Origin of the sequence: Flavobacterium hungaricum (assembly GCF_015182285.1) — a bacterium.
Classification (GTDB): domain Bacteria; phylum Bacteroidota; class Bacteroidia; order Flavobacteriales; family Flavobacteriaceae; genus Flavobacterium; species Flavobacterium hungaricum.
The window spans coordinates 461,371-576,713 of the sequence record NZ_PRDM01000002.1; the positions used below are offsets into that span (position 1 = coordinate 461,371).

The 115,343-nt window shown below is 33.7% G+C and carries 98 protein-coding genes, 1 tRNA gene and 2 riboswitches (2 of these 101 only partly in view); of the genes, 55 read left to right on the forward strand and 44 right to left on the reverse strand.

Features of this window, described 5'->3' with window-relative positions:
• From C4F50_RS09795 to C4F50_RS09805, 3 genes are all read left to right on the forward strand, one after another.
• On the forward strand, positions 1-627 hold the 3' end of the coding sequence (locus tag C4F50_RS09795; protein ID WP_193846409.1) for a RagB/SusD family nutrient uptake outer membrane protein. The gene continues 978 nt to the left of window position 1, outside the view; 627 of the gene's 1,605 nt are visible here — the last part of the coding sequence; its start codon lies off the left edge, out of view; the stop codon is at positions 625-627.
• Between the two features lie 20 nt (positions 628-647).
• Positions 648-1,745, forward strand: coding sequence for a SusE domain-containing protein (locus C4F50_RS09800; protein ID WP_193846411.1), 1,098 nt, complete (start codon positions 648-650; stop codon positions 1,743-1,745).
• An 84-nt stretch (positions 1,746-1,829) separates the two neighbouring features.
• Positions 1,830-4,706 carry an alpha-amylase family glycosyl hydrolase gene (locus tag C4F50_RS09805; RefSeq protein ID WP_193846413.1) on the forward strand — a complete coding sequence of 959 codons (2,877 nt, stop codon included), beginning with the start codon at positions 1,830-1,832 and terminating at the stop codon, positions 4,704-4,706.
• Positions 4,707-4,839: 133 nt separating this feature from the next.
• Here the strand turns inward: C4F50_RS09805 and C4F50_RS09810 are convergent, their stop codons facing one another.
• Together C4F50_RS09810 and C4F50_RS09815 are read right to left on the reverse strand one after the other, a co-directional pair.
• Entirely contained in the window at positions 4,840-5,067 is a 228-nt protein-coding gene (locus tag C4F50_RS09810; RefSeq protein WP_193846415.1) for a DUF6814 family protein, read from the reverse strand.
• Positions 5,068-5,077: 10 nt separating this feature from the next.
• On the reverse strand, positions 5,078-6,574 hold the full coding sequence (locus C4F50_RS09815; protein ID WP_193846417.1) for an MFS transporter: 1,497 nt from the start codon (positions 6,572-6,574) through the stop codon (positions 5,078-5,080).
• A 175-nt stretch (positions 6,575-6,749) separates the two neighbouring features.
• Between C4F50_RS09815 and C4F50_RS09820 the strand changes: the two genes are divergently transcribed.
• Positions 6,750-7,304, forward strand: a complete 555-nt coding sequence (locus tag C4F50_RS09820; protein WP_193846419.1) for a hypothetical protein — start codon at positions 6,750-6,752, stop codon at positions 7,302-7,304.
• Between the two features lie 156 nt (positions 7,305-7,460).
• Positions 7,461-7,654, forward strand: a riboswitch (cobalamin riboswitch).
• A gap of 296 nt (positions 7,655-7,950) precedes the next feature.
• Positions 7,951-9,270, forward strand: coding sequence for a DUF5074 domain-containing protein (locus C4F50_RS09825; protein WP_193846421.1), 1,320 nt, complete (start codon positions 7,951-7,953; stop codon positions 9,268-9,270).
• A 467-nt stretch (positions 9,271-9,737) separates the two neighbouring features.
• Here C4F50_RS09825 and C4F50_RS09830 read toward each other — a convergent pair.
• Positions 9,738-9,813 (reverse strand) — tRNA-Phe (locus C4F50_RS09830).
• Between the two features lie 104 nt (positions 9,814-9,917).
• Here C4F50_RS09830 and C4F50_RS09835 point away from each other — a divergent pair.
• The 7 genes from C4F50_RS09835 to C4F50_RS09865 all read left to right on the forward strand — a co-directional run bounded on the left by C4F50_RS09835 (position 9,918) and on the right by C4F50_RS09865 (position 16,856).
• Complete coding sequence (locus C4F50_RS09835) at positions 9,918-10,652, forward strand: type III pantothenate kinase (RefSeq protein WP_193846423.1); 735 nt, start codon at positions 9,918-9,920, stop codon at positions 10,650-10,652.
• Positions 10,645-11,874 carry a BamG family beta-barrel-assembly machinery protein gene (gene bamG / locus C4F50_RS09840; RefSeq protein WP_193846425.1) on the forward strand — a complete coding sequence of 410 codons (1,230 nt, stop codon included), beginning with the start codon at positions 10,645-10,647 and terminating at the stop codon, positions 11,872-11,874. Before C4F50_RS09835 ends, bamG begins: the two co-directional genes overlap by 8 nt.
• A gap of 49 nt (positions 11,875-11,923) precedes the next feature.
• Positions 11,924-12,475, forward strand: coding sequence for an LPS export ABC transporter periplasmic protein LptC (gene lptC, locus C4F50_RS09845; protein ID WP_193846427.1), 552 nt, complete (start codon positions 11,924-11,926; stop codon positions 12,473-12,475).
• A gap of 4 nt (positions 12,476-12,479) precedes the next feature.
• Positions 12,480-12,674, forward strand: coding sequence for a hypothetical protein (locus C4F50_RS09850; protein WP_193846429.1), 195 nt, complete (start codon positions 12,480-12,482; stop codon positions 12,672-12,674).
• A 3-nt stretch (positions 12,675-12,677) separates the two neighbouring features.
• The gene (locus tag C4F50_RS09855; RefSeq protein WP_193846431.1) at positions 12,678-13,934 is read left to right on the forward strand and encodes a hemolysin family protein; all 1,257 of its coding nucleotides are present in this window, start codon (positions 12,678-12,680) and stop codon (positions 13,932-13,934) included.
• A 107-nt stretch (positions 13,935-14,041) separates the two neighbouring features.
• Positions 14,042-16,141 (forward strand): peptidylprolyl isomerase, encoded by a 2,100-nt coding sequence (locus C4F50_RS09860; protein ID WP_193846433.1) that lies wholly within the window; start codon positions 14,042-14,044, stop codon positions 16,139-16,141.
• 268 nt (positions 16,142-16,409) lie between these two features.
• Entirely contained in the window at positions 16,410-16,856 is a 447-nt protein-coding gene (locus tag C4F50_RS09865) for a hypothetical protein (RefSeq protein ID WP_193846435.1), read from the forward strand.
• Positions 16,857-16,879: 23 nt separating this feature from the next.
• On the opposite strand, the gene C4F50_RS09870 is transcribed toward C4F50_RS09865, so the two are convergent.
• Both C4F50_RS09870 and C4F50_RS09875 read right to left on the reverse strand, forming a co-directional pair.
• Complete coding sequence (locus C4F50_RS09870; RefSeq protein WP_193846437.1) at positions 16,880-17,788, reverse strand: GYDIA family GHMP kinase; 909 nt, start codon at positions 17,786-17,788, stop codon at positions 16,880-16,882.
• Between the two features lie 106 nt (positions 17,789-17,894).
• Positions 17,895-19,217, reverse strand: coding sequence for a hydroxymethylglutaryl-CoA reductase, degradative (locus C4F50_RS09875; protein ID WP_193846439.1), 1,323 nt, complete (start codon positions 19,215-19,217; stop codon positions 17,895-17,897).
• A gap of 181 nt (positions 19,218-19,398) precedes the next feature.
• Between C4F50_RS09875 and C4F50_RS09880 the strand changes: the two genes are divergently transcribed.
• From C4F50_RS09880 to C4F50_RS09910, 7 genes are all read left to right on the forward strand, one after another.
• Complete coding sequence (locus tag C4F50_RS09880) at positions 19,399-21,570, forward strand: S9 family peptidase (protein ID WP_193846441.1); 2,172 nt, start codon at positions 19,399-19,401, stop codon at positions 21,568-21,570.
• 36 nt (positions 21,571-21,606) lie between these two features.
• Complete coding sequence (locus tag C4F50_RS09885; RefSeq protein WP_193846443.1) at positions 21,607-23,283, forward strand: peptide MFS transporter; 1,677 nt, start codon at positions 21,607-21,609, stop codon at positions 23,281-23,283.
• Between the two features lie 74 nt (positions 23,284-23,357).
• On the forward strand, positions 23,358-25,016 hold the full coding sequence (locus C4F50_RS09890) for a peptide MFS transporter (protein ID WP_193846445.1): 1,659 nt from the start codon (positions 23,358-23,360) through the stop codon (positions 25,014-25,016).
• A 4-nt stretch (positions 25,017-25,020) separates the two neighbouring features.
• The gene (locus tag C4F50_RS09895) at positions 25,021-26,505 is read left to right on the forward strand and encodes a peptide MFS transporter (protein WP_193846446.1); all 1,485 of its coding nucleotides are present in this window, start codon (positions 25,021-25,023) and stop codon (positions 26,503-26,505) included.
• A 47-nt stretch (positions 26,506-26,552) separates the two neighbouring features.
• Positions 26,553-27,023 carry a thioredoxin family protein gene (locus tag C4F50_RS09900; protein WP_193846448.1) on the forward strand — a complete coding sequence of 157 codons (471 nt, stop codon included), beginning with the start codon at positions 26,553-26,555 and terminating at the stop codon, positions 27,021-27,023.
• A 221-nt stretch (positions 27,024-27,244) separates the two neighbouring features.
• Entirely contained in the window at positions 27,245-27,697 is a 453-nt protein-coding gene (locus tag C4F50_RS09905; RefSeq protein ID WP_193846450.1) for a thioredoxin family protein, read from the forward strand.
• A 261-nt stretch (positions 27,698-27,958) separates the two neighbouring features.
• The gene (locus tag C4F50_RS09910) at positions 27,959-28,408 is read left to right on the forward strand and encodes a thioredoxin domain-containing protein (protein ID WP_193846452.1); all 450 of its coding nucleotides are present in this window, start codon (positions 27,959-27,961) and stop codon (positions 28,406-28,408) included.
• Between the two features lie 4 nt (positions 28,409-28,412).
• Here C4F50_RS09910 and C4F50_RS09915 read toward each other — a convergent pair whose 3' ends face one another.
• The 5 genes from C4F50_RS09915 to surE form a co-directional block, all read right to left on the reverse strand.
• Positions 28,413-30,446: a ComEC/Rec2 family competence protein gene (locus tag C4F50_RS09915; protein WP_193846454.1), complete on the reverse strand. Its 2,034-nt coding sequence runs from the start codon at positions 30,444-30,446 to the stop codon at positions 28,413-28,415.
• Positions 30,447-30,497: 51 nt separating this feature from the next.
• Entirely contained in the window at positions 30,498-30,983 is a 486-nt protein-coding gene (locus C4F50_RS09920) for a C40 family peptidase (protein ID WP_193846456.1), read from the reverse strand.
• A gap of 7 nt (positions 30,984-30,990) precedes the next feature.
• Positions 30,991-32,109 (reverse strand): lipid-A-disaccharide synthase, encoded by a 1,119-nt coding sequence (gene lpxB, locus C4F50_RS09925; RefSeq protein ID WP_193846458.1) that lies wholly within the window; start codon positions 32,107-32,109, stop codon positions 30,991-30,993.
• A 62-nt stretch (positions 32,110-32,171) separates the two neighbouring features.
• Positions 32,172-32,444 (reverse strand): hypothetical protein, encoded by a 273-nt coding sequence (locus C4F50_RS09930; protein WP_193846459.1) that lies wholly within the window; start codon positions 32,442-32,444, stop codon positions 32,172-32,174.
• Positions 32,437-33,216 (reverse strand): 5'/3'-nucleotidase SurE, encoded by a 780-nt coding sequence (surE, locus tag C4F50_RS09935; protein WP_193846461.1) that lies wholly within the window; start codon positions 33,214-33,216, stop codon positions 32,437-32,439. The genes C4F50_RS09930 and surE overlap by 8 nt, the downstream gene beginning before the upstream one ends.
• 213 nt (positions 33,217-33,429) lie before the next feature.
• On the opposite strand from surE, the gene C4F50_RS09940 reads away from it, so the two are divergent.
• Together C4F50_RS09940 and C4F50_RS09945 are read left to right on the forward strand one after the other, a co-directional pair.
• Positions 33,430-35,613, forward strand: a complete 2,184-nt coding sequence (locus C4F50_RS09940; protein ID WP_193846463.1) for a carboxy terminal-processing peptidase — start codon at positions 33,430-33,432, stop codon at positions 35,611-35,613.
• 94 nt (positions 35,614-35,707) lie between these two features.
• Positions 35,708-36,496 (forward strand): DNA/RNA non-specific endonuclease, encoded by a 789-nt coding sequence (locus C4F50_RS09945; protein WP_193846465.1) that lies wholly within the window; start codon positions 35,708-35,710, stop codon positions 36,494-36,496.
• On the opposite strand, the gene rpe is transcribed toward C4F50_RS09945, so the two are convergent.
• The 7 genes from rpe to C4F50_RS09980 form a co-directional block, all read right to left on the reverse strand.
• The gene (gene rpe / locus C4F50_RS09950; RefSeq protein ID WP_193846467.1) at positions 36,473-37,135 is read right to left on the reverse strand and encodes a ribulose-phosphate 3-epimerase; all 663 of its coding nucleotides are present in this window, start codon (positions 37,133-37,135) and stop codon (positions 36,473-36,475) included. The two genes, C4F50_RS09945 and rpe, sit on opposite strands and share 24 nt — an antisense overlap.
• A 373-nt stretch (positions 37,136-37,508) precedes the next feature.
• On the reverse strand, positions 37,509-38,372 hold the full coding sequence (locus C4F50_RS09955; RefSeq protein ID WP_007804760.1) for a sigma-70 family RNA polymerase sigma factor: 864 nt from the start codon (positions 38,370-38,372) through the stop codon (positions 37,509-37,511).
• A gap of 145 nt (positions 38,373-38,517) precedes the next feature.
• Positions 38,518-40,230 carry a transthyretin-like family protein gene (locus C4F50_RS09960; RefSeq protein WP_193846469.1) on the reverse strand — a complete coding sequence of 571 codons (1,713 nt, stop codon included), beginning with the start codon at positions 40,228-40,230 and terminating at the stop codon, positions 38,518-38,520.
• On the reverse strand, positions 40,218-41,399 hold the full coding sequence (locus C4F50_RS09965) for a DUF4249 domain-containing protein (protein ID WP_193846470.1): 1,182 nt from the start codon (positions 41,397-41,399) through the stop codon (positions 40,218-40,220). The genes C4F50_RS09960 and C4F50_RS09965 overlap by 13 nt, the downstream gene beginning before the upstream one ends.
• 6 nt (positions 41,400-41,405) lie before the next feature.
• Entirely contained in the window at positions 41,406-44,090 is a 2,685-nt protein-coding gene (locus C4F50_RS09970; RefSeq protein ID WP_228011999.1) for a TonB-dependent receptor, read from the reverse strand.
• Between the two features lie 67 nt (positions 44,091-44,157).
• Positions 44,158-44,880: a hypothetical protein gene (locus C4F50_RS09975; RefSeq protein WP_193846474.1), complete on the reverse strand. Its 723-nt coding sequence runs from the start codon at positions 44,878-44,880 to the stop codon at positions 44,158-44,160.
• 225 nt (positions 44,881-45,105) lie between these two features.
• The gene (locus C4F50_RS09980) at positions 45,106-46,068 is read right to left on the reverse strand and encodes a hypothetical protein (RefSeq protein WP_193846476.1); all 963 of its coding nucleotides are present in this window, start codon (positions 46,066-46,068) and stop codon (positions 45,106-45,108) included.
• Between the two features lie 103 nt (positions 46,069-46,171).
• Here C4F50_RS09980 and C4F50_RS09985 point away from each other — a divergent pair, with 103 nt between their 5' ends.
• The 3 genes from C4F50_RS09985 to C4F50_RS09995 are packed head-to-tail and all read left to right on the forward strand — an operon-like array spanning position 46,172 to position 48,641.
• Positions 46,172-47,248 carry a fatty acid desaturase family protein gene (locus tag C4F50_RS09985; RefSeq protein WP_193846478.1) on the forward strand — a complete coding sequence of 359 codons (1,077 nt, stop codon included), beginning with the start codon at positions 46,172-46,174 and terminating at the stop codon, positions 47,246-47,248.
• Positions 47,249-47,296: 48 nt separating this feature from the next.
• On the forward strand, positions 47,297-48,022 hold the full coding sequence (locus C4F50_RS09990) for an LA_2272 family surface repeat-containing protein (RefSeq protein WP_193846480.1): 726 nt from the start codon (positions 47,297-47,299) through the stop codon (positions 48,020-48,022).
• 4 nt (positions 48,023-48,026) lie between these two features.
• Positions 48,027-48,641, forward strand: coding sequence for a hypothetical protein (locus C4F50_RS09995; protein ID WP_193846481.1), 615 nt, complete (start codon positions 48,027-48,029; stop codon positions 48,639-48,641).
• A 78-nt stretch (positions 48,642-48,719) separates the two neighbouring features.
• Here C4F50_RS09995 and C4F50_RS10000 read toward each other — a convergent pair whose 3' ends face one another.
• From C4F50_RS10000 to C4F50_RS10020, 5 genes are all read right to left on the reverse strand, one after another.
• Positions 48,720-50,855, reverse strand: coding sequence for a polyribonucleotide nucleotidyltransferase (locus C4F50_RS10000; protein WP_193846483.1), 2,136 nt, complete (start codon positions 50,853-50,855; stop codon positions 48,720-48,722).
• A gap of 178 nt (positions 50,856-51,033) precedes the next feature.
• Entirely contained in the window at positions 51,034-51,300 is a 267-nt protein-coding gene (rpsO, locus tag C4F50_RS10005; protein ID WP_007804772.1) for a 30S ribosomal protein S15, read from the reverse strand.
• Between the two features lie 164 nt (positions 51,301-51,464).
• Positions 51,465-52,412, reverse strand: a complete 948-nt coding sequence (locus tag C4F50_RS10010; protein ID WP_193846485.1) for an energy transducer TonB — start codon at positions 52,410-52,412, stop codon at positions 51,465-51,467.
• Positions 52,413-52,477: 65 nt separating this feature from the next.
• A complete protein-coding gene (locus C4F50_RS10015) occupies positions 52,478-53,167 on the reverse strand; it encodes a toxin-antitoxin system YwqK family antitoxin (RefSeq protein ID WP_193846487.1) in 690 nt (229 codons plus the stop codon).
• Between the two features lie 34 nt (positions 53,168-53,201).
• Complete coding sequence (locus C4F50_RS10020) at positions 53,202-53,657, reverse strand: GAF domain-containing protein (protein WP_193846489.1); 456 nt, start codon at positions 53,655-53,657, stop codon at positions 53,202-53,204.
• Between the two features lie 72 nt (positions 53,658-53,729).
• Between C4F50_RS10020 and xrtF the strand changes: the two genes are divergently transcribed.
• From xrtF to C4F50_RS10050, 6 genes are all read left to right on the forward strand, one after another.
• Positions 53,730-54,266: an exosortase family protein XrtF gene (xrtF, locus tag C4F50_RS10025; RefSeq protein ID WP_193846491.1), complete on the forward strand. Its 537-nt coding sequence runs from the start codon at positions 53,730-53,732 to the stop codon at positions 54,264-54,266.
• Positions 54,256-54,702 carry an exosortase F system-associated membrane protein gene (locus C4F50_RS10030; RefSeq protein ID WP_193846493.1) on the forward strand — a complete coding sequence of 149 codons (447 nt, stop codon included), beginning with the start codon at positions 54,256-54,258 and terminating at the stop codon, positions 54,700-54,702. Before xrtF ends, C4F50_RS10030 begins: the two co-directional genes overlap by 11 nt.
• A 46-nt stretch (positions 54,703-54,748) precedes the next feature.
• The gene (locus tag C4F50_RS10035; RefSeq protein WP_193846495.1) at positions 54,749-55,147 is read left to right on the forward strand and encodes an HYC_CC_PP family protein; all 399 of its coding nucleotides are present in this window, start codon (positions 54,749-54,751) and stop codon (positions 55,145-55,147) included.
• A gap of 116 nt (positions 55,148-55,263) precedes the next feature.
• Positions 55,264-57,270 carry a TonB-dependent receptor plug domain-containing protein gene (locus tag C4F50_RS10040; RefSeq protein WP_193846497.1) on the forward strand — a complete coding sequence of 669 codons (2,007 nt, stop codon included), beginning with the start codon at positions 55,264-55,266 and terminating at the stop codon, positions 57,268-57,270.
• A gap of 65 nt (positions 57,271-57,335) precedes the next feature.
• A complete protein-coding gene (locus C4F50_RS10045) occupies positions 57,336-57,683 on the forward strand; it encodes a heavy-metal-associated domain-containing protein (protein ID WP_193846499.1) in 348 nt (115 codons plus the stop codon).
• A gap of 129 nt (positions 57,684-57,812) precedes the next feature.
• Positions 57,813-58,493 (forward strand): DedA family protein, encoded by a 681-nt coding sequence (locus C4F50_RS10050; RefSeq protein WP_193846501.1) that lies wholly within the window; start codon positions 57,813-57,815, stop codon positions 58,491-58,493.
• Positions 58,494-58,685: 192 nt separating this feature from the next.
• Here the strand turns inward: C4F50_RS10050 and rodA are convergent, their stop codons facing one another.
• The 6 genes from rodA to purH form a co-directional block, all read right to left on the reverse strand.
• Positions 58,686-59,921 (reverse strand): rod shape-determining protein RodA, encoded by a 1,236-nt coding sequence (rodA, locus tag C4F50_RS10055; protein WP_193846503.1) that lies wholly within the window; start codon positions 59,919-59,921, stop codon positions 58,686-58,688.
• Between the two features lie 15 nt (positions 59,922-59,936).
• The gene (mrdA, locus tag C4F50_RS10060; protein WP_193846504.1) at positions 59,937-61,913 is read right to left on the reverse strand and encodes a penicillin-binding protein 2; all 1,977 of its coding nucleotides are present in this window, start codon (positions 61,911-61,913) and stop codon (positions 59,937-59,939) included.
• Positions 61,910-62,416 carry a rod shape-determining protein MreD gene (locus C4F50_RS10065; RefSeq protein ID WP_193846505.1) on the reverse strand — a complete coding sequence of 169 codons (507 nt, stop codon included), beginning with the start codon at positions 62,414-62,416 and terminating at the stop codon, positions 61,910-61,912. Before C4F50_RS10065 ends, mrdA begins: the two co-directional genes overlap by 4 nt.
• Positions 62,409-63,239, reverse strand: a complete 831-nt coding sequence (gene mreC, locus C4F50_RS10070) for a rod shape-determining protein MreC (RefSeq protein ID WP_193846506.1) — start codon at positions 63,237-63,239, stop codon at positions 62,409-62,411. The genes C4F50_RS10065 and mreC overlap by 8 nt, the downstream gene beginning before the upstream one ends.
• A gap of 109 nt (positions 63,240-63,348) precedes the next feature.
• Positions 63,349-64,377 (reverse strand): rod shape-determining protein, encoded by a 1,029-nt coding sequence (locus C4F50_RS10075; protein ID WP_008466528.1) that lies wholly within the window; start codon positions 64,375-64,377, stop codon positions 63,349-63,351.
• A 56-nt stretch (positions 64,378-64,433) separates the two neighbouring features.
• Positions 64,434-65,960 carry a bifunctional phosphoribosylaminoimidazolecarboxamide formyltransferase/IMP cyclohydrolase gene (gene purH / locus C4F50_RS10080; protein WP_193846507.1) on the reverse strand — a complete coding sequence of 509 codons (1,527 nt, stop codon included), beginning with the start codon at positions 65,958-65,960 and terminating at the stop codon, positions 64,434-64,436.
• Between the two features lie 164 nt (positions 65,961-66,124).
• Here purH and C4F50_RS10085 point away from each other — a divergent pair, with 164 nt between their 5' ends.
• Positions 66,125-67,372, forward strand: coding sequence for an ABC transporter permease (locus C4F50_RS10085; RefSeq protein WP_193846509.1), 1,248 nt, complete (start codon positions 66,125-66,127; stop codon positions 67,370-67,372).
• A gap of 239 nt (positions 67,373-67,611) precedes the next feature.
• Here the strand turns inward: C4F50_RS10085 and C4F50_RS10090 are convergent, their stop codons facing one another.
• From C4F50_RS10090 to tamL, 4 genes are all read right to left on the reverse strand, one after another.
• Positions 67,612-68,214 carry a hypothetical protein gene (locus C4F50_RS10090; protein ID WP_193846511.1) on the reverse strand — a complete coding sequence of 201 codons (603 nt, stop codon included), beginning with the start codon at positions 68,212-68,214 and terminating at the stop codon, positions 67,612-67,614.
• An 82-nt stretch (positions 68,215-68,296) separates the two neighbouring features.
• A complete protein-coding gene (gene accD / locus C4F50_RS10095; RefSeq protein WP_193846513.1) occupies positions 68,297-69,151 on the reverse strand; it encodes an acetyl-CoA carboxylase, carboxyltransferase subunit beta in 855 nt (284 codons plus the stop codon).
• A gap of 105 nt (positions 69,152-69,256) precedes the next feature.
• A complete protein-coding gene (gene fbaA, locus C4F50_RS10100) occupies positions 69,257-70,324 on the reverse strand; it encodes a class II fructose-bisphosphate aldolase (RefSeq protein WP_035645669.1) in 1,068 nt (355 codons plus the stop codon).
• A gap of 59 nt (positions 70,325-70,383) precedes the next feature.
• Positions 70,384-72,936, reverse strand: coding sequence for a translocation and assembly module lipoprotein TamL (gene tamL / locus C4F50_RS10105; protein ID WP_193846515.1), 2,553 nt, complete (start codon positions 72,934-72,936; stop codon positions 70,384-70,386).
• Between the two features lie 37 nt (positions 72,937-72,973).
• Between tamL and C4F50_RS10110 the strand changes: the two genes are divergently transcribed.
• Entirely contained in the window at positions 72,974-73,702 is a 729-nt protein-coding gene (locus C4F50_RS10110; protein ID WP_193846517.1) for a TrmH family RNA methyltransferase, read from the forward strand.
• 9 nt (positions 73,703-73,711) lie between these two features.
• Here C4F50_RS10110 and porT read toward each other — a convergent pair whose 3' ends face one another.
• The 4 genes from porT to C4F50_RS10130 form a co-directional block, all read right to left on the reverse strand.
• Positions 73,712-74,428 carry a type IX secretion/gliding motility protein PorT/SprT gene (gene porT / locus C4F50_RS10115; protein WP_193846518.1) on the reverse strand — a complete coding sequence of 239 codons (717 nt, stop codon included), beginning with the start codon at positions 74,426-74,428 and terminating at the stop codon, positions 73,712-73,714.
• A 1-nt stretch (position 74,429) separates the two neighbouring features.
• Positions 74,430-75,161 (reverse strand): bifunctional demethylmenaquinone methyltransferase/2-methoxy-6-polyprenyl-1,4-benzoquinol methylase UbiE, encoded by a 732-nt coding sequence (gene ubiE / locus C4F50_RS10120; RefSeq protein ID WP_193846519.1) that lies wholly within the window; start codon positions 75,159-75,161, stop codon positions 74,430-74,432.
• A gap of 575 nt (positions 75,162-75,736) precedes the next feature.
• Entirely contained in the window at positions 75,737-76,219 is a 483-nt protein-coding gene (locus tag C4F50_RS10125; RefSeq protein ID WP_193846521.1) for a dihydrofolate reductase, read from the reverse strand.
• A 12-nt stretch (positions 76,220-76,231) separates the two neighbouring features.
• The gene (locus C4F50_RS10130) at positions 76,232-76,576 is read right to left on the reverse strand and encodes a 2TM domain-containing protein (RefSeq protein ID WP_193846523.1); all 345 of its coding nucleotides are present in this window, start codon (positions 76,574-76,576) and stop codon (positions 76,232-76,234) included.
• A 238-nt stretch (positions 76,577-76,814) separates the two neighbouring features.
• Between C4F50_RS10130 and C4F50_RS10135 the strand changes: the two genes are divergently transcribed.
• A complete protein-coding gene (locus C4F50_RS10135; protein WP_193846525.1) occupies positions 76,815-77,111 on the forward strand; it encodes an isoamylase early set domain-containing protein in 297 nt (98 codons plus the stop codon).
• A gap of 29 nt (positions 77,112-77,140) precedes the next feature.
• Here the strand turns inward: C4F50_RS10135 and C4F50_RS10140 are convergent, their stop codons facing one another.
• The 4 genes from C4F50_RS10140 to C4F50_RS10155 all read right to left on the reverse strand — a co-directional run bounded on the left by C4F50_RS10140 (position 77,141) and on the right by C4F50_RS10155 (position 80,627).
• A complete protein-coding gene (locus C4F50_RS10140) occupies positions 77,141-77,992 on the reverse strand; it encodes a thymidylate synthase (protein WP_193846527.1) in 852 nt (283 codons plus the stop codon).
• A gap of 60 nt (positions 77,993-78,052) precedes the next feature.
• On the reverse strand, positions 78,053-78,676 hold the full coding sequence (locus C4F50_RS10145; protein WP_194139141.1) for a bifunctional nuclease family protein: 624 nt from the start codon (positions 78,674-78,676) through the stop codon (positions 78,053-78,055).
• 164 nt (positions 78,677-78,840) lie between these two features.
• Positions 78,841-79,809 (reverse strand): electron transfer flavoprotein subunit alpha/FixB family protein, encoded by a 969-nt coding sequence (locus C4F50_RS10150; RefSeq protein ID WP_193846529.1) that lies wholly within the window; start codon positions 79,807-79,809, stop codon positions 78,841-78,843.
• 71 nt (positions 79,810-79,880) lie between these two features.
• On the reverse strand, positions 79,881-80,627 hold the full coding sequence (locus C4F50_RS10155; protein WP_193846530.1) for an electron transfer flavoprotein subunit beta/FixA family protein: 747 nt from the start codon (positions 80,625-80,627) through the stop codon (positions 79,881-79,883).
• A 501-nt stretch (positions 80,628-81,128) separates the two neighbouring features.
• Here C4F50_RS10155 and C4F50_RS10160 point away from each other — a divergent pair.
• From C4F50_RS10160 to C4F50_RS10180, 5 genes are all read left to right on the forward strand, one after another.
• A complete protein-coding gene (locus C4F50_RS10160; RefSeq protein ID WP_193846532.1) occupies positions 81,129-82,106 on the forward strand; it encodes a pyruvate dehydrogenase complex E1 component subunit beta in 978 nt (325 codons plus the stop codon).
• A 70-nt stretch (positions 82,107-82,176) separates the two neighbouring features.
• Entirely contained in the window at positions 82,177-84,678 is a 2,502-nt protein-coding gene (locus C4F50_RS10165; protein WP_193846534.1) for a DUF5686 family protein, read from the forward strand.
• A gap of 213 nt (positions 84,679-84,891) precedes the next feature.
• Positions 84,892-85,491: a DNA-3-methyladenine glycosylase family protein gene (locus tag C4F50_RS10170; protein ID WP_193846536.1), complete on the forward strand. Its 600-nt coding sequence runs from the start codon at positions 84,892-84,894 to the stop codon at positions 85,489-85,491.
• Between the two features lie 133 nt (positions 85,492-85,624).
• Complete coding sequence (locus tag C4F50_RS10175) at positions 85,625-86,155, forward strand: inorganic diphosphatase (protein ID WP_193846538.1); 531 nt, start codon at positions 85,625-85,627, stop codon at positions 86,153-86,155.
• Positions 86,156-86,267: 112 nt separating this feature from the next.
• On the forward strand, positions 86,268-88,817 hold the full coding sequence (locus C4F50_RS10180; RefSeq protein ID WP_193846540.1) for a sodium-translocating pyrophosphatase: 2,550 nt from the start codon (positions 86,268-86,270) through the stop codon (positions 88,815-88,817).
• A gap of 233 nt (positions 88,818-89,050) precedes the next feature.
• Here the strand turns inward: C4F50_RS10180 and C4F50_RS10185 are convergent, their stop codons facing one another.
• Positions 89,051-89,665, reverse strand: a complete 615-nt coding sequence (locus C4F50_RS10185) for a deoxynucleoside kinase (protein ID WP_193846542.1) — start codon at positions 89,663-89,665, stop codon at positions 89,051-89,053.
• Positions 89,665-90,474 carry a hypothetical protein gene (locus tag C4F50_RS10190; protein WP_193846544.1) on the reverse strand — a complete coding sequence of 270 codons (810 nt, stop codon included), beginning with the start codon at positions 90,472-90,474 and terminating at the stop codon, positions 89,665-89,667. The genes C4F50_RS10185 and C4F50_RS10190 overlap by 1 nt, the downstream gene beginning before the upstream one ends.
• Before the next feature lie 212 nt (positions 90,475-90,686).
• On the opposite strand from C4F50_RS10190, the gene C4F50_RS10195 reads away from it, so the two are divergent.
• The 4 genes from C4F50_RS10195 to C4F50_RS10210 all read left to right on the forward strand — a co-directional run bounded on the left by C4F50_RS10195 (position 90,687) and on the right by C4F50_RS10210 (position 98,282).
• Positions 90,687-91,598 (forward strand): GLPGLI family protein, encoded by a 912-nt coding sequence (locus tag C4F50_RS10195; RefSeq protein WP_193846546.1) that lies wholly within the window; start codon positions 90,687-90,689, stop codon positions 91,596-91,598.
• 30 nt (positions 91,599-91,628) lie between these two features.
• Complete coding sequence (locus C4F50_RS10200) at positions 91,629-94,316, forward strand: carboxypeptidase-like regulatory domain-containing protein (protein WP_193846548.1); 2,688 nt, start codon at positions 91,629-91,631, stop codon at positions 94,314-94,316.
• 91 nt (positions 94,317-94,407) lie between these two features.
• Positions 94,408-96,669, forward strand: a complete 2,262-nt coding sequence (locus C4F50_RS10205; RefSeq protein WP_193846550.1) for a hypothetical protein — start codon at positions 94,408-94,410, stop codon at positions 96,667-96,669.
• A 146-nt stretch (positions 96,670-96,815) separates the two neighbouring features.
• The gene (locus C4F50_RS10210; protein ID WP_193846552.1) at positions 96,816-98,282 is read left to right on the forward strand and encodes a M28 family metallopeptidase; all 1,467 of its coding nucleotides are present in this window, start codon (positions 96,816-96,818) and stop codon (positions 98,280-98,282) included.
• A 222-nt stretch (positions 98,283-98,504) separates the two neighbouring features.
• Here C4F50_RS10210 and metK read toward each other — a convergent pair whose 3' ends face one another.
• The gene (metK, locus tag C4F50_RS10215; protein ID WP_193846554.1) at positions 98,505-99,755 is read right to left on the reverse strand and encodes a methionine adenosyltransferase; all 1,251 of its coding nucleotides are present in this window, start codon (positions 99,753-99,755) and stop codon (positions 98,505-98,507) included.
• A gap of 993 nt (positions 99,756-100,748) precedes the next feature.
• Here metK and C4F50_RS10220 point away from each other — a divergent pair.
• The 9 genes from C4F50_RS10220 (at position 100,749) to C4F50_RS10260 (ending at position 111,241) form a co-directional block, all read left to right on the forward strand.
• Positions 100,749-102,053 (forward strand): O-acetylhomoserine aminocarboxypropyltransferase/cysteine synthase family protein, encoded by a 1,305-nt coding sequence (locus C4F50_RS10220; protein ID WP_193846556.1) that lies wholly within the window; start codon positions 100,749-100,751, stop codon positions 102,051-102,053.
• Positions 102,054-102,323: 270 nt separating this feature from the next.
• Positions 102,324-103,412, forward strand: coding sequence for a homoserine dehydrogenase family protein (locus tag C4F50_RS10225; RefSeq protein ID WP_193846558.1), 1,089 nt, complete (start codon positions 102,324-102,326; stop codon positions 103,410-103,412).
• A gap of 624 nt (positions 103,413-104,036) precedes the next feature.
• Positions 104,037-104,237, forward strand: coding sequence for a hypothetical protein (locus C4F50_RS10230; protein WP_193846560.1), 201 nt, complete (start codon positions 104,037-104,039; stop codon positions 104,235-104,237).
• A gap of 188 nt (positions 104,238-104,425) precedes the next feature.
• Positions 104,426-104,534, forward strand: a riboswitch (SAM riboswitch).
• Positions 104,535-104,614: 80 nt separating this feature from the next.
• Positions 104,615-105,598 carry an alpha/beta fold hydrolase gene (locus C4F50_RS10235; RefSeq protein WP_193846562.1) on the forward strand — a complete coding sequence of 328 codons (984 nt, stop codon included), beginning with the start codon at positions 104,615-104,617 and terminating at the stop codon, positions 105,596-105,598.
• Between the two features lies 1 nt (position 105,599).
• Positions 105,600-108,014, forward strand: a complete 2,415-nt coding sequence (thrA, locus tag C4F50_RS10240; RefSeq protein ID WP_193846564.1) for a bifunctional aspartate kinase/homoserine dehydrogenase I — start codon at positions 105,600-105,602, stop codon at positions 108,012-108,014.
• Positions 108,015-108,211: 197 nt separating this feature from the next.
• Positions 108,212-108,637, forward strand: coding sequence for an OsmC family protein (locus tag C4F50_RS10245; protein WP_193846566.1), 426 nt, complete (start codon positions 108,212-108,214; stop codon positions 108,635-108,637).
• 121 nt (positions 108,638-108,758) lie between these two features.
• Positions 108,759-109,931 (forward strand): trans-sulfuration enzyme family protein, encoded by a 1,173-nt coding sequence (locus tag C4F50_RS10250; RefSeq protein WP_193846568.1) that lies wholly within the window; start codon positions 108,759-108,761, stop codon positions 109,929-109,931.
• A 255-nt stretch (positions 109,932-110,186) separates the two neighbouring features.
• A complete protein-coding gene (locus C4F50_RS10255) occupies positions 110,187-110,699 on the forward strand; it encodes an RDD family protein (protein WP_193846570.1) in 513 nt (170 codons plus the stop codon).
• Positions 110,700-110,830: 131 nt separating this feature from the next.
• Entirely contained in the window at positions 110,831-111,241 is a 411-nt protein-coding gene (locus C4F50_RS10260; RefSeq protein ID WP_193846572.1) for an RrF2 family transcriptional regulator, read from the forward strand.
• A gap of 63 nt (positions 111,242-111,304) precedes the next feature.
• Here C4F50_RS10260 and C4F50_RS10265 read toward each other — a convergent pair whose 3' ends face one another.
• Complete coding sequence (locus tag C4F50_RS10265) at positions 111,305-112,087, reverse strand: sulfite exporter TauE/SafE family protein (protein ID WP_193846574.1); 783 nt, start codon at positions 112,085-112,087, stop codon at positions 111,305-111,307.
• Between the two features lie 311 nt (positions 112,088-112,398).
• Here C4F50_RS10265 and C4F50_RS10270 point away from each other — a divergent pair, with 311 nt between their 5' ends.
• The 4 genes from C4F50_RS10270 to C4F50_RS10285 all read left to right on the forward strand — a co-directional run.
• Complete coding sequence (locus tag C4F50_RS10270) at positions 112,399-113,301, forward strand: sulfite exporter TauE/SafE family protein (protein ID WP_193846575.1); 903 nt, start codon at positions 112,399-112,401, stop codon at positions 113,299-113,301.
• Positions 113,302-113,327: 26 nt separating this feature from the next.
• The gene (locus C4F50_RS10275; protein ID WP_193846577.1) at positions 113,328-114,038 is read left to right on the forward strand and encodes a phosphoadenylyl-sulfate reductase; all 711 of its coding nucleotides are present in this window, start codon (positions 113,328-113,330) and stop codon (positions 114,036-114,038) included.
• Positions 114,039-114,188: 150 nt separating this feature from the next.
• Positions 114,189-115,088, forward strand: a complete 900-nt coding sequence (gene cysD, locus C4F50_RS10280) for a sulfate adenylyltransferase subunit CysD (protein ID WP_193846579.1) — start codon at positions 114,189-114,191, stop codon at positions 115,086-115,088.
• A 114-nt stretch (positions 115,089-115,202) separates the two neighbouring features.
• Positions 115,203-115,343, forward strand: partial view of a sulfate adenylyltransferase subunit 1 gene (locus tag C4F50_RS10285; protein ID WP_193846586.1) — the 5' end (the start) only. The gene runs 1,104 nt beyond the window's last position; 141 of the gene's 1,245 nt are visible here — the first part of the coding sequence; it begins with the start codon at positions 115,203-115,205; its stop codon lies off the right edge, out of view.

Consider the following 115,343-nt stretch of genomic DNA (forward strand, 5'->3'; position numbering starts at 1 on the left):
GGAGGAAGTATGGATGCAGCTTCAAGAGGAATGGATGGTGGATGGCAGGGAACTAGAACTCGTAAAGAGTTTGTTGCACTTTTCCCTGATGTAACTGGTACTGGAGATAAAAGAGGTACATTCTATACAGATGGACAAGCTCTGGATATTACTAATATATCAACATTTACAGATGGTTATGCTGTAACAAAATATATTAATAAAAAAGCAGATGGTTCAGCTGCTCAAAGAGCTGATATTCCAGATACAGATTTCCCAATGTTTAGAGTTTCTGATGCTTATTTAATGTATGCAGAAGCAGTTGTAAGAGGCGCTAGTACTGGTAATATAGCAACTGCAGTAAACTATATTAACCAAATTAGAACTAGAGCGGGAGCAACACAAATATCGAGTACAGATTTAACCCTTGATTTTCTATTAGCAGAAAGAGGAAGAGAATTATTCTGGGAATGCCACAGAAGAACTGATTTAATTCGTTTTGGAAAATTTACTGGAGGTTCTAAAATCTGGCAATGGAAAGGTGGAGTAATGAACGGAACTGCTACAGATTCATACAGAGATTTAATGCCTATTCCTGCTAAAACAATTCAGGCAAATCCAACTTTGAAACAAAATCCTGGTTATTAATATTTATATAAAATAATAATATGAAAAATATATATAAAATTTTAATCGCGTTTATTGGTGTATTAGCGGTTTCATGTAATGCTGATGCTGTAGATGAAAGACCAGTTCTTGATTCTGTTACAATACCTGAGATTACTGCACCAGCAACAGGACAAACTTATGTTTTGGATGTTGAAAAAGCGCAAGAAGAAGCAGTTAAGATTACTTGGTCAGCTGCGGAATATTCAACAGATGTAGTAATAAAATATACTTTGTTGATTGACAAAAAAGGAGGCGACTTTACTGCTGCAAAAACGCTTGCAGCTACAACTAATGCTACTGAAGCTTCAATTTTAGCAAAAGATTTAAACCAAGCTGCAATTGATCTTGGCGGTAAACCAGAAGTGGCAGCGGCATATGATGTAAAAATCGCTTCAAATGTTTCTGGCGGATTTGTACAAACAGGAAAAGGTGTAATTACGATTACAGTAACTCCGTATGTAGGAAAAGTAAATTATAACTTTAATGACTGGTATTTAGTTGGAGACGCAACAGTTTCTGGCTGGGATAACAATAAAGGAAACCAAATCTTATTTAGAAGCGGCACAAATGCTAACGAATATACTTTTACAGGATATTTCAAAAAAGGATATTTTAAAGCGATTAAAAACCTAGGAAGCTGGGCTCCAATGTATGGAGGTTCTGGAGGTACACTAGCTTACAGAGGAACAGATGCTGACGCAGATCCTGCAAGTATAGAAATTCCTGCTGATGGATACTATAAATTTAAAATGGATGTTCAAAAGTTAACCTATGCTTTAGATCCATACGCAGCTGGAGCTGGTGCTGCAACTTATTCAACAGTTGGTATCATCGGAAGTGCTACGGCTAAAGGATGGGATGCTTCTACACCAATGGTAAAATCTACATTCAATGCGCACATTTGGACATTGGGCGTAACTTCACTAAATGATGGTGAAATGAAGTTTAGAGCAAATGATGCATGGGATGTTTCTTGGGGTGCAAAAACTCCTTTCTCTGGAGTAAACACAGGAGATAATATTCCGGTAGCAAAATCTAAATATGTAATTTATTTTAATGATTTAGACGGAAGTTATGTAATGATTCCAAATCAATAAAAACTTCAGTTAATAACTGAAAAAGGGCTATCTCCGGATAGCCCTTTTTTAATCAGACTATCTAACCAAATAACCACAATTATTATGAAAAAAACTTTACTATCAATATTTTTATTGATGGCGGTAACTGTTTTTGCTCAGGTACAGACAGTAACATACTCCATAAGTCCAACTGCATTTGAAGATACCACGCCTATTACGATTACCATTAACGGTAGTAGTGTTAACGAAACTTCATGGGGAATAGCTGCAACTCATGCATTATACCTTTGGTCTTGGTCTTTTGATGTAAACGACACCAATCAGTCCGACAGCCCATCAAACGGATCGTGGACAGCATCAAACGAAGCAGCTAAATTTACTTATAATGCAGGGACGGATACCTATACCAAAACATTTACGCCCTCTGTATATTTTGCGAGAAACGGAATTGGCCGAATAGGTTTTCTGGTTAAGGCAAAAGACGGAACAGGTGATAAAAAATCGCAGGATATAATAGTCGAAGTAGGATCTTTTCAGGCTTCATTAACTTCTCCGGCAGAAAACAGCACGACAATTATTGCTTCCGGAGCAAATTTCAATATTACCGCAACCAATACAAATGGAGCAGCAAGTTATATTTTGAAGTCAAACGGAGCAACAATAAATACCAATACAAGTACTTCGGGTTATTCTTATACGCATACAAACATTACCAATAATCAAAGCTACGAATTGATAATTACTCAAGGAGCAACAACAATTGTCAAGAAGTTTTCTGTTGTAGTAAATCCGAATACAGTTTCTCAGGCGATGCCGACTGGTTTGGTTGACGGAATTAACTATAATAGTTCAGATGCTACAAAAGCCACTTTGGTTTTAGATGCTCCACTTAAAGATTTTGTTTACGTTGCCGGAAGTTTTAATAATTGGCAGCCAACTTCGGCTTATGCCATGAAAAAAGATCCTGTATCGGGTAAATTTTGGCTGGAACTTACAGGACTGGTTTCTGGAGTAAACAATACGTATCAATATTGGGTAGTAGATGCAACACCGCTAGCTAATTCTCCAGCAATGGTAAAAACGGCTGATCCGTACTCTACTTTGGTTTTGTCTCCTTATGATGATGCTGGTATTCCGGCGTCAAAATACCCTAATATGCCAGCTTATCCTGGAGGACAAAATTTTGAAGTTACAGTTTTAAAAACGGGACAGAGTCCTTACAATTGGCAGGTAACCAATTTTGTAAAACCTGAAAAAGAAAAATTAGTAGTTTATGAAGTTTTGGTAAGAGATTTTGATGCAGCAAGAAATTATCAAAGCTTAATTGATAAGATCGATTATTTTAAAAATCTTAAAATAAATGCGATCGAATTGATGCCGGTAATGGAGTTTGAAGGCAATGAAAGCTGGGGGTACAATACCTCATTTCACATGGCTTTGGATAAATTTTACGGAACTTCAGATAAACTAAAAGAATTGATCGATGTATGCCATCAAAACGGAATTGCCGTTATTTTGGATGTTGCTTTAAATCATGCTTTCGGGAGAAATCCGATGGTAAGAATGTGGATGAACGATCCCGATGGAGATGGTTTTGGTTCGCCGACAGCAGAGAATCCGTATTTTAATACTGCTGCCACACATACTTACAGCGTTGGAGAGGATTTTAATCATCAATCGCTCAAAACTCAAAACTATGTAGAACGTGTTGTTAAACAATGGATTGAAGAATATAAAATAGACGGTTTCCGCTGGGATTTAACCAAGGGATTTACGCAGGCTTGTACGGCTTCAGACGAGAACTGTACCAATGCATATCAACAGGACAGGGTAGATATCTTGAAAAAATATGCTGATTATTCTTGGAGTCTTGATCCAACACATTATACCATTTTTGAACATTTAGGAACAGACGCCGAAGAAAAGGAATGGGCAGATTACAGAGTTACAGAAGCTCCAAGTAAAGGGATTATGATGTGGGGAAAAATGACGAACCCTTATAATCAATTATCGATGGGATATTCGTCAGACAGTAATATTTCGAGAATGACAAGCGCTAGCCGTGGTTTTACAGCAAACCGCTTAATGGGATATGCAGAAAGCCATGACGAAGAGCGTTTGATGTATAAAAATGTTCAGTACGGTGCAACAAACGGAACTTACAATGTAAAGACATTAAATACAGCTTTGTCTAGAATGTCTGCAATTGGAGCGGTTTCTTTATTGGTTCCAGGTCCAAAAATGATCTGGCATTTTGGAGAATTAGGAATGGATGATTCTATTTTTACCTGTAATAACGGAACTGTCAACGATGATTCGGGCACAATTTCCGGCGATTGTAAATTAGATACAAAACCACAGCCACAGTGGACAGAAAACTGGCTGGGCGATTCTAATCGAAATAAAATTTATAACGATTGGGCAAAAATGATCACCTTAAAAACAGTAGAACCTGTGTTTTTAGGGACGCCGACAATGATCAATGCTAATTCGCTTACAGTAAATATTAAAATTACCAACAGCAGTCTGGCCGCAACACAATTAAAAGACGTTGTGATATTGGCCAATTTTGAAATAACAGCACAGAATTTAGTACCGAATTTTCAGTATACTGGAACTTGGTACAATCTAATGGACAGTACCACTCTAAATGTTGCCGACGTAGCGGCTCCGATAAATCTGGCGCCGGGAGAATATAGAATTTACGGAAACAAACAAGCCAATCTGGCTATAGAAAATTTTGAAAAAGGAAACTTAATTAGTTTGTATCCAAATCCAGTTGCGGATTATTTTACTTTAAGTTTCGCAGCTTCAAAAGTAGAAATTTATGCAATTACAGGACAATTAGTAAAATCATTTAAAACAAGCAGCAATGTCGATTTTCAATTTCAAGTAAATGATTTAACTACAGGATTGTATCTCGTAAAAGCCTATAACGAAGAAAATAAAGTTCAGGTTGTAAAGTTTATTAAAAAATAATATATCGTCAGATTAAGATTTTGGTTTGGTTAGTAATGAAAAAGGGCTGTTCTATTGTAAAATAGACAGCCCTTTTGTTATGATTTTTAATTAAATCTTGGATATTTTTTTTCATTTGAATATAATAAAAGTGTTACTTCCTTTTATTGTTATATTCTCCAATTACTGCAAAATAACCAAAAGTACCTAGTCCCAACACAATCAGGGGAGTCAGGATAAAAAGAATAATAATTCCAAATACCAGATCATCTTGCTGATCTGATAATAATTTTGGTAAGCCAAATTCAAACACGCAAAAGTAAGCGGCTGCAACTGCTAAAATAACCCATAAAATGCCTAAAGCCTGTTTGATCGTATTCATGTTTTAATTATTAAAGGTGATTAATTTTATTTTTATTATCAATATAAACCATTCCGATTACAAAGCAGATCGAAGCAATAATAATAGGATACCAAAGGCCATCGAGATAAAAATCGCTCTTTCCGGCCGCCTTTGAATGTGTTACAAAGTAAGTTGAAATTGCTGGCAGCAAACCTCCAAAAATTCCATTTCCTACATGATAAGGAAGGGACATTGAAGTATATCTGATTTTAGTTGGAAACATTTCCACTAAAAATGCCGCAATTGGACCATACACCATTGTAACAAACAAAACCTGAATGAAAACCAGAAAAATTAAAGTCCATTCATCGGCAGAATTGATATTTATAGTAATACTGCTTTGAGATTTTTTCTTATCAGCAAAATCTGTTTTCTTTTCGATATACGAGGTTCCATCCGTATAGGTTTTTGAAAGGGTAGTAATTATGTCATTATTTTGGGTTCTTTCAACATTTTGAGAGGTTTGTTCTACAATTTCGGTCTTATAACTCACATCAGTTGTGTTATACATCATTTTGTATATCGGTCTGTAGAATAAAATAGCCAGCAGCATTCCGGACATCATAATGTATTTTCGGCCAACTTTGTCGCTCAGCCATCCAAAAACAATAAAAAAAGGAGTTCCTAGTAATAATGCAATTCCGAGCAAACTGTCTACTTGCGAAGAATCAATATTCATAACCGTTTTCATAAAACTCATCGCATAGAATTGTCCCGTGTACCAAACGACTCCTTGTCCCATTGTGGCTCCAAACAGAGCCAGTAACACAAATTTTAAATTGTAGCGATTTCCAAAACTTTCTTTTAACGGATTTGTACTTGTCGTTCCTTCTTTTTTAGCTTTTGCAAATACAGGCGATTCGTCCATATTTTTTCTAATTAAATACGAAACCCCAACCATTACAATAGAAACCCAAAAAGGGACGCGCCAGCCCCAGGAATCAAAAGCTTCGGCAGAAAGCACATTTTTTGTAGCCAGAATTACCATTAGAGAAATAAACAAACCCACAGTTGCGGTGGTCTGAATCCAGGATGTCCAATATCCTTTTTGGCCAACCGGAGCATGCTCTGCAACATAAGTCGCTGCGCCTCCATATTCACCGCCAAGCGCTAATCCCTGAAGCAGTCGTAAAATCAAAACTAATAAAGGAGCCATAAAACCAATTGTTTCATAACTCGGAATACAGCCTATTAAGAAAGTAGAACCGCCCATTAATAATAATGTAGCCATAAAAGTATATTTCCGGCCAATAATATCTCCAAGCCTTCCAAAGAACAAAGCGCCAAAAGGACGAACTACAAACCCTGCGGCAAAAGTGGCCAGAGTCGATAAGAATGCTGCAGTTGGATTGTCGCTAGGGAAAAATTTGGTTGAAATAACAACCGCCAGACTGCCAAAAATATAAAAATCATACCATTCAATCATGGTGCCCATAGAAGAGGCCGAAATCACTTTCCAAATGCCTTTAGTAGAAGTTTTGCTCATAAAACTGCTTTGTAACCTTGTTAGTAAAATAAAGATAAAAATATAGTTTTACGAATATATAAGATAATTTTTTATTCAGTTGATACTTTTTTAACAAAAAGCAATTATTTGTTGACTTTCTAATTTTTATATTTTTATAATCGTTTATATTTGATGAGTTTTCTGATTTTTAAATATGAAACAAATTGTGTTATTGTGTATCGGTTTAGTTTTTATAGGGTGTAAAACCCAAACTGTGCTGATTGAAAATGAATGTAAAATTACTGCAGTACCTTCTGAAGTTATTCAGGGGCAATATATTCATTTTATTGAAAAATCAGATTTTTATAAAAATGAATTTGCAAATTTTTCAAAAATAAAAAATGGAGTTTTATTGTATCGTTGGGAGGAAAATGTAGGAAGCAGTCGATTCATAATAATTGATCTTGACAAAGGATTTAATGCTCTACGAAAAAATGAGAAAAATAATGAAGAAATAGTTTTTTCTGTAGAAGAAAAAAAGAGACTAAAGTTTATTCAAGAAGTTTTAGAAAAAGGCAATTATTATCAAAGCTGTTCCAGAAATGACGGACATACGAATGTTTATGTAATGATTGTAAGGCATAACGATGAAATGAAGGTTCAATATTTTTCTCCATCGAATAATTTTTATAAAGTACAATCAGCGGATACCAATATTAATTTAACTAAGAAAATGTTTGAGATCATCAATACACATTTTTATAGATAAATTTCGTTGTAAAACGTAAAAAGAAAAAATGCAATTTTTCAGATATTTTGGAATTAAACAGACGTCAATTCTCCTAAACATTTCGTTTTTAGTTTTTAAAACCTATTAATTATTAGCTTTCTTTCTTAAAAAAGAAAACCCTAGTTTTGCAACTCAAAATTTAAATCAGAAAGTGGTTGTCATTATTGAATAAATATTGACATTAAAAGGGAATTTGGTGTAACTCCAAAACTGTCCCGCAGCTGTAAGCTCATGAACTGAAACCCTTTAATACGTCACTTTTCATTTTTGAAAGGGAAGGCTGGGTGTAGGGAGCAAGTCAGAAGACCTGCCATTTTTATAGTAATAATAGCTTTCGGGGATTGAAGCTAGAATTAAGAACAGTACTTTTCACTTTCTGTGAACCGGTATTTGTTTGGTTATTCTATTCTCGTAAGCTAAAATAAGTTTATGAGATTTTTTTTTCTGCAAATATGATATCGTAAAAACAATTCCTTTTGGAGTTTTCTCTTTTTCGATTTTTCTTTTTCTCTGCTAAAAAAATCATTTAAACGCATCGTCATGCAATTCGTTTGTAGCATTTTCTCTATGAACTAAAATCAGTAGTCGATTAAAGTCCAAGTGATAATTTTTTAAATATTTAATAATGAAAACCCAATTTTTTTTCAGGCATTTAATTGCAATTGCCTCTTTAGCAACTCTGATAATTTCATGTAATAATGATGATGATTTTACGGCACCTCCTGTAATAAGCGGCGAACAGCAGTTAAAAGATACTTTGACAATTGGTAAGACACTTCGGTTAAGCTCCAGAATAAAAGACAGAAGTAATCTATCTTTCCAATGGACTGTAGACGGAAAAGGGGTAAGTTCTGACTCTGTTTATACTTTTAAACCAGAAACAAGAGGCGATTTTAAAATTGAAATGACTGCTAAAAACAACGGTGGCGATGTAAAGCTGACGTATGATATTCATACATGGGGAGCTTACGAAAATGGTTTTTTTATGATTAATGAAGGCTGGTATGGACACGGAACAGGAACAGTCGGTTTCTACAGATACGATACAAAAGCCATTGAAGACAGTATTTTTGTAAAAGTAAATCCAGATAAAAACCTAAAACCAGAATCGTCTACATTAGAATTTGGGACCATCATTAACAAGAAGTTGTTTTTAGTTTCAAAAGCAGCCGGACCTGTAGTGGTAGCCGATGCTTACTCATTAAAAGAAGAAAAGAGAATTCCTGCTCAAGCCGGCAATGATTGGCGTGCAATAGTTGCAATAGACGAAAATCAAGCGCTGCTGACTTCTGGAAAAGGAATATTCAAACTAAATCTTAATGCGATGGAATTAAACGGACAGTTAGAAGGTGTTACAGGACAGGTTGGAGATATCGTGAAGGTAAATAACTATATTTTTGCATTGTCTGCTGCAAAAGGTGTTTTGGTGATCAATGCAGCAACGCTTGCGGTAGAAAAAACTATTTCAAGTATGGTTCTGGGTTTTGCTGTTACAGAGGATAAAAAAGTATGGGCAGCAGGCGGTACAAAATTGATAAATATAGATTCAAACACGCTAGAGGTAAAAGAAATTGCATTAGGTTTTCAAGCTTACGGAAGCTGGGGAGCATGGCACCCAGGATCGATCACTGCAGCTCAAAATGATGTTTTTATTGCTAGAAACGCAAGCTTCAGCGGCGGTAAAGAAATTTACAAGTATACCGGAGATGTCGCTTCGCTGGCGCGACCTTTTATTACTTTGACTGGAGTTAATATATTGTATGGCGCCGGAATTGGTTATGATAAAAAGAAAAATACCTTAGTTGTAAATACGGTTGATTCAGGATTTGGTGCCAATTTTGCAAACAATAATTTGTATTTATTCAATGCCGATTCTGGAGCTAAAACAGGAGGAGTAAGTTTTTCAGGATATTACTTTCCAGCGGTTTCGGTATTTCAGCAATAGTTTTTTTAACCGCAAAGAGCGCTGAGATTTACGCAATCTCGAAACCTCGGGACGCAAAGGTTTTTTAGCTTTTGTGAGTCTTTGTAAACGGTTTTTGTGTTATCAATGTTTTTTTTAACCGCAAAGAGCGCTAAGAGTTACGCAATCCCGAAACCTCGGGAGCAAAGGTCTTTTAGCTTTTGTGAGTCTTTGTAAACGGTTTTTGTGCTATCAATGTTTTTTTTAACCGCAAAGAGCGCTTAGGTTTACGCTAGGCTCGCAAAGGTCTTTTAGCTTTTGTGAGTCTTTGTAAACGGTTTTTGTACTATCAATGTTTTTATAAAACAACAAAGGACACAAAGAAAAAACGCAAAAGGTTCGCAAAGTTTAATTAGAACTTTGCGAACCTTTTGCGTAAATCTTAGCGAACTTTGCGTTTCAACTTAATGCTGTAAAAACAAAAAACCCGAATATTGCTATTCGGGTTTTGGTGGTACCTCCAGGGATCGAACCAGGGACACATGGATTTTCAGTCCATTGCTCTACCATCTGAGCTAAGGTACCGTTGTGCGGTTAATGCGGGTGCAAAGATAGAATCATTTTTCGTTTATCCAAAACATTTTTTTAAAAAAATCAATTCGTACCTTCGCATTAGTAAATAATAAAACATGATTTTAACGGTTGATGTTGGAAATACGCGAATTAAAGCTTCTGTCTTTGAGGATAATAATGCGCTGGAGAATTTTATTTTTGAGAAAAATGAACTCGAAAAAAAAATTAAAAATATTTTAGAAAAATATCCAAAATGCAGCGATTTGGTTGCGGCATCGGTCGGAAAAATCGAAAAAGAGTCTTTTTTCTTATTCGAAAAAGACCTGAAAATTCATTTTTTAACCCACGAAGATATTTTTCCGTTCGTCAATAAATATGCAACGCCAAAAACATTAGGGATTGATCGTATGGTTTTGGCTGCTGGAGCCACCTTGCAGTTTCCAAAACAAAATAGACTGGTAATAGATGCCGGAACTTGCATTACCTACGATTTCATCGACGAAAATGACAATTATTTAGGCGGTGCCATTTCTCCGGGACTTCGATTGCGATATGAATCTCTGCATAACTTCACGGCCAAACTGCCTTTGCTCACTTTAGAAGATCCCGAATCTTATATAGGAAACTCCACCGCACAAGCTATTCACTCTGGAGTTGTAAACGGTTTCGTCTATGAGATTGACGGTTTTATCGATGAATATCGCGCTCAATTTTCAAATTTTATCATAATTTTAACGGGAGGCGATGCAGATTTTTTGGCTAAACGATTAAAAAATACCATATTTGCCAATTCAAATTTCCTTCTAGAGAGTTTGAACCAAACATATCAATATAAAATCGACAATGATTAAAAAAATTATAATAAGCGCTTGTCTGCTTATATCGTTCGCTTCATTTGCTCAACAAGGTACAGCCTCGCCTTATTCTTTTTACGGAATTGGTGATTCGAGATTCAAAGGAACTCTTGAGTTTAGATCTATGGCTGGAGTGGCAGTAGAGCAGGACAGTATCCATTTAAATATTGATAACCCGGCAAGTTATGCGAGTTTGGGGCAGACTGCTTTTACAGTTGGGGGGACATTTGCAACTTCGACATTAAAAACCAATGAACAATCAGAAAAAGCACAGCGATCTACGTTTGATTATTTAGCTGTAGGAATTCCGATGGGTAAATTTGGAGCTTCTTTTGGTTTGATCCCAGTAAGTTCTGTAGGGTATAAAATCCTGAACGACAATACTGGTACAGAAGGGGCGACAAGCGCACAGCTTGAAGGAAAAGGCGGAGTAAACAAAGTGTATTTTGCTTTGGCTTACAAAATTAAACCAAATTGGAATGTGGGAGCAGATGTACAGTACAATTTTGGTAAAATTACAACGACAAGTATTGAGGCAGTATCGGGTGTACAGAATAGCACTGCCGAAGTAAATACCTCAGAATTGTCTGGTGCAAGCTTTAATTTAGGTACGATGTATCAAACTAAAATTTACAAAAAAGTAAGTTTGTTTACTAGTTTGAGTTACTCTTTGGACAGTAAATTAAACTCAGACAATACAAGAGTAATCACGGTAAGCGGTGATCCGGATCCTTATACTTATTCACCAGTTTCTCAAAAATTAACACTGCCAAGTAAGTTAACTATTGGGGCAGGAATCGGAGAAGCAAGAAAATGGCTTGTAGGAACAACAATGATTCTTCAAGGAGACGGACAATTGGCAAACTATTACAATGCAAGCTCAAACGTTCAATACGAAAAGTATAGTAAATTTGCAGTCGGAGGTTACTATATTCCTAATTATACTTCTTTTACAAGTTATTTAAGCAGAATTACCTATAGAGCAGGATTGAAATATGAAAAAATTGGTTTAATTGTAAATAATGAATCAATTAAAGATGTGGGAATGACTCTTGGAGCTGGTATTCCGATTACTGGAACTTTTTCTAACGTAAATATTGGTATTGAATTTGGAAAAAGAGGAACCGTATCATCTAATTTGGTTCAAGAGAATTATTTAAACTTCAGTGCCAGTTTCTCTTTCAACGACAAATGGTTCGTGAAGAGTAAATTCAACTAACATATAATTTATCTTTTTTAAGCTCAGTACAATTTACTACTTTTGACAGATGAATTTATCAAAAAGATATAGTATTCTACTTGTCACGGTTACAGCCGTGACACTGTTTTTTGGATGCGAAAGTAATTTTAAAGAAGTTCAAAAAATTAACTTCTCAGAATTTGTGCCTGCTAGCGATGCTGATACAGTCAATATTAAGTATACAGATTCTGGCCGGATTTCGGTTGTTTTGATAAGTCCAAAAATGCTTGATTATTCAAATTTGGATTTTCCTTTTACCGAATTTCCAAAGGGTATAGATGTTACTTTGTACGACAAGAAACAAAAGCGTACTTTTATAAAAGGAAACTACGCTGTCTCGTATAAAAACACAGGGATTATTGATTTGATCGGGAAGGTAAAAATTACCTCAGAGCAGGGTCAGGTTCTGGAGACAGAACAATTGTATTTTGACCAGAAGAATGAATGGTTTTACACCGAAAGAAAATTTAAATTGACAGATGCAAAAGGAGTTTCTTTTGGTCAGGGAATCGATTTTAGTAAAGATTTTAAAGTGATCAATTCACAGCGTATCAGCGGTGATATTGAATCAGAAGAATAAAAATATGGGATATTTAAAATATACACAATACATTTACATTGCTTTTGCGATCTACTTTATTTACGACGGTTTTACAAAGCTAAATGAACAGAATGATACTGCTGCCTTGAGTTTTTTAATAGCGGGTATGGCAGTATTTATGTTTTTCTTTAGAAGAAGATTTGTCAAGAAATTTGAAGATAAAAACAAAAAACAGTAAAAAATGGAAATTAGTATTATAATAATATGTTTAATACTAGCAGCCTTTTTTTCGGGAATGGAAATAGCTTTTGTTTCCTCCAATAAAATTTACCTCGGAATAGAAAAAAGACAAGATAATTTTTTGTCGCGAATTCTGGCAAAACTTACCGAGAATCCTTCTAAGTTTATTGCAGCGATGCTTATTGGTAATAATCTGGCATTGGTGGTTTACGGCTTCTTTATGGGCGATGTAATCCTACGGTGGATTACTAATCTGGGTTTTGTATTTTCAGACTGGATAAGCTTACTGGTGCAGACTTTGGTTGCGGCTTTTATTGTTTTATTGACAGCTGAATTTTTTCCAAAAGTCTTTTTTCAAATCTATGCCAATTCCTTAATCAAGATATTTGCCGTTCCGGCTTATCTGTTTTACAGATTCTTTTATTATATCTCGTCATTTTTTATCTGGATTGCCGATTTTGTTTTAAGGAAATTTTTTAAAACTGCCGGCGATCAGCTGCAGCTCTTTAGTAAGGTAGAGCTGGGAAATTATATCAGCGAACAGATGAGCGATGTAGAAGAACATGAAGAAGTAGATTCTGAAATTCAAATCTTTCAAAATGCATTAGAATTTTCGGGTGTAAAAGCACGCGATGTCATGACACCCCGTACAGAAATTGTTGACATTGATCTTTTTGACTCTGTTGCCGATCTAAAGGCGTTGTTTATAGAAACAGGATATTCTAAAATTATCATCAGTCAAAACTCTTTAGACGATATAGTTGGATATGTTCATTCATTTGATTTGTTTAAAAAACCAAGCACAATTAAATCGGTTTTAATGACAGTGGAAAATGTTCCAGAAACAATTCTGATCAAAGATGTGTTGAGTCTTTTGATAAAAAAAAGAAAAAATGTTGCAGTGGTGCTTGATGAATATGGCGGTACTTCTGGAATACTTACAATTGAAGATATTGTTGAAGAGCTTTTTGGCGAAATAGAAGACGAGCACGATTTGGACGAGGAATTAATCGAACAAGAATTGGGAGATGGCAAGTATTTGTTTTCTACGCGATTGGATGTGGAGTATTTGAATGAAACTTACAAATTGATGATTCCAGAAGAAGATGCCTACGGAACGTTAGGAGGTTTTATCGTATATCACACTAAAGAAATTCCGCAAAAAGGAGATAAAATTGTAATAGATAAATATCATTTTGTCATACAGGAAGCTTCAAATAAGAAGATAGAGCTGGTAAAAATGATAATTAAAGAATGATTTTTTAAATTAATGAAAAAAAAAGTCGAAAATAAAACGCTAGTTGTATTGTTATTAACTAGATAATTGTATTTTCGCAAACTGAATATAAAATTAATAACAATAAAATGGCAGTTTTAGCAAAAATTAGACAGCGTTCCGCTTTATTGATAGGAGTTATTGCACTTGCATTATTTGCATTTATAATTCAAGATCTTATCGGTAAAGGAACATTTAGTCAAAGTTCAAAAGATGTAGGAAGCATCGATGGAAAAGATATTTCATTTGAAGACTTTAGAGTTAAAGTTAGTAATGTTGAAAAAAGTGGGCAAGGAATTACTTCCACTGAAGCTGCAAACCGAGTTTGGGATCAAGAGGTTTCAATCGCATTGTTGTCAACACAGTTCGAGAAATTAGGATTGAGAGTAGGTGAAAAACACCTTATCGAAGTTTTAAAAGCGGATCCAAATATTGGTAAAAACCCTATGTTTTTAAATGCAGCGGGAATTTTTGACATTGTAAAATTCAAAGATTACTTTAAAGCAAATCCAGAAGCAGCGCAATTTATTGCTCAAAAGGAAAAAGATGCGGAGTTAAATGCAAAATTTCAAATTTATAATACTTTAATTAAAGCTGGACTTTATACTACAGCAAGCGAAGGAAAGTTGAAATATGAAATGGAGTCTAACAAAGTAAACTTTGCTTATGCTGCAGCATTATATTCTTCTATAAAAGACAGTGATGTAAAAATTTCTGATTCAGAAATTGTAGATTACATGAAGAAAAACGAGAAAAAATTCAAAGCAGATGAAACTCGTGAAATTCAGTACGTTTTAGTAGAAGACAAACCATCTGCACAAGATGAAGCTGAAATTAAAGCTAAATTGAATGCTTTATTAAATGCTAGACCAGAATATAACGAAAAAACAGGTAAAACAGATACGTTGCCAGGTTTTAGAAGCGCAACAAACATTGCTGAATTTGTAAACTCAAATTCTGATGTACCTTATGATTCTACTTATGTTCCTAAAAATGCTTTACCTGCAGTAGATGCTGATAAATTGTTCAGTCTTCCTGCTGGAGCTATTTACGGTCCTTATGTTTTCGGAAGATACTATGCAATTTCTAAATCTTTAGGATTTAAAGCTGGTGTTAACGCAAAAGCAAGTCATATCTTAATTGGTTACGAAGGATCTCAAACTCCAAATCCAAAAGAGAAAAGAACTAAAGAAGAAGCTAAAGCAAAAGCAGAAGAAGTTTTAGCACAAGTACAAGCTAATCCAGATAGTTTCATGATGCTTGCATTTACAAGCTCAGATGATTCATCTGCACAGCAAGGTGGAGATTTAGGATATTTTGGTCCTAACCAAATGGTAAAACCATTCAATGATTTTGTATTCAGCAACGGTATTGGTAAAGTTGGTTTAGTAGAAACTCCTTTTGGTTTCCATATTATTAAAATTACAGACAAACAAGACGGAATTCGTCTGGCTACAATCGCTCAGAAAATTGAGCCTTCTGAAGCTACATCAGATAAAGTATTTACATTGGCTACTAAATTTGAAATGGAAGCTGGTAAAAAAGATTTTAACGCTGCTGCAAAAGAGTTAGGTTTAAAACCTTCTGCTCCTGTAACTGCAAAAGCGATGGATGAAGCATTTGGACCTCTAGGAAACCAACGCAACATTATAAGATGGGCTTTTGATAAAGAAACAAATACAGGTGATGTTAAACGTTTTGAATTGGCTAATATCGGTCACGTTATAGCACAATACAAAGGAGAAAACAAATCTGGTTTGGTTTCTGTAACTATGGCAAGACCTTATGTAGAATCTATCTTGAAAAACAAGAAAAAAGCAGAAATATTAAAAGCTAAAATGACAGGTGCAACAATCGAAGCGGTTGCTAAAAGTGCTGGTGTTGCTGTACAACAAGCTGCTGACGTAACTTTAGACAATCCGGTTTTACCTGGAGGTGTTGGTCAAGAACCAAAAGTTGTAGGAAATGCATTTGCTTTAGCTGCTAATAAAGTTTCTGCTCCAATTGAAGGAAATACTGGAGTTTATGTGGTAAAAAACATCAGCACAGTAAAAGCACCTGCAATTGCAAATCACGCAGCTTATGTTGAAAAAGTAAAAGCACAAAGTGCATCTGATGTTAACAGAGTACTGCCTGCTTTGAAAAACAATGCTAAAATTGAAGACAATAGATTACAATTCAACTACTAAAATTTTTTAGTAAAGAAATAAAGAAACCCGAAGCAGCAATGTTTCGGGTTTTGTTTTTAATGCCATTTGTAAAATTGTATTTTGTAATAAAATTTGGTTAATTTTCTGATATTATATAGGTGTAATAGAAATTTAATTTAAAAAATTTGTGATATTCAAATTATTACAGTTAATTTGTCCGATTTTTCATTTAACATATTTTTTCGTTATAAAAAAAAAATCAATCCAAAAAAACTGAAAACGAATTACTTTAATAATCAAACATTTAATGTTTTTTACTTTTAAATTTTTTAAAAAGAAGCCTAGAGTATATACCAAAATTGAAAGTCATATTTATGGTATTATCATTGAGCTTTTAAAAGTGAGCAGTACCGACATCAATGTAGATGAATTGGGTGGGAAATATTATTTAAGCAACGAAGAACAGCATTTTAAGGTTACAATCTTAAGTAACGATTATGTTATCCGATTAACAAATACACGCGATTCTGTTGCTGAAAAATACGATAAAGTTTTTGTTGAAGATGTTTTGAGAGCTGTTAAAGAAGAAAAACACCGACGTATGGAATTGGTATACGATTCGATCACCAACAGTATCGAGAAAATGGCCGAACGTCTGCACAACAGACTTATAGAGTCTAATGAACAAGAAAGCCAAAATGTTCGTCGTTTGGAAACCAAACAAAATGTAAAGAATAAGAGAGTAAACTTTTAGTGATTTATATTAATACGATTTTTTTATAAAATCATTTCGTCATAAGTCAAAATCGTTTCATATCCTTTGGAAAGAAAGTAATCTTTCGGGTTGTCTTTAGAAACAACCATTACAAAATCACCTCCCCAAGCCCCAAGACTCTTTATTACACCGTTAAAATCTGGAAAAACAGCTTCTTTAATGGTCTGCATTTCTAGAATATTACTTAAGTGAATTTCATGTTTTTGAACCGCAGCGGCAAACTCTTTTAATGTTTTGGCATTGAGGATTTCGCTGGTGATTTTATTGTTTTTTAAAACGCTTTGTGATAAGTTATGATTCTTGTTATTGTTATAAGCGTATATCGCTGATTTGCTGTTTTGTTTCTTATTTAAATAAACAAAGTAGATGTGTTCTTTAAAATCAGGATTAAAATCGACTGCTTGTACAAAATTATCTTCTATGCGGTAAAGAACAGGCGTATTATTTTGAGCGCAGGCAATATCGTAGCCGCTTCCTCCAAAACTATTTTTTAGTAAGGTAAAAGCATTCACATCCGCCCATTGTGCGATATTGTTAATTAAGGTAGAAGAAGTGCCTAAACCCCAATTTCTAGGAAAAGACAAGTGTGTACTTACTTTAAAACCAGTCGCGTTATCAATAAATTTTGGATTTAAAACATATGCCTCGTGAAGAATATCAATTAAAGTTGATTTTACAGTCTCGACCTTTATTTCCGGGCGTTTTTTTATTTCATCAAATGAAATTGTTTCCTCAAACCATAAATGCTGATCATAATCGTAGCTTTTCCATTCGATTTGATTATCACCATTTTGTTCAATAATTAAATCTTGTCCAAATTTTGTCGGTAACGCAAAAGCATCTGCCCCATCTAATACTAAATATTCTCCGGCAATAAATAATTTTCCGTTACTGTAAAATGTTTTTTTCATGCTTGTATAAATTCCAATATTTGAAATTCCAAATTCCAAATAAATTCCAAATTCCGATTTTCGTTGGAATTTGGAATTTATTTGGAGACTAAATTTTTTTGGAATTCTATTTAGTTTGTTTTCTCAAATTTTCAATAAATTCTACTACCGCACTATGAGAAACGGCTGTTTTTTTGAAATGCGCTTTTATTAAATAGCGCTCTTCATCTGTAGCCTCAAATTGATTGATGATATTGTTAAGATGCATTTTCATGTGTCCTTCTTGGATTCCGGTTGTAGTTAAAGAACGTAACGCAGCAAAATTCTGCGCCAGACCTGCTACTGCAACAATCTCCATTAACTCTTTTGCCGAAGGATTTTCGAGTATTTCCAGACAGAATTTTACAAGAGGATGAAGTGACGTAAGGCCGCCAACAGTTCCTAGTGCAAGCGGAATTTCGAGCCAGAATGAGAAGATTCCGTTTTCTATTTTTGCATGCGATAAACTGGCATATTGACCATTTTTTGAGGCGTAGGCATGTACTCCAGCTTCTACAGCTCTAAAATCATTACCTGTAGCAAGAACTACGGCATCGACACCGTTCATAATTCCTTTATTGTGTGTAACCGCTCTAAAAGGTTCTATTTCTGCGATTTGAACAGCCTGTAGAAAACGTTCTGCAAATTCCTGCGGGTTTGTGATATGTTTTTCTGCTAATTCTTCTATCGGACAAGAAACTTCTGCGCGGACCAGGCAATTTGGGACGTAGTTTGATAAAATGCTCATGATCACCTCCAGTTTTTCGCCATCGGCCAGCAGTTTTTCATTCTGTGCCTCTTCCTTTAAAGTAGCGGCAAATTGTTCCAGACAAGAATTGATAAAATTAGCGCCCATGCTGTCTTTGGTTTCAAACGTTGCATGAAGCTGGTAATAGTGCTCAAGAAGACTTCTTTTGTCTTTAAGCTTTATATCTAAAATACCGCCGCCGCGCTGCTGCATGTTTTTGGTGATTGACTGCGTTTCTGAAAAGAATTTTGGTTTGATTCTATCAAAAAAAGCATGTAGTTTTTCAGAATCACCGCTGTATGTAAAGTGAACTTGCCCTATTTTTTCGGTATCTATGATCGTGGTTTTGAACCCGCCTCTTGAAGCCCAGTATTTTGCAGCTTTGGACGCTGCGGCAACAACAGAACTTTCTTCAATTGCCATCGGGATGGTTTTGTATTTTCCGTTGATTAAAAAATTGGGAGCAATACCAAGCGGAATATATAAATTGGTAATCGTATTTTCGATGAATTCATCGTGCAGCTGTTGGAGCTTTTCGTCTGAATTCCAGTAATTTCTTATAATCGTTAGCGCTTCTTCGGCATTTGAAAAATAGGTTTCTGCAATCCAGTTTATTTTTTCGGTTTTGGATAATTTCGAAAATCCAGCTACGGCGTTGTTCATTCTCAATATTTTAAATAATAATGTTGCGGCAAATATACCATTTTAAGAGTTTTGTTTGCAACGTATTTGTAAGATCAAAATACGCAATCGTTATTTTTTTTAACATTTAACACTTAAAATGTGTATTATGTTTATTTTTTTTACTAAAATTGGGCTCTTTTTATATTTAAAATAATTTATAATGAATACAAGTAAAATTACTCTAGTTCTTTTATTTTTGGTTACAGCCGTTTTTGGACAGCAAAAGATAACTGTCGAGAGCATTTTTGGCGGTGTTTTTCGTGCGGAAGGCATGGATGAACTGCAATCGTTAAAAAATACAGACCAATATACGGTGTTGAATGTAGATCAGGCGAGCAGAAGTATGCAGATTGGACTTTATGATTTTGCTACATTAAAAAAGGTTACCAATTTAATTGACACTAAGGAGTATAAAGAGCTTTCTGACGGAATCGACAGCTATACTTTTGATGCGACAGAAAAAAAGATTTTGATTGCTTGTAATACAAATCAAATTTTCCGCCACTCTTTTACTGCAGATTATTTTCTATATGATATTGCTTCAAAAAAGTTAACAAAATTGGTTGACTTTCAAATTCAAGAACCAACTTTTTCTCCAGACGGAACAAAAATCGCTTACGCAAGAGAAAACAATTTATATGTTTATGATGTTGCATCAAAAAAATCGACTGCAGTTACAACAGATGGAAAGAAAAACGCGGTTATAAATGGGATTACGGACTGGGTTTATGAGGAAGAATTTGCATTTGTTCGCGCTTTTGACTGGAGTAAAGACAGCAAAAAACTAGCTTATATCCGTTTTGACGAAAGTCAGGTTCCAGAATTTTCAATGTCTATTTTCCAAAAAGATTTATACCCTAAAATCGAGACATTTAAATATCCAAAAGCAGGAGAAAAAAACTCAGAGGTTTCTTTACATATTTATGACGTAGCAGCAAATGCTGCTAAAAAAGTAAATTTAGGAAATTATAATGATTTCTATATCGCAAGATTACAATGGACAAATGATGCGAATGTATTATCTGCTCAGGTTTTAAACCGACACCAGGATAATCTTGATATACTATTTGTAGACGGTACAACTGCCGCTGCAAAAGTAGTTTTGAATGAAAAAGACAAAGCTTACGTTGATGTAACAGATAATTTGACTTTCTTAAAAGACAACAGTTTTATCTGGACGAGCGAAAAAGACGGTTTTAATCATATTTATGTATATGATAAAACAGGAAAACTTAAAAATCAGGTTACTAAAGGAAACTGGGAAGTAACTTCATACTACGGTTTCGACGAAAAAACAAAAACTATTTTCTACCAATCTACAGAAAATGGTTCTATTATCAGAGATATCTACAGAATTGGTTTGGACGGAAAAAACAAACTGCGTTTAACTCAAAAAACGGGAACAAATAAGGCAACCTTCAGTCCTAATTTTCAATATTTCATCAATACATTCTCCAGTGCTTCACAGCCTACAATTTATACTTTAAACGAAGCTAAGGCTGGAAAAGAAGTTAAGGTAATTGAAGATAATAAAGGACTTGCAGATAAATTAAAAGCATATAACTTGCCGGCAAAAGAGTTTTTTGTTTTGAAAACAGCAAAAGGAAACGAATTGAACGCTTGGATTATGAAGCCAAAAGATTTTGATCCTTCAAAAAAGTATCCGGTATTTATGATTCAGTATTCTGGTCCAGGATCACAGCAAGTAGTGAACGGATGGGGAAGCTCTAATGAATATTGGTTCATGATGCTGACGCAGCAAGGTTATATTGTAGCTTGTGTTGATGGAAGAGGAACTGGTTATAAAGGGGCTGATTTTAAAAAAGTAACGCAATTACAATTAGGTAAATACGAAGTTGAAGATCAAATTGATGCTGCTAAAGTGATTGGAGCATATCCTTATGTTGATGCTTCTAGAATTGGAATCTGGGGCTGGAGTTATGGAGGTTTCATGGCTTCTAACTGTATCTTTCAAGGAAATGATGTTTTCAAAATGGCAATCGCTGTGGCACCGGTAACCAACTGGCGTTTTTATGACAGCGTTTATACAGAGAGATACATGCAGACACCACAGGAAAATCCAAGCGGTTATGATCAAAACTCCCCGATTAATCATGTTGAAAAATTGAAAGGTAAGTTTTTATTAATTCACGGAAGTGCAGACGATAACGTACATGTTCAGAATTCAATGCAGATGATGGAAGCTTTAATTCAGTCGAATAAACAATTTGATTCTCAAATTTATCCAGATAAAAACCACGGTATTTATGGTGGTGCAACCAGAATTCAGCTTTATAATAAAATGAGTAATTTTATTAAGGAAAATTTATAATCTAAAAACTTAATCTAAAATTAAATAACAACAAATATGGTAGAAACTCAAGTAAAATCAGGGCATCCAAAAGGACTTTGGGTATTGTTTGGAACGGAGATGTGGGAGAGGTTCAATTTTTATGGAATGCGGGCGCTATTGACTTTATTTTTAGTAAACTCTTTACTAATGAAAGAAGAAGAAGCTTCGTTGATTTATGGTGGTTTTCTTGGGCTTTGTTATTTAACTCCAATGTTGGGAGGTTTTGTTGCCGATCGTTTTTTAGGAAACAGAAATTGTATCTTATTAGGCGGATTATTAATGGCAATTGGACAAATGTTACTGTTTACTAGCGGCAGTATTTTTGAATCTAATCTAGAATTGGCAAAAATCATTATGTACTCTGCGTTAGGGGTAATCGTTTTTGGTAACGGATTTTTCAAACCAAACATTTCAAGTATGGTGGGAAGTTTGTATCCAAAACAAGAAAAAACGAAATTGGATACCGCTTTTACGATTTTCTACATGGGAATCAACATTGGGGCATTTTTAGGACAGTCTATTTGTCCGTTATTAGGTGACGTTAAAGATGCTGGCGGTATTAGAGATATTCATGCTTTTAGATGGGGATTCATGGCGGCTTCTGCGGCAATGCTTATAGGAACTGTTTTGTTTTATTTCCTTAAAAATAAATATGTAGTTTCTCCAGAAGGAAGACCATTAGGAGGTTTGCCATCTAAAAACGTTGCAGAAGATTTTGAAGAAGGCGAAGCACAAACGGCTAATTTTTCTAATAAATCTTTGATGATTGCAGGAATTGCATTTGTTGCGTTAGGATTCTTTTTTCATTACGCTGTAGGTCAGAATTTAATTTATACGTTGATTTATTCAAGCGGTATAGCACTTGCGGGATTAATTATCTCGGATACATCTTTAACTAAAATCGAAAGAGATAGAATTATTGTAATTTATATTGTTTCGTTCTTTATTATTTTCTTCTGGGCGGCGTTTGAGCAGGCAGGTTCTTCTTTGACTTTTATTGCCGATAACCAAACAGACAGGCATTTCTTCGGATGGTTAATGCCTCCATCGATGGTTCAAATTTTTAACGGACTTTTTGTTGTGGCTTTAGCGGTGCCTTTTAGCGTGCTTTGGGATACGTTAAGAGCAAAAGGAAAAGAGCCGATTTCACCAGTAAAATTAGCAGTTGGATTAGTAGTAATTTCTATTAGTTTCCTTATGATTGCAACTCAGGTTTCTTATATTGGAACTTCTGGATTGTTATTAGTAAAATGGCTTATCTTATTATATTTCTTAAATACCTGTGCTGAGTTATGTTTATCTCCAATTGGTTTGTCTCTGGTAGGTAAATTATCGCCAAAACGTTTCGCTTCATTATTATACGGAGTATTCTTTTTGTCTAACGCATCAGGATATGCTTTAGGAGGAACTTTAGGTTCTATCCTTCCGGCTACTGGAGATAAATTTGCAAAAGCAAAAGAATTAGGAATCGATCTTCAGGCGGTTTTAGATAAAGCAGTGACGCCTACAGCAGAACAGTTACTATTATTAGAAAAACATCAAATCAGCTCGCAAAATCCTGTTTTTGCAGGATTCGAAATTCATAACTTATACGAGTTCTTTATGGTATTTGTGGTTCTTACAGGTATCGCGGCGGTTTTATTGTTTGCATTAACACCTCTTTTGAAAAAAATGATGCACGGAGTTCGTTAAACCCTGCAGTTCTATATAATTACCTATTCAATTTATTTGGATAGGTAATTTTTTTAATTATAAGTATGTTTTTTATGTGGAAGAATCATCCAAAAGCACTGTCTTTTTTATTTTTATCAGAGATGTGGGAGCGTTTCGGTTATTATCTTATGATCGGAATCTTTACGCTTTACTTAAAAGATGTTGAGACAGGTTTTGCCATGACAGAGAAAGAAGCATCTGATTTGTATGGTACTTTTATTGCGCTTGTATTTTTTACGCCTTTTATTGGAGGTCTGGTTGCGGATCGATATTTAGGATATAAAAATTCAATCATTCTGGGCGGATTGATGATGGGGGCAGGTTATTTCCTGATGGGCGTTCACAACTTGACGGTATTGTATATCGCGATGACGCTGGTAATCATTGGTAACGGATTTTTTAAACCTAATATTTCGACACTTCTAGGGAATTTTTACGACGAAGAAAAGTATAGAGAAAAGAAAGATGAAGGATACAATATCTTTTACATGGGAATTAATGTTGGAGGTTTTATCTGTAATTTCTTTGGAGCTGCTTTACAAATTCTTTTAGGATGGCATTACGCATTTATGGCGGCCGGTATAGGAATGTTTATCGGTGTAATTGTGTTTCTTATGGGAACAAAACACTATGGTAATAAAACAGAAAAGAAAGGTATTAAGGAAGGCGATATGCCGTTTTCAAAAATAGTTTTGTATATCCTTGTCCCGTCTATTGTATTTGGAGTAATTGGGTGGTTGATAAAAGGAGTACAGTCTGAGGTAAACGTAGACAGTTCTATTTTTGGTTCTGACAGTACAGACGCTTTTATTTTTGCTTGTATTCCGGTAGTTTATTTTTACGGAAGTTTATACTTTAAAGCAAAAATTGAGGAAAAAAGACAAATAGGAGCACTTCTTTCTATTTTTGCAGTTGTTATTTTGTTTTGGGCAGTTTTTAAATTGAACGGTTCAGCCTTAACAACTTGGGCAGACCGATATACAGACAGAGAAATTACCGGAACAACACAAACGGTTTTTAGTAGTTTGAAGCTGGCAAAAGAAGTAGAATATAAAAAAGGCCCGACTGAATTGTACGATGATGCTTTTAGACTGCAAAAAAAGAATGGAGAAGTTTTAAAAACAGTTGATTATCCGGTTTATTTTAGAAATGTTGCCGATGATAAAAAACCTGAAACAGGTTCAAAAATTTCTATTTGGGCTACTAATTTAAGTCAGTCCATAAATCCGGGCTGGGTTATTATATTAACACCTTTGGTAGTGGCATTTTTTACTTTTTTGCGCAGCAGAAGAAAGGAGCCAAGTACACCAGTAAAAATTGCATTCGGACTTTTGATTTCGGCATTATCTGTGTTGATAATGATTGCAGCTGTTCATGTTGGAAATAATGGTTCTGAAAAAGTTTCTGTTTGGTGGCTCGTAGCTAATTATGGAGTAATAACAATCGGAGAGTTGTTTTTGAGCCCGATGGGATTGTCGATTGTGTCAAAATTATCACCTAAAAATATTACTGCATTAATGATGGGGGGCTGGTTCTTGTCTACATCAATAGGTAATAAATTAAGTGGCGTTCTGGCAAGTATGTGGGATCAATACGATCACAAAGCAAACTTTTTTTGGGTTAATTTTGCCTTGCTGCTTTTTGCGACAATATTAATGTTCGCTTTGTTGAAAAAATTAAATAAAGTGATGAAAGATCACGGTATCAATTAAAAATATGAAACAAGAAATCACTTTAGAAGAAATTCAAAATTTTGAAGGCAAGTACCCAAAACAATTGTGGTATTTGTTTTTTGTTGAAATGTGGGAGCGTTTCTGCTTTTACGGAATGCGCGGCGTGCTTACAATATTTATGGTAGATCAGCTTTTTTTGAAGGAAGATCATGCCAATTTACAGTACGGTGCTATTCAGGCTTTTGTTTATGCGTTTACCTTTATTGGGGGTATTTTTGCAGATAAAGTTTTAGGATTTAAAAAGTCTCTGTTTTTTGGGGCAATTGTAATGATTCTGGGGAATCTTTTAATTGCTATTGCGCCGCACGATTTGTTTTATTACGGAATTGCCTTTTCTATTATAGGAACGGGATTCTTTAAACCAAACGTTTCTTCAATGGTTGGCGAATTATACAAAGAAGAAGATGGAAGAAGAGATGCAGGTTACGGAATGTTTTATGCCGGGATTAATGTTGGAGGGCTTTTAGGGGGGGCTTTATGCGTTTATCTAGGGAAATACTATTCTTGGCAGTTGTGCTTTTTATCTGCAGCAGTGGTAATGTTTTTAGGTTTAATTACATTTTTGTTTACTAAGAAATATCTTGGACCGATTGGAGATTCTCCTTTATTAAATTTAGAAGCTGGAAAAAGAAAAATTCGCGAATTTGCAGTTTACGGATTGTCGCTTTTAAGCATTCCGTTGATTTACATAATGGTAAAAAACACCGATTTTACCGATTATTTCATGTATACAATTGGTATTGTTGCGGTACTTTATTTTGTTTATGAGTTGTATAAACTGGGAGACATTAAATTACAGAAAAAGCTTTTTGCTGCATTCTTGTTTGTGTTTTTCTATTTATTGTTTAATGCTATTTACGAACAGAGCGGTGGTTCTTTGTCTCTTTTTGCTAAAGATAATTTAGATGATAAATTGTTGTTTTTCAGTATTGATCCTAATATCATTAACAATAGTTCCAATACGTTCTTTGTCGTAGTTTTAAGTCCGCTTATTGGTTTATTATGGATTTGGATGGGGAAAAGAAAAATAGAACCCAACACATTAATTAAATTCGGAATCGGGTTTTTGTTTCTGGCAGCTTCATTTTATATCTTTTATCTGACTCGATTTTTTGCAGATTCAAAAGGAATAGCTTCTTTAAATGTTTTTACATTTGCGTATTTAATCACAACCATAGGGGAGCTTTGTTTAGGGCCGATCGGAATGTCAATTATAACGAAACTTTCTCCAAAAAGATTGTTTGGAATGATGATGGGATTGTGGTTTTTGGCTGCCGCTTTCGGACAGTTATTTGCAGGTAAGTTAGGGGCAGAAATCTCCAGATCAAATACAGGAGGTTCTTTGGTTTCTAAACTGCAGTCGTATACAGAAGGTTATTATGAATTGGCATTATATTCTTTGATAGCGGGAGTTATTTTAATTGCAATTTCACCACTTATTAAAAAATTAATGCAAGAAGTTAAATAATGTATTTGCAATCTGTTTTTGTTTAAATTTGTCGAAAATTACTTATTATGAAAAAAATAATACTTATTGCTTTATTTTTAATTAGCGCAGTTTCAACAGTAAAGGCGCAGGAATTAAAATGGTATACCGATGTTAGAGAAGCGATTACGGTGAGTAATAAAGAACAAAAACCAATGTTGATGTTTTTTACAGGCAGTGATTGGTGCGGCTGGTGTATTCGTTTGCAGAATGAAGTTTTGAAAACGGACGAATTTAAAAAATGGGCGGCCAGCAATGTAATTTTAGTTGAATTAGATTACCCGCGAGCTGTAGCGCAGTCTCCTGAAATAAAAAACCAGAACAACGAATTGCAGCAAGCTTTCGGTATTCAGGGTTTTCCAACCGTTTTCTTTACAAGTGCTGAGTCTAAAGACGGAAAAATAAATTTTAAAGGATTAGGAAAAACGGGTTACGTTGCCGGAGGTCCTACGGCTTGGCTGACAGTTGCCGAGGGAATAGTTCATCCAAAGAAATCGTAAAATAAAAAAATAAATATTTTTAATGTAGAAACTCCTTACTTATCGTAAGGAGTTTTTTTTGTTTGGTAAGAAAAGTCTTTTGTTTGTTTTTGATGTTTGATTATTTGATATTTTAATTACTGTAAAAAAACACATAATGTATTTTTTATGCCAATAAAAATTGGATAATTAAAATATAATGTTAATTTAGTCGTGCTAATCTAACCAAAACCAAATTTAGTATGACTAAAAAACTACTTATCCTACTGTTCTTTTTAGGTTCATTTTTTATGCAGGCACAAACCTTAGCTTGGAGAACCAATATGACTGATGCGATTGCTATAAGCAATGAAGAAAGAAAACCAATGTTGATTCTATTTACTGCCTCTGGAGTTTCAGACAATCTTCAGAATGAAATCTTTAAAACCCCTGATTTTGCTGTTTGGTCAAGAGATAATGTTGTTCTTGTAAAACTTGATTTATCTGATTCTTCTGCTTCGGAAGGAGACAGAGAACAAAATCTTAAACTCAAAAATGCTTTTGGTGTTCAAGAACTTCCAGAAGTATGTTTTGCAATGGCATCTGTTAGAAAAAACAAAACTACTTTTAGCGCGCTTGGAAAAATTGCCTATAAGCCTGGTGGAGCAAAAGCTTGGATCGCAGAATCAAATTTGATCCTGCATCCTGTTGAATAAATTGTAACACAGTATTGCTTACAAGACATTCTGAATCTCTTCTTAATATTTGAGAAGAGATTTCTTTGTTAATTAATGTTTTTTGTGTGCGAGAATATGATTTTTTAGGGCCAATATTTTTTTCATATTATTAAAAATTTAGCAAATTATTGAAGAATTCTATTTTTTGCAACGAATGTTAAATTTTTACTAATAAAATTTGTGATTTGATGATAATTTTGTGCTATTTTAGGCGAGTTAACTTAAATAAATCCAAATCGTATGACCCAAAAATTACTTATCCTACTGTTTTTTTTAAGTTCTTTTTTTACAAATGCACAAAATTTGGTTTGGAAAACTGATATGAATGATGCTATTGTGATGTGTATGGAACAAAAAAAACCACTATTAATCTATTTTACGGGTGCTGGCGCACCGCAGAAAATGCAGACCGAAATTTTTAACACTCCAGATTTTGCAGTTTGGTCTCGTGATAATGTTATTCTAGTGAAATTAGATTTATCAGATCCTAATGTTTCTAACAATGTAATGGAGCAAAATGTGAGTTTGAAAAATGCATTTGGCGTTGATGAACTTCCACAAGTTTGTTTTGCTTTGGCAAATGTTAGAAAAGGAAAAACTACCTTTAACAAGATTGGTTTGATGCCTTATAGACCTGGAGGCCCAAAAGGCTGGATTAAGGATTCTACATTGCTTTTAAACCCAGAATAATAATTCAAAACTTATAGTATCCCTTTTCGGCAGTGGCATGAAAGGGGATATTGTTTTTTAAACAGCTTTTTTTCCAGAGTGTTATAAAACTGTAAGAATTTGATGCGTCTGCTATTATCGTTTTAGGTTTTATTTCGTCTAATATCCTGTCAAGATTTAATTTTGGAGATTGCGTTAAAAGCAATATATCCGGCTGACATTTTGGAGGGATGATGCCTGAACTGTCTATTATTAAAATTTTGTTGTTATTGAAATAAAGTAAATTTTCTAGTTTTTTCCTTCTTTTTGAGGTAATATAATTTTCAATTAAATAAGAAGTCAGAATATATTGTTCTGTTTTCTGATTTGGCAGGGTGTCCCGACTGAAAAGAGTTATACTAGAGCCTTTGCGATCGCTTATAATCGTACTCTTTTTAGAATTATAAACGATCAATTCTTCTTCACTTTGTGTTTTTTCTTTTGTCAATATAAAAGCGGTTTGTGTAAAAATTATGCTGACGAGAATAAAAACGAATCTACTGTAACTTCTTTTTTTATAGTAAATTATGATTGCAAAAGTAAGCACATAAAAAGCGATGAGATAATAAAAGTTAAAACTGATATTTTTTATTACAAACGATTCCATTGAAGCGACGATGTGAATCGTGTAATTAAGGAGAAAAACACTTTTCTGAAATATTTGAATTATAAAATCTGGAGGAATTGCAAATACTGCTATTATCATGACGATTATCCCTGCAATCATGATGAAAGACAAAATAGGAAGAATGACAATATTGGTTACAAAAAAGAGACTTGGAAATTGATGAAAGTAATATAAGCAAAGCGGAAATGTGCCTATTTGGGCGGCAAATGAAACCGTTAAGGCATCCCAGATATAGGTAGAGATTTTGTGTTTTGGCGTCCATAATTTTTTTAAAAGAGGCTGAAGCCAAAGAATAAAAAAAAGTGCAATATAACTCAACTGAAACCCAACGTCAAATAAGAAATAGGGTTGAAAAAGTAATATTAATAAAATAGAAACCAAGAGTGTATGGTAAATGTTTCCGTTGCGTCTAAGATGGTTGCCGCAGGCTAAAAAGGAAAACATTACCACAGAACGTAATACGGAAGGGGATAGGCCTGAAATTACGGCAAACATGCCCAGTGAAACTAAAATTGCAGTCAATTTAAGTAAAGAACCTTTTCGATTATTGGGAATTGGTTTTAAAATAAAAGTAATGAAAAGCATAATAAAGCCGACATGAAGTCCAGAAACAGACAATACATGTGTTGCTCCAGAGTATTGATAATCTTGAATGATGTCGGCTGCTATTTCTTGTTGCTGCCCTAGAATTAAGGCTAGAGCAACAGTCATTTCATCTTTGCTGAAAGAGGCTTTTTCGAGATGTCTTACTATTCTGCTGTGTAGTTTTCCGGTATAAAACCAAATGTCTTTTTCTATTCTTGAATTTACGAGTATTTCTGATTTATGACAATGAATTTGAGCGTAAATCTGTTTGTCTGCCAGATATTGAGAATAGTCAAATTGATTGGGGTTTTTGTTTGGATTGTTGCGCTGTAAAATCGTTTTTAATTGAATGATGTTCCCTATGATTAGAGAAGTTTTAATGCTGTCTTTTTGAACATTTAGAATAATTCTTCCCGAAAATGACTTGTTATTAATAGTATTTACTAATGCAATGTAACGATCACTGTAATCATTGCTTTTTAATTTTTCACGTATCGTTAAGGTAACAGTTTTAGGACTTGTAAATACATTTTCTAGATGGGTGTAGTTTGTCTTATGAAGTTTTTCGGTATGAAATAATAGGGTTAGAATTCCGATAGAAAAAGAAATCAAATAAACAGAAACTCCAAAATAGACCGCAAGTTTTTTATTACCGCGGTTGAAAGTAAACAAGGTTATGAATAACAAACTGCTTAAACAGAATATTATAATGGCTGCGCTTGTAGAAAAATGCTGATAATATGATAAAATAATTCCAGTTACAAACCCGATTGTAACTTTAGCTAACGGAAAATCCAATACTTTCATGCGCTAAAAGTATGAATTATTTGTAAGAAAATAAATATATTTTAAAAGGAATTATTCTACTATCCGATTTATCTGTGTAAAAGAATTTGCGTAATAAGGTTCTTTTGTTGAAGAAATAATAACACCTTTTGAAGTTGAAGAATGTACAAACTTTATTTCATTAGAATAAACCTCTGTGATCAAGCCGACATGATTAATCTGTTTGCTCTTATTGGTTTTAAAAAAGATCAGATCGCCTTTTTGAGCATCTTTCAAAGAAATTACAGCACCAATTTTTGCCTGATCAAAAGAGCTTCTAGGAAGTATTATTTTTTCTGATTGAAAAGTTGTAAAAACTAGTCCCGAACAATCAAAACCATTTTTTGTAGTACCGCCGGCTTTGTATTTAACACCAATATTTTCTGTCGCCTTTTTGATCAAATTATTGACGACAGATTTACTTTCTTTTTTGGATTCTTTAGTGTTTACAGCAGTCGAAGTTGATTTGCAGGAAACAAATAGAATGGTTAAAAGGAGAAGTGTTATTGCTTTTTTCAAAATAAAATTAATTCAGTTTTAAATCTGCTGTAATAAGTTTTGCAGTTTTTTTGCTGGCACCGACACCACCTAATTTTTCTTCTAGAATATCATAGTTTTTTAGGAGTTCTGCGCGGTATTCGGGATTCAATAATTTTTGCAATTCTTCCTTGATTCGCTTAGTGTTGCAGTCTCCTTGAATTAACTCGGTAACCACTTCTTTATCCATGATGAGATTTACGAGCGAAATATATTTTAAGGTAATAATGCGTTTGGCAATTTGATACGAAATTGCACTTCCTTTATAACACACTACTTCTGGGACTTTAAAAAGTGCCGTTTCCAGAGTTGCCGTACCAGAGGTTACTAATGCTGCGGTTGAAGAGCGCAGTAAATCATACGTTTTGTTTGAAACAAACTTTATGTTTTTGTTACTGATAAATTGCTGATAAAATTCAAATTCCTGACTTGGAGCGCCTGCTATTACAAATTCATAATCTTTAAAATCTTCAACCACGCTAAGCATTACACTCAGCATCTTAGTGATTTCCTGCTTACGACTTCCGGGAAGAACAGCTATAATTGGTTTTTCTCCCAGTTTGTTTTCTTTTCTAAACAATTCTTCATCAAAAGCGGGTTGGTTTTGTATCGCATCAATAAGCGGATGCCCCACAAAATCTACAGGAAATTGATGTTTGTCTTCGTAGAAACTTTTTTCAAAAGGAAGGATCACAAACATCTTATCGACATCTTGCTTGATAGCTTTAATACGATTCTCTTTCCAAGCCCAAATTTGAGGAGAAATGTAGTAATGTGTTTTGTAATTAAGTGCTTTTGCCCATTTTGCAATTCGCATATTAAAACCTGGATAATCTATAAAAATGATAACATCGGGTTGGAACTGTAAAATGTCTTTTTTGCAGATTTTAATATTGTTAAGAATTGTTTTTAAATTAAAAATCACTTCAACAAACCCCATAAAGGCCAACTCACGGTAGTGTTTTACTAAAGTTCCTCCTGCTTTCTGCATTAAATCTCCTCCCCAAAATCTGATTTCTGCATGTGGATCTTCTTCGTATAAAGCTTTCATTAAGTTTGATCCGTGTAAATCTCCAGAGGCTTCGCCGGCAATTATGTAGTATTTCATAAAATTATTTGAAAGGCGCCAGTGATACTATTGGCGATAATTTGTGTTTACAAAGATAGAAATTAAAAAAACAAAGTTGAAATGGCTAAAACAATTACAGCCAAAACCACTCCTCTTGCCATCATTTCTTTATTTCTGTTCAAAAGAAGTAAAAAAACAGCAAGATCTAAAGTAGTGCCGATGGTAATAATTTTTCCTAAATAACCATGATCTTTAATGATTTTAATTCCAGAAGAAATATCAAATTTGGTAAAAAAAGTTATGAATAAATAACTTCCGAGCAGAGAGGTAAAAATTCCGATTAAGAATCCGGTAATAAAATCTTTATTATTCATTTAATTTCCAAGTATTAAGTTGCTGCATAGTGTGGTGGGCGGTTAAGTCAAATTGAACGGGAACTACGGAGATATAACCATTTTCTAAAGCCCATTCGTCTGTATCTTCGCCTTGATCTTCATTAACAAATTTTCCGGCAAGCCAGTAATAATCTTTCCCAAAAGGGGTTTGTCTTTTGTCAAATTTTTGCGCGTAGTAGGCTTTCGCTTGACGACAGACTTTAATTCCTTTTATTTCCTTTTCTTTTAATTTCGGGAAATTGACATTCAAAACCACTCCAGGTGGCAATTTGTTCGCGAGAGTTTCTAAAGCGATTTTTTTAACAAAAGACTTTATAGGTTCAAAATCAGCATTCCAGTCAAAATCTAAAAGCGAAAATCCGATTGCCTGAATTCCTTCGATTCCGGCTTCAACAGCAGCGCTCATAGTTCCAGAATAAATGACATTAATAGAAGAGTTTGACCCGTGATTAATTCCAGAAACGCACAAGTCCGGTTTACGTTTTAAGATTTCGTTTACTGCCAATTTTACGCAGTCTACAGGCGTTCCAGAACAGCTGTATTCTTCAATTGCATCATCTTCTTTTGATATTTTGTCCAAAAAGAGGGTATTGTTTATAGTAATGGCATGTCCCATGGCACTTTGGGGTTTATCAGGAGCAACAACAATGACATCTCCGATAGTTTCCATGACGCTGATAAGGGCTCGTATTCCAGGTGCCAAAATTCCATCATCGTTGGTTACTAATATTAGTGGTTTTTCAGCTTTCATTTTGTGGGCATTATGTGTAATTTTAACAATTGTAAGATTTTAAAAACAAATTTGAGGCATATTCATTAAGATATGTTACAAATATTATAAAATTTGTCAACTAAGGTAAAGAACTTTTTCACGAATTAAACATTTTTATATCTTTAACAAAAAATTATCGTGACGTTAGCTCTCGTGGCATAGTTTTTAGCGTAATTTAGATAAAAAATTTTGATGAATGCTATTATTAAGTTTATGAAAAGAAATTATAAGATACTTATAGCCGTATTGTGCTTATCGCTGACATTGTTTGCTTTTAAAATGAATGCAGATAAGACAATTGAACCGGATCCGAATAAAGATAAGACGCTTTTAGAATTGTTAGCATTTGTTATTGAAAAAGGACATTACAGCCCAGCTGAAATCAATGATGAATTTTCTAAAGGTATCTTTAAGGATTATATAGACGCATTAGATCCTTCAAAAAGATTTTTTCTGCAGTCTGATATAGATGAATTCAAACAGTATGAATTGATGCTGGATGACCAATTCCTAAATAAAGATATTACCTTTTTTAATCTTACTTATACCAGATTAATGAAGCGTATGGAAGAAAGTAAAAAGCGTTATAAAACAATTTTAGCACAGCCTTTTAATTATAATGTAGATGAGACTTTTAATTCTGATTATGAGCACATTCCGTATGCTAAAAATTTAGCTGAGATTAACGAAAGATGGAGAAAACAAATTAAACTGTCTACGCTTTCTTCTTTGGTGACAAAGCAAAAAATTGAAGAAGAAAAGAAGAAAAAAGATCCTTCATACAAAGAAAAATCTTTTGAGTCTTTGGAAAAAGAGACAAGAGAAAGTTCTTTAAAATCATTAGATGATAATTTTAGTGTCATTAAAGATTTGAATAGAGAATATTGGTTTTCTGTGTATTTGAATTCTATTATGACCCGTTTTGATCCTCATACAAGCTATTTTGCACCAGAAGAAAAAGATCGTTTTGATGTAAATATTAGTGGAAAATTAGAAGGAATTGGAGCTCGTCTAACAAAGAAAAATGACTTTACTGCAATTGATGAGTTGATTTCTGGTGGTCCAGCATGGAAAGGAAAACAATTAGAAGCAGGAGATTTAATCTTAAAAGTTGCTCAAGGAAATGAAGAGCCTGTTGATGTTGTTGGAATGCGTCTGGATGATGTTGTAAAGAAAATTAAAGGTCATAAAGGAACTGAAGTAAAACTTACGGTTAAAAAAGTGGATGGTTCTATTAAAGTAATTTCGATTATCAGAGATGTGGTTGAAATTGAAGAAACATACGCTAAGTCTAGTATTGTAGAGAAAAACGGTTTGAAATACGGAGTGATTTATCTTCCTAAATTTTATATCGATTTTGAAAATAAAGATGGACGTGATGCGGGTAAAGATATCGCTCGTGAAGTAGAAAGATTGAAAAAAGAAAATATCAACGGAATTGTTCTGGATGTTCGTGATGACGGCGGAGGATCACTTTCTACAGTTGTTGATATTGCAGGTTTATTTATTGAAGAAGGACCAATTGTTCAGGTTAAATCTGCTGGAAAAAAGAAAGAGGTTTTATACGATAAAGATAAAAAAATCGAATGGGACGGTCCGCTGGTAATTATGGTAAATAGTTTCTCTGCTTCGGCTTCTGAGATTTTGGCTGCTGCAATTCAGGATTACAAACGTGGTGTTATCATTGGAAGCAAACAGACTTATGGTAAAGGAACCGTGCAAAATGTATTAGACTTAAACCAATTTGTTCGTAATGTAAATTATGGAGATCTTGGAGCCTTAAAAATTACGGGACAAAAATTCTATAGAATTAACGGTGGTTCAACTCAGTTAGAAGGGGTTCACAGTGATGTTGTGATGCCGGATCGTTATGCTTACCTAAAAATGGGAGAGCGAGATATTGACAACGCAATGCCTTGGGATAAAATTGACCCAGCAGATTACAGCACTTGGAGTTCTAGTGAGAATTTTACTAAAGCAATTATGAATAGTAAAAATAGAATTGCTCAAAATGCTCAATTCAAACTAATTGACGACAATGCGAAATGGATTGATGTTAAGAACAAAGAAAACACATACAGCCTGAATATTCAGAGTTTTAAAGCAACACAAGAACAGGTTGAAAATGAAGGAAAAAAATATAAACCAATTTCGGATTATAAAAACTCTTTGATTTTTAAATCACTGCCTTATGAAGAAATAGAAATGAGTACCGATGCGACTCTAAAAGAAAAAAGAGAAGCATGGCACCAAGCATTATCTAAAGATGTTTATGTAGAAGAAGCATTAAATGTTTTAGATGATTTACAAACAAAAAGTTTAGTAAAAAGTAGTGTTTCTCCTAAAATGAAAAAGGATAAACTAGTGAGATCTTAAAATTCTAAGGAATTTAATTTGTTTAAAAACGCTCTGTAAATTTCGATTTACGGGGCGTTTTTTCGTATGTTTAATTCTTGTAAAATATAGTATTATGAAAAATTGTATAAAATTGATTGTCATTTGTTTAGTGTTGTTTTCTTGTAAAAAACAAGAAGACACACGGAATGAAAGAGTAAAGTCTTATAATGCAAGTTCTGATTTTGTTGAAAATACTACCATTGGAGATTCTTTGTATACGGTAACCTACCTTCCAACTTCAACAACCAAACAAATCGTGAAACATCAATATTATACACTATCGTACAACGAAAAGTTTGAACAAGCAGAATGGGTTGCTTACGAATTGAAAAAAGAATATCTTAAAAATAATAATTATAAAAGGCCTTATTTTATTGAAGATCCAAAGGTGACAACGGGTTCTGCAGATTGGCGAAACTATAAAAAATCGGGCTATGATAAAGGGCATCTTTGTCCTGCGGGTGATATGGAATTTAGCAAAGATGCTTATGATGATACTTTTTATACGTCGAATATTGCTCCTCAAAAACATGATTTTAATAGTGGAATCTGGAACAGAATCGAACAAAAAACACGCTATTGGGCAGAAAAATACAATGATATTTATGTCGTTACAGGCGGAATTTTAAGCGATTCGGATAAAAAAATAGGGACAGAAAATGTTTCTGTCCCTAAATATTTTTATAAAATTGTTTTGGCTAAAGAAGGTAAAGAACACAAAGCAATTGCATTTCTTGTTCCCAGCGAAAACAGTGATCAATCGATATATGATTTTGTTGTGCCAATTGAAACTCTGGAAAAAATGACTGGAATTGATTTCTTTCCGAATCTAAAAAACTTAAAAAGCAGCAAGGACTTTTAAGTCGGCAATTGTTTCTATTGGATTTTCGGCTTTAAAAACGAAACTTCCAGCAACTAAAACATCGGCGCCAGCTTCTACTAATTGTTTTGCATTTTTATTGGTTACACCGCCGTCAATTTCAATAAGAGTTGAAGCGTTTTTGCGTGTAATCAAAGCTTTTAGTTTTTTTACTTTATCATAAGTGTTTTCAATAAAAGACTGACCGCCAAATCCTGGGTTAACACTCATAATACATACTAAATCAATATCATTGATAACGTCTTCTAATAAATCAATATTGGTATGCGGGTTTATTGCTACTCCAGCTTTCATCCTTTCTGCTTTTATAGCTTGGAGTGTTCGGTGTAGGTGTGTACAAGCTTCGTAATGGACCGTCAGGCCATTTGCGCCTAAATCTGCAAAGGTTTTAATGTATCGGTCTGGATCAACAATCATTAAATGTACGTCGATATACTTTTTGGCGTGTTTGGTAATTGCTTCTAAAACGGGCATTCCAAAAGAGATATTTGGAACAAAAACTCCGTCCATAATATCAATATGAAACCAATCTGCCTGACTAGTATTAATCATCTCGATGTCACGTTGTAAATTGGCAAAATCAGCTGCAAGAACAGAAGGAGCAATAAGTGTATTTTTCATTTTGTTGTAGTGTGTTGTTTTTTTACAAAGATAAATTTTTTATGCTGAACGGGATAATTTAACCGCAGCGTACGCTAAGAATTTACGCAAAGTTCGCAAAGAAATTTATAAGTGAGATTATTAAGAGTTCAAGTTCTTGAAGCGTTGTGAACTTTGCTGTTTATTAAATGTGTACAAAACTTCGAGAACTTTACGGTTAAAAACCTTAAGCTAAATGCTAAAAATAAAAAACTCCGGTAATCAGCCGGAGTTTCAATCATCAATCAAAAAACGAACAGTCAATCAAACTGTTGTTTGCGTTAAAAAAGTTTCATGTTTAAAGTTTCAAGTTGCTTTAAGGAACCTGAAACTTTAAACTTGAAACAAATATATGTTATCCTAAATAAGTTTTAAGGATTTTACTTCTAGAAGTGTGTTTCAATCTGCGGATTGCTTTTTCTTTAATCTGACGAACACGCTCGCGAGTTAGGTCGAAAGTCTCACCAATTTCTTCAAGAGTCATTGGGTGCTGGTCGCCAAGACCAAAATACAAACGCACAACATCTGCCTCTCTTGGAGTTAATGTTTCTAAAGAACGTTCGATTTCTGTACGAAGAGATTCGTGAATTAATTCTCTATCTGGATTTGGTGATTCGCCAGAACGTAAAACGTCATAAAGGTTCGAATCTTCACCCTCAACAAGAGGTGCATCCATAGAAAGGTGACGTCCCGAGTTTTTCATAGACTCTTTTACGTCATTAACTGTCATGTCAAGTTCTTTTGCAATTTCCTCAGCAGAAGGCGGACGCTCGTTAGACTGCTCCAATAAAGCGTACATTTTGTTGATTTTATTGATAGAACCAATTTTATTTAATGGTAAACGTACAATACGTGATTGTTCAGCCAAAGCTTGAAGAATCGATTGACGAATCCACCATACCGCGTAAGAAATGAATTTGAAACCACGAGTTTCATCAAAACGCTGTGCTGCTTTAATTAAACCTAAGTTTCCTTCATTAATTAAATCTGGAAGAGTTAATCCTTGATTTTGATATTGTTTAGCCACCGATACAACGAAACGTAAGTTGGCTTTTGTAAGTTTTTCTAAAGCTCTTTGATCACCGGCCTTTATTCTTTGTGCTAATTCTACCTCTTCATCAGCGGTAATTAGGTCAACTTTTCCAATTTCTTGTAGATATTTATCTAACGATGCAGTTTCACGATTGGTTACCTGCTTGGTGATTTTAAGTTGTCTCATGTTGTTGTCTCCCTATTTTTAAAGTGTACAAATGGTTATACGTAAAGAGTGTCGAAAAAGTTACAATTTGGGACAAATTATTTTAAAAAAAATCCAATACTTTTTTGAGTATTGGATTTTATATGCTTCAATTTATTGGAAATCATTAATTTAAATTACTATCAGATACTTCAAAATAATCTCTAATAAATACAGGTTTACCACTTTCTGAAAATCCTTCTAATACTATTTCGAATTTTCCGGATACGTCAGAAGTATAAAAACTAAAATTGGAATTTTTTAAGTTTACTTCTGGTTTCCATAATAATTGATGTCTGTAATCGGGAATTCTATCATTCTTGTTTGCTGCGTAATCTGGCTGATAATACATTTTTTTGTTCTCAGGTCTCAGAATACTTGGCTTTGCTATAAAATTGCCTTTTGAAGTTGTTTCAAAGCTTCCATCTTTAGAAGTTAGTACGATAAGACCGCTAAATGATTTTGATCCATAGTAATACATGCCTCTCACAACATTTATCTTTTCAACTTTTCTAGGGTCGTAAGCAAATAATTCATTTAAATCTTCAATTACAAAACCATCTATTACAACCAAAACAGGAAGACTTGATTCATAATTTGGATCATAATCATAAATATGGATAGAATAACCGTCTTTTGTTTTAGAATGCTCTACACCTTTTAATATCTCTGTAAAAGTTTCGGACATTGTCTTGAATCTGGTATAATCATCTAAAATAAATTCTGTTGATAATGAACCATAGAAAGGAACACTGTCTTTAGGATTTAAAATACTGTCTTTTTTGATATTGTAATAAGCGTTTTCGATTTGGCTTGAAACCAATCTTTCGGTTATATTGTTTTTAAATTCTGGAGTAAACTGCGACGCTGCGAATTGCAGATTCGAAAAATCTATAGCAGCTGGTTTGTCCACTTCGATTGTAAAATCCTGTTTGTTTTCTTCTATAACCTGTATAATAATATTGGCACCCGAATTTGATTTTTCGAGATTAAACATAAATCGTCCGTTGTCATCTGTTTTGGTGAATTTTAACTCTGGATTCTTATCAATAATTGAAAAGGCAACTTTTTTATTTTTAACATCAGAAGCATGTGAGGTAATTTTTCCAGAGATTAATTCGCCTCGCACTTCAGGCATGTAGAAATTAGTGTTTTTAATTTCTGAATTTCCTTCTGTTTTAGGTTTGAAACCAGTTTTGTTTTGAGATAAAAAGCCGTCTGTTTTTCGAACGGAAATCATGTATTTTCCGTTAAAAATATCTTCAGACTGCTGTTTTACTCCCAAAGTTACCTGCTGTCTGGTTTGGTAGTGCTTCGTTTTTAAATCAAAAGAAATATTTGGATCTGCAGTAGTTTGATCTACAGTAAATTCTTTTTGAATCATTGGGTAATTTGGTGATTCTTTATAAGGATTTACAATATAGAGGTCTGCGCTAAAAAAAGATTCAATGCCTTTATTCAGCATCCAATTTGTGTATCCGATCAATTTATAGCTCCCAGTTTCTAATGTGGTAGGAAGAAAGAAGTCGCCATTTCCGACACCATTCTGCAGAAATATTTTATGGGTAAAAACACTTTTTTTATTGCTGTCTATTAGCTGTAGGTAAGCAACTTTGCTATTGGTTTTCGTACTGTTTGTTATTTTATCTATGCAGAATATTTTATACAGTATTGTTTCTCCAATTAAATACGAATTAGAATTGGTGCTCACATAAATTGACTCATTTAGTTTCTGGTCAATTTGGTTTAGTTCTCCTAATGAATTGCTTTTTTGTGCTATTGAAATTTGCCCAAAAATAATCATTAAAGCTATGGCAAGGGGTTTGATTAGTCTATCCAAAATGATGGTTTTATGTTAGATGCATAAGAGTTACAGTCGCCGCATTGAATGTCGTAAAGTATAAAACTTGGTCCATCTGTTGGATAATAAACTTTGGTTCCGGATTTTAATAATTCTATTGCGGCAGGTTGTGAAAAAGAGTAGAAAATAAACTGATCAGCCTGATCTTCTGGTACTGGAACAGGGCATTCATAAGGATATGGCGGGCTAGGTATTCTTGGAAATATATCTGTAAAGTTAAAGAATAAGCGCTTTTCAGAATAAGTGGAAACATTAAAAAATCCAATAACCTTCTCGTTAGGATTGTCTACAGCTGTTAAATTGCCATAGAAAAAACCTGGCTGGGTTTGGGAAAGAATACTTCCAGAATTTGATATTGACTGTAGTGTTTCATAATAAGTTTGTGCAGCCAGATTTTGAACATACTGTTTTACCAAAATACTATATCTGTTTCTTATTATGATATCATCGCTGTTTATAAATCTAACAGGGAAATTAGTTACTTTGTCTTCGCTTAATTTGCTGGTATTTGTAAGCAATAATTCGTTTGAAGATTGAGCTAGGTAACAAACTCTTGCTTCTTTTGTTCGGTCTACAAGCTGAATTTTATTATTAATAATAACGGCTTCTTTGTAATACCATAATGGCGCAATAACTTTGTAAGTTTCATCATATTCGTATCTGTAATATTTTGAAGAGTTAGTCGGGTCCGTGCTATTCACTGTAATTTCAACACCTAGATTGCCGTTTTTAGTAACAGCGTGCGCCTCCAAATTGTCAATTTGAGTTTCTTGAGGCATTTTTTCAGTTGTTGAAATATAAGTTTTGCCTTCTTTGGTTAAAATGTGCAGTTGATAATCTCTTCCTGTCACAGCCTGAAATTGACTAGTGGATAAGTATTGATTGTTGTCTTCTTTATAATCATATCGATTGCCTTGATTATCTGTTACATAGACAATAGCTCCTTTTTCAAATTTTGGTGTACTTTCTTCTAGAGTATAGGTTCTAGAAATTTTAATTGTTTGGTATTTGTATTGATTAGTTAACGTTGCTTCGACAACAATTAAGTCTTCAAATTCATTAGCTTGATATGAATATGGAGTGGTACATCCAAAAATAGATGTCAATAATAGCGTGAGAAGAACTCTAAAAAGCATGATTTTTTTCATAACTATTTAAAATTTAAAGTTGTATGTAATAGTTGGTATCGGCACGGCGAATATAGAAGTCTTATATGCTTTTATTTCGCCATTTTGGGTCACAAAAAAGATCGAATATGGATTGTTTCTTCCCAGTAAATTGTAAATTGAGATGTTCCAAAAACTGTGAGCGAGCTTTTTAATTTTGTGATTTCCTTCAATATTTAAACCAACATCAAGTCTGTAATAATCAGGTATTCTAAATTTATTACGATCACTGTAAAGTGTATATTCTGCCCCATTGTAATAATATTTTCCAATCGGGTAGGTAATGGGTCTTCCTGTCTGGTATACAAAGTTAGAAGAAAAACTGTAACGCTTTGTAAATTTGTAGTTTAGAACAATACTTACATCGTGAGGTTTGTCAAAATTAGTTGGAAAGTAATCTCCATTATTTACTTTTTCATCATTAAACTGACTGTCTAATTTTATAAATGAACGAGAGTAAGTATAACCAATCCAGCCATTTAATCTTCCATAAGATTTCTTTAAAAGAAATTCAATACCATAGGCTTTTCCATCGCCTTGCAATAATTCTGTTTCTAAATCTTGATTTAAGAGAATCTGAGATCCTACTTTGTAATCTAGAATGTTTTTTGAAGTTTTATAATATCCTTCAATACTGATTTCTAAATCTTTATAATCTAGTTTTTTAAATATGCCCAGCGAGTATTGAATACCGCTTTGAGGCTCCACATTAATATCCGATAATTTCCAAGTATCTGTTGGCGATTGCGTCGTATTGTTGGTTAATAAATGAATGTATTGGTAATTCTTATCAAACCCTGCTTTCACAAATAAACTTTCGTCAAAAATATAGCGTAAACCTACTCTAGGTTCAAATCCGCTATAAGTTTTAATTACTTCATTATTGTTATAATGCTTTTCTTCTACAACTGTTGACGGCGTTTTTGGAACTCCATCTTCATAGATTTTTTGATTGGATTCTCCTAATGCTGCATAGATTGAATATCTTGCCCCAACGTCTAATAAAAGTTTTTCGGTTATTTTATAATTTTCAGAGAAAAACGCTGCCGATTCTAATCCTTTCTCTTGTTCGATTTGAATAGGATCTACCAAAGAATTTGAACCTGGGGTTAGCTCTCCAGGATTTATTTTGTATAATTTACTTGTAATTCCGTATACAAATTTATGGTTTTGGCCTAATTGACTGTTGAATTTTAAGTGCCCCTGGGTTTCATTTATTCTATATTTCATAGTAAATGACTCCGGATTTACAGGACTGTAATTGATGCTGTATTTGTATTCACTATTAGTAAAATTAAGTTCGCTGTTGTTTTTTTCGTTAAAAGAATGTTTCCATTTTAAAGATATAAGGCGGTTGCTGTATGTAAAAAGAGAATCGGGAGTAATATTGTAATTGTCTTTACTGAAATATCCAGATCCTTCAATAGAATTGTTTTTATTGATTTTGTGGGTGTATTTTGCATACAAATCGTAAAATGAAGCTTTGCTGTTTTTCAAATTCTCATCATCAATAGCTTTTAAAATCCAATCTGAATAAGTTGCTCTTCCAGCAACCAATAGACTGGATTTTTCTTTTACAATAGGAATAGAGGCGGTAAGATTACTAGTAACCGGGCCAATACCTCCTTCTCCTGAAAATTTTTCAGTGTTTCCGTTTTTTGAAACAATATCGAACACAGACGAAAGTCTTCCTCCATATTCTGGCGGAATTCCTCCTTTGTAGATGTCAACTTTATTAATCGTGTATGGATTTATAGCTGAGAAAAAACCAAAAAGATGCGACGGATTGTAAATCGTTCCGTTGTCTAATAACATTAAGTTTTGATCTTCTTTTCCTCCTCGCACATTAAAGCCAGAAGAACCTTCTCCAGCAGTTTTTATTCCAGGAATTGTTAAAGCAACTTTCAAAATGTCTCGTTCGCCCAGAACCAGCGGAATGGTTTTTACTCCTTCAGCTTCAATTGTAGTCACTCCAGTAATTGCAGTTCTAACATTTTGACTGTTCTTGCCTTTTACTACAACTTCGTCCAATTGATTGATTTTTTCGATAATAGTAAAGTCCAAAGTACCATTACTATAAATCATAATTTTTCTAGACGCATTATTATAAAGAATTGATTCTACTTCGATAGTACTTAAACCTGTAGGAATTTTTAAACTATAGAATCCCTCAGCATTTGTTACAGCAGTTATGTCCGTATTTTTTACTTTAACACGTATATCTGCAAGAGGTTTTTGATTTTTTAGATCGGTGATATGCCCCGATAATGTATAAAAATCGATGTCTGAGTCCACAGCTTCTTTTCCGATAAGAGCTACAGATGGTAAACTGCCCGGCTGTTTTTTCTGCAATGAATCATATTGCTGAAAAAATACTGGAGCGTTAGAATTTTTTGTAGTCGAAACTTTATCGTAAATCACACTATTTTTAGTTAGGATGATTTTATTTTTATCGATAAAAAAATTAAGTTCTGTATCGGCAAACACTTTTGATAATACATCTTGAATATTTGTGTTTTCAAAATTGCCGCTTATTAGAATGTTCTTGTCGATCCATTCATCCTGAAAGTAAAATTTAAAACTTGATGCAGTTTCTATCTTTTTTAAAACTTCTATTCTATTGATATTGCTGTAATTGATCGTAATAGTGTTTTGTTGGTTTTGTGAATACATTAACTGATTAAAACCACAAAAAAGTAAAAGGAGTGTAAATATTCTCATTGCGTAATTCTTCCAGTTTTTAATTGTTAATATATTTGACAAGATTTTTTATAAACAAAGCCGGATTCTCTTTTTTCAGACTTTTATTCATAAAATAATAATCATTAATTTTTCTTTTACTTTCTGGAAATAATGCAATGATTTCTTTTTTTCCGTTGATCAAATAATATTTGCTGTCTTTTAAAAGAACAAACTCATATCTCGGAATGTACTGAATTAAATTACTTTCTTCTTTTTGATCTTTCTTTTTTTCTTTAAAATACTTTATATAAAGAGCAGATGTGCTGTTTATTAAAACCTCTTCGTAAAACCCTCCTTTAAAGAACGATGGATTTAAAACTTTCAGATTGATAAATTTCTCATTATTAATGCTGAAATTTTCCACATTATCTTTTATGAGATTGATTTTAGTAGTATTCGCTTCGTCATAAGGATTTAGAACAAGGTCATCTTTATAGATGTCGTATTTTAGCAAGACATCATAATAATTTTGATTATTATATCTGAGAGTACCTTTTCTGAAGTTTTCAGTAAAATAGTAGCGATTCTGATTTTCGACTGTATTGTCAAAATTAAGATGAGCTGCCCCATTTTTGATATCAAGGGATTCAATTCCTATATTTTTATCAAACCAATTGTAGATTTCGGCTTCTTTAGAAGTTTGACTTCGTAAGTGATAATTGTTTAAGAATAATCCAAAGATCAATAGGTAAATTGAATTTCTTTGTAGAGTTTTTAACACAATGGTGGATTTATTGATTAGTTTTGGTATGAGCCAAAAATATATAAAAAATGTTAAAAACAGCGTTTGCTAATGTTAAAATGTAATAAAATGTTTATGATTTGCTTAAATTTTTTTAAATCATTTAAAGAAACGTGATTGTTTTAAGATTTAAGCTTGAATATAACATGATAAAATAAATTATTTTATTGGATTAGATTAACAATTGGCCAATGCGGTTGTATTTTAGAATAATAAATCAACTTGAAAGTTTAGCTTTTCTTGATAATATTCAATTTTTCTAAGTGCCCTGTTAAAAAATAAATTTTGCTCTTTAATACCAGACTGACCCAATGGTTTAGAGTTGATAATCTGTTGTTTAAAAAACTGATGAACATTTTTACAGCTTTCTTTATTATCGGTCACAAAATAGCCTAACAAAGTATAAGGTACAAACATGGTTAGTTTTTCTTCTGTTTCGATAAGCATGTTGTTGTTTAGTAAAATTAGTTCATTGTAATAAATCGCAAAATTAGGATTAGGTTTACTGCTTTTTTCTTTAACTAAGTTTATAATTCTTTTTAAATCATTGCAGAGTGCATTTGCGCTTTGTACTGAAAGTAAGCCAGCTTCATGAAAATATAAAATTTGCTGTAAACTGCTGTTTATAGTTGTGTCATTCCAGACTTCATTGACAATGGTATTTTCGTAGGCTTTTTTAAGTTTTTGCATAGACTCCGAAAAAGATTCTTCGATTACAAAATTTTCAAAAGATACTTTTATTGTATCTGTTTTTAAGAGGTTAAGCCAGACAAAAGCTTTAAATTTTGAAAGAATTGTTCCATCCATAAAATAAAATAACGGAATGTCCTTGGCAGAATAAAACAAAATCGACTTTGGATTTTGTGTTAATAGTTCAATTTTTTCAGAAGATGATCTAAAATATTCGAGCATATCTCTCAACGATTCTATCTCGATTGTTTTTTCGATAATGAGTTTCTCATTAGACATAAATAGATTGTCTAGCGAAATATTGAAATGATTTGCTAGTTTGATTGTTTCGTCTATAGAAAATTTACTTTTTTGTGAAATTCTTCTATGCGATGCATCATAACTTATTTCTAAGATAGAAGCGATTTCATCAATTAAGGAGTCTGATTTAGAGATTTTACTCCTAATGACTTTTAAAAAAGATTCTTGATGTTTCATAATTTGCGATAATCGCAAATTTACAAAATATCTTTATTACTTTTTGCAAATTCAAATGTGAAAATTGCAATACGTTTGTCTTGTAATTTTAATTAAACATATTATGAAAGCTAAGTATTTTAATAAATCAGAAGAAGAAAAATTGTTTTTCGCTGTTTTAAAAAATAGGGTGCACAAAAAATTAGAGGGGAAAAATGTTTCACATGGAGATTTTAAATTTTGGTTTAAAGGCTTGTTTTGGACATTTGTATGTTACGGCTCTTATGCTCTTTTGTTTTTAGATTCAATAAGTAAATTAAATTTTTGGATCGTATATGTAATTTTTCAGCTCTCGGGATTATTAATAGGATTTAGTTTTGGTCATGATGCATCTCACAATACTGCATTCAAAAACAAAAAAGCAAATTCGATACTTCATTTTTTTAGTTTTCTTACCGTTGGTATAGATCCGTTATTGTGGGGGTTGAGGCATATTCGTTCCCATCATTTGTATGCCAATGTAGAAGGAAGTGATATTGATATCGATAAAAATCCTTTTTTAAGATTAAGTCCCACCCATGCGTGGAAACCCAAACATAAATATCAAGCCTATTATGCGCCATTTGTCTATATGTTCACTTTGCTGCACTCTGTTTTTATGAGTGATTGGATTTATCTTTTTTCAGAAGAATATGATTGGATGAAAAGAGGCGTTTCTAAAGCTGGATTGTATTTTAGGTTTTTTATATATAAAGTATTTTATTTTTCGCTCGTACTGGTTTTGCCGCTTCTGTATGTAGATTTTTCTTGGAGCTTTGTTGTGATAACATATTTTACAGCTAGTGCTTTTACCTCTTTGGTCTTTATTATAATGCTCGTTGGAACTCATTTTTTTGACGGAGCTGATTATCCGCAGCCCGAAGGAGAATTCCTAGAACATACTTGGGCAGTTCATCAATTGTATACCAGCTGCGATTGGAATGCAGACAAGGGCTGGGCCAGATTTCTAAGCGGCGGCTCTAACTGCCATGCTGCACATCATCTTTTTCCCAATATCTGTCATACCAATTACAGTGAAATAAATGAGATAATCGAAGAAACCACAAAAGAATACCAGCAGCCTTATCATCATAAAACTTTATTACAAATGATGTTTTCGCATTTTAGACATTTAAATAAAATGGGAAATTCAAATGCTTGATCTTTAAAAATCACAAACTGCCAAAGTTAATTTTAAATACAAATAATTATGAAAAAAATATTCTGTCTATTGTTGCTTATGGGTGCAGCTGCAATACAAGCACAAGAAATTATTTTAGATTCTATTCAAACACATACACAGATTTTTAGTCTTGCTCCCATTTCTAAAAAAGTTGATAAAGTAAACGGGATGGTTTTTGGTCTTGGACATATTGAGAGTAAAAACATAGAGCATCAGACTATTAACGGTATAAATGTAGAGGCAAACCCGGCGCCGGCAGCTGGAGCGTTATATGCTTTCATTGCAATTATGTATTTTGATAGAGTAGTCGGAAAAGACAAAATAAAAGTTATAAAAAAGAACGAAGAAGATTTTATCATCAAAAATACGGCTCCGGCTTTGATGTTGAATGGATTAAATATTAGTTCCGGATGTTTTTTTACGTCAACAAATATGAACGGATTGAATATTTCGGCGGGAAATAAATTCAATAATTTTAATGGTCTTTCGATTACGCCTTTAGGCACAATTGCTGGTCGTCAAAACGGACTTTCGGTTGGTATTTATAATGCTAATAATAATTTAACAGGATTAAATATAGGAGTTTACAATCAATCGTATCAGTTAAAAGGCTTGCATTTAGGAGTTTTTAATCAAGTAGGAATTAATAAAGGTTTGCAAATTGGGGTTTTAAATAAATCAAATTCTAAAGGATTTCAATTGGGACTCTGGAACATAAATGACAAAAGGAGTATGCCTTTTTTAAATTGGTAATATCATGAAGAAATTTGTTTTTATTTTAATTTTGATCGCTTCTCAAATTGGATCTGCACAAAATAGTATGTTTTCAGAAGACGATTATGCACGAGTGTATGTTGAAGCAGGTTTTGTACAGCCATTGGGAAAGCTTTCGGATAAATTTGAATTATCTCCGTCGTTTGGTTTTTGGTTCCGAAATAAAATTACACACGAAGAATTTGTCGATTTTGGCTTTAATTTCTTTATTCCTAAGAAACCGGTCGATGCCTCGTTTGTTTACCATGATTCGATTGCAAAGTATAAATCAAGTCATTTTGCGATAAATATTGGGACACGTTTTGCAAAAATTATCCCGTTATCGCAGCGAGTGGCTAATTTTAATGTAGAATGGAATTCTGGAATTGGATTGGCTTTGAACTTTTATAATGCTCCAAATGAACTCGAGTTCGATGAAGGTGAACATACAAAGGAGGTTTTGACTACATTTTATGTATCGCAGGGAATTAAGCTTAATTATAAAAATACAGGATTGCAATGCCATTATCAATGGTCGCCATACGGATTGTTTAACAATCGGCTGGAAAAAGATTTTGGCTCTCAAAGTTTAATGTTTGGAATAGTTTACCGACAATAACTTGAAATTGAAAAACCCCAATTCAACTGAATGAATTGGGGTTTTCTATGAATAAACCTTTAGTAAACTAAGATCTGATTACTCTTTTTTCTCCTCACGTGGAGGTCTTGGAACAAGTGCTTTTTTAGACACTTTTTCTTTTTTAGTTTTAGGATCAACCCCTAAGTATTTCACTTGAAACACATCTCCCATTTTTACTACATCAGCAACATTTTCGGTACGTTCCCAAGCCAGCTCAGATACGTGAAGCAATACTTCGTTTCCTGGTGCGGCAGTATATTCTACAACAGCTCCAAAATCAAGCATTTTAATTACTTTTACCTCATAAGCTTCACCCAATTGTGGTTTGAAAGTGATAGAAGCAATTTTTGCCAATACCGCTTCAATTCCAGCAGGATCTGTACCTAAAATTTCGATAACACCTTGCTCGTCCACTTCGTTAATAACGATTGTAGTTCCAGTAGCTTTTTGTAATTCTTGAATTACTTTTCCACCAGGTCCGATCAATGCTCCAATAAAGTTTCCAGGAATAGTTCTGGTGATAATTTTTGGTGCATGAGCTTTAACATCTCCTCTTGGAGCTGCAATAGTATCGGTTAATTTTCCTAAAATGTGTAAACGTCCGTCACGAGCTTGAGCTAAAGCTTGTTCCATAATATCATAACGTAATCCGTCAATTTTGATATCCATTTGGCAAGCCGTAATACCATCAGCAGTTCCAGTTACTTTAAAGTCCATGTCTCCTAAATGATCTTCATCACCTAAGATGTCAGACAATACCGCAAATTTCTCACCGTCAGTAATTAATCCCATAGCAATACCAGAAACTGGTTTTACCATTTGAACTCCAGCATCCATAAGAGCCATTGTTCCAGCACAAACTGTTGCCATAGATGAAGAACCATTAGATTCTAAAACCTCAGAAACAATACGAATTGTATAAGGACAATCTGCAGGAATCATGTTTTTTAAAGCTCTTTGAGCTAAGTTACCGTGACCAACTTCTCTTCTTGAAGTTCCTCTTAGTGGTTTTGCTTCACCAGTCGAGAAAGGAGGGAAGTTATAGTGTAAGTAGAATTTCTCTTCACCTTGTTCAGACGGAGAATCGATTTGGTTAGCTTCTCTAGAAGTTCCTAAAGTTACTGTAGCCAAAGCTTGAGTTTCTCCACGTGTAAATAACGAAGAACCGTGTACTCTTGGTAAATAGTCAGTTTCACACCAGATTGGTCTGATTTCTGTTGTTTTTCTACCATCCAAACGAACGCCTAATTCTAAAACAACATTACGAACAGCTTCTTTGTTTGTTTTGTAAAAATATTTAGAAACCAAATCACCGTCAGCAGCCAATTCTTCTTCTGTAAATAAAGCTTTTACTTCTTCTTTTACTTCAGCAAATGCAGCACCTCTTTCGTGTTTAGCCGAACCAACTTTCGCGATATTATAAATTTTATCGTATGCAGCTTCTTTTACTTTTTTGTAAATTTCTTCGTTTTCTTTCTCACCTTCGTAAGTACGGATTTCTTTTTTACCAAAAGCAGCTTGTAAACGGTATTGAGCTTCGATTTGAACTTTGATAGCTTCGTGAGCAAACTTAATTGCTTCGATCATTTCAGCTTCAGAGATTTCTTTCATCTCACCTTCAACCATGGCAACAGAATCCATAGAAGCACCAATCATCATGTCGATATCAGATTTTTCTAACTCTTCTCTGCTTGGGTTGATAACTAGTTTTCCGTCGATACGTGCAACACGTACTTCAGAAATTAAGTTGTAAAACGGAATGTCTGAAACAGCCAAAGCAGCCGATGCCGCTAAACCAGCTAATGCGTCTGGCATAACTTCTTCGTCATGAGACATTAACTGAATCATAACTTGTGTTTCTGCATGGTAATCGTCTGGGAAAAGCGGACGTAAAACACGGTCTACTAATCTCATTGTTAATACTTCACTGTCGCTTGGACGAGCTTCTCTCTTAAAGAAACCTCCTGGAAAACGACCAGCTGCTGCAAATTTTTCGCGATAATCTACCGTTAATGGTAAAAAGTCAACGCCTGGGTTTGAGGTACGTGCAGATACTGCAGTTGCTAGTATCATCGTATCTCCCATTCTTACTACTACAGAACCGTCTGCTTGTTTTGCTAAACGCCCTGTCTCGATTGTGATGCTTCTGCCATCACCTAAATCGATTTTTTCTACAAATAATTGTGGAATCATAATTTTTTCCTTTTTGATTATACAATGGGTTTTAGTTGTGTTGTAGTTGTTGTTGTGTGTAGTTGTTGTATTCTAAAACCCAATGAAAAACCAAACTTTTTTTCTTGTATAAAGTCCTGTCAGACTTTTATTTTGTAAAAACAAAAAGAGGCACTCTCGCACCTCTTTTCTATATTGATTATTTTCTGATATTCAATACTTTGATAATCTCACGATATCTGTTGATCTCTTTCTTTTTCAAGTAATCTAACAAAGCTCTTCTTTTACCTACTAATAGTACAAGAGAACGCTCAGTGTTGTAATCGTGACGATTTTTTTTCAAGTGTTCAGTTAAGTGAGAAATTCTGTAAGTGAACAATGCAATTTGACCTTCTGCGCTTCCAGTGTTTGTTGCACCACCGTGTTGTGCGAAAATCTCTTCTTTCTTTTCTTTAGTTAAATACATTCCAATATTATTTAATGATTTTTATGTATGTCATACAACTTTTGTAAGACGGGTGCAAAATTAGATTAAAAAAACAGAAAAATCAAAAAAAAATAGAAGAATCTAAAAATAAGGCTCTAAGAAATTCTTTTTTAATGATTTAGGTTCTTTTTTATTGCTTTAATTTATCTGCTTGTTATGGTTATCGGTAAAGAATAAAGTGCTGATCTTTTTATTCCTCTAAACTTTCCGGGAATCCAGTTTGCCGCTGTACTCAACACCCTCAAAGCCTCTTCGCCAGTTCCGTATCCTAAATCTTTTATAATTATAGGTTTAGTTATTTTTCCTGTTTCGTCAACAATAAAGGTAATGTAAATTTTTCCAGTTACTTTATTTATAAATGCTTGTTCTGGAGTTTTGTAGTTTAGTCCTATGTTTTTGTAAAATTGATCTATTCCTGTTGCTGGGGTTGGTTTTTCAGACAACTTTGAATAAGAATATTTTACATCGTTTTTGTCTGTGCTTATTCCAGAAATCAGGTTCCCGTGACTGTAATTTTCTGTAAACGTAATTTTATTTTTTAAATCGCTTCCCTGCCAGATGCCTTCTTTCAGTCCGTTTTTTATGGTTCCTTTTTCTTGAAAATCTTCATCCGCGTTATCACACTCTCCATTTCCATCAATTACAGTTAATTGATTTTCTTTATTCCAGAATTTTGAAAGCAGTGTTTTGGAAGTTTTTGCTTTTGGGTCTGATGTATTTTCTTTTTCAAATTTTGGATTTCCGTTATCATACCATTTATATTCTTTTCCAGTTTTCCAGCCTTCAGAATAAGTTATAACAGCTTCTTTAACGCCGTTTTCGTAAAAGTAAATAAAGGTGCCGTCATTTATAAGAACATCTTTGTTTAAAGTTGTTCCGATCATTTTTTTTGTACCAGATTTATAAAAGAGAACTACTTTATAGGCCTCTTTTTCTACATGATAATCTTCAATAACTCTTATATACTTATGTTCTTGTTCTGAAGTTTCACGATACAAAGAATCCAGGTATACAGCTCGTGACAAATCTTTCTGGGCTGAAATACTTAAGGAAATGAAAGTCAAAATAAAAAGAAATAAAATCTTCTTCATAAACTGCTGTTTTTTTGTAGTAAAAATAACAGTTATTTTGATTTGTGCAATATGTAATTGTTATTCTAACTTTTAAGCTTTTTCCCTGATTGCTTCTCGGCAAAGGTAGAATAAGAATAACTCACATTATTTTCATCTGTCTTAGTCCCAGAAATTAAGACTCCTTTTTCGTAGTTTTCTACAAAAGTAATTTTATTCAAACTATCGGTTCCCTCCCAAACGCCTTCTTTTAAACCGTTTTTTATGCTTCCTTTCTCAGTAACAAACTTGTCCGTATCTTCATATTCTCCATTTCCATCGGTTACAGTCTGTTCTTTATTTTCTTTCCAAAAATTAAGAACCAGCGTCTGGACAGTTTTTGTTTTCGGATTCCAGATATTCTGTTTCTCCGATTTTTTACTTTGATTTTCGTACCAATTGATCTCTTTGCCTTCTTTATGATCTTCTTTGTAATTTACAACAGACTCTTTTGCGCCATTTTTAAAATAAAAAATAAACTCTCCATCTTTTTTCAAGTTATCCCGATCAAGGGTAGAGCCGGTCATTTTCTTTCTTCCATTTTTATAGAAGTCGGTCACAACATAGCGCATGCTTTTTTGAGAATAATTGGTGATGACTCTGGTGTAAATTTGATTTTCAGGTTTGCATTCACGGTTTAAGGAGTCTAAAAATATTTTTTTAGAAACCATATTGATTTGCGCAGACAGACTAACTGAAATAAGCAGAAGCAATAAAAGGAATATGTTTCTTTTCATTCAGTTCTATTTTTTTCTATTAAAAATAGTTCTTCTAGAATAATTTAGCAACTTCTTGGTTTACAAATTCTAAAAATCTTTCGTCAGCTGCTGTAAACGGATCAATTACGTGGCTGTCAATATCAATCTGGCCAATATTTACTCCATTTACGAATAACGGAACTACAATTTCAGATTTAACCGTTAAGCTGCAAGCAATATAATTGTCTTGGGCTTTAACATCTGGAACTACAAAATTAGCATTACTTTCTGCAACTTGTCCGCAGATTCCTTTTCCGAACGGGATAACAGTATGATCTGTCTCTGCACCTACATAAGGGCCTAAATGTAAAGTTTTGGCCTCGTGATTGGCAAAATAAAACCCAACCCAGTTGTAATATTCTACATTTTCGTTTAAAAGCTGGCATACAGCTAATAATTTTTCGTCTCTATCTGTTTTAGTATCAGCTATGATAGCACTTATTTTTGGTTCTAATTCTTGAAATGTCATGATGTAAAAATTTTATGCAAAAGTATTTAAAGCTGAAGTCAAAAAATACATAAATTTGAAAAAAAATTCCCATTGAAAAAATATTTAATCCAGTTTAGACCTTTCTTGATCTTTGTAGGCACTTTTTTTCTGGCTTATATTCTACTGACTTTAATTTATGGAGCTTACTTAAACACCTATCAAACTAATGATTTGGATAAGATAACTGTTGTTGCCGGAAGAAATACAGAGCAGTTGATGAAGCTTTTAAATTACGATGTTATTATTCAAAAAAATAGTTCAAAACCTTGGTTGGATGTTGCTTTTAATGGGCAAGATGTAGTTAGAATCATTGAAGGCTGTAATGCGGTCAGCGTAATGATTTTATTTGCGGCTTTTGTGCTGGCTTTTTCTGGGAAATTTAAAACCACTTTGATTTTTATTTTGCTTGGGATTCTTTCTATTTACATCTTAAATGTGTGTAGAATAGCGTTGTTAACAGTGCTTCTGTATAAATATCCCAACCAAATCCATTTATTGCACGGAGTTCTTTTTCCGCTGATTATCTACGGATTTGTTTTTATGTTGTGGATAATATGGATTAATAGATTTTCGAAATATGCTAAATAAAATCAAAGAAAATAAATTTAAATTCCTGGCTGCATTCCTCGTTGTTATTTCATTCGCAATAATCAGAGCGTTTGAAAATCAATTATTTTACGATCCTTTTTTAGAATATTTTGAAAATGATTTTAAAAAAATGCCTTTTCCAGATGTTGACACTTTTAAATTATTTGGTGGACTCTTACTGCGTTATCTTTTAAATTCAGGATTGTCATTAGCGTTAATTTATGTTCTGTTTTCAGATGAAGATATTTTGAGTTTCAGCCTAGCTTTGTATAGTTTTTTTGGGATACTTCTTTTTGTATTGTTTTACATCATTCTTACTTTTTATCCAGAAGGCAATTGGCTTCTTTTTTATGTCAGAAGATTTCTAATTCAACCCATTTTTATTTTAATTTTTATTCCAGCATTTTACTATCAGCTTCAGAACTCTAAAAAATAACATTTTTTTTGGTCTTTTTTTAAGACTTTTTCAATAGTTTTGCATCATGAATCTAAAAAAATGCACAGGATTATTTCTAGCACTCCTATTGTTGGTTTCCAACATAGGCTTTGCTCTTGATGTGCATTATTGCGGCGGAAACATTGCTTCGATCTCGTTAAATACAACTGTAAAAGCCGAGCCTGAAAAAAAATGCTGCGGTGCAAAAGAAAAAAAGAATTCTTGCTGCAAAGACAAATTAGTTCATATCGAAAAGAAGTCTGATAATGCAACCTTAAAGATTTTCTTTTTCCAACTAGATTTTCCTGCTGTAATTCAAGATTACAAACCTTTAGTTTTTTCGGCAGTATCCAATTTTAAAAACAAACAGGTCATTTCGTATTATTCTGATGCGAATGCCCCCCCTTTATTTAAATTATACCATCAGTATATTTTTTATTCCTGATTTTGATGTTAAGAAACTGTGCAAGTCTTTCTAAGATTTTGCATCGGCATTTTGATTGTTTTCATTTTAATGAAACATCAAACATGTGTTCTATTTAACATTAAAATCATTTTTTTATGCAAAAAAATATACTGCTGTTAGCAGCCTTTTTGCTTTCTTTCTCTGTTTTCTCTCAAGAAGATTTAGAAGAAGTAAAAATTACCAAAAAGAAAAAAGGAATTACAAAATCCTATACCTTAACCTCAAACACTTCTGTAATAACGAGTAAAGAACTGCTTAAAGCGGCTTGTTGTAATCTTGCAGAAAGTTTTGAAACCAATCCATCAATCGATGTCAATTTTTCGGATGCCTTAACAGGAACCAAACAAATTAAAATGCTCGGGTTAACAAGTCCGTATTTAATGATTACGGAAGAAAATATCCCTTCAGTACGTGGTGCTTCGCAAGCATACGGGCTATCATTTACGCCGGGAACCTGGATCGAGAGTGTGCAGATAACAAAAGGAGCAGGAAGCGTTATTAATGGCTACGAAAGCATTTCGGGACAAATTAATACAGAACTTTTAAAACCATTAAACGATGTTCCCTTTTTTCTTAATGCGTATGGCTCAACCGATTCCAGATTTGAATTAAATACTCATTTTAATAAAAAGCTGTCAGATAAATGGGCTACAAGTTTATTTGTTCACGGAAACGCCCGTGTAGCAAAAAACGACATGAATGATGACGGTTTTCTTGACAATCCGCTGGGGAAACAAATCAATGTCTTAAATCGCTACCAATATTATGATCCCGAAAGCGGTTTGGTGAGTTTTATTAATTTTAGGTATATGAATGATAAAAAACAGACAGGAGAAGTTGATTTTGATAAAGATCGCGACCGTGGTACTACAAACTTTTGGGGATCAGAAATCAATACAGAACGTTTTGATGTTTCTACAAAAATAGGTTATGTTTTTAAAGACATGCCTTATCAAAGTATTGGTTTTCAAAATGCATTCAACAGCCATAAGCAAGATTCTTATTTTGGATTAAATCAATACGATATTAAACAAAACAGCTTTTATTCTAATCTGATTTTCAATTCGATAATCAGTAATACGATGCATAAGTTTACAACAGGTTTAAATTTTACGTACGATCAATATCAGGAGTTTGTAAATGTAAACGATTACAGCAGAATTGATAATTCGGTTGGAGCATTCTTTGAATATACTTATGATAATACCGATAATTTCAGTTTGATTTTGGGCGGAAGAGTAGATAATCATAATCGATTAGGATTTTTTGTAACGCCTAGATTACACATGAGGTACAATCCGTGGAAAAATGGTGTATTGCGTTTTTCTGCTGGAAGAGGAAAACGTTCTGCTAATATTTTTGCAGAAAACCAGCAGCTTTTCGCTAGTTCAAGAACGTTTTCAATTTTAGATTCAAGTGGAAAAGTATATGGTTTGAATCCTGAAATTGCATGGAATTACGGTGTGAGTTTTTCGCAGAAATTCAAAATTTTTAATAAAAATGCAGAAGCAGGATTTGATTTCTACAGAACCGATTTTCAGAATCAAGCCGTTGTAGATTTAATGCAAAGCCCGCAAGATGTTTTATTTTATAATTTGAAAGGAAGTTCTTTTGCCAATAGTTTGCAAGTGGAGTTTAATTACGAACTGATTCATAATTTAAATTTACGAACTGCTTACAAGTATTACGACATTCAAACAGATTATTTAAGAGGAACTTTCCAGCGTCCATTGCAGGCAAAACATCGTTTTTTAGGGAATTTAGAATACGAAACGACTTTAAAAAATGACAAACAATGGAAGTTTGATTTTACCTATAATTGGTCTGGAAAACAGCAATTACCTTACACAGCTTCCAATCCGGCGCAAGATCAATTTCCTGATTTCTCGCCAGCTTATGCTGTGATGAATGCACAAGTAACGCGTGTTTTTTCGCCTGTTTTCGAGGTATACATCGGAGGTGAAAATATCGGGAATTATAAACAAGAAAAAGCAATTCTAGGTGCTGAAGATCCTTTTGGACCAAATTTTGATGCTTCAATCGCGTACGCCCCAATATTTGGACAAATGTATTATGCAGGATTGCGATTTAAGATCAAATAAAAAATTACATTCAATTTTAAAAATCTATATCAAATACTATTTTACAAACTTTAAATATAAGCAAAATGAAAAAATTAGTTTTAATAGCAATAATTACTTTCTTCGGATTTTCAGCTCAGGCTCAGACTCAAGCTAAAAAAAATAAGAACCTAAAATATACAACAGAGGTAAATGGTAATTGCGAGCAATGTAAAAAACGTATCGAAAAAGCAGCTTTTAGCGTACCGGGAGTAAAAACGGCAAGCTGGGATATTAGTTCGCACGAGCTTTCGGTTATTTTAAATGAAGAGAAATCTTCAACGCAGGATTTAAATAAGGCAATTGCTAAAGTAGGTCATGATACTAAAGAAGTTAAGGCTACAGAGGCAGATTATGATAATTTGCACAGCTGCTGCAAGTATGTGAGAGAATAATTTCTGGAGCCCAAGCAATTCTGTTTGGGCTTTTTTTAATAGTTAATTTAAGTTTAAAATACCGCATTTTATTGCGGTTAAAGTAAATTATTGTTACTTTCACGAACTTATATATATAAACAAATTTTTATGAATAATTTTGATTGGACCCAGTTGATAAACCCCGAGTTTTATATTACATTAAGTGTTGGAGGTTTTCAAATAGGTCTTTTTATTGTTTTGTTTATAGTTTTTGCTGAGACAGGACTTTTTGCAGGTTTTTTTCTGCCAGGTGATAGTTTACTTTTTTTAGCAGGAATCTACAGCCGCGATTTGATTGAAAATGTTCTTTATATCCCAAATGATTTTTTAAATGTATTATTACTTTCTACTGCTGTTGCAGTTATGGGGGTTTTAGGTAATATGACAGGATATTGGTTTGGTGCCAAAAGCGGTTATTATTTGTTCAAAAAAGAAGATACTTTCTGGTTTAAAAAGAAATATTTACTACAGTCTAAAGATTTCTTTGAAAAATACGGTGGAAAAGCAATTATCTACGCTCGTTTCCTTCCAATTTTTAGAACATTCGCGCCAATTGTTGCCGGAATAGTTTCTATGGACAAAAAGAAATTTATGTTCTATAATGTTTTAAGTTCGTTTCTGTGGTCCTTTATTCTAATTTTCGCAGGACATTATTTATACGGTATCTTCTTAAAGCAGGGAATAGATTTAAAGAAACACATTGAATACATCATTATAATCATTGTAGTAATCTCAACATTTCCAGTTTTGGTGAAACTCTTAAAAAAGCGACCAACTGAAAAGATTTAATTAAAGATATAAAATAGAAAAGTCCGAAGTGTTTTAAGCTTCGGACTTTTTTTATGAAAATATATATTTTATTGTAAAACTTAAAATCGAAAAGCTGTTTAGCTTTGTACATCTTTGATCTTTTGAAGTTTTGATTCTTTGCAGCTAAAAAAATCTAAGAGTCTTAGCACCGCAGAATCTTAGTATCTTAGATTACCATTCATTAACTTTATTGGCATCCATTTTAAGGAAGATAAACAGCAATATCGTGAATCCCCAGAGTCCAGAACCTCCGTATGAAAAGAAGGGCAGAGGAACCCCAATTGTTGGGAAAATTCCAATAACCATTGCAATGTTTACAAAGAAATGGATAAAGAGAATTCCGGCGACACAGTAGCCATAAACCCGGCTGAATTTTGTTTTTTGCCTTTCGGCTAAATAGATAACCCTTAGTAATAAACCTGTAAAAAGTAAGATAACTACAAAGGAACCTGCAAAACCCCATTCTTCGCCTACAGTTGTAAAGATATAATCGGTATGTTGTTCTGGTACGAAACCTCCTTTGGTTTGTGTGCCTTCAAGAAAACCTTTTCCAATCCATCCGCCAGATCCAATCGCAATCTCAGATTGATTGGTATTGTATCCAATCCCCTTCATATCGACAGATTTACCTAACAAAATATTGAAACGGTCTCTGTGGTGCTGTTTAAAAACGTTATCAAAAACGTAATCAACAGATAAAACAAAACCAGAGATTAAAACTAATAAGATTGCGCTTAAAATAATATTACGATCAACAGCTCTTCCTTTAAAATGAATGATGGCCAAAACTACAAAAGCAATTATGATAACCACATACGGTTCTAAAATCAGCGTTAGCATGAATAAAACGATTGTAATAAAAGCAGTCCAAACATACCAGGATGGCAATCCTTCTCTGTACAAAACCAAAATAAAAGCGCTGTAAATTAAGGCACTTCCCGGATCGGGTTGTGGTAAAATCAACATTACGGGCAAGAGCATAATAGCAAGTGCCTGAATTTGTCTGTTGGTTTCTTTTAGATTAATTTGTGTATCGCTCAAGTATTTAGCCAGAGCTAACGAAGTAGCGGCTTTGGCAAACTCAGAAGGCTGTAGGGTAAAACTTCCAATGGCATACCAACAGCGTTGTCCGGCAATTGTTTTTCCAAAAAGGAACAATCCTGCAAGAGACAATAAAGAGACTCCAAATATAATACTGGCATATTTTTCGTAAAACTTACCATCAACAAAAAGAACGACAAATATCAATGGAATGGTACAGCAAATAAAAATCAGCTGTTTTTGATAAGTCCCATCTGTTGATAAAAGGGAAGACGAATAGATATTCAGCCATCCCAGCGTTACCAGCGCAATGTAGATAAAGACACTTATCCAATCGATATTGTTTTTTACACTTTGATTTCTCATTTGAAATAATCTTTCTTAGTTCTTTTTAGTGGTGTCTACTGCTGTTTTCTTTACTTCTGTTTTTGCTGCTGCAGCAGCGGCTGGTACTTTTGGCTTTACAATTTTGGCTTGTAAAACAGAATCTTTTGGTACAGATTCTATTTTAAGGGCGTCTGTCATACCGCCAAGTTTAGCATATTCTGCTGCTAAGCTTTTATTTAAAACTCTTACTTCTAAATCGGTTCTTGTGATTTTTTTTCTAAGATATTTTTCAATCATTAAACTGGCAATCGGTCCCGCAACAGTTGCACCAAATCCTCCGTTTTCAATCATTACTGCAATTGCAATCTTCGGATTGTCTTTTGGAGCAAAAGCAACAAATATAGAGTGGTCTTTAAGCTTTTCTCTTTTACCGTTTATTTTGGCGTAATTCTCTGCCGTTCCCGTTTTTCCGCAAATGTCTATTCCTTCTACACGAAGAGCATAAGCAGTACCTTTGTTGTAAACATCAAACAAACCGCTGATAACTGGCGGAAAATATTTTTGATCAATTGTAGTTACGTGTTTTGTTGTAAACTTCGGATCAATTTTTTCGCTTTCTATTTTTTTGATGATATGAGGAGTGTAGTAATAACCTTGATTAGCAACAGTCGCCATCATATTGGCCAGCTGTATAGGCGTCATCAAAACCTCTCCCTGTCCAATCGCGTTCGAAACAATCGTAGAACTTCTCCATCCGCCATTAGGATAAATTCTTTTATAGGTTTTAGAAGTCGGAATATTACCTCTTTTTCCAGTAGGCAGATCGTAACCCATGAATTGTCCTAAACCGAAACTTTTTACGTGATCGCTCCAGACGTCTACCGCTTTTCCAGGGTTATTGTATTTGTTAATAGTTAACATATAAGCCTGACCAAAATAGGTGTTACAAGAATTGTAGATTCCGTTATGCAATTGATGAGGTCCAAAACCGTGACACTTCATAAAACGGCCTCCTCCGTAACTAAATCCGTGATAACACATAAAAGTAGTCTGCTCATTAATAACGCCTTCTTGAAGTGCTATCAGACCAGTTAAAATTTTAAATGGAGAACCGGGAGGGTATTCTGCTAGGAGTCCTCTGTCGTATAAGGGTTTTGCTATAGAATCGTGATATAAAAGCGTGTAGTTTTTAGATCTCTGTCTTCCAACCAAAATTCCAGGATCATAAGATGGAGCAGTAACAAGAGCTAAAATTTCACCGCTTTTTGGTTCAATAGCGACAATACCGCCTCGTTTGTTAATCATTAACTCCTCACCATATTTTTGTAGTTCAGAATCAATAGTCAAATTGATATCTTCTCCAGCTACAGCAATTGTATCGTATTTCCCTTCTTTATAGGCGCCGATTTCTCGGTTGTATTTATCTTTCTGAATATATTTTACACCTTTTATTCCGCGTAAAATTTCTTCATAGCTTTCTTCAACACCTTGTTTTCCAATTAAATCACCGCTGTTATAATAAGGGTTTTTTGCAATTAATTTTTCATTAACCTGGGTGATAAATCCAAAAATGTTAGCGCCGTAATCTACTTCGTAATCGCGTAAAGATCTTTTTTGAAAATAGAAGCCCTCATATTTTCTGATTTTTTCCTGAAAAGCAGCAAACTCGTTTTTGTTTAATTGGGACAAGAAAACAGAAGGAAGTCTCGGACTGTAAACTGTGGCTTTTGCAATTCTTTTATTGTAATCTTCTACAGTAATATTTAAAAGCGCGCAAAATTCACCAACATTAAGGTCTTTCTTGATTTCTCTCGGAATAACCATAATATCGTAAGAAGCTTGATTGGCTACAAGCAATTTTCCGTATCTATCGTATATATAACCTCGTTCAGGATAATCGTAGACTTTTTTTATCGCATTATTTTCTGATTTTAATTTAAAAGAATCATCAATAATCTGCAGATAAAAGATCCTGATTACTAGCAAAGATGCTGCAATAATAATTATAGTGGGCAGCAGAACTTTTCTCATCGTTTATTGGGCTTAATAAGATAAATTATTATTATAGAAGTAATTATAGTAAATATTGAACTGAAAAGGGTTCGTAATAAAACATCCCAGAAAAATTTGAATTGAAATGCTTCTAGAACAAACAATACAATGTGATGCAGTAAAACCGAAACCAGAATAAAAGAAAAACGTTCTGGGGTTAAAGATTCGTTTAGTTTAATGGTTTGATATTCGTAACTCAGTCCAAAAGAAAATTTAAAAATATAAGGTCTGTAATAAGATAAAATAACGCAGGCAGCGGCATGAATACCACCAGAATTACAAAACATATCCATGGTTAATCCGAGCAGGAAACTAGAAAATATTAAACCCGCTTTGTTACTGTTTACAGGATACAATATGATATATAAAATATAAGGAAAAGGACTTATGTATCCTAGGAAATTCATATTATTAAAAATAACAATCTGAATTGCCAGCAACATGATAAATCGAAAAATATTTACTAACAGAGCGCTATTCATTTTTTTCTTTTCTTTTGTTTTCTAAATTGATCAGTTCTTCTCTGTCTTTACTTTTTATGATGTAAACATGGCCTAAGTTTGTCATGTCGTTAAATAGTTTAACTTTTATGACATAAAAACTCGTATTTTCTTTTTTGTAAACAATGTCAACGGTTCCAATATTAATTCCTTCTGGGAAAATTGAAGATTGTCCGCCCGTAACAATAGTATCGCCTTTTCTTATCGATGCTAATCTTGGCACGTCTTCTAACTGCACATAACCAGTGCTTTTTCCGTTCCAGGTCAAAGATCCAAAATGATTTGATTTTTTAATCTTGGCATTAATTCGAGATTTCATGTTTAGGATACTCACAACGGTAGAATATCTTGGAGAAGTATTGTCTATAACGCCAATAATACCCAAGCTGTTAATAACTCCCATATCAGGTTTTACCCCTTGACGTTCACCAGAATTTAATGTAATAAAGTTCTCATGAGTATTGTAAGAGTTGTGAATTACTTTAGAAACTATAATATCCGCAGGTTTTACTCCTTTGATACTGTCAGCTAAAGGTGCCTTTGTAGTGTCTTTTTGGTTGAACAAGAGGCTTTTCAGCCTTGCGTTTTCAAGTACAAGCTCGTCATTTTCGGCTCTAAGATTCAAATATTCGTTAACACGATTGATCTTTTCATAAACACCTCCGCTCAAGAAATTGGCAGAACTGATTATTTTGCTTCTGTGGTACGAATGCGATTGAATGGTGAGAGACAATGAAATACCTAAAAGCAGCAAAAACAGCAATCGATTGCTGTTTCGTATAATGAAATTAAAAATTTGCTGCATTTCTTGTTTGGTTATTTTGTTTCAGGATATGCTTTTAGTTTCAAATTTTATTAGAGTTAAATGATAAGAATTTAACTCTAATAAAAAAAATGATTTGTTATATCTGATCTTATTTAATTAAGATGCTTTTGAATTTTGCAATGTTTTTAAGTGCCATTCCAGTTCCGCGGACAACAGCTCTTAAAGGATCTTCTGCGATGTAAACCGGTAAATCTGTTTTTTGAGAAATACGTTTGTCAAGACCTCTCAGCATAGATCCACCACCAGCTAAATAGATACCAGTGTTGTAAATATCTGCCGCTAACTCAGGAGGAGTTTGAGACAGTGTTTCCATAACAGCATCTTCAATACGCTGAATAGATTTGTCTAATGCTTTTGCGATTTCACGGTAAGAAACATCAACTTGTTTTGGTTTACCAGTAAGTAAATCTCTACCTTGAACTGACATATCTTCTGGCGGTCCGTCTAAATCTTCGATGGCCGCTCCAATTTGAATTTTTATTTTTTCTGCTGTACTTTCTCCCACAAATAAGTTGTGTTGTGTACGCATGTAATACACGATGTCATTTGTAAAAACGTCACCTGCAATTTTTACAGATTTGTCACAAACAATTCCGCCTAATGCAATTACGGCGATTTCTGTTGTACCACCTCCGATATCAACGATCATGTTTCCTTTTGGCTGCATGATATCAATACCAATACCAATTGCCGCAGCCATAGGTTCGTGAATCAAGTAAACCTCTTTTCCGTTTACACGCTCACAAGATTCTTTTACAGCACGCATCTCAACCTCAGTAATTCCAGACGGAATACAAACTACCATTCTCAAAGCTGGAGTAAACATTCTTTTCTTTAATGCAGGAATACTTTTAATGAACATATTGATCATTTTTTCCGAAGCATCAAAATCGGCAATTACACCATCTTTCAAAGGCCTAATGGTCTTGATGTTTTCATGCGTTTTACCTTGCATCATGTTGGCTTCTTTACCAACAGCGATGATTTTGCCGGATACTCTATCACGTGCCACGATAGAGGGGCTGTCAATAACAACTTTATCATTATGAATGATCAAAGTGTTTGCGGTACCAAGGTCTATTGCAATATCCTCGGTCATGAAATCAAAAAATCCCATAAGTTTGTTAGGGGTTTAAAATGTTATAAATTATTTATCGAACAAAGTTAAACAAATTAATGTTTAAAATGACGTGTTCCCGTAAATACCATTGCAAGATTGTTTTCGTTGCAATAATTTATACTTAATTCGTCTTTAATAGAACCTCCTGGCTGAATAACTGCTGTAATTCCTGCTTTTTTGGCTAATTCTACACAGTCTGGAAATGGGAAAAAGGCATCGCTTGCCATAGAAGCTCCATTTAAATCAAATCCAAAAGCTTTTGCTTTGTCAACAGCTTGTATTAAAGCGTCAACTCTTGAAGTCTGACCCGTACCTGATGAAATTAACGTTCCGTTCTTTGCAAAAACAATAGTGTTTGATTTTGTATTCTTGCAGATTTTAGAAGCAAAGATCAAATCTTCGATCTCTTGTGCAGTAGGTTCTTTAGTTGTAACGGTTTTTAAATGCTCTTTATTATCCGTAATATTATTTCTGTCCTGAATTAACAAACCATTAAGACAAGTTCTTACTTGACGAACTGGTAATTCAACCTCATTTTGAACTAAAATGATTCTGTTTTTCTTTTCTTGTAAAACTTCGATTGCATCATTGTTGTACGCTGGAGCAATTACTACTTCGCAGAATAATTTGTTGATTTCCAGAGCGGTTTCTAAATCAATCGTAGTGTTCGAAATTAAAACTCCGCCAAAAGCAGAAGTAGGATCACAAGCCAAAGCTGCTAAATAAGCCTCGCTGATTGTTTTTCTTGAAGCCAATCCGCAGGCATTGTTATGTTTTAAGATGGCAAATGTTGGTCCGTCAGTTTTAAATTCATTTATTAAGTTTACAGCCGCATCTACATCTAATAAATTGTTGTATGATAATTCTTTTCCGTGAACTTTTTTGAACATAGCGTCAAAATCACCAAAGAAAAATCCTTTTTGATGAGGGTTTTCACCGTATCTTAAAACTTGGCCATCTGCAATGCTTTCTTTGTAGATAGTTTCGTCTGTATTGAAGTAATTAAAAATGGCTCCGTCATAATGAGAAGAAACATGAAATGCTTTTGTAGCAAACAATCTTCTGTTTTCAAGAGTTGTAGAACCGTTTTGCTCTGTAATTAAATCCAAAAGCAAACTGTATTCGTTTACAGAAGCCACAATTACAGTGTCTTTAAAGTTTTTTGCACCAGCACGGATCAATGAAATGCCGCCAATGTCAATTTTTTCAATAATATCTTGTTCGCTGGCACCAGAAGCAACCGTTTTTTCAAAAGGATACAAATCAACAATCACTAAATCGATCTGCGGAATATCAAATTCCTTCATTTGCTGCACATCACTTTCGTTATCTTGACGATTCAAGATTCCTCCAAAAATTTTTGGATGTAATGTTTTAACTCTGCCGCCAAGAATTTCTGGGAAAGAAGTAATGTCTTCAACAGGAACTACCGGAATACCAAGGTTTTTAATAAAATCTTCTGTTCCTCCAGTCGAATAAAGTGTTACATTTTGTTCGTGCAATTTTCTAACAATTGGCTCTAATCCATCTTTAGAAAAAACCGAAATTAATGCTGATTGTATTTTTTTTGTTGTGCTCATTGTGTAGTTATGTTTTTCAGTCTGCAAAAGTAGTTTTTTTATATATTATTTTAAAGTAATTATTGTAACAAAATGGTAAAAAAATCTACTGATGAGTAAGTTAACTTTTATTAGGTTTTTACTTTTAAATTATTGAATTTTACTCTATTGAAAAATACCAAAATATGATCGTTTATCTCAGATTATTAAAAGAAAGTCTAAGTTTTGCTATTAATGCACTTCGAAATAATAAATTAAGAACACTGCTGTCTTTATTGGGCGTAACTATTGGTATTTTTTCAATCATTGCCGTTTTAGCTGCAGTTGATTCTTTGGACAAAAAAATCACTAAAGATTTGAGTAGTTTAGATAAAAATACGATTTATTTAATGAAATTCAGTTTTGGGCCTTCAGAAATTCCACAATGGAAGAGAGAACAGTTTCCTAATGTAAAATATGATGAATATGTCGGGCTTAAAAACTCAATGAATAATACCGATCAAGTCGGATACCAGCTTTTTGTAAACAGAGAAAGTTTAAAGTATGATTCTAAAACAGTCAGCGACGTCAATATTATTCCGTCGTCAAGCGAAATGGTAAATATAGACGGATTGAGTTTTGATAAAGGAAGATTTTATAATGAATCGGAATCCAATTCAGGTTCGCCCGTTATTGTTTTGGGATATGATATCGCAAACGGACTTTTTGGAACAAGTGATCCCTTAGGAAAAAATATTCGTTTGTATGGACAGCGATTTACCGTAATCGGAGTAATGTCGAAACAAGGCGCAGGTTTTTTTGGAGACAGTAATGATACGTCTGTTTATCTTCCTGCCAATTTTTTACGCAGAATGTACGGAGACAGTGATGCCATGACGCCGGTTATTGTTTTAAAACCGCAAAAAGGCATTGATATGGATGCTTACAAAGCAGAAGTCGCACAAAAATTAAGGGCAATACGCGGCATGAAGGCAGGCGAAATGGATAATTTCTTTATCAATGTACTTTCTGGTTTTACTAATTTTATAGACGGAATTTTAGGCCAGATGAACTTTGTAGGATGGATAATCAGTGGTTTTTCTCTTTTAGTCGGCGGTTTCGGAATTGCGAATATTATGTTTGTTTCGGTTAAAGAAAGAACCAATCTTATTGGAATTCAAAAATCATTAGGGGCAAAAAATAAATTTATTCTCTTTCAGTTTTTATTCGAAGCTGTAATTCTTTCAGTAATCGGAGGGATTATTGGACTTTTAATGGTTTGGGGAATTGCATTTGCTTTAACCAAATTATTAGATTTTGAATTTGTCCTTAGCTTAGGAAATATCATTTTAGGAACTGGTTTAGCTGCATTTATAGGTCTGGTTTCTGGAATTTTACCTGCAATTTCAGCTGCAAAATTAGATCCGGTTGAAGCGATTAGAACCGGGATGTAGGCTTAAAAAAAGGTTCAAAGGTTCAGAGTTGCAAAGGGGCAAAGGTTTTTGGATTTGTGTAATTTACAGATGTACAATTTATGTTGTAGAGATGGAATTATTACGTTGAATGTGAAAATCGCTTATTTGAATAGCCCTCAGCTTTGGTTGGATATATAATTGATGTAATTAGGCTTAGCCAAATAATTAGTTGTGAAAGATTTCTATAAAAAAAACGAAGAATGTTTCTTTTGGACTTTTTATTTTTTAGTTGGAAACTTAATTTTAGTACGATTCCATTTAATAGAATCGGAGTCGTAGTAATCACCATTTCTTTTATATTTCAAGATCGTATCTTCTTCTTGTGTTGTTATTCTTATATAGTAAGTTTGTATCATATTGCTTTTTAAAAATTTCAAAAAGTAAGCATTTTTAATTGTATCGCTCTGTGAACCAATTATTAAAATTTGTCTTTTTTTCTCTTTTGTCAAAATATTTTCCGCAAGGAAATCATTTAAATCTTTTTGCGGAATTTTGATAATATCTTTAGGTTTTAAATTTAAAAAATGAGGAATTGTATCCTTTTCATAACCATAGTCACATAGGATTGGAATATGTTCTTTTTGGTAAAAATAAAAATTTCCTTTTTTGTCAATAATTAATTGGCTCTCTGCATAAAAACTTTTTCTTGGTGGAAGAGCTGCTCTATTGGTGCTTTTCTTTATAGAATCATAATAATTTTCAAGTTTTTTATCTTCATAAGATATAATATAAGGTTTGTTTTTCTCAACAATCTTTTCCTTTTTCTTAGTACAATTCAAAAGAAAAAAGCAAATTACAAAACCAACAAAAATTCTTTTCATAAGCGAAGATTTAAAATAAAGATATAAAAAAATCCCATCAGCCGAAGCGAATGGGATTTTGTATGTTTTAGAAGTTCAAAAACTATCTAATCATATTATTCTGAATCAAATCGATATATAAATTGATTTTATCTTTCAATTCTTTTCTAGGCGTGATAAAGTCAAGGAAGCCGTGCTCTAAAAGAAACTCAGCTGTTTGGAAACCTTCTGGCAAATCTTTACCAGTTGTGTCACGAACAACACGCGGACCAGCAAAACCAATCAAAGCACCAGGCTCAGAGATATTAATGTCTCCTAACATAGCATATGATGCAGTTGTTCCTCCGGTAGTTGGGTCTGTACAAAGAGAGATGTAAGGTAATTTTGCTTCAGCCAATTGAGCTAGTTTAACAGAAGTTTTTGCCAATTGCATTAAAGAATAAGCAGCTTCCATCATACGAGCGCCACCAGATTTAGAAATCATTACAAAAGGTAATTTGTTTTTGATTGCGTGATCAATACCTCTTGCGATTTTCTCTCCCACAACAGCTCCCATAGAACCGCCGATAAAGGCAAAATCCATACAGCAGATTACCAATTCTTTTCCTTTAGATTTTCCAACTCCAGTACGAACAGCGTCCTTTAGATGAGTTTTTTCCATTACATCTTTCAAACGCTCTGCATATTTTTTTGTATCCACAAAATGCAAAGGGTCTTTAGAAGTCATGTTTTTATCTAACTCAACAAATTCGTTGTTGTCGAATAAAATTTCAAAATAGGTTGCGCTTCCAATTCGAACATGAAAATCATCTTCAGGACTTACGAATAAGTTTCTCGCCAATTCGTCAGCATCAATAATTTTTCCAGTAGGAGATTTGTACCACAATCCTTTCGGAACGTCCATCTTATCTTCTGTCGCGGTCGTAATCCCTTTTTCTTGTCTTTTAAACCAAGCCATTTTTTTAGTATTCAGTGTTCAGTAATAAAAAATTTCAGTGTCCAGTGGTATTCAGTTTTAAGTATTCAGTCTCTGAATACCTAAAACTGTAAACTGAATACTTTTTTATAACGTGTTTACGTTGTTTAAGTCAGCAAAAGCTTGTTCAAGTCTTGCGTTGAATGTTACTTCACTTTCACGTACCCATCTTCTTGGGTCATAGTATTTTTTGTTTGGAGCATCTGCGCCTTCTGGATTACCAATTTGTGATTTTAAGTAGTCAAGGTTTTTAACCATATAATCACGGATTCCTTCAGTGTAAGCAAATTGTAAATCGGTATCGATATTCATTTTGATAACTCCGTAGCTGATTCCTTCTCTGATTTCTTCAAGTGTAGAACCTGAACCTCCATGGAAAACGAAATCTACAGGATTATGTCCAGTGTTGAATTTGTTTTGTACGAAATCCTGAGAGTTTTTTAAGATTTTTGGAGTCAATTTTACGTTTCCTGGTTTGTATACACCGTGAACGTTTCCAAAAGCAGCAGCGATAGTAAATTTAGGACTTACTTTAGATAATTCTTCATAAGCATAAGCTACTTCTTCTGGCTGAGTATATAATTTTGAGCTGTCAACATCAGAGTTGTCAACACCATCTTCTTCACCACCTGTAATACCAAGTTCGATTTCCAATGTCATGCCCATTTTGCTCATTCTAGCTAAATATTCTTTACAGATCTCAATATTTTCTTCGATTGGCTCCTCAGACAAATCGATCATGTGAGAACTGAATAATGGTTTTCCTGTTTCTGCAAAATGTTTTTCAGAAGCATCTAATAAACCATCAATCCAAGGCAAAAGTTTTTTTGCACAGTGGTCAGTATGTAGAATTACAGTTGCTCCGTAAGCTTCTGCTAATGTATGAATGTGTTTTGCTCCAGCGATTCCTCCAGCGATAGCCGCTTTTTCTCCTGCATTTGATAACCCTTTTCCAGCGTTAAATTGAGCTCCACCATTAGAGAATTGAATAATTACCGGTGCATTTAATTTTGCAGCAGTTTCAAGTACTCCATTTATTGTGCTTGATCCGGTTACGTTTACAGCAGGTAAAGCAAAACCTTTTTCTTTAGCATAATTAAAGATTTCTTGAACTTGATCTCCTGTAGCTACTCCCGGTTTAATGTTGTGTGCCATTTTAATTTTTTTTTAGTTGTTTTTAGTTTTTAGGTTGCAAAAATAAGAATTAATTAGCATTAGAACGGATAATTTATCCCAAAATTTAAAACCGAATGACCAAAATTGTATTCTTTAAACCAACGATCACCCTTGTCATGCGCCGGATTATAAGTCTTAAACCCTAAATCTAAACGAATAACAAAAAAGCTTAAATCGTATCGTAAACCAAATCCTGTACCCAAAGCAATTTCATCTAAATCGTTTAAGTTGTCAAATTTTGCTTTCTCATCTACAACATTATCGAGCACATTCCAGATATTTCCGGCGTCTGCGAAGATCGCTCCTTTAACATCTCCGAAAATTTTAAAACGGAATTCGCCGCTCAAAGCAATCTTCATATTGGCCTCGTTAAAGTCATTTACGGCATTTGTGCTTCCCGGTCCTAAAGCATAGGGCTGCCAAGCTCTATTATCGTTGGAACCTCCTGAATAATAACTTCGTGAAAACGGAATATAATTGGAGTTTCCGAACGGAATCGCAATTCCGAAGAAACTTCTAACAGCAAGGACTTTTTCTTTTCCAAAATCCCAGTGTTTAATGTAATCAAATTCGGTTTTAATGTATTCTGAATATTCTAAATTGAATATTTCGTAATTGCCTCTGGCGTTTTTCGGCAGATTTCCAATAGAAGAAACAGCAGACAATAATGTTCCGGCAGATTCAATTTTTGCTCTTATCTGATAAAAAGTATTGTCGGCAAGATCTTTTTTGGTTGTTTTTGTAAAAGTGTAATTTGTTGCCAGAATAAAGTCATTTTCGGTCAAACGAATTCTTCTTTCTTCGATGCTTTCAACTTCTTGGTATTGCGGGTCTGATGGTGTTAAGGCTGTTTGGCCTGTTAATACATCAGTAATAAATTGATTTGTTCCGGCAGGAATTGTTAAGTCTCCGTTATCTTCAACTGGCGCGTTCGTGTTGTAGGTTTTAGCAATATCATTCAAATCATCGTAAGAAGAAGTATATACATTGAAATAATTGCCCGGATTTAAATTGCGGACAAACTGTGCGTTTAATAATTCTAATTTTGCAGTGTTATAACGTTTAGGAGTCCAATTGTAAGCGATACCGCCGGTGAAATTTTCCTTATCTAAACCAATATTACGCTGCTTAGAAAAACCAGATGTAATCTGTGTAGAAGGAATCATACTCTTCGGAATAATTTTTTCTGTTCCAAAAGGCAGCAGGATTCTAGGAAAATTCAATTTTAGATCCAGGCCATATTCCGAAACATTAAAAAAGTTATTGTTCGGATTGGCCATATCTCTAGATGAACCAATGTTAAGACGGGCCGATATTTCTAAGGTCTCGGCACGATTAAAAACATTTCGAATCGTTTCAGAAACACTCGCTCCAATTCCAAAATCCTGAATATTTGAATGTGTGAAGTCAAGCGTTGCTCCAAAACTATATTTTTTTCTTGGAGTCAAATATACATTTGCGATTAAAGACTGCGCAGTAGAATCTCTTTTGTCTAATTCGTATTGAATTGAAGGATAATTAAAAATTCGAAGATTATTTAAGTAACGGGATGATAAAGTAGTTCTAAAATCAGCAAATGTGCTTCCTTTAGTTATAAAAATAGCATCAGTAATTGCTCTTGGTTTGTATTTAAGCTGTTTGTAACTGTAAAGGTTAAAATTATTGTAGGTTGTACTGTCTGTTGGTTTTTTCTTAGCATTGGCTGCAGAATAATCAGTATAAATATTAACGTCGCTTATTTTGTATAATTTAAAAGGTTCTGTGCGGCTCGAATCCCTTTCTTGTATATTATTGTTGTTGATAATCAAAGTAACATCAGCCTTGTTTTTTTTGCCGATAGTATCAATATCATAAGTTACATAAGTAGGCTGAAAATAATAAGCACCATGATTTCTAAAATAAGTCGTAATTCGGTTTTTTTCGTCCTCAAAATCGGTAGTTTTGTATTGTTTTCCAGATTTTATAAGAGATGGTTCTGGATTCGTTTTGTATAATGAATCTAATGCCGGTGTTTTTATATTGGTTCTAATAGTATCTAAAATATAACCGGGACCAGTTGTAATATTGTAGTTAACAACAGCCTTTTTTCGACCGATGCTGTCTATATCGTAATCTGTCTGAACGTTAAAAAAGCCATTATTAAAATAGTAATATTTTAAGCGCAGCAATGATTTTTTGGTCTTTGCAGTGTCTATTATAACAGGGGGTTCCCCAGTATTTTTTAAGAACTCGTGGATTCCTTTATAATAAAAAGACTGTCCCAGTCGATCTACTTGCTTTGCAGAATATATTTTGGACATTCGCTCGTATTTGCCAGGATTGTTTTTAAACTTTGCCTGATAAGTAGAGTCAGGATTTAAATTGGCTAAATTGTAAAGATTTAAACGTAAACGATAGCCAAGTAATGTTCCGTTAGGTTTTTGGTACATTTGATTGCTGGCAACTTCATCATTTGTTGGTTTGCCATTTACCAGAATATTATTTTTTACAAGAAGATTTTTTCCATCAGGAACTCTTTTTACAGCATTACAAGCGCAAATTAATATTGCAATTAGAAGAAATGCTATTATTTTTGTGGAATTGTTTTTCAAGTGTTTTTTAATATTTAATTCAAAAGTACATTATTTTATGGTTAGTAAAAACCAAATAAAGCTTATCTCTAATTTACATCAAAAAAAGTATCGTTTTGCCAATCAATTATTTTTTGCCGAAGGAGTAAAAGTAATTCAAGAATTGCTGCAATCCAATTTTGAATTAGAACATTTGTATACGACTTTAAATGATTTTGAGACAGTGCAGTCTTCAAAACGAACAGTAATCAATGATCAAGAGCTTAAGAAAATAAGTGCTTTGTCGACTCCAAATTCTTGTCTGGCGGTTTTTAAAATTCCAGCAGAAAAAACAATCATAGAATCAGATTTAATTTTGGCTTTGGACGATATAAGAGATCCAGGAAATTTAGGAACTATTCTTCGTCTTTGCGACTGGTTTGGGATTAAGCAAATCATTTGTTCCAAAGAAACAGTAGACATTTATAATCCGAAAGTTGTACAGGCAACAATGGGTTCGATTACTCGCGTAAATGTGAATTATGTTGACCTGAAAACGTATTTAAGCCAATCAAGCCTGCCGGTATTTGGAACTTTTATGAACGGCGATAATATTTATCAATCTAATCTGCCGCAAAATGGAATCATCATTATGGGTAATGAAGCCAACGGAATTTCAGAAGAAATTGAAAAAAAAGTTACCAGTCGTTTGACAATTCCAAGATTTGGAGAGCTGCAAAAAACCGAAAGTTTGAATGTAGCTACTGCAACAGCAATTATTCTTAGTGAATTTAAACGAAAGAGTTAAGAATTTGTTTTAATGAAAAGTAAAATTTATTAAAATCGCTCTAGATTTCATAGAATCAATATTATCAGTCCATGGGCTTGAGCCATTGGCAGGATTATCTCTAATTAATTCATCAGTAATACCAAACATGCCTCGCACAGAAGGAGAGAAAATAAAATATTCTGTAAAGATGTCGATTCCTAGTCCTAATTCATAAGCAGATGTCCATTGTTTTACTCTAAATTTCTGCTGGAAATTATCATCTTTAGATTTTGCATTACTAGACAAATTAAGCGTCGTAGACATTCCTCCAACTAAAAAAGGACGAATGTTTCCGGTTCTCAGGGCAGAGAATTTTAATAACAAAGGAAAATGAATATAAGTGCTGTTTACTTCTCTTAAATAATCTTTTTCCAAATTACCTATTTCTGGATAATATAAATCACGTTTTGTATAATACAACCCTGGTTCAAAACGCAGATTTATATATTCTTGCAGTCTTAAATCAGCTACCACACCTACGTTAAATCCGGTTGTTTTTTTTACCTGAATATCGCCTTTAGGAGGTGTTTTGTAATCAAATTTAAAGTCAAAACTATTGAAACCTAAGTAATAACCAAAATAAAGGCGTTGTTTCTGCCAGTTTTCAAGGTTAATAATAGGATCTTTGCTAAACATATTTTTAGCAAACTGCGAATATCCTTTTGTCGTTAAGACCAATAAAATTAAGATTACAGCTTTTTTCATACTATTTTTTAGATGCAGAATAAATCGTTGCAACGCCGAAAGTCTGCGGCATAGCTACAACATTTATAAACCCAGTTTTTCTCAAAATATTGTTTAAGGCTTCTCCATATGGAAAAGCAGCAGCAGATTCAGATAAATAACCGTAAGCATTATTATCTTTAGAAAACAATTTTCCAATTAACGGAAGTATGTTTTTGCTGTAAAATTGGTAACCTTGTTTGTATGGAAATTTGTCAGGAACTGAAGTTTCAAGTATTACAAAAATTCCGTTTGGTTTTAAAACACGTAAAATTTCTGCAAACCCTTTTTCTAGGTTTTCAAAGTTTCTAACTCCAAATCCTACAGTAATAGCATCAAAATAATCATCTTCAAAAGGCATGTTTTCAGAATCGCCGAGTACTAATTCAATTGTGTTAGATAGTTTTTTTTCGGCCACTTTCTTTTTACCAACCTCAAGCATTCCTGCAGAAATATCTAAACCAATTATCTTTTCAGCATTTGTTTGTGCTAATAAAATGGCTAAATCTCCCGTTCCTGTAGCAATATCTAAAATGACCTTTGGTTTTGTGTCCGAAACTAGTTTTAATACTTTTTTACGCCATTTAACATCAATTCCAAATGAAATGACACGGTTCAAATTATCGTAATTCCCAGAAATGTTATCAAACATTTGAGATACTTGTTCTTTTTTACCTAAGGTAGAATCTTTATACGGAGTTATTTTTTCAGACATTTTTTTTATTTAGGCAAATATAAACAATCTACGTTAACTGTAATTGAGTTTTTTAAATTGTAGATTAAATGTTTTGAGATGGGTTTACTATTAAAGCAGGTTAAAACAAATTACGGCATCCCTAAATCTAGGTATTTTGAAAATATCCCTAAATCACGGTATTGTGCAACGGACTAATTATACGCAACTTTGCTAAAGTAAAAATGATTAAAGTTTTAATGATTGATGATTGAAACTGCGACTCAATCAAATGGGTATTTTTTGCACTGGTAAGTCATTTGTTCTTGCAGATAGTTTTGAAGTATTGTTCTTGGGGGAAATACTAATTTAAAGTGCGAAATACGTTCTTAGGATTAAATTTGTTTTTGGAAATTTTAATTTTCTGCCTTTAATATCTTAGTGGTATTTGTTATTAAAGGCCTTTTGAGGCTCCGGTCTCAATTTACATTAAATGTTATTCAGTTATTTCAAATGGTTACACATTTGTGATTTTTTTTAACAAAACTATTTCTTGAACGAGTCAGGTCTAAAAAGTCAATCTTTTTTAAAAGCACCCTCCAAAAGAGGGTGTTTTTTTATTTACGAATGTAAGTTTCGTAAGTATAGTCATAAAGATGTTTATCGTCTTTAAAATTCTCTTCGGCTTCTACCAAAAGCCATTCTTCTTTGTTTATTTTAGGAAAAAAAGTATCAGCTTCAAAAGTATGGTGTACCTTAGTTAATTCTATAATGTCAGTAAAAGGCAGGGCAATATTGTAGATTTCGCCCCCTCCAATAATATAACTGTCATCATCTTCAGGGCAGATCGCGATAGCTTTTTCTATACTGTCAACGACAATGCATCCTTCAGGTTTGTAGTTTTCCTGACGCGTGATCACAACATGCGTTCTATTGGGTAAAGGTTTTGGAAAGCTTTCAAAAGTTTTTCTTCCCATAATAATGTGATGACCGGTTGTAAGTGATTTAAATCTTTTAAAATCGTTTGGCAGATGCCATACTAAATCATTATTTTTTCCAAGTTCATTGTTTTCGGCCGCGGCCACTATCATTATAATCATGGTAAGCTTAGTCTAAATTTTGGTTTCATTGTCTTCGTTGATAGAAGATTCAAGCTGGTTTATTCTTTTTTGTTGTAAAGCAACAAGTCTGTCAATTTGTTCTCTTTCCCATTTTTTGTTCATAAAACGATCGGTAATATAAACTTTTATAAAATGAAGGATAAAAATAAAAAGCCAGATTGTTATACCCCAAATGCACCAATTCTGATTTGTACTATTGCCAAAGCCAAAAAATCTATTAGCAATAAATAAAAATAAACTTCCTAGCAGAAAAAGTACAAAATGAAAATAAAGGATTTTTTTTTGTCTTAATCGTCGTCTAGCATACTCGTATTGTTCGTGCACTTCTTTTTCCATAAGATAAAAATGAGATTATAAAGTTAAAATTTATTTTTAAAAGACATCATTTTGTTATTGGAATATTTGTTTTAAAAACGACTCCATGTTTCAATTATAAAATTTAGTCCCTATTAAATTACAAATATCATTAAAAATATGTAAGATTTTTCAAATAATCGCAAATCGATTCTACCATTATCTATTTTTAATTGATTTTGTTTAATTTTAATTATATAAATCTAAAAACTAAATAGTTATGTCTTTAAAGAAACAATTTGTAAAAACGAAACCGGTATGTAAAGTTACTTTTACAATAGATGCAAAAGACGCCAATTCGGCTGCAGTTGTAGGAGATTTTAATAATTGGAATGCGGATGAAGGAACTTTAAGTAAATTAAAAAATGGAACTTTTAAGGCGACTTACGATTTAGTTAAAGATGCCATTTATGAATTTAAATATATAATCGACGGGGCGTATATAAACGATCCAGAAGCAGATTCTTATAAATGGAATGATTACGCGGGAAGTGAAAATAGTGTATTAGTTGTATAAAAAAATCCGCTTAATAGCGGATTTTGTTTTTATACAGCAACACTGCCTTTTATTGCAGGATGCGGATCGTAGTCTACTAAAGTGAAATCATTGTAATCAAAATCAAAGATGTTTTTAATCTCTGGATTTAGAATCATTTTTGGCAATGGTTTTGGCTCTCTCGAAAGCTGTAATTCTAATTGCTCAAAGTGATTGTTATAGATGTGCGCGTCTCCAAAAGTGTGAATAAAATCTCCAGGCTCCAAATCGCAAACCTGAGCAATCATCATTGTTAATAATGCATAAGATGCGATATTAAAAGGAACTCCTAGAAAAATATCGGCACTGCGCTGATACAATTGACAGGATAATTTTCCTTTTGTTTCTCCTTTTTCAGGATCCGGACTTGCAACATAAAACTGAAAAAAGGCATGACAAGGAGGCAATGCAGCTTTGTTGTTGGCAACATTTTCTTCAAAAGATTTTTTAGTATCTGGCAGAACAGAAGGGTTCCATGCAGAAACCAGCATTCTTCGGCTATTCGGATTGGTTTTTAATTCTTTAATTAATTCAGAAATCTGATCAATTTCTTCACTGTTCCAGTTTCTCCATTGATGTCCGTAAACAGGTCCTAAATCGCCGTTAGAATCAGCCCATTCGTCCCAGATTTTCACTCCGTTTTCTTGAAGGTATTGTATGTTAGTATCGCCTTTTAAAAACCAAAGCAATTCGTATATAATAGATTTTAAATGCAGTTTTTTGGTCGTAACCATCGGGAAACCTTCACTTAAATCAAAACGCATCTGGTAACCAAAAACACTTTTTGTTCCGGTTCCGGTTCTGTCGCCTTTTTGATTGCCGTTTTCTAAAACGTGTTTTACTAAATCTAAGTATTGTTTCATGTGGTAAAATCTAAAAATAATTAATCTGAAATCTAAAGTCTAAAATCTGCGATTCAGATTTTATCTCTTAGAAATTTCGTCTCTAATCTTGGCCGCTTTTTCGTAATCTTCCTGAGAAACCGCCTGATCCAAAAGCTCATTTAATTCTTGTAAAGAATGTTTTGCATAAACATCTCCAGATTGATTACTTTCTTCTTCGTGTCCAAAAGTTTCTGGGTTCGAAAGAACATCATCAATTTCCTGTGCGCCAGAATCTGTTTCGGCAGTATTTGATTTTAGATAAATTCCAGCCTTGTCTAAAATGTTTTTATAGGTGAAAATTGGAGCATTAAAACGCAGTGCCAAAGCAATGGCATCTGAAGTTCTAGCGTCAATGATTTCTTCGATTTTATCTCTTTCGCAGATCAAACTGGAATAAAAAACGCCGTCAACCAATTTGTGAATGATTACTTGTTTTACAACAATGTCAAATCTTTCAGCAAAATTTTTGAATAAATCGTGCGTTAATGGGCGAGGAGGTTTAATCTCTTTTTCTAATGCAATAGCAATAGACTGTGCTTCAAAAGCACCAATAACGATTGGAAGCTTTCTTTCGCCGTCAACCTCATTTAGAATTAAGGCATACGCGCCGTTTTGCGTTTGACTATATGATATTCCTTTTATAGATAGTTTTACTAGACTCATATATGTGAATAAAAAGGGCATTTACTGCCTCATTTTTGTACTTTTTTTGTTTGGAAAATAAAGGTGCAATTTTAGTCAAAAAATATGGAACAAAAAAGCTGCCTATAAACAAAGATACAATATCTTGTTTTTAGGCAGCAACATTTTTTGTGAGAATTCTTGAATTAAGAATGCTGTGTTTTAAAAGCTTTTAATTTCTCAATTAATTGTGGTACAATTTCGAAAGCATCACCAACAACGCCATAATCTGCCACTTTAAAGAAAGGAGCGTCTGCATCGTTATTGATCACCACTTTTACTTTAGAAGAGTTGATACCTGCAATATGCTGAATAGCACCAGAAATACCAACAGCAATATATAAGTTGGTTGCAACAGGTTTTCCTGTTTGTCCAACGTGCTCGCTGTGAGGTCTCCATCCTAAATCTGAAACAGGTTTAGAACAAGCAGTTGCTGCTCCTAAAACAGAAGCCAATTCTTCGATCATGCCCCAGTTTTCAGGACCTTTTAAGCCGCGTCCTCCAGAAACTACAATATCAGCATCGGCAATAGAAACTTTTCCTGTTACTTTTTCAACAGAATCAACTTTAATTCCGAAATCATTATCTCCAATTGCTGGGTTAAAATCTTCTACAGATCCAGCCCCTGCGTTTTCAAAGATTCCGTAAGAGTTTTTAGCCAAACCAAGAACTTTTACATCTGTACTGATTTCTGTGATATTGAAAGCTTTATTTGAAAAAGCATTTCTTTTTACTTGAAAAGGAGAAGTGCTTAATGGAAGTCCAACTACGTTTGAAGCAAAACCAGCTTCTAAAGCAACAGCTACAAGAGGCGAAAGATAAATGCTGTCTGTAGTTGAAGAAAGTAAAATTACTTTTGCTCCTTCTTTTTGAGCTGCTTGTTTAATTACATCAGCATATGCTTTTGCGTTAAAACCAGCTAGTTTGTCGTTGCTTACTTTTAATACCTTATCAACTCCGTATTTTGCTAATTCGCTTACATCACTGATGTTTACGGTAACTGCTGTTACAGTTGTTCCTAAAGCTTCGGCTACTTTTTTAGCATAAGAAGCTAACTCGAAAGCCACTTTTTTAAATTTTCCTTCTGCAGATTCTGCGTATATTAATAATGACATAATAATTTTAGATTTTAGATTTTAGAATTCAGATTCTTTAAAACTGAACACTTAAAACTGATTACTGAATACTAGATTACTTTTGCTTCGTTGTGTAATAAATTAATTAACTCATCTAAGTTATCTGGAGAAATTAATTTTACTGCCGATTTTGGAGCTGGTTTTTCGAATTTTACAGCTTTTGTATTTACTGCAGCATCAACTGGCTCAAGGATTGTAAGCGCTTTTGTTCTTGCAGTCATAATGCCTCTCATGTTCGGGATTCTCAAATCTTTTTCTTCAACAAGACCTTTTTGAGCTCCGATAATTAATGGAAGAGAAGTGCTTACAGTTTCTTTTCCGCCGTCAATCTCACGAACCGCTTTTACATTAGTTCCGTCAACAGTTAAGCTTGTGCAAGAATTTAAAAAGTTAGAACCTAAAATTCCAGCAATCATTCCAGGAACCATTCCGCCATTGTAATCCAAAGATTCTTTACCTGCAATTACTAAATCATAACCGCCGTTTTTGATTACTTCTGCCAATTGTTTTGCTACAAAAAATCCGTCAGTTGGGTTTGCGTTTACACGAATAGCTTCGTTTGCGCCAATTGCAAGCGCTTTACGAAGGGTTGGTTCAGTATCAGGACCGCCAACATTTACAACAGTAACATTGGCACCTTGTTGTTCTTGAAACCAGATTGCACGTGTAAGGCCAAATTCGTCGTTAGGATTAATCACATATTGTACGCCGGCTGTATCAAATTCTGAATCACCGTTTGTAAAGTTAATTTTTGAAGTAGTATCAGGCACGTGGCTGATGCAAACTAGTATTTTCATAAGTATATATTTTGAATTTATAATATGCTTTTACAAATTTAGAATTTAATTTGGAATAATTATACTATGCATGCATAATATTTTTTAAAACTATTACGATTTCGCAGATTATGTGATTTTGAATGATTTTCATCGGAATCTCAAAATAAAAAAGCACTCATTTTGCCTGATTATTAGGAATTTTGTAATAAGAGCGATTTGTTAAGGTTTAAAATTTTGTACGACAAATACTAAATTTGTAGTTTTTCCGTTTTAATACCAGAATTCCAAAGCAGCAAGAATTAAACAAATAAACCAAAGTTTGTCTAAAAAATAATTTAGATACATTTTAAGTGTGAATTTTACGCTATTATATCGATTTCGTAAATGATATAATAAACTCTGAAAAGCTAAAACCGAAAGACAGATTGAAGATAGTGCGATTTTAAATTCAATTTATGCTTTTAAGTTATTTAAAATATTTATTTTTGCTCTTCAGAAAATTCAACATACAATATAAATATGAGAACAATACAATTTAGAGAGGCCATTTGTGAAGCGATGAGCGAAGAAATGCGTCACGATGAATCCATATATTTAATGGGCGAAGAAGTTGCAGAATACAATGGAGCATACAAAGCTTCAAAAGGAATGCTTGCTGAGTTTGGTGAAAAAAGAGTAATTGATACTCCAATTGCCGAGCTTGGATTTACAGGAATTGCAGTAGGTTCTGCAATGAACGGAAACAGACCGATTGTAGAGTATATGACATTTAACTTTTGTCTTGTTGGTATTGATCAAATTATAAATAATGCTGCTAAAATGCGTCAAATGACAGGAGGACAATTTAATGTGCCTATCGTTTTCCGCGGACCAACAGCTTCTGCTGGTCAATTAGGAGCAACTCACTCTCAAGCTTTAGAAAACTGGTTTGCAAATACTCCAGGTCTTAAAGTTGTTGTGCCTTCGACTCCATACGATGCAAAAGGACTTTTGAAATCTGCTATTCGTGATAACGATCCTGTAATTTTCATGGAATCTGAGCAAATGTACGGTGATAAAGGAGAAGTGCCAGACGGAGAATATACAATTCCGTTGGGAGTTGCTGATATTAAACGTGAAGGAAAAGATGTAACAATCGTTTCTTTTGGAAAAATTATCAAAGAAGCTTTCATTGCTGCTGACGAATTAGCTAAAGAAGGGATCTCTTGTGAGATTATCGACTTAAGAACTGTACGTCCGATGGATAAAGATGCGATTTTAACTTCTGTTAAGAAAACAAATCGTTTAGTAATCTTAGAAGAAGCTTGGCCGTTTGCAAGTATTTCATCTGAAATCACTTATATCGTACAAGAACAAGCTTTTGATTTCTTAGATGCTCCAATTCAGCGTATTACAACTGCAGATACTCCTGCGCCTTATTCTCCAGTATTATTAAAAGACTGGCTGCCAAATGCAGGTGATGTAGTAAAAGCAGTTAAAAAAGTATTGTACAAATAACATACATTTAAAATACTCACAAAACTTCATCATTCATGGTTAATTGATGAAGTTTTTTTTTGCCCAGATGATGAAAAGAATAATTTTACTCAGCCTATTTTTTGTATTCGCATTTTCGATTATTGCTGCTGCACAAACGAAAGTGAGTGGAATTGTTTTAGATAAATCAAATCAGCCTGTGCCTTTTGCAAATGTAGTTTTTAAAGGTTCAAACATTGGAATTGTTTCTAATGAAGACGGACGTTTTTATCTTGAAGCTCCAGATACTTATACTGCATTATTGGTTACTTCGGCTGGATTTTCAGACAAAGAAGTTCCATTGGACAAGGCGGTAAATTACAACTTTAAAATAGTATTAGGCGAAGCCGAAGCACTGAGTGAGGTGGTAATTTTTACAGGAAAAACTTCTAAGAAAAATAATCCTGCTTTGGATATTTTGAGAAAAATCTGGGAAAGAAAACGTAAAAACGGATTGTATCAGTTCAATCAATATCAAATGCAGAAGTACGAAAAAGTCGAGTTTGATATGAACACGATTGATAGTGCTTTTATGAAAAACAAGCTCTTCAAAGGAATGGAGTTTGTTTTTAATCATGTTGATACTTCTGATGTAACAGGAAAAACCTATCTGCCGATTTTTATTAACGAATCTGTTTATGATGTTTACGGAGATAATAAATTAAAGAAGGTTAAAGAAAATATTACAGGAAATAAAATGTCTGGTTTTAACGGAAATCAGCAGATTTTATCTTTTGTAAAAGACCTTTATTCCGATTATAATATTTACGATAACCACCTTAAATTTTTTGATAAAAGTTTTACAAGCCCGCTTTCCAGAACCGGAATTGATGTTTATAATTATGTTTTAAAAGACAGTGCATTTGTAGATAAAAAATGGTGTTATAATATTGTTTTTTACCCAAGACGTAAAAACGAATTAACTTTTAAAGGAGATTTCTGGGTAAACGACACCACTTTTGCCATTAAAAAAATCAATATGGGCGTTACCAAAAGCGCCAATATTAACTGGGTAAAAGATATTTATATCGAACAGGAGTTTGAAGTAGAAAACGATTCAGTTTTCCTTTTGACACGTGATTACATGATGTCTGATTTTGCTTTAAACAAAAAAGAAAAATCAAAAGGGGTTTACGGAAAACGAACGACTTTATACCGCGGACATAAATTTAATATTCAGAAACCAGAGAAGTTTTATAAAGAAGAAGTCAATTTTATAGATAATGCTGTCTATGACCGCCCTCCTGAATTCTGGGAAGAAAATCGTTTTGAGAAATTAAACAAAGACGAAGCGGGTATTTATAAAATGCTTGATACGCTGCAAACAGTCAAGCGTTTTAAACAATTATACAGTCTCGTCTCTATTTTAGGAAGCGGTTATATAGAATTTAAAAACTTCGATTTTGGACCTATATTTTCGACTTTTGGATATAATGAGGTCGAAGGTTTACGATTGAGAGTAGGAGGAAGAACTTATTTTGGACCAAATGACCCTTGGCGTTTGCAAGCCTATACGGCTTATGGATTTGATGATAGTAAATTCAAATACGGAGTTTCAGGAAAATGGATGCTGGACAAGAAAAATCGTTTGATTATTTCTGGAGGAAACAGACGTGATATTGAACAGATTGGAGCTAGTTTAACAACGACAAACGATATCTTAGGACGAAGTTTCGCCTCGTCAGCATTGTTTACGACAGGAAGCAACGGAAAATTAACCAATATCAATCTAAGCAATGTTTCTATCGAAATGGAGCCTAAAAAGAATTTTATTGTTTCTGCAGGCTTTTCATACCGAACTTTAGAATCGGCTTCACCAACATTTAGTTTAGATTATTATACAACTTTGCCAACTGTTGCAAATCCTTTGGGAGTTATTAAAAGCGATGTAAAACAAACAGAAGCCAATATTCAGTTTGAGTATATGCCAAACCGTAAAACTATTGGTTATGGAGTTGAGAGAGATTTAGTAGACAGTCCGTTCAGTCATTTCTTTGTGAACTTTAGTTACGGACTTAAGGGAGTTTTGGACAGTGATTTTGCTTATGAAAAAATTCAGGTTTTCTACAAACAGCCTATCATAATTGGGCCTTTAGGACGCAGTAATATCATTGTAGAAACAGGAAAAACATTCGGAACAATTCCGTTAGGATTAATGAGTGTTATTCCAGGTAACCAGACTTACTTCACGATAGAAAATACCTTTAGTAACTTAAACTTCTACGAGTTTGTTACTGATCAATATACAACCCTGCAATGGAATCATGATTTTGGAGGAAGATTGTTTGCCAGAATTCCATTCATGAGAAAACTAAATTGGAGAGAATTTATTGGAGTTAGAGCAGTTCATGGAACAATTTCTGAAGCTAATCGCGCCATAAATGCATCGGGATTACCTTATAATGCACCAGAAAAAGTATATTGGGAATATAACGCGGGAATTGGAAATATCTTCAAAGTATTCCGCCTTGATTTCTCTTGGAGAGGAAATTATTTAGACATGCCAGATGCACATAAATTTGCTATAAAAGGATCTTTCGGGTTTTATTTCTAAATTATATAAGGTGCAAAGATTTAAAGTTACAAAGTCGCAAAGGTCAATCTTTGCGGCTTTTTTTATGCGTAATATTCTGTTTCCCGCAGATTTAAGCAGATAAGAGCATATTTTAATTTCTGTTTAAATCTGAAAAATCTGTGTGAAAAAACTTTATCCACTGCTAACTAAATTCTTTTTATTTAATTTTGAATAGATTTCAAAGTAAAAACCATGCAGGAAGCCATCGATTTTCTTTCATACAAAAATAGAATCTTCAAAGAAATTATTGAAAGATATGGATTGCCGCAGATTCCGAAGCGCCCGCAGGGTTTTGAAACTTTAGTTTTATTAATTCTGGAACAGCAGGTTTCTATAGATTCTGCGAAAGCCACTTTCATAAAAATAAAAGCGTATACTGTCTGCGATCCAGAAAACATGGCGGTTTTGTCTGACGAGGAATATCGAAATCTTGGCGTCAGCCGTCAGAAAACAAAATACATTAAAGTTTTAGCGGAAGCGGTTTTAAACAAAGAATTGGATATCGACGGTTTAGCTTCAAAATCGGCAAAGCAAGTTCGGGAAGAATTAATAAAATTAAAAGGCATCGGAAATTGGACGATTGACATCTATTTAATGTTCTGTCTTCAAGAGCCCGATTTGATTCCGCTAGGGGATATAGCAGTAGTGAATACAATAAAAGAATTGTTTGATATTCATGATAAAGTGGAGATGGAAAAGTTTGCTGACGAATGGAGTCCGTACCGATCTTATGCCACATATTTACTCTGGCACCATTACTTAACAAAGCGAAACAGGAAAATTACATATTAAGTGTCTGTTATATAAAAAGAAAAGTATATTAATTAATGAATAAAATACATAGATTAATGTACTTTTTTTATTGTAAAAAGGGATTCTTTAGTTATTTTTGCAACCGAAATTATAGAAACAATAAAAAACAAAAATGACCGCAGACAAATTAACGACTTTCGATGTATTAATCGAAATACCAAGAGGAAGCAGAAATAAATACGAGTACGATTTTGAAATTAAAAGAATGCGTTTCGACAGAATGTTATTCTCTTCAATGATGTACCCAGCAGATTACGGATTTATTCCAGAAACTTTAGCTCTTGACGGTGATCCTCTTGATGTATTGGTTTTAGTAAACGAACCAACTTTTCCTGGATGTGTTATGGAAGTTAAGCCAATTGGTGTTTTCCATATGGCAGATGATAAAGGACCAGATGAGAAAATTATCTGCGTACCAGTTTCAGATCCAATTTGGAATTCATTAAACGACCTTTCAGATATTAACCCTCACTTAGTAAAAGAAATTGAACACTTCTTCCAAGTATACAAAGATCTTGAAAATAAAAAAGTTGATGTAGAAGGATGGGGAGACGTTAACGAGGCTTATGCAATTATTGCCGAGTGTACAAAACGTTTTGATGATATTGAAAATAAACCAGAAGGATTATTTAGTATTAGATAATTTTTACCGTATTCTATTATAAAAAAAGCAATACTGCCGTCAGGAGTATTGCTTTTTTGTTTAAATTCGTTTTGTTAGTTTGTTGACTATTAATCAAAACCATTAAATTATTATGAATACATTTATGATTTACCTGCCTATTGTTATGGCAGTTTTGGGATTACTTTTCATGGGAATAAAAAGGACTTGGGTTTTAAAACAAGATGCTGGTGATGGCAAGATGAAAGAGATTTCAGATTACATCTACGAAGGAGCCTTAGCCTTTTTAAAAGCAGAATATAAATTATTAACCATATTTGTAATTATCGCCAGTTTAGCCTTGGCAGGAATTACTTTTATTCCAGGTGTAAAAACACATTTATTAATCGTAATTGCATTTATTTTTGGAGCATTATTTTCGGCTTATGCAGGAAATATAGGAATGAAAATAGCAACCAAAACAAACGTTAGAACTACTCAGGCAGCGCGTACAAGTCTGCCACAAGCCTTAAAAGTTTCTTTTGGAGGCGGAACCGTAATGGGTTTAGGAGTTGCTGGTTTAGCCGTTTTGGGTTTAACAGCTTTCTTTATCATTTTCTTTAATCTTTTTTCTGATGGAGTTTGGAAAGATACCGAAACAATGACAGTGGTTTTGGAAACATTAGCTGGATTTTCGCTTGGTGCGGAATCAATTGCATTGTTTGCCAGAGTTGGAGGTGGAATCTATACAAAAGCAGCCGATGTTGGTGCCGATTTAGTGGGTAAAGTAGAAGCTGGAATTCCAGAAGACGATCCTCGTAATCCGGCAACAATTGCTGATAACGTAGGAGATAACGTAGGAGACGTTGCGGGTATGGGAGCCGATTTGTTTGGGTCTTATGTAGCAACCGTTTTAGCTGCAATGGTATTAGGAAATTATGTGATTAAAGATATGGGAGGAAGTATCAATGATGCGTTTGGCGGAATTGGTCCAATTTTACTTCCAATGGCAATTGCCGGTTTCGGAATTATTTTCTCCATTATTGGGACACTTTTAGTAAAAATCTCAGATGACAATGCAAAAGAAGCACAAGTGCAGAAAGCATTAAATATAGGAAACTGGGTTTCGATTGTTTTAACTGCTGTTGCGTGTTTCTTTTTAGTACAATACATGCTGCCGGAGACAATGCAGATGAGTTTTTTTGGTGAAGGATCAAAAGCTATTTCTTCATTGCGAGTTTTCTATGCTACTTTGGTAGGATTAGTTGTTGGTGGTGCTATTTCGTCAGTAACAGAATATTATACAGGATTAGGGACAAAACCAGTATTGGCAATTGTTCAAAAATCATCAACGGGAGCAGGAACAAACGTAATTGCCGGTTTGGCAACCGGAATGATTTCGACTTTTCCAACGGTGTTATTGTTCGCTGGAGCAATCTGGATTTCGTATGCTTTGGCAGGGTTTTATGGAGTGGCTTTAGCGGCTTCAGCAATGATGGCAACTACGGCAATGCAATTAGCAATTGATGCTTTCGGGCCAATTTCTGATAATGCTGGAGGAATTGCAGAAATGAGCGAATTACCAAAAGAAGTGCGTACGAGAACCGATATTTTAGATTCTGTTGGAAACACAACCGCAGCAACAGGAAAAGGTTTTGCAATAGCTTCTGCAGCTCTAACTTCATTAGCATTATTTGCGGCTTATGTAACTTTTACAGGAATTGACGGAATTAATATTTTTAAAGCACCAGTTTTGGCGATGTTATTTGTCGGCGGCATGATTCCGGTGGTTTTTTCTGCTTTGGCGATGAATTCTGTTGGAAAAGCAGCGATGGATATGGTTTACGAAGTACGCCGCCAGTTCAAAGAAATTCCTGGAATTATGGAAGGAACTGGAAAACCAGAATATGGAAAATGTGTTGAGATTTCTACAAAAGCAGCTTTACGCGAAATGATGCTTCCAGGGATTTTGACAATTGGTTTTCCAATCGTAATTGTTTTGATAGGAAAATTAGTTTACGGAGATAACAATCAATTGATTGCAGAAATGTTAGGAGGCTATATGGCAGGAGTTACCGTTTCTGGTGTACTTTGGGCAGTTTTTCAGAACAATGCCGGCGGAGCATGGGATAATGCTAAAAAATCTTTTGAAGCAGGAGTAATGATCAACGGCGAAATGACCTATAAAGGTTCAGATGCGCATAAAGCTGCTGTTACAGGAGATACCGTTGGAGATCCGTTTAAGGATACTTCTGGGCCATCTATGAACATTTTAATTAAATTAACTTGCTTGATAGGATTGGTTATTGCGCCAATTTTAGGAGAAGGACATGGTGCTCCGTCAAACATTGCAAGCAAAGCTTCCTGCTGTTCTAAAACTGAAATGCATGCTGGAATTTCTAAATGCGGCGATATGTCGGGAATGACCAAAGAAGAGTGTATTAAAATGTGTAAAGAAAAAGGCTGTACCGAAGAAGAAACGGCTAAATGTCTGGCTCATTTTGATACAACAGGAAAATATCAAAAAACAGATTGTTTTGATACTTCAAAATACGAGAATAAATCAACTGTAAAAGTTGAGGTTAAAAACATAAACGGAAAAACGACCGGAACAGTGACTAAAACTGAAAATGGCAAAACAACGACGGAAGTTTTTGAAGGAACCGAAGCAGAAGTTTTAGCAAAAGTTGAAGCTGCGAAATAATAGCTTTGTCAAAGTATAAAACTAAAAATGTAAAGAACTTTGGTAAAACTGAAGTTTAAAGTTCTTTTCGCATTTTTCTCCTTCGTCGAAATGACAACGATTGTGGTTGTTTTGTTAAGTAAAGCTATTGCAGCTTTGGTCTTAAGTTTTGCCAAAGGCTTTTAAAAAAAATACCTCTAAATATTTATTTAGAGGTATTTTTTTATTTCGTGTAAATTCGTGAAATCGGTGTTTTAAAACAACCCATTCAATTCGGCGTCAATTCTACTGATGATATCGCCTAAATCTTCTGGATTATCAACAAAATTAATGTTATCGACATCAATAATCAATAATTTTCCTTTGGTGTAAGTCTGAATCCAAGCCTCGTATCTTTCGTTCAGTCGGCTTAAATAATCAATAGAGATAGAGTTTTCGTATTCTCGGCCGCGTTTGTGAATCTGGCCGACAAGATTAGGGATAGAACTTCTTAAATAAATTAATAAATCGGGTGGTTTTACCAACAATTCCATTAATTCAAACAAAGAAGTATAATTATCAAAATCGCGGCTTGTCATTAATCCCATAGAATACAAATTGGGAGCAAAGATGTAAGCATCTTCATAAATTGTTCTGTCCTGAATGATTTTTTTACCGCTTTCGCGAATTTGCTGCACTTGACGAAAACGGCTGTTCAAGAAATAAATCTGAAGGTTAAAAGACCAGCGCTCCATTTGGTGGTAAAAATCATCCAAATACGGATTATCAACTACATCTTCATAATGAGGTTCCCATTTAAAATGTTTGGCTAATAATTTGGTAAGAGTGGTTTTTCCTGCGCCTATATTTCCTGCTATTGCTATGTGCATTACGGTGTTACGATTTTATAATTTGAAATTTCTGCAGCTGTAAAAATAGATAAAATTTGTTCTTTGCAATCAAAATTATCAAAGGTTTTTTCTAAAATTTTAATTTCAGAAACAGCCGCTCCGCCAGATTTGTTAATCTCATTCATAAACAGCTTATTATCTTTGCTGAAAACGTATTTTGAGCTGTTGATGATCTGGATTTTGTCAAACGCCGGAACCTTGCCAAGCGAGCTTATTTTTCCAAAAATTGTGCACGAATACCAATTGTATTTTTTATCAATCCAATAAAAAGTATTGAAATCGGTTTGGTAGTATTTGATCTGTTCTGTCAGCGGAATAGACACTGTTTTGTATTCGTTTTTTAAATATTCAAAAAGACCAATTTGTTGATTTAAGGTATTATAAATCCAAAGTTGATTTTGGGTTGACATTCCGATAGCAGAAACCACAATTGGAGTGGGACTCTGAGAAAAATTGATTTCAGTAACCTTATTCAGCTGATTATCTAAAAGAACAACGCTATTAAAATCTTCATAAAACAAAACCATTTTTAAAGGATTTTGTAAATCGACTTTTGTGATTTTTCCCAACGAAACATTTTTGTATTCGAAGATCTCTTTTCCTTTAATTTTACTAAATACATTATTTTCTATCTGATAAGAATATCCAAAAGCATCATATCCTAAAAAAACGGCTGCATTGTTAGGCTGCTTCGAAATTAAAACGGGTTCCAGCGTTAAATTTTGTGCATGCCCGGCGATCGAGGTACTAAAGAAAAATAAGAATAGAAGTAACGTATTTTTACTCATTAGAGGCGGTTTTCAAGAGGACTAAATTACAAAAAACTGAGATTAAAATGATCTGTAGTATTTTTAAACCTTTTTTTAATGTAATAGTCTAATAAATAAGCAGTTTTGTCTATGCTCTAAAGGTATTGATATATTTAATTTTTCAGATTTTAAAAATAATAATACATTTGAGTGTAAGTTTCTCTAATTTACTCACTTTTAAAGAAAATAAAATGAAGAAAATATTTTTTTATATGATTTTGATGCTTGTTTGTACACAGCTGCAAGCTCAAAAAGACTTTCAAGGAATGGCTGTGTACGAGTCAAAAACACAGGCTCCAAAACTGGAAGGAATGCGCACAAACCGTGATATTACTCCAGAAATGCAAAAGAATATGGAAGAGCGTATGAAACAAATGCTGGAAAAAACATTCATTCTAAACTTCGATAAATCGGCTTCTATTTATAAAGAAGAAGAGAAATTAGATGCTCCAGGCCAGCAAGGCGGTATGCGTATTATGATGAACTCTTTTATGGGAGGCGGAGGCACTTTTTATAAAGATGTAAAATCCAAAACTTATACGGTAGATAAAGAGTTTATGGGAAAAGAATTCCTAGTTGTTGATTCACTGCCAAAATTAAATTGGAAATTAGAACAGGAAACCAAACAAATTGGCGGTTACACCTGCTATAAAGCCACGGCGGTAAAGGAAGCCAGCAAAACTGATTTTAGAAATTTAAGACCTAAAAATAACGACGATAAAAAAACAGATAACAAAAAAGAAGACGAAAAGAAAACTTCTGGAGAAACCAAAACTAATTTTCAGGATAACTTCGAATTGCCAAAAGAAATCGTCATAACAGCTTGGTATTCGCCAGAAATCCCAATCAATCAAGGTCCAGAAAATTATTGGGGACTGCCAGGCTTGATTTTGGAAGTAAATGATGGAAGAACGACCATTTTATGTTCTAAAATCGTTCTTAACTCCAAAGATAAAGTCGAAATCAAAGCGTCTAAAAAAGGAAAAGTTATTTCTCAGAAAGATTACGACGAAACGGTAATCAAAAAGATGGAAGAATTTAGAGAAATGAATAGAGGTCGTGAAGGTGGACCAGGCGGTGGGCCAGTAATGATTAGACGTTAATTTTTAGAATTTATCTTTTAGATTTTTCCCATGAAAAATATTTTTGTTTTTGTCATTTTATTAATGACCTCGATTTCTTTTGCTCAAAGTGTTCGTTTGGATGGTGTCATTCAGGACGAGCAAAAAAATCCGTTGGAAATGGCCAATATTATGGCAGTGAACAATGCAACAAAAGCAATGGATTCATACGGAATTACGAATGATAAAGGTAAATTTCAGCTCACTTTAAAACCAAATACTTCTTACACCATCAAGGTAAGTTATCTTGGAATGAAGTCTAAAGAAATGCAAGTGGCTACTCAATCTCAAAATATGGTTCAGAATATTGTTCTGGATGGTTTGGGAATTGAATTGGAAGGCGTAGAAATTGTACGCGAAATGCCAGTTTCTATAAAAGGCGATACTATAGTTTACAACGCAGATTCTTTTAAAACCGGAACAGAGAGAAAATTAGAAGATGTCTTAAAAAAACTGCCCGGAGTTGAGGTAAATGCTGATGGAGAAATAGAAGTAGAAGGAAAAAAGGTATCTAAATTAATGGTGGAAGGAAAAGATTTTTTTGACGGAGATACCAAACTCGGAGTCAAAAATATTCCCGCAGACGCTATTGATAAAGTTCAGGTACTGCGAAATTTTAATGAAATAAGCCAGCTAAAAGGCTTAGAAAATGATCAGGAAAATGTGGCAATGAACATTAAGCTGAAAGAAGGTAAAAAGAACTTTTGGTTTGGAGATGTAACCGCAGGAATTGGAGTTGCAGAATTAGACAGCCGTTATATCATTAACCCTAAATTGTTTTACTACAGCCCGAAATACAGCATTAACTTGATTACCAATTTTAATAATATTGGTGAACTCCCTTTAACGGCTCAGGATTATTTTAAGTTTACGGGCGGCTTTAAGAATATGATGAAAAAGGGCGGGAGCAACTTTAATGTTTCATCAAATGATCTTGGAATTTCTTTACTGAGAAACAATCGTGCGAAAGAGATTGAAACCAAATTTGGAGCAACAAATTTTTCGTATTCACCAACAAAAGCTTGGACTTTGAGCGGTTTCGGAATTCTTTCTTCGTCAAAAACCGATTTAGAAACTAAGTCGCAGACTACAATTCTAGACTCTGGAGATCAGCAGAAAAGAGACGAATTGACGCATCAAAAGAATAATTTAGGACTTTTTAAACTAAGTTCTACTTACAAGCCAAATGATAAATTTCAGTTTGATTATGATGTTTTGACCAAATTATCAAAACAAGACGAAGACTCTGATTTACTTAGAGAACAAGTGGTTCAAAACATTGCCAATTCGGAAACTATTTTTACAACTAAAAAACAAGATCCGACTTCTATCAATCAGAATCTGAATTTGTATTACACCAAAAACAGTAAAAATATTTTTGCTTTTGAAATGCAGCATTTGTATCAGGACGAAAATCCTTTTTACAATGCCAATTTAAGAACACTTCCTTTTAATTTGGCGGGTTATACCCTTGGTCAACAGCGAAATGATTTAAATCAAGACCGTTTTGTAAAAACCAATAAAGTCGATGCTAAATTGGACTATTATTATATGGTTACCCCAAAAAGTAATATCAACATCACGATAGGAAATACTTATTCGCATCAGAATTTTAATTCGCATATTTTCCAGATTTTGGATAACGGAGATCGAAATGATCTTAATGATCCTGAAAATAACAATGATGTAAATTATAATTTTAATGATGCTTTTTTAGGCTTTCATTATAAAATACTAACTGGAAAATTTACCTTGACTCCCGGAGTAAGTCTGCATACGTATCAAATGACAAATTCGCAGCTGGGAACGGATTATTCACAGAATTTTGTAAAAGTGCTTCCTGATTTTTTTGCTTTATATCAAATCAAAAAATCAGAAACTTTAACTTATAATTTCTCCCTAACAAACGATTTTACAGATATTAATCAATTGGCAGCAGGCAAAGTTTTGTCCGATTACAGCAGTTTATTCCACGGAAATCGATTTTTAGAAAATGCAACCTCACAAGTGCATACACTTCGTTATTTTAAATACAATATGTTCAATTTTGAGAACATTTTTGCCAATGCAACTTACACCAGAAAAGTAGATGCGGTAAAAACGAAAGCTGATTTTGACGGTATTAATCAAACTTCTGTTCCGTACAATTCTAATTTGGCAGACGAAAGTTTCATCGGAATGGGAACTTATGGTCGTTCTTTCTTAAAAAATTACAAAGCCTCAGTAAGTGCAAGTATTAATTGGTCAAAATTCAATAACATTCAGAACGAAGAACTGACAACAACAGAAAGTTTCGTTCAAAATTACACGATTAAAGCTTCTACAAATTACAAAAACCTTCCGAATATCGAGTTTGGTTATAATCTTTTGGTTAACAAATACAGCGGCTCTACTTTTTATACTGATAAGCCTTTTGCGCGTTTGGATTATTATTTTCTAAATAGTTTTTCATTCGTTTCAGAATATGAATTTTACCATTATTATAACGGAAACAAATCGGTTGATAACGAATACGACTTCTTGAGCGCTAGTTTAATCTATCAGAAAAAAGACAGTAAATGGGAATATAAAGTATCGGCAACCAATTTATTGAATACGAGATATCTTAATGACGACAACTTTACACAGTTCTCTACACGTGTTTCTCAATACACTGTACAGCCGAGATATATTATATTTTCGATGAAATATAACTTATAGTATTTTGATTACATTTATTGTTTTTGTTGGTGGTTTTTGATTCGAAAGAAATATCTTTACAGTCGTTATTAACCGCCAAAAAAATATAGTAATGCGCAATTATATATGGAGCTTTTCCATTTTTTTTAGTGTTGTTTTTTCTTCTTTTTCGCAAACAAAAAACATTGAAAAAGGATCTTATCTTTCAACTGCAAAAGGAGAACAGATTAAATTGAATCTGCTCGAAGACAATAAATTTGAATTGGTTTTTTATTCTGGAGAATATCAAATTAAAGGCGATTCGTTGTTGTTTGTAAATAAAAAAGAAACCGATAATGGTTTTGATCTGCAATTTAAACGCGAGAAAAATCCAAAGAAAATTAAAATTAAATATTTAAATCCGTCTTATTATTCGACCTACATCGGAACTCAAAAAGGTTCTGAGGCAGTTACGTATAAAAAATTGATGGATATTCAGAGTCAAGTAGATCCTAATTTTGAAAAGGAAACATTGGATTTTGAAATTGAGCGTACAGATTATTTGTATTTGGTAAACGAAGGTTATTATGATGTTAAAACTACGGTTGCTAAATATGAGATTCCAAAAGATGTAGGCGAAATAAGTATCAAATACGAACCGAATCTTATGAACGGACTTAATATCTCAGGATTTTTTGATAAAAACACAAACGAATTAAAAATAGCAGAAAGAGCTGGGAAAAATCCGTTGGTTTTTAAGAATGAAAAAGATATTCAGACAGAAATAGTATCTAAAACCAATACAAAAATTAAACCTCTTGAAACTCAAAATGTAACCAATTGGACTTATCCTGGTAAAGAAAATACTTTGTTGAGTGATGATTTTGGAAATGACGTAATTGTTGACAGTACTGCAGTTGCACCACCAGCAGATTATATAGTGGAAGCGCCAAATTATACTTCGTATGACTTTAAACTAAAAATTGAAAATAATTTAAAAAGTGCCTTGACAACGACAAAAGATTCTAAAAGTAAATATTTGGTTGTTTATACTGACAGCAAAAATACAGCTGCAAAAACAGAATTTGATGCTTTTGTAAAAGATCAGGAAAAAGAGGCGTCTTATAATATGTATGATAAATACAATCCTGTTTATGATATTTTTAATTATTATTTAACAGGGAAAGACGATAAAAAATGGCTCAAAAACAATAAAATAGAAAGTGAACCAAGTGTTATAGTTTTAAACGGAAATGGAGATGTTTTAGCAAAAGCAAAATCTAATCTTTCAGAGAAACAATATCAGTTTAGTTTTTATGGAGATTTGTATCGCAAGTTGCAGCGTACAAATGCTTTAGTTTTACTAGAGAAAACGATTCAAAGCAAAAAACCTGCAGATGCAGATTTAATCAAAGCTTTTAATCTTACGTCTGCATTAGAATTTTCGTATGATTATGATTCAGAAAGTAGTAATGAGGCAGACTTTGCAATAACAAAAGTTGCTTTGGATAAAAAAGAGGTTTCGCAAATTTGGAAAAAACTGATTGAAGCGCATCAAAAAGATTCGAAACCAGATATGTATTTGGTGGAAACTATCGTAAAAGAAATTAAAAATCAAGGATTTACAAAACAGCTTTTTAATGAAGAAAGAATTTTAAATGATACCGATTTCTTGGCGATAGATTATTTGTTGAAACATGCAGTAAGTATTGAAGAAAAGCGTCAAGAGTTTATTTCTAAAGAAGGCGAAATTCATTCTCTAGGAAATATCTACACAGAGATTTCTTCTGCCTTACAGCAAAATATGTATGTGCCTCAAGATGGAATTTCAGGAGAAATCAACAAAGATAAAGCGGTTGCAATTTATAAAAAGATAGTAAGCTCAGGAAATGGAAGTTTTGATGCTTATCGAAATTATTTTGCTTTTATTAGTCAGATTGAAGATAATGATGGTTCTAAAACTACTTTCTTAAAAGAATTTAGCCGTTATTTTGACAATCAGCTTGCTTCAGGAAAAGAAAGTCCAATCGAAAAATTGGATACGATTTTTTCTAATCTGGATTCTTCTTCAAGTTATTCTTACGATGGCTGGGCTGTATTCAAAGAATATCATTCTAATCTTTGCAATGATGCTGCTTGGAGTGTAGTATCAATTGCTGCCAATTCCAGCTTTATAAAAGATGCCATAAAATGGTCAGAATATAGTTTGATTATAACTAAAAACAATCCGTACTATTTGGATACTCTGGCACAATTGTATTATAAAGACGGTCAAAAAGAAAAGGCTTTGGAAACACAGACTTTGGCAGTGAAATATTTGACTACTATAGTAGATGAGTTAACTGCGGCTGATATTAGACAGACATTAGAAAAGATGAAAAACGGAACTTATTAAAAGTATAATACTTATTAAAAATGCAATGGCTGTCAATATTGGCAGCCATTTGTGCATAGAATCAATTGCATTTTAGAGTTTTTGCTATTAAAAATCAAAGTTTTTCTTTTTGAAATGATTAAGTTTGAATAATTAAATTTAAACTTATGAAAAACAAATTGATCCTTGGTTTGCTTGTTACAAGCAGCTTTGCTTTTGCGCAGGCAGTAAAAAAACCATTAGTTACGGCAATAACTGAAAAAGATCTTAGAACAGATATGTTCCAAATGGCGGCCGATCATTTTAACGGACGTGAAGCAGGAACATTAGACGAATTAAAAGTATCTATGTGGCTGGCAAACAAAGCCAAAGAAGCAGGAATGTCGCCTGCTGGTGATGACGGTACTTTCTTTCAGTTTTTTGATATGTACAGACATCAGGTTACTTCGAACACAAAATTCAAAATCGGACAAAAAGAATACAAACTTTGGAAAGAAGTTTTAGTTGCCGAAACAACCAATACAACAGTAAATGCTTCCTTACTTTATTTAGGAGCTGCAACAAAACAAGAAATTGAAAAAACAGATGTAAAAGGAAAAGCAGTGGTGCTTTTGGCTTCTAAAGAAGGAATTGCAGATGATATTTCACTTTTTGACAGACGTTACCCAGGTTTAGTCCGAAATAAATATTATGATTTATTGGTAAAAAAAGGAGCTGCTGCATTAATCATGGTTACAGATGAGCTGGCAGAACAAAGCTGGACTCAGGTAGAACCGCAGATGACCAGAGGAATTTACGGAATTGAAGGTTTTCGTGATAAATTAACAGAAACGATGCCGGTTTTCTGGCTGCACAACGATCAGTTGGATTTCCTTAAAAACACTAAAGAAACATTATCTACGCAGGTTTTTTCAGAAACCTATAAATATCCTTCGGTAAATGTGGTTGGAAAAATTGAAGGAACCGATGCTAAATTAAAGAATGAATATGTATTGTTCAGCGGACATCAGGATCATGATGGAGTTCGCCAAAAATACGGACAAGATTCTATTTACAATGGTGCAGATGATAATGCCAGTACCTGTGTGGCAATGTTGGCTATTGCCAGAGCTTATAAAAAACAACCAGGAAAAAGAACCGCTTTATTTGTTTTTCATGGCTCAGAAGAAAGAGGTTTATTAGGATCTAGATGGTACGCAGCGCACCCGACAGTTCCAGAAAAAGATATCATTGCAGTTTTAAACGGCGATATGATTGGAAGAAATAACGTAAATCAAGCGGCTTTATTAGGATCGAGTTCACCTCACGAAAACTCCTCAGATTTGGTTGCCATTGCAAAAAGAGCCAACGACGAAGGGCCGAAATTTGACTTAGATAAACTTTGGGACAGACCAGAACATCCAGAGTATTTCTATTTCCGTTCAGACCATTTACCTTATGCAAGAAGAGGAATTCCGTCTGTTTTTTACACAAGCGTATTACACAGTCAGTACCATACGCCAATGGATGAATCTGAAAACATCGACTACGTAAAACTCCATAAAATGACAGAGTGGATGTACCGCACAGGATGGATTTTGTCTAACGATCCAGGTCGTCCGAAGACATTGCCTAATGTTCAATTGGAACGATAATTAAAGGATCCGTTTACATCCGCGTTTTCGCGACAGCGAATCTGTTTAGTCAACGTTACAATTCAACGCAGATTAAACGGATTTACTTCTTAAAGACGCGGATTAAAATGGATTTCTATTTACCACATAAAAAAGGCTGTCTAAATGAATAGACAGCCTTTTATTTATTTGAGATAATTTAGTTAAAAGTCTAACAAATCTAAGTTAGTCTAATAATCTAAATTACAATCCGAAAGCAGTTTTTACTTGGTCAACAAAATCAAGTTTTTCCCATGTGAACAGTTCAACAGTAACCGTTTTTTCGTTTCCGCCAGGAGCAGAGAAAGTTTTAGTAACCGTTTCTGGTTTACGTCCCATGTGTCCGTAAGCAGCAGTTTCACTGTAAATAGGATTTCTTAATTTTAATCTTTGCTCAATAAAGTAAGGACGCATATCAAAGATAGCTTCTACTTTTTTAGCAATTTCACCGTTTGTTAAATTAACTTTAGAAGTACCGTAAGTTTCAATAAAAATTCCCATTGGCTCAGCAACTCCAATTGCATAAGAAACCTGAACTAAGATTTCGTCAGCAACACCAGCAGCTACTAAGTTTTTAGCGATATGACGCGTTGCATAAGCAGCACTTCTGTCAACTTTACTTGGGTCTTTTCCAGAGAATGCACCACCACCGTGAGCACCTTTACCTCCGTAAGTGTCAACAATAATTTTTCTTCCTGTTAAACCAGTATCTCCGTGAGGTCCTCCAATAACGAATTTTCCTGTTGGGTTAATATGGTAATTGATTTTATCGTTGAATAAATGAGCGTGAGCTGGATTTTTAGCGATAATTCTTGGAATCAAAATCTCAACAATATCTTTTTTGATTTTAGCAAGCATTGCAGCCTCTTCGTCAAAATCATCGTGTTGTGTAGAGATTACAATTGCATCAATACGAGTTGGTTTATTATCGTCGCTGTATTCTAAAGTTACCTGAGATTTAGCATCTGGACGTAAATAAGTGATTTCTTTGTTTTCGCGTCTTAAAATAGCTAACTCTTGTAATAATTTATGAGATAAATCTAATGCAAGAGGCATGTAGTTTTCGGTTTCGTTTGTAGCGTAGCCAAACATCATTCCTTGGTCACCAGCACCTTGCTCTTCTGGCTTAGCTCTGTCTACACCTTGGTTGATGTCTGCAGACTGCTCGTGAATTGCTGAAAGAATACCACAAGAATTTGCTTCAAACATATATTCACTTTTAGTATATCCAATTTTACGGATTACGTCACGTGCAATATTCTGTACATCTAGATATGTATTCGATTTTACTTCACCTGCTAAAATCACCTGACCAGTTGTAACGAGTGTTTCACAAGCTACTTTTGAATCAGCATCAAATGCCAAAAAGTTGTCAATTAATGCATCCGAAATTTGATCTGCAACTTTGTCTGGATGCCCTTCACTAACAGATTCTGACGTAAATAAATAAGCCATAATAATGTATTAAATTTGTATAAATTAAAATTAGCGAGGAAAAATAATTGCTAAAAAAGGCTAAAGGAGAGTTGGCTGCTTTAGCATTTTTTACTGCCGAAATTTATCTTCCGGCAATCATAATGAACCGTTTCATTATGAAGAGGTTGCAATCAGTTCAAATTTTTCCTCTGTATTCGGGTGCAAATGTATGAAACCATTTTGATTTGCAAATTAAAGTTCAACTTTTTTTCTTTTTTAATGCAGAAATTTAACAGAAGTATAGTATTTTGATAGGGTAATAGAAAATAATTCACTTTTTGTTTGGCGGATTGAAAAAAAGTTCTCACATTTGCCAAACAAAACAAGATAGAAATGAATTTAGTTATTAAAAATATGTGCTGTATGATGTCGGATTTATCCGCAGAGCGCGCTATTGTTTAGTAACTAAGTCTACAAGATAACAATAAAACCTCTGCCCAACAGCAGAGGTTTTTTTTATACAATTGAATAAAAATTTTAAACGATATAGGACTAGATTAGAAATCTTGATGTAAAAGAACCTATATCGCTTATGTGAAATAAAAAACAAAATAAAATGAAAAATTCAGCAGTAAATAAAATGATGATGTGTTGTAAGATGCCAATGTGTATCCCGCCTTGCTGCTGCCAAAAGTGAAAGATCGAATCTTTGTTATAGTTTCAACTATAAAGCCCTTTTGGTAAGCCATCCGAAAGGGCTTTTTTTATTCCATTACTTTAAAATTAAAAATCATGAAAACATTAGATATAAATACAATCGCATTTCAATACTTAATGAGAACAGATTCTCAAAAAAAACGAGACAGAAGAAGCAAAGATAGAATTAAATAAAGAGCAGTATTTACAAAGTCAAAATTCATTGTTGCTGCAGCTTTATAATCTTGAAGAAGAAGATTTATACGTTTAAAATCAATATCAAAAACCATTACATATACTATTATAATTAACAATATTCAAAAAAACTAAGAAATCATGAGCACACAAAAATTTGCAACCAATGCACTTCACGCAGGACACGATGTTACTAAAAATTCAGGAACAAGAGCAGTGCCTATTTATCAGACATCATCTTATGTATTTAATAACGCCGATCATGCCGCCAATTTATTTGGTCTTGCAGAAGCTGGTTTTATTTATACAAGATTGAATAACCCAACAAACGATGTTTTAGAACAGCGTCTTGCGGCACTAGAAGGAGGAATCGGTGCTGTAGTTACCGCTTCTGGAGCATCGGCAATTTCAACAACTTTATTAACGCTTTTAAAAGCTGGAGATCATATAGTGGCTTCGAATAGTTTGTACGGCGGTACTTATAATCTTTTAAAAGTAACCCTGCCTAGATTAGGAATCACTACAACATTTGTAGATCCTTCAAAACCAGAAAACTTCACCAAAGCAGCAAAAGAAAATACAAGAGCTTTCTTTGTAGAATCTCTTGGGAATCCAAAATTAGACGTATTAGACTTAAAAGCAATTTCGGCAGAAGCCAAAGCGTTCAAAGTGCCATTTATAGTAGACAATACAGTTGCGACACCCTATTTATTAAACCCAATTAAATATGGTGCCGATATTGTTATTCATTCCTTAACTAAATATATTTCTGGAAACGGTACCTCGTTAGGAGGTGTTGTCATTGATGCTGGAAACTTTGACTGGTCAAACGGAAAATTCCCAGAATTTACAGAACCATCTGCAGGATACCACGGATTAGTATATCATGAAGCTCTAGGAAATGCTGCTTTTATTGCAAAAGTAAGAATTGAAGGGCTGCGTGATTTTGGTGCCGCATTGAGTCCGTTTAATGCTTTTCAAATTATTCAAGGATTAGAAACACTTCCAATCAGAATTAAAAAACACAGCGAAAACGCTTTGGCATTGGCCGAATGGTTAGAAAAACAAGATGAGGTCGTGTGGGTAAATTATCCAGGTCTAAAATCAAGTAAATACTATGATTTGTCTAAAGAATACCTTGCAGAAGGACAAAGCGGTGTCTTAACTTTTGGACTAAAAGGAGGCTTTGATGCCGCCAAAAAAGTAGTTGACGAGACGAAGTTGTTTTCTTTATTAGCCAATATCGGCGATACAAAATCATTGATTATTCATCCTGCGAGTACTACACACCAGCAATTGACAGATGACGAACAATTAGAAACAGGAGTTTCAAAAGATTTGGTTCGCCTTTCTGTTGGAATCGAAGATATCGAAGATTTGATAGCAGATCTTCAGGCTGTTTTTGCAAGTGTTACCCAATCGCAATACAGCATCAATAAAAATTAGGTTTTTTTGTTTTTTGTTTGAAAGATTGCCTTTAGCCTCTGCGCTAAAGGTAATTTTTTATGAAAAGCATCATTATAAAATTTAAAACCACATAAGGGATATAAGTTCATTTGGTAGAGACACGCCACCAGTGCGTCTAATTGCAGCGATTCACTCCAGTATGTCTAACTGTAAAGATTTACCGCAACATTTTAATCAACAGTATTTAAATGCACCGATTTTAAATGAACTTATATCGTTTATATGGTTAAAACTAAAATAGTAGAAATCATGTCAAAGCTTAAAATAAACATTATCCTTTTTGGGATTGGAAATATCGGAAGTACTTTGATAAATCAGATTATCGAAAGTCAGGATTTTTTTCTGGAAAATAAAAATGTAGATTTTCATTTTCCTATTATAACCAATTCTACCGTGGCTTTTTTTGAAAAAGAAGGAGTAGGCTATTCCTGGGAAACCAATTTTAGGCAATTGGCTGTTCCTTTTAAAATAGAAGATGTCATCGCTTTTGCGAAAGAAAATGAGTTCGAAAATCTCATAGCTGTAGATGCAACCGCCAGTGATGAATTGGTTAAACACTATAATACATTGATCCAAAACGGATTTAATATCGTAGCGGTTAATAAAAAGGCAAACACACTTCCGATCGATTTATACAAAGAATTAAGGGCGAATGTAAAAAAATACGATAAAGAGTTTTTGTATGAAACTTCGGTAGATACAGGAATTCCCATTTTGCAGACTTTAAGAGATTTGTATTATTCGGGAGAAAAAATCACTAAAATCCGAGGTGTTTTCTCAGATAATTTGAGTTATGTCTTTAATCGATTTTCGTCAGAAGACGTTTCGTTTTCTGCTGTTTTAAAAGACGCAAGTCTGCTCGGTTTAATGCGTTCGACATTCAAAGAAGATTTGTCTGGAAAAGATACGGCAAGAAAACTGCTGATTTTGACGCGGGAAATCGGTAAGGATTTTGATTTTTCTGATATTCAAATTCAGCCATTTATCACAGAAGAGCATCTGGAGAAAAATGGTATATTGAATAGAGAAGCAGTAGATCAATCTTTTAAAATTGTCAAAATCACACAAGCAGAAAATCATGTTTTGCGCTATATTGGGGAATTTGACGTCGAGAAAAACAAAGCGGAAGTCAAATTGGTTTCAGAACCCGCAGATTCGCCAATTGGACAATTAAAAGGTTCGGATACTATTTTTGAAATTTATACCCAGTCTTACGCATCAGTTCCTATTGTTATTCAAAGCGCACCGGCTTGTAAGCAGGCTATTTCGAGAGGAATAATCGCAGATATTTTAAAAATTGCAGAAAAAATAAAAAATAAAGAAGCCGTCTGGCTTTAAAATGTGCAGATATTAGATAAAAGTTCTTTGAAAGAGTGATACAGAAAAGCTTTTGAAAACCGTGTTTTTGTAGGTTTTTTACTCGATAATCATTATTTTTTAATTTTGTAAGATGTTAATAGACGTTAAAAAAAGTTTATTAACGTTTTTTGTACTTAAATTCTTGAATTTCATTTGTATAATAAAAAAATTATTTGCATATTTGTGATACCCAAAAACTACTAGAATCAAATGAACTTAAAAGTCAATAAAATGTTTTGTGCCATTTCGGTTATAACCGAGGCTGGGTTGTCTATTGCTTAAAAATTGTAAGAAAACACAATATATAGTAAAAGCCTCCCGAAAAATATTTGGGAGGCTTTTTAATTTTTACACAAATGCTGAAATTTTTTAAAACACAACATAAGTCACAGATGAATAAATCCTTACAGATGAACAAGATGTTTAACGTCGCGCTTATTTGCGTATGCGTCTGTTGATACTAAAAGTATAATGAGTTTAAAAACTTAAACCCTTTTGGTATTTGAAATCCCAAAAGGGTTTTTTTATTCCGTGAAACAGCTTAACAAAAAAATAAAAGATAAATAAAGATTTAAAAACACAACTAAAATAAAACGTACTATCATGAGCACATTGAACTACTTAGCAGAAAAAATTTCTAATTTGAAAAACAGAAGAGCAAAAAGAAACAATCCGCCGCCAGCAAACGAATTAAATCATCCAAGATTCGGAATGGCAGAAGCTGATAAAAATGCTGAAAAAAAAGCACCAAATTCTTTATTGTTTTTGATGTATTCAAAAGAAAATGAAACACTTTTTATTTAAATTGAGAAGTGATATAAATTAGGTTAAAACCTGCTTAATTTTACTGGGCATTCCTGTTCGGTAATTTTTTGCGTATAATAGTTTTTGCTGCAGTATGTTTATGAAATTGAACAAACAATTTCGATAAAATTTGTTTGTTTGATAAATTAGTAGTTAATTTGCACCGTTAAGTTCAAACACGTATTGAAATGTTATAAAGAAAGGAGGAGGGATTAGACCCGATGAATCCTTAGCAACCCTTCGTTAATTCGAAGAAGGTGCTGCATTCTACCACGCCCAAACGTGGAAAGATAACAACAAGATTTTTTCTAGTAAGTATACTCTAGACTTTCTTTCTAATATTTCCACACACAAATCAAAATTTAAAGATTTGAAAATTGGAAAATAGACCTAATCCCATTATAATTCAAGATTTCATCACAGAAAGTGGTGCTTCTTATCATTCTATACCACTAAGCTTTACCTTGTCAGGACAGCCTCTTTTTAGTGCGCCTGTTATTTTGGTAAATCATGCCTTAACAGGAAATGCTGTTGTTACCGGAGAAAATGGCTGGTGGAATGATTTGATTGGTGAAGGCAAAACCATTGATACTGGAGTGTATACAATATTGGCTTTTGATATTCCTGGAAACGGAAGCAATGATTATATTGTAGAAAATCCTCATGATTTTACGGCTAGGGATATCGCCAGAATTTTTATTGAGGGTTTAAATGTCTTAAAAATTCAACAGCTTTTTGCCATTATCGGAGGTTCTGTAGGAGGCGGTATTGCATGGGAGATCTTAGCATTAGAACCCAATATCACAGAACATTTGATTCCGATTGCAAGCGATTGGAAATCCACAGACTGGCTGATTGCCAATTGTTTTCTTCAAGAACAAATCCTGAACAATTCATCAAGACCCATCGAAGATGCTCGAATTCATGCGATGCTGTGTTACAGATCTCCAGAGTCATTCAAAGAAAAATTTAAGAGAACCATTAATCAAGATCTTTTAATTTTTAATATAGAAAGCTGGCTGGCACATCACGGAAAAAAACTACAGCAGCGTTATCAATTGTCGTCTTATAAACTTATGAATCAATTGCTTAAAACAATCGATATCACAAGGAATTCAGAAAACTTTGAAAATTTATTATCAAAATCTAAGGCTTCAATTCATATCATCGGGATTAATTCAGATTTGTTTTTTACAGCCAAAGAAAACAAAGAAACCTTTGTAGAATTAAAGAAATTTAAAGACAATGTTTTTTACAGCGAAATTGATTCCATTCACGGACATGACGCTTTTTTAATCGAGTACAAACAATTAGACTATTTACTTGCCGACATTTTTAAGGCAGAAACAATAAAGAAATAAAATGAAAGTATTAAAATTTGGAGGTAAATCATTAGCAAACGGAGAAGGACTTAACAAAGTTGTTTCTATCATTTCGGATAAAGTAAATCAAGGAGAAAAAATTACAGTCGTAGTTTCTGCGCGCGGTAATGCAACAGACGAATTAGAATTTATTTTAAGCATTGCGGCAAAAAACGGCAGTTACAAAGAATTATTAGAGAATTTTAAAAAATATCAGATCTCAGATTATCCGCATGTAGATTTGTCTGAAGAATTTAATGTTTTGGACAAACTTTTTGAAGGGGTAAGTCTAATTGGTGATTACAGTAAAAAAATCAAAGATCAGATCTTGTCAAAAGGAGAATTACTTTCGGCCAGATTGCTGACTGCGATTTTGAAAGAAAAAGGAATTCCTGCCAACTTTGTAGATTCTAGAGAATTGCTGAAAACAGATTCTAAATTTGGCGATGCACAGCCTTTGGAACAGCTTTCTAAGAAAAATGTTGTCAATTATTTTAAAGAACATAACGGCGAAACGGTTAATATAGTTACAGGCTTCATTGGATCCAACAACAACAACGACACAACTACTCTAGGTAGAAACGGCAGTAACTATACCGCTTCGTTAATTGCAAATTATTTAAATGCAGAAGAACTTCAGAACTTTACGCATGTAGACGGAATCTATACTGCAAATCCTGATTTAGTTGCCGATGCTAAAAAAATTGAATATTTATCGTTTAATGAAGCAAATGAATTGGCCAATTTTGGAGCTACAATTCTGCATGCGAAAACGATAATTCCTTTGTTAGAAAAGAATATTCCACTTCGTATTTTAAATACGTTTAATCATGAAAATCGCGGCACATTAATCACTTCAGATTCTTCAAAGGAAGGAATTAAGACACTTTCAGTATTAGAAAATGTTTCTCTTGTAAATCTTGAAGGACGAGGATTACTTGGAAAAGCAGGTGTTGATGCCCGAATTTTTAAAGTAATGGGAGATCACAATATCAGTGTAAGCATCATTTCTCAAGGTTCATCAGAAAGAGGAATCGGATTGGTTGTAGCAACCGATAAAGCGACAACGGCGGTTGTAGAATTGGAAAAAGAATTTGAAAATGATTTTTATTCTAAAGATGTCAACCAAATCACAGTAACAGATAATGTATCGGTAATTTCGATAATTGGGCAGGATTTGAGCACTTTTCATAAACCGTATACCGCTTTGATCAAAAATAAAATTGTTCCGATTTTGTTTAACAATACTGTTACGGGGAAAAACGTGAGTTTGGTTGTTAAAAAAGAAGAATTAAATAAAGCTTTAAACGTAATTCACGGAGAAATTTTTGGAGTTTCTAAAAAGATCAATATTGCTGTTTTTGGTCACGGATTAGTGGGTGGCACTTTGATTAATCAAATCTTAGAATCAACAGCGGCAATCGAAAAACGCAAAGGAATTAAACTAAATGTTTTTGCAATTGCGAATTCTAAAAAACTGCTTTTGAATAAGTATGGGGTTACGCAAGACTGGAAAAACGAAATTGCAGCAAAAGGCGAACCTTATACCATAAATGATATTATTTCATTTGCAAACGAACATCATTTAGAAAACTTAATTGCAATCGATAATACGGCAAGTGCATCATTTGTAGAAAATTATATTTCTTTAATCGAAAGCAGTTTCGATTTGATTTCTTCAAATAAAGTAGCCAATACATTGAGTTATGGTTTTTACAAAGAAATTAGAAAAGCATTAGCAGAAAATCAAAAGAATTATCTTTATGAAACCAATGTTGGTGCAGGTCTGCCATTAATTGACACCATAAAATTGCTGCACCTTTCTGGTGAAAACATCACAAAAATCAAAGGAGTTTTTTCAGGGACATTGAGTTATTTATTCAATAATTTTTCTGCGAAAGATGTTCCGTTTAGTGAAGTTTTACAGGAAGCAATTGATAACGGATATACAGAACCAGATCCGCGTGAAGATTTATGCGGAAATGATGTTGGAAGAAAACTTTTAATCTTGGCAAGAGAATTGGATTTGCAAAATGAATTTGAAGAAATTTCAATTCAGAACCTGATTCCAGAACACTTACGTGAAGGAAGTGCTGCTGACTTTTTGACGAAATTAAAAGAATTTGATCCGATTTACGAAAAAGTAAAAGCCGATCAAGAACCAAATCACGTTTTAAGATATATCGGAGAATTATCTGGAGATCTTCAAAACGATAAAGGAATTTTGGAAGTAAAATTAGTTTCTGTTCCTTCAGATACTGCTCTAGGCGGATTAAAAGGTTCTGATTCTTTCTTTGAAATTTATACAGAATCTTACGGAGACAGACCAATTGTTATTCAGGGAGCTGGTGCAGGTTCTGCGGTAACAGCAAGAGGAGTATTTGGCGATATTTTGAGATTGTCTGAGAAAGAGTAATTTGATTGCAGATTGCAGGATTTTAGTACCGAAGTTTCGGTAGTAGATTTTAGATTTATTAATCTTGGTTTGGAGAAATTCTTTACGGAATTACTAGTGCAATTTACTTCGTATTCTCGCTATTTATCGAGTCTTGTTCAGCGAAATGAGAAGATTGCAGAAAATTGAATTAAAAAAAACAAAAAAATAACAACACAATGAAAGTAACCTTAAACAGAGTAAACGACGCATTTCATTTTAAAGTAAAAAATGAACGCGGGCACGTAGTTGACGTTGACAGCAGAGCCGAATTTGGCGGAAGCGATTTAGGTGCAAGTCCGATGGAGTTAGTATTAATGGGAGTTGCAGGATGCAGTGCTATTGATATGATTTCTATTTTGAAAAAACAACGTCAGGAAATCACTTCTTTTAACGCTGAGGTTGAAGGAACACGAGTTCAGATTGAAGAAGCAAAACCTTTTAAAGAAATCGATGTGGTTTTTTATTTAGAAGGAAAAATCAATCCGGAAAAAGCAAAAAAAGCAGCACAACTTTCTTTTGAGAAATACTGCTCAGTTGCCAAAACAGTAGAACCAACAGCAACGATTAAATATAAAGTTGTCTTGAACAACGAATCTTTGTAAGAATTAGAAAATTAGTCAATTAGAGAATTAGAAAATCTCTCTAAAAAGTTTGAATTTTAAGTTCAGAGATAACCTGAAACTTTAAACTTGAAACAAAAAAACAAAACAACAAAACAACACAATGAATACAGAAGAATTTGGTTTTGAGACACAAGCCATTAGAACACAATTAGAAAGATCGCAGTATCTAGAGCATTCGGTGCCATTATACTTATCGTCAAGTTTTGTATTTGAGGATGCAGAAGATATGCGCGCTTCTTTTACAGAAGAAAAAGAAAGAAATATTTACAGCCGTTTCAGCAATCCAAATACTACAGAGTTTGTAGATAAAATCTGCAAAATGGAAGGTGCAGAATCTGGTTATGCTTTTGCAACCGGAATGGCAGCGGTTTATTCTACGTTTGCCGCCTTATTAAATTCAGGAGATCACATCGTTTCGGCAAGCAGTGTTTTTGGTTCAACACATGCTTTGTTTATGACCTATTTTCCAAAATGGAATATCGAAACGTCTTATTTTGAGATCAGCAAACCAGAGACTATTGAGAGTTTTATTAAGCCAAATACTAAAATATTATACGCAGAATCACCAACAAATCCTGGTGTAGATGTAATCGACTTGCAATTGTTGGGAGATCTTGCTAAAAAACACAATTTGATTTTAATCATAGACAATTGTTTTGCAACACCCTATCTGCAGCAGCCAATAAAATTTGGAGCTCATTTAGTAATACATTCTGCAACAAAATTAATCGACGGACAAGGGCGTGTTTTAGGAGGAGTTACCGTTGGAAGCGAAGATTTAATCAGACAGATTTATTTATTTTCTAGAAATACAGGTCCGGCTTTATCGCCATTTAATGCTTGGGTTTTGTCTAAAAGTTTAGAAACTTTGGCCGTTCGTGTTGACAGACACTGCGAAAATGCTTTAAAAGTGGCTGAATTTTTAGAAAGTCACCCGAATGTAAATAGTGTAAAATATCCATTCTTAAAATCGCATCCGCAGTACGAAATTGCCAAAAAGCAAATGAAAGCCGGAGGGAATATTATTGCATTTGAAATTAAAGGCGGAATTGAAGCGGGAAGAAAATTTTTGAATTCAATTCAACTTTGTTCGCTTTCGGCAAATATCGGTGATACAAGAACAATTGTGACACATCCAGCTTCTACAACACACAGTAAATTATCTGAAGAGGATCAATTGGCAGTTGGAATCACGCAAGGTCTTGTTCGTGTTTCTGTTGGTTTGGAAACTGTTGAAGATGTAATTGCAGATTTGAAGCAAGCGCTTTCTTGATATTAGATTTTAGAATTCAGATTTTAGATTTAATCTGAAAATTATATAAAGACGATTTTTGATAGTAAAAGCCGCTATCAAAAATCGTCTTTTTTATGAGGTGTTTCCAGAAAAATATATTTTTACAAGATGATACAGATGATTTTAAATGTAATTTTTTTAGGGTTAAAACAACCTTTTTTTATGCTTGTTTAGGAAAAAGCTATATTTTTGTTTGGATCTAAAGGATCTAATTATTTTGAAACAAGTTGAAATATGACTGAATCTAATTATGTTTTGAATGAAAGAATAACAGCTTCAAGTGGTAAACGTTTTCTTAATTATGTTGTTGACTATGCAGCTACCTATATTTTGGCTTATTTATTTGGAATTGCAATGCCGTTTGTAATTAATATTCTGGATTCATTTGGTTTTACGGCTCCGGGATTTTGGTATTTTAATTTAAATAGTTTTTATGTATTTCTTATCGGCATAATGTTGACACTGCTCTATTACTTTGTGATTGAAGCTTTTTGCGGGAGATCTCTAGGTAAATTTGTTACGGGAACAATTGTTGTTGATGAAAATGGTTTAATGCCTAAACCTAAAAAGATTCTAATACGAACTTTATGCCGTCTTATTCCTTTTGAAGCTTTTACTTTTTTTAATTCATCAAGAGGATGGCATGATTCTATTTCTGACACCTATGTAGTTAATAAAAAGGAATTGGATGAAGAGGTAAAATTATTTGAGGATTTCAATTTAATCGGTCAAAAAGAAGTAGTTTGATAGATTTAGTAGAATTTAACTTTCTTCTTATGTGAAAGTTCAAACAAAAAGCATACTTTTGTTTTTTAATAAATTAGGTTGTTGAAAAAGGAAATCTAAAATCAGCAATTTAAAATCAAAAATTATAATTAGTGCTTTCAAAGAAAACAAAATACGGAATTAAAGCTTTGACTTATTTAGCAAGACGCGAAAATAATGATCCAGTTCAAATTGCCGAAATTGCCAAAAGTGAACATATTTCGATTAAATTCTTGGAAAGTATTTTATTGCTTTTGAGAAATTCAGGATTTCTTGGAGCCAAAAAAGGAAAAGGCGGCGGTTACTATCTTATCAAAGATCCGAAAGATATCAGTATGGCTAAGGTTTATCGTATTCTGGAAGGTCCGATAGCTCTTTTGCCTTGTGCGAGCCATAATTTCTACGAAAGATGTGACGACTGTGATGATGAAACTACCTGTGCAGCAAGACGTTTAATGACAGAAGTACGCGATAATACACTTAAAATATTAGAAAGTAATTCTTTGGCAGATATTGCATTTTAGAACTTTATTTTAGTATTTAATTGTCCTGCAAGGTTTTGAAACCTTGTAAAGGGGATGTTTATTCTAAAAAATTAACTTATATCCAGCTAAGAAAAGCATTACTGCGATAGCATTTCTCAGGAACTGATCTGGAACTTTTCCGCTAAGCATACTTCCGATATAAATTCCTGGAAGTGATCCCATTAATAATTGGCCTAACAATCCTAAATCTAAATTTCCCATAGAAGCGTGGCCAAGTCCTGCGACCAAAGTTAACGGAACTGCATGTGCGATTTCTGTCCCTACCAATTTTGCTGTTGGTAATAAAGGATAAAGAAAGAACAGAGTAACAGTTCCCAAAGCTCCTGCGCCAATCGACGTTAAAGTTACTGTTGCCCCAAGTAAAACTCCGATCCCGATAGTAAGCATGTTTTGAGTAGTGCTTTCGCTGTGGAATTTATCTCCAGCGTGTTTTTGCGAGTATTTTAATATTTTTTGTTTGAATATAATGGCAACTGAAGTAAATAACAGCGCCCAGCCTAAACTATGTTTGATTACTCGGTTTATAGTTTCGATGTCTGTTTTAATACTGTGTAAAATCCATAAAGTAAGCAAAGCAGCAGGTACACTTCCTAAAGTGAGCCAGCCTGTGATCTTCCAGTTGATATTGCCTTTTTTATTGTGTACAAATATTCCTCCGGCTTTTGTAAATGCAGCATAAAGTAAATCGGTTCCCACAGCGGTTGTAGGTGGAATATTAAAATATAATAAAATGGGAGTCATTAAAGAACCGCCTCCAACACCTGTTAACCCAACAATAAATCCAACAACTAAACCTGCAATTACAAGACCAATCTGAAAATCCATAAAAAAAATTTGCGTAAAAATACAACATTTTTATAATTATCCTATAGATCTGGTAGAGATTAAATACGTATTTTTGTAAATCACAAAATCCGATTGTCTTGTTACAATCTTACTATTGCTGTGTATTATTTGTTAAATTAATTACTAATCGTCTTTAGAATGTCTTACATCTTGGTTTAAAAGAGAATAACTCACGCAAAAAGTAAATTTATTTTTTTGATATTTCAAAATATATAGTACATTTGCAAAGTAATCTACTAAGCCGATAGGGTAATGGATTTTTTGAAAGACCAGAAAACAAATCCTAGAATATGGAAAATGAACTTAAATTAAACAATACCACTGTAAAGGCGAATGCTTTGTCAAAGGAAAACTTATGGGTTATAATACCTGTTGTTTTGTTATTAGGTTTAGTTGTTACGTTAATTTATAATCATCACGCTGAATTTTCTTGGAGTGGTTTAGCTCACGGAGTTGATGAAAACCTTTTGGCTTTTTTCTTAATTGGTGTTTTTGCCCAATTGGTAGACGGCGCGTTAGGAATGGGCTATGGAGCAACTTCTACGTCATTTTTATTGGCTTACGGAGTACCTCCGGTTGTGAGCAGTACCGCAGTTCACGTTTCAGAAATGTTTACAACGGGAGCATCTGCGTTATCGCATCATCGTTTTGGAAACATCAATAAAAAATTGGTAAAACATCTGTTGATTCCAGGAGTTTTAGGTTCAATCACCGGAGCTTATTTATTGTCTGATTTTATTGATGGTGATATTATTAAGCCTTTTATTGCGGTTTATATGATCATTTTGGCGGCTATTATTATTAAAAAAGCGCTGAAGAAAAACGTTGAAAAAAAGAAAACTAAAAAATTAGGCATTTTAGCTGTCTTTGGAGGTTTCATGGATTCAATAGGCGGCGGAGGCTGGGGTCCGATTGTAACTTCAACTTTGCTAGGAAGAGGAAGAAATCCGAAATACACCATTGGTTCTGTTAATGCTGCCGAGTTTGCGATATCCTTTGCAAGCGGTATTACGTTCATGCTTTTCGGCGGAATTCATGGCTGGCAGGTTATCATCGGATTGATTGCAGGGGGTGTAATTGCAGCGCCGATTGCGGCTTTTTTAGTAAATAAAATAAAAAGAAAACCAATGATGATTGCCGTTGGAATATTAATCATCTTGTTAAGTTTAAAAACATTATCTAAATTATTGTAAAGATATATTTAGAAAGGAAAGAGAATATGAGTGCGAAAGTTGTAGAATTATTATTAGAAGAAACAAAAGATTTTTCGTTAGAAGAAACTTTAAATTTTTTGGCAGAAAAATATCCAAATCAAGTTGTTTTTTCGACTTCATTTGGGCAGGAAGATCAGGTAATTACCGATTTTATCTTCAAAAATGACATCGATATTACGGTTTTTACTTTAGATACAGGAAGACTGTTTCAGGAAACGTATGATGTTTTTCACAGAACATTAAAAAAATACAAAAAACAGATTGAAGTGTATTTTCCAGAAGCTGCGGCGGTAGAAAATCTACTTCAGACAAAAGGACCGAACAGTTTTTATGATTCGGTTGAAAACAGAAAAGAATGCTGTTTTATTCGAAAAGTGGTTCCATTACGAAAAGCTTTAGCAGGAAACGTAGTCTGGATTACAGGTTTAAGAGCCGAACAATCTGAAAACAGACAAGATTTGAATTTGTTTGAATACGATGGAGGTTTTGAAATCATCAAATTCAATCCGTTATTAAAATGGACTTTAGAAGAAGTAGAAAATCATCTAAAAGAATTTAATGTGCCTCAGAATGCGTTGCACAAAGAAGGTTTCGTAAGTATCGGCTGCGCGCCTTGTACAAGAGCCATTTTTCCGGGAGAAGACATCAGAGCTGGAAGATGGTGGTGGGAATCAAGCCATAAAGAGTGTGGTTTGCACAGTGCTAAGAAAGAGTAGTAGAAGAAAGAAGCAAGAGACAAGACTTCTGCAGAGAATAGAGTAGAGATTATAGAATAAAGAGTGGAGATTTTAGATCAGGCGAAAAACTTGAAACTTTAAACCTGAAACAAAATTTTTCACAACAAAAATATCAAACAAAAAAACAAAATGAGTTCAGTATTAAAAACAAACGCTTTAGAGAGTGAAGCAATTTATATTTTCAGAGAAGTAATTTCACAGTTTGACAAACCAGTTTTACTTTTCTCGGGAGGAAAAGATTCTATTACATTAGTGCGTTTAGCACAAAAAGCATTTTTTCCTGCAAAGATTCCGTTTCCTCTTTTGCACGTTGATACGGGACATAATTTCCCTGAAACAATTGCTTTCAGAGATAAATTGGTAGAAGAATTAGGATTAGAATTAATCGTTCGTAACGTTCAGGATGCTATTGACGAAGGAAAAGTGGTTGAAGAAACGGGAAAATATTCTAGTAGAAACAGCCTGCAGACCACAACGCTTTTGGATGCAATTGAAGAATTTAAGTTTGATGCCTGTATTGGCGGAGCGCGTCGTGATGAAGAAAAAGCAAGAGCTAAAGAACGTATTTTCTCAGTTCGTGATGATTTCGGACAATGGGACGAAAAAAATCAAAGACCTGAATTGTTTGATATTTTAAATGGAAAAATTGAAAATGGTCAAAACGTTCGTGTTTTTCCAATTTCAAACTGGACAGAACTAGATGTTTGGAGTTATATCGAAAAAGAACAAATCGAGATTCCATCAATCTATTTTTCACATAAAAGAAAAGTTTTTTTGAGAGACGGTTTAATCTGGTCGCATTCTCCTTATGTGTATCAGGAAGAAGACGAACAAATCGAAGAACGAATTGTTCGTTTCAGAACCGTTGGAGATATGAGTTGTACAGCTGCAGTTGAATCTTATGCTGCAACAATCGAAGAAGTGGTAGGCGAAATCAGATCGTCAACCATTTCTGAAAGAGGAGCCAGAATCGACGACAAACGTTCTGAAGCTGCAATGGAAAAGAGAAAACAACAAGGGTACTTTTAATTTTTGGTTAGAAGTTAAAAGTTAACAACAGAAAGTAAAATTCAAAAAAACATACAGATTTAAGTTTCGAGAGAACATGAAACCTGAAACTTTAAACCTGAAACAAATATTAAGATGGACGTTTTAAAAATAGCAACAGCAGGAAGTGTAGATGACGGAAAAAGTACTTTGATCGGAAGATTGTTGTACGATACAAAATCATTGACTACAGATAAAATAGAAGCAATCGAAAAAAGCAGCAGACAAAAAGGCTAC

Excerpts from the sequence above, each read along its gene's own strand:
- C4F50_RS10150 (WP_193846529.1), bottom strand. The coding sequence starts at position 79,809 with ATGTCATTATTAATATACGCAGAATCTGCAGAAGGAAAATTTAAAAAA.
- C4F50_RS09810 (WP_193846415.1), bottom strand. The coding sequence starts at position 5,067 with ATGAATACGATCAAACAGGCTTTAGGCATTTTATGGGTTATTTTAGCA.
- lptC (WP_193846427.1), top strand. The coding sequence starts at position 11,924 with ATGAATTTATCAAAAAGATATAGTATTCTACTTGTCACGGTTACAGCC.
- C4F50_RS09980 (WP_193846476.1), bottom strand. The coding sequence starts at position 46,068 with ATGAAACATCAAGAATCTTTTTTAAAAGTCATTAGGAGTAAAATCTCT.
- thrA (WP_193846564.1), top strand. The coding sequence starts at position 105,600 with ATGAAAGTATTAAAATTTGGAGGTAAATCATTAGCAAACGGAGAAGGA.
- C4F50_RS10205 (WP_193846550.1), top strand. The coding sequence starts at position 94,408 with ATGCGCAATTATATATGGAGCTTTTCCATTTTTTTTAGTGTTGTTTTT.
- C4F50_RS10155 (WP_193846530.1), bottom strand. The coding sequence starts at position 80,627 with ATGAAAATACTAGTTTGCATCAGCCACGTGCCTGATACTACTTCAAAA.
- C4F50_RS09900 (WP_193846448.1), top strand. The coding sequence starts at position 26,553 with ATGAAAAAAATAATACTTATTGCTTTATTTTTAATTAGCGCAGTTTCA.
- C4F50_RS09945 (WP_193846465.1), top strand. The coding sequence starts at position 35,708 with ATGAAAAATTGTATAAAATTGATTGTCATTTGTTTAGTGTTGTTTTCT.
- C4F50_RS09870 (WP_193846437.1), bottom strand. The coding sequence starts at position 17,788 with ATGAAAAAAACATTTTACAGTAACGGAAAATTATTTATTGCCGGAGAA.
- C4F50_RS10185 (WP_193846542.1), bottom strand. The coding sequence starts at position 89,665 with ATGCACATAGCAATAGCAGGAAATATAGGCGCAGGAAAAACCACTCTT.
- surE (WP_193846461.1), bottom strand. The coding sequence starts at position 33,216 with ATGAAAGCTGAAAAACCACTAATATTAGTAACCAACGATGATGGAATT.
- rodA (WP_193846503.1), bottom strand. The coding sequence starts at position 59,921 with ATGAGAAATCAAAGTGTAAAAAACAATATCGATTGGATAAGTGTCTTT.
- C4F50_RS09875 (WP_193846439.1), bottom strand. The coding sequence starts at position 19,217 with ATGAACAACGCCGTAGCTGGATTTTCGAAATTATCCAAAACCGAAAAA.
- C4F50_RS09930 (WP_193846459.1), bottom strand. The coding sequence starts at position 32,444 with ATGAATAATAAAGATTTTATTACCGGATTCTTAATCGGAATTTTTACC.
- C4F50_RS10210 (WP_193846552.1), top strand. The coding sequence starts at position 96,816 with ATGAAAAACAAATTGATCCTTGGTTTGCTTGTTACAAGCAGCTTTGCT.
- C4F50_RS10255 (WP_193846570.1), top strand. The coding sequence starts at position 110,187 with ATGACTGAATCTAATTATGTTTTGAATGAAAGAATAACAGCTTCAAGT.
- C4F50_RS10165 (WP_193846534.1), top strand. The coding sequence starts at position 82,177 with ATGAAAAGAATAATTTTACTCAGCCTATTTTTTGTATTCGCATTTTCG.
- C4F50_RS09995 (WP_193846481.1), top strand. The coding sequence starts at position 48,027 with ATGAAGAAATTTGTTTTTATTTTAATTTTGATCGCTTCTCAAATTGGA.
- C4F50_RS09985 (WP_193846478.1), top strand. The coding sequence starts at position 46,172 with ATGAAAGCTAAGTATTTTAATAAATCAGAAGAAGAAAAATTGTTTTTC.
- C4F50_RS10220 (WP_193846556.1), top strand. The coding sequence starts at position 100,749 with ATGAGCACACAAAAATTTGCAACCAATGCACTTCACGCAGGACACGAT.
- C4F50_RS10145 (WP_194139141.1), bottom strand. The coding sequence starts at position 78,676 with ATGAGTCTAGTAAAACTATCTATAAAAGGAATATCATATAGTCAAACG.
- C4F50_RS10110 (WP_193846517.1), top strand. The coding sequence starts at position 72,974 with ATGGTTAGTAAAAACCAAATAAAGCTTATCTCTAATTTACATCAAAAA.
- C4F50_RS09815 (WP_193846417.1), bottom strand. The coding sequence starts at position 6,574 with ATGAGCAAAACTTCTACTAAAGGCATTTGGAAAGTGATTTCGGCCTCT.
- porT (WP_193846518.1), bottom strand. The coding sequence starts at position 74,428 with ATGAAAAAAGCTGTAATCTTAATTTTATTGGTCTTAACGACAAAAGGA.
- C4F50_RS10180 (WP_193846540.1), top strand. The coding sequence starts at position 86,268 with ATGAATACATTTATGATTTACCTGCCTATTGTTATGGCAGTTTTGGGA.
- C4F50_RS09905 (WP_193846450.1), top strand. The coding sequence starts at position 27,245 with ATGACTAAAAAACTACTTATCCTACTGTTCTTTTTAGGTTCATTTTTT.
- C4F50_RS10230 (WP_193846560.1), top strand. The coding sequence starts at position 104,037 with ATGAGCACATTGAACTACTTAGCAGAAAAAATTTCTAATTTGAAAAAC.
- C4F50_RS10125 (WP_193846521.1), bottom strand. The coding sequence starts at position 76,219 with ATGATTATAATGATAGTGGCCGCGGCCGAAAACAATGAACTTGGAAAA.
- C4F50_RS10035 (WP_193846495.1), top strand. The coding sequence starts at position 54,749 with ATGAATCTAAAAAAATGCACAGGATTATTTCTAGCACTCCTATTGTTG.
- C4F50_RS10195 (WP_193846546.1), top strand. The coding sequence starts at position 90,687 with ATGAAGAAAATATTTTTTTATATGATTTTGATGCTTGTTTGTACACAG.
- C4F50_RS10040 (WP_193846497.1), top strand. The coding sequence starts at position 55,264 with ATGCAAAAAAATATACTGCTGTTAGCAGCCTTTTTGCTTTCTTTCTCT.
- C4F50_RS09940 (WP_193846463.1), top strand. The coding sequence starts at position 33,430 with ATGAATGCTATTATTAAGTTTATGAAAAGAAATTATAAGATACTTATA.
- C4F50_RS09835 (WP_193846423.1), top strand. The coding sequence starts at position 9,918 with ATGATTTTAACGGTTGATGTTGGAAATACGCGAATTAAAGCTTCTGTC.
- C4F50_RS10065 (WP_193846505.1), bottom strand. The coding sequence starts at position 62,416 with ATGAATAGCGCTCTGTTAGTAAATATTTTTCGATTTATCATGTTGCTG.
- C4F50_RS10140 (WP_193846527.1), bottom strand. The coding sequence starts at position 77,992 with ATGAAACAATACTTAGATTTAGTAAAACACGTTTTAGAAAACGGCAAT.
- C4F50_RS10050 (WP_193846501.1), top strand. The coding sequence starts at position 57,813 with ATGAATAATTTTGATTGGACCCAGTTGATAAACCCCGAGTTTTATATT.
- C4F50_RS10270 (WP_193846575.1), top strand. The coding sequence starts at position 112,399 with ATGGAAAATGAACTTAAATTAAACAATACCACTGTAAAGGCGAATGCT.
- C4F50_RS09885 (WP_193846443.1), top strand. The coding sequence starts at position 21,607 with ATGGTAGAAACTCAAGTAAAATCAGGGCATCCAAAAGGACTTTGGGTA.
- C4F50_RS10130 (WP_193846523.1), bottom strand. The coding sequence starts at position 76,576 with ATGGAAAAAGAAGTGCACGAACAATACGAGTATGCTAGACGACGATTA.
- C4F50_RS10000 (WP_193846483.1), bottom strand. The coding sequence starts at position 50,855 with ATGATTCCACAATTATTTGTAGAAAAAATCGATTTAGGTGATGGCAGA.
- C4F50_RS09860 (WP_193846433.1), top strand. The coding sequence starts at position 14,042 with ATGGCAGTTTTAGCAAAAATTAGACAGCGTTCCGCTTTATTGATAGGA.
- C4F50_RS09800 (WP_193846411.1), top strand. The coding sequence starts at position 648 with ATGAAAAATATATATAAAATTTTAATCGCGTTTATTGGTGTATTAGCG.
- C4F50_RS09850 (WP_193846429.1), top strand. The coding sequence starts at position 12,480 with ATGGGATATTTAAAATATACACAATACATTTACATTGCTTTTGCGATC.
- purH (WP_193846507.1), bottom strand. The coding sequence starts at position 65,960 with ATGAGCACAACAAAAAAAATACAATCAGCATTAATTTCGGTTTTTTCT.
- C4F50_RS10075 (WP_008466528.1), bottom strand. The coding sequence starts at position 64,377 with ATGGGATTTTTTGATTTCATGACCGAGGATATTGCAATAGACCTTGGT.
- C4F50_RS10015 (WP_193846487.1), bottom strand. The coding sequence starts at position 53,167 with ATGAAAAGAAACATATTCCTTTTATTGCTTCTGCTTATTTCAGTTAGT.
- C4F50_RS10200 (WP_193846548.1), top strand. The coding sequence starts at position 91,629 with ATGAAAAATATTTTTGTTTTTGTCATTTTATTAATGACCTCGATTTCT.
- C4F50_RS10045 (WP_193846499.1), top strand. The coding sequence starts at position 57,336 with ATGAAAAAATTAGTTTTAATAGCAATAATTACTTTCTTCGGATTTTCA.
- C4F50_RS10085 (WP_193846509.1), top strand. The coding sequence starts at position 66,125 with ATGATCGTTTATCTCAGATTATTAAAAGAAAGTCTAAGTTTTGCTATT.
- C4F50_RS09895 (WP_193846446.1), top strand. The coding sequence starts at position 25,021 with ATGAAACAAGAAATCACTTTAGAAGAAATTCAAAATTTTGAAGGCAAG.
- C4F50_RS09825 (WP_193846421.1), top strand. The coding sequence starts at position 7,951 with ATGAAAACCCAATTTTTTTTCAGGCATTTAATTGCAATTGCCTCTTTA.
- C4F50_RS10265 (WP_193846574.1), bottom strand. The coding sequence starts at position 112,087 with ATGGATTTTCAGATTGGTCTTGTAATTGCAGGTTTAGTTGTTGGATTT.
- rpsO (WP_007804772.1), bottom strand. The coding sequence starts at position 51,300 with ATGTATTTAACTAAAGAAAAGAAAGAAGAGATTTTCGCACAACACGGT.
- ubiE (WP_193846519.1), bottom strand. The coding sequence starts at position 75,161 with ATGTCTGAAAAAATAACTCCGTATAAAGATTCTACCTTAGGTAAAAAA.
- C4F50_RS10245 (WP_193846566.1), top strand. The coding sequence starts at position 108,212 with ATGAAAGTAACCTTAAACAGAGTAAACGACGCATTTCATTTTAAAGTA.
- C4F50_RS09915 (WP_193846454.1), bottom strand. The coding sequence starts at position 30,446 with ATGAAAGTATTGGATTTTCCGTTAGCTAAAGTTACAATCGGGTTTGTA.
- C4F50_RS09990 (WP_193846480.1), top strand. The coding sequence starts at position 47,297 with ATGAAAAAAATATTCTGTCTATTGTTGCTTATGGGTGCAGCTGCAATA.
- accD (WP_193846513.1), bottom strand. The coding sequence starts at position 69,151 with ATGGCTTGGTTTAAAAGACAAGAAAAAGGGATTACGACCGCGACAGAA.
- C4F50_RS10175 (WP_193846538.1), top strand. The coding sequence starts at position 85,625 with ATGACCGCAGACAAATTAACGACTTTCGATGTATTAATCGAAATACCA.
- lpxB (WP_193846458.1), bottom strand. The coding sequence starts at position 32,109 with ATGAAATACTACATAATTGCCGGCGAAGCCTCTGGAGATTTACACGGA.
- C4F50_RS10090 (WP_193846511.1), bottom strand. The coding sequence starts at position 68,214 with ATGAAAAGAATTTTTGTTGGTTTTGTAATTTGCTTTTTTCTTTTGAAT.
- C4F50_RS09890 (WP_193846445.1), top strand. The coding sequence starts at position 23,358 with ATGTGGAAGAATCATCCAAAAGCACTGTCTTTTTTATTTTTATCAGAG.
- metK (WP_193846554.1), bottom strand. The coding sequence starts at position 99,755 with ATGGCTTATTTATTTACGTCAGAATCTGTTAGTGAAGGGCATCCAGAC.
- C4F50_RS09880 (WP_193846441.1), top strand. The coding sequence starts at position 19,399 with ATGAATACAAGTAAAATTACTCTAGTTCTTTTATTTTTGGTTACAGCC.
- C4F50_RS10135 (WP_193846525.1), top strand. The coding sequence starts at position 76,815 with ATGTCTTTAAAGAAACAATTTGTAAAAACGAAACCGGTATGTAAAGTT.
- C4F50_RS10275 (WP_193846577.1), top strand. The coding sequence starts at position 113,328 with ATGAGTGCGAAAGTTGTAGAATTATTATTAGAAGAAACAAAAGATTTT.
- C4F50_RS10160 (WP_193846532.1), top strand. The coding sequence starts at position 81,129 with ATGAGAACAATACAATTTAGAGAGGCCATTTGTGAAGCGATGAGCGAA.
- cysD (WP_193846579.1), top strand. The coding sequence starts at position 114,189 with ATGAGTTCAGTATTAAAAACAAACGCTTTAGAGAGTGAAGCAATTTAT.
- C4F50_RS10030 (WP_193846493.1), top strand. The coding sequence starts at position 54,256 with ATGCTAAATAAAATCAAAGAAAATAAATTTAAATTCCTGGCTGCATTC.
- C4F50_RS09955 (WP_007804760.1), bottom strand. The coding sequence starts at position 38,372 with ATGAGACAACTTAAAATCACCAAGCAGGTAACCAATCGTGAAACTGCA.
- C4F50_RS09820 (WP_193846419.1), top strand. The coding sequence starts at position 6,750 with ATGAAACAAATTGTGTTATTGTGTATCGGTTTAGTTTTTATAGGGTGT.
- C4F50_RS09910 (WP_193846452.1), top strand. The coding sequence starts at position 27,959 with ATGACCCAAAAATTACTTATCCTACTGTTTTTTTTAAGTTCTTTTTTT.
- C4F50_RS09855 (WP_193846431.1), top strand. The coding sequence starts at position 12,678 with ATGGAAATTAGTATTATAATAATATGTTTAATACTAGCAGCCTTTTTT.
- rpe (WP_193846467.1), bottom strand. The coding sequence starts at position 37,135 with ATGAAAAATACACTTATTGCTCCTTCTGTTCTTGCAGCTGATTTTGCC.
- bamG (WP_193846425.1), top strand. The coding sequence starts at position 10,645 with ATGATTAAAAAAATTATAATAAGCGCTTGTCTGCTTATATCGTTCGCT.
- C4F50_RS10250 (WP_193846568.1), top strand. The coding sequence starts at position 108,759 with ATGAATACAGAAGAATTTGGTTTTGAGACACAAGCCATTAGAACACAA.
- C4F50_RS10190 (WP_193846544.1), bottom strand. The coding sequence starts at position 90,474 with ATGAGTAAAAATACGTTACTTCTATTCTTATTTTTCTTTAGTACCTCG.
- C4F50_RS09970 (WP_228011999.1), bottom strand. The coding sequence starts at position 44,090 with ATGTATTCACAAAACCAACAAAACACTATTACGATCAATTACAGCAAT.
- C4F50_RS10225 (WP_193846558.1), top strand. The coding sequence starts at position 102,324 with ATGTCAAAGCTTAAAATAAACATTATCCTTTTTGGGATTGGAAATATC.
- fbaA (WP_035645669.1), bottom strand. The coding sequence starts at position 70,324 with ATGGCACACAACATTAAACCGGGAGTAGCTACAGGAGATCAAGTTCAA.
- C4F50_RS10010 (WP_193846485.1), bottom strand. The coding sequence starts at position 52,412 with ATGAAGAAGATTTTATTTCTTTTTATTTTGACTTTCATTTCCTTAAGT.
- mreC (WP_193846506.1), bottom strand. The coding sequence starts at position 63,239 with ATGCAGCAAATTTTTAATTTCATTATACGAAACAGCAATCGATTGCTG.
- C4F50_RS09865 (WP_193846435.1), top strand. The coding sequence starts at position 16,410 with ATGTTTTTTACTTTTAAATTTTTTAAAAAGAAGCCTAGAGTATATACC.
- mrdA (WP_193846504.1), bottom strand. The coding sequence starts at position 61,913 with ATGAGAAAAGTTCTGCTGCCCACTATAATTATTATTGCAGCATCTTTG.
- C4F50_RS09805 (WP_193846413.1), top strand. The coding sequence starts at position 1,830 with ATGAAAAAAACTTTACTATCAATATTTTTATTGATGGCGGTAACTGTT.
- C4F50_RS10020 (WP_193846489.1), bottom strand. The coding sequence starts at position 53,657 with ATGACATTTCAAGAATTAGAACCAAAAATAAGTGCTATCATAGCTGAT.
- C4F50_RS09965 (WP_193846470.1), bottom strand. The coding sequence starts at position 41,399 with ATGAAAAAAATCATGCTTTTTAGAGTTCTTCTCACGCTATTATTGACA.
- C4F50_RS10170 (WP_193846536.1), top strand. The coding sequence starts at position 84,892 with ATGCAGGAAGCCATCGATTTTCTTTCATACAAAAATAGAATCTTCAAA.